Here is a 111536-nt window from a genome sequence, read left to right as displayed (position 1 = left end):
CACCCCCGTGAAGAGGACCTTGCCTGCGATAAAGGACAGGACGCCTGCGACCGCTACGCTGACGATCATGCCGGCGCTCAGACCGCTTTTCTTTTCTTCCTTGGGCGGGGCTTTCTCAACAGGCTTGCCGTTCTTAGCGTCTTCCTCTGTTTCATCCTCCGCATAGGCTTCCATCGAGAAGTTCAAATGCTGGGAACCCTTGGCGCTGGATTCGACAATGCCGATGACGCCGCGCAGGAACGGGATTTTCTTGAAAGGAGTCAGCCATCGCTGTGTCGTTCTGGGTACTTCGTAAAATACGATTTCATCGTTCTTGCGTCTTACGGCTGTCACATTCACGTGCTTGCCCTGGAACATGACGCCCTCAATGACGGCTTGTCCGCCATAAATATTACGTGGGTCCTGAGACAAAAGCGTGTCACCTTCCTCGATATTTCTTCTAAAATAGTCTTGTTTCTATTGTACTTGATCTGACGTCTAATTGCGAGTCGCTAAGCCTTGCAGTATGCCCTGAGCGATCGGAGTGCAGCGGTTACAGGTCCAATCTTTGTCGCATACTAGAAGAAAGCGGCACAAGGTTTGCTATACACAAGCGCAAAGGAGCGATCACTATGGCCAATGCACATGATCATCTTAGAAGGAACAAGGATGAACACCACCGGACCAATCCATGGCTGTACTCCATTCAGCTTGGTTTCTTTACCGGATTATTTTTCGGCGTCCTTCGGTGGATGTGCTACGAGATGAGATTTACGACATTGCTTCCGGGCTATATGCTGGAACCGTTCTTCCGGCATTCTTTCTTGAAATCCGTTTGGGGCTATGTTGCCGGTATTGCCGCCTACATCGTATTCTCGATGGTGATGGCGCTTCTCTATAAAGTTGTGCTCGGCAAGCTGAAAGGACCATGGCCGGGCATCTTCTATGGACTCGCCGTATGGGTAGTCTTGTTCACCGGCATCGGACCGCTGATCGGGCTCATGGGATGGCTTACGCAGATTGGCTGGAATACCATCTATACAGAGCTATGCATATCAACCCTATGGGGCGTATTTATCGGCTATTCCATCGCCTTTGAATTTACCGACGAGGTGTCGCGCGAGCCGATGGGAGCAAAGAACTGAGTTGTTACTTCTCAAGGGGCGGACATTTGTGGTAAAATGTCTTGTGATCTTCGACGAGATTGACCAATCGTTCGCCCAGGAGGTGCAGGCATGCTCAGAATCGCAGTGCTTAATGGTCCTAACTTGAATATGCTTGGCATACGCGAGCCTGGCGTATACGGCAATGAATCGCTATCCGCGATCGAGGCGCAGGTCAAGAGCAAGGGAGATGAGCTTGGCGTCCAGGTCTCATGCTTCCAAACCAATCATGAAGGCGACATGATCGACCGCATACATAGCGCATACGGGAAAGAGGACGGCATCATTATTAATCCGGGTGCTTGGACTCATTACAGTTATGCGATCCGGGATGCGCTTAGCGCAATTTCGGTGCCGATCGTGGAAGTGCATCTATCCAACATTCATAAGAGAGAAGCGTTCCGGCATGTGTCCGTTGTAGCTCCGATCGCCCTCGGGCAGATCGCGGGTTTCGGAGCATCGGGGTATCTGATGGCTCTGGACGCGCTGGTGCGCAAACTTCGAAGCGAGAGCAGCGAGGAATGAGAGGGAGAGCGATATGACGACAAAAAGAGTAGAGCGGCTGCGCAAGCTGCTGGAAGAGAACGGCCTGGATGCACTGTTGATCGCAAGCCCACATAACAGACGCTACATAAGCGGTTTTACAGGATCGGCAGGTTTTGTACTCCTTACATCCGGAAATAACTATTTCCTGACAGACTTCCGTTACCGGGAGCAGGCGGCGAAGCAGGTTCAAGGATTCCAGGTCATCGAGCATGGAACAAGCCCGATAGATGATATTCGGGGCATCCTGGAGAAAGACGGCATCAGCTCGCTCGGATTCGAGCAGGAGCATGTGAGCTACGGCGAATATCTCCAGTGGGGCAAGACGCTGAAGACCATCCAGCTGAAGCCCGCTGCAGCGCTGGTCGAGAAGCTGCGCATGATCAAGGACGATGCCGAGCTGCAAGTGATGCAGGATGCGGCGGACCTGGCAGACCGGACGTTCAAGCATATTCTTGGCGTTCTGGCGACCGGGATCAGGGAGTCCGATGTCGCGCTTGAGATGGAAGTCTTTATGCGCAGCAACGGCGCAACAAGTTCATCCTTTGATACCATCGTTGCTTCCGGAGAGCGCTCTGCATTGCCGCACGGCGTGGCAAGCGACCGCGTCATCGGCACGGACGAATTCGTGAAGCTCGACTTTGGCGCTTACTACAACGGGTATTGCTCTGACTTGACCCGGACGGTTGTCATCGGCAAGCCGAACGACAAACATAAAGAAATCTACAACATCGTGCTGGAAGCTCAGCTGCACGCGCTTGCGAATATCCGTCCCGGCATGTCCGGCAAGGAAGCGGACGCGCTCTGCCGCGATATCATTACGAAGCATGGCTACGGCGATCACTTCGGGCATGGTACAGGACACGGGCTTGGCATGGAAGTTCACGAAGCGCCAAGACTATCCCGACTAAGCGATACGATTTTAACCCCCGGCATGACCGTTACGGTGGAACCCGGCATCTACGTCCCAGGCTTTGGCGGCGTACGCATCGAGGATGATATCGTCATTACGGAATCCGGTATTAAAATATTAACCTCATCTCCGAAGGAGCTCATCTGCCTGGGATAGGAACTATTCATTCAGGAGGGAATCAGCAATGATTTCAGTAAACGATTTTAAGACAGGTTTGACTGTGCAAGTAGACAACGATATCTTCACCGTCCTGGACTTCCAACACGTAAAACCGGGCAAAGGCGCTGCATTCGTACGTTCCAAGCTGAAAAATCTTCGCAACGGCAACGTTGTTGAGAAAACATTCCGTGCAGGCGAGACAATCGGCCGCGCCATAATCGAGAACAGAGCGGTTCAATATCTGTACAACTCCGGTTCCGAATATACGTTCATGGACAACGAGACGTTCGATCAGTTCAACCTGGACAAGAAACAGCTCGAGTGGGAGCTTAACTTCCTGAAAGAAAACATGACGGTTAACATTTCGAGCTACCAAGGCGAAATCCTCGGTATCCAAATGCCGAACAGCGTAGATCTGAAAGTAACAGAGACAGAGCCGGGCGTAAAAGGCAACACCGCTCAAGGCGCTACGAAAAACGCAACGGTTGAGACAGGACTTACGGTACAAGTTCCATTGTTCATCAACGAAGGCGATGTGCTTCTGATCGATACGCGCGAAGGCAAATACATCTCCAGAGCGTAATCTTACGCCGAAGGCATAACAAGCCGTCTCCAAGGTCGCATTGCGACTTGGGGCGGCTTTTTTTGCACCAAACAGTCATGAACCAGTTATGGGGTGCGCTATTCTGCGATAACGCGGTAGGGCGGAAATGTTTTTGTGCGGAGCTATACCCATGGGCAGGTCTCCTGTGATATAATATGAACTTGTATGTAGATGTCAAGGTTGGGAGTGAAACAGCTTTGTCTTTGATCGTGATGAAGTTTGGCGGCAGCTCCGTGGGTACGCCGGAGAGAATGCTGCGTGTAGCAAAACGTATAGTGGAAAGGCAGCAAGAAGGCAATGATATCGTTGTCGTCGTGTCTGCCATGGGTGATACGACAGACGATTTGATTGATCAGTCGAAGGGACTGAACCCCAATCCGCCCCATCGCGAGATGGATATGCTGATGACGGTCGGTGAACAAATTTCGATCGCCTTGCTGTCGATGACGATTCATCAGATAGGCGGGAAGGCTATGTCGTTTACCGGCTGGCAAGCGGGGATGAAGACGGACGAGGTTCACGGAAAAGCTAAAATTACCGACATTGAACCAAGCCGGATTTTTAAAGCGCTTGAAGCGGGGAATGTAGCGGTTGTTGCCGGATTCCAGGGCATGAGTGAAGACGGCGAGATTACAACGCTCGGACGCGGCGGTTCCGATACAACAGCTGTAGCGCTTGCCGCAGCCGTTAAAGCGGATGTATGCGAAATCTACACGGATGTGGACGGCGTCTATTCGACTGATCCGCGTGTCGTGAAAAACGCACGCAAGCTGAATGAAATTTCGTATGACGAAATGCTGGAACTGGCCAATTTGGGTGCGGCTGTATTGCATCCCCGCGCCGTTGAATATGCGAAGCATTACAATGTGAAGCTGGTAGTACGTTCAAGCTTCACGCAGAATGAAGGTACAAGTGTGAAGGAGGATGCGGTCATGGAACAAGGCGTGGTCGTGCGCGGAATCGCTTTTGATAAAAACGTGGCTAGAATTAGTATTATGGGCGTGGAGGATGTGCCGGGCGTTCTGGCTAATGTATTCGGCGCGCTTGCCAAAAACGGCATCGACGTAGATATTATCGTTCAGAGCGGTGTCCAGGACGGCAAAGCCGACTTCTCGTTCACCCTGTCGGGAGACGACAGAGAGAAAGCAATTGAAGTGATTGAAGGCGTGCGTTCCCTTGTGCCGTATCGCGAGACAACTTCGGAATCCGGCCTTGTGAAAGTCTCGATCGTCGGAGCGGGCATGGTCAGCAACCCTGGCGTGGCGGCTCAAATGTTCTCGGCGATTTCAACGCTTGGCGTAAGCATCAAGATGGTCAGCACGTCCGAGATCAAATGCTCCTGTGTGATTGCGGCAGAGACGCTTAATGAAGTGGTGCGTGCGCTCCATACGGCGTATGGACTAGATACGACTGAGCAAGCTTATGTCGGCGGTCCATCTGAGCGTCGTTAATCGGACTTATTCACATCTTACTTGAACAAGAATGAGAGGGTGCCCCTGTGCGGGGCACCCTCTTTTGTCTGAACAAGCAAACGGCGGCTCACGGGGAGCCCCCAAACAGCTTGAACACTTTATATAAGATAGCTGTTATGCCAGCTGCCATCAACGGCCCGACGGGTATGCCTCTTAACAATATGATGCCGACAATCGATCCCAGCACGAGCCCTACGACAATCTGCGGGTCCATCTTCAGAAGATCCAGGCCTCTGCTATTAATAAAGGTAGCAAGCGCTCCGCCAGTCAAAGCGAGAATGCCGGGCCATGAGGTAAGCACCGCAGTGAAATCCTTGAATTGGATTCGTTCGGCTGCAAATGGAACGAGTACGCTCAGCGTCAGGAACAGCAGTCCAAGCTCAAGCCCACGCCGCTCAATGGCGGGCAGGAATCTCTCCAAATGAACAAGTTTGATCGCAAGCAGCAAGCAAGCCGCGGTCGCAATGATGGGCGAGCGGCCAATAACGCCTATTAGAATAAGAATGACGAGAATTAGTTCACCAACCATGGCAATGAGCTCCTATCCTGTCCAAAGCGGCGCTCCGTCGGAGCAGTCTACCTCATTATATGGACGGGCTCGCTCCGTTATGACTAGTCGCGCAGGACGAGGCGATCTCCTGAGAGACAGGGTACGGCGTCCAGTACATTCACGCGGGCGCATGCCTCGATATCATCTCTTAATCCCAGCTTGAGCAGTCTCTTGCCAGATTGTCCTTGCAGCAGCGTCTCCAGAATGTCCGCAGATCGATCCCGGTACAAGGCATGCATCGCGAGTCCGAAGTCATCCAGCTCCATATTCCCGCCTCTTAGCTTCATCAGTTCCTCGATGAGCAGACCTGCGCACAGTCCGTCTTCGATCGCAAATTCATCATGGCTGCCTGCGCATAGTATGACGATATCTCTTTGTAGATGAAGAGCATATTTCGCTGCGGCTGCCGCATTTAGCAAGGATGCGGCTATGATGTTCTCTGCTTTAGTAGACTTATGAATGGCTCTTGTGCCATTCGTCGTTGTCAATATAATTCTGCGTCCACGCACGGCATCCGCATGATACTCTTTTGGCGAATTTCCGAGATCAAAGCCCGCAATTTTACGGCAAAAGCGCTCTCCGCCCATCAAGTCCTCCGGCCGCTGAAGGGACCGGGCATCCATCACCGTCTCGGCTGGCACGATGCTGGAGGCACCTGCAGATAAAGCGGTAACGATCGTGCTTGTGGCTCTCAATACATCGATGACGAAGGCTGTTTTGTGATGAAAGTTCGCAGAGCAGGCCTCGTTCACGCTGGATATTACCTGGACGTGCATAATCTATTCTCCACTCCTTAAATCATATAATCGGGATCGGCAGACCGCTGTCCGAATTCGAAGGTGTCCGCGCGCAATCCGCGGCGCATCGCTTCCAGCGACAACGCTTCAGCGGGAGCGACGTTGCCCAGATGAACCCCAGCGCCGAATTGCAGCAGAAGCTCTGCTTGCTGGCTCTTCAGAGGTGCCTCCCACATTAAGCGCCCGGCGTGGTCGACCTTGCCGAGCACATCCTCAAGAACGCTTTCCTTGCAATGTCCATGCTCATCAAAGAGACCGATGTTGACGCCCGATTCTCTGGCTTCAACGGCCACCATTTCTGCTCCGGCTTCCCAGTCGCAGTGGGCGGTGAATGCAAGCTCCTGCGGATCAATCTCGGAGCCTGCCGCTTTCTTCCCGTATTCGGTGACGACGAACAGTCCTCGTCTGATGCATTCCTTGATCAGCGAAGTTCGGCGAATACGGTCCAGTTCGATGGTGCCATCGGATATTTCGACACCGGTAAAGCCAAGCGAGCAGATTCTGTCGAGAAACGGCATGGCCGTTCCTTGCTGGACGGCAACTTCCAGCAGCGTGCCGCCGGGCATCATGAGCAGATTGGAATCGGAAGCAAGCTTCAGCTTCTTGCGCAATAGGTTCTGATCATACAGGACGGCGGTTCCGAATCCAAGCTTGACGATGTCGACGAATGGCCCCGCTGTCTGAATGAAATCGGTGAAGGCGTTCAAGCCCATTCCTTTGTCGATCACCATGGTTTTGCCAAGCCCTTGTCGCCGGTCCGCGCTTCTGCAGCCGCTAGGGTCTTTTAAGAGCTGATGCCAGTTGTCCAGTACAGCACTCTTCATGTTCTCAGTTCTCCTCGCTTGATTGATCTTCCAACCACTATATGCGGATGGCGCTGGGCAGGTGCCCGGCATGAATTGGAGACAAGCATGCATATACATACAAAAAGCGCATGGAACGAAAGGAGGTCCAATCCATTGCTTAACAAAATCGTTCTAAGTATGGCGATGCTGCGCCTGTTGTCTGGCAGTATCGAGATATGCGCAGCGTTAATCATGCTCAGGATGAATCAGATCGACAAAGCGCTTGTCGTCAATTCATCGCTCGCGTTTGTCGGCCCGATTATTCTGATCACAACGACCACCATCGGCCTTGTCGGGTTGTCCGACAAGCTGTCGGCGTCCAAGTTTGTGTGGGTAGCCGTCGGCGTTATCTGCCTGATGATTGGCATATTAAAAAAATAGTAGAGTGCGAATCTAGCAAATCCGTTCATAATTCCAGCAGACAAGCATACACATGTAACGACATAAGACAAACATTGGGGAGTGAAGGAAGCATGCTGTCCCATGTATCTCATTTGTTGCCGCTGGAACTAAAAAAGCTGCTGGATGGTTTGCCGGCGGACGTAAAAGGATCGCTTGAGGAAATACGCATACGGGAGAATCGTCCGCTTGAAATCTCCTATCGCGGGGGCTATCGGTTTGTGGGGAGCGACGGGAGTTTGAAGCTTCAATCAGATGGTTCCTTAAAACCTACGGCTGAGCAATGCCGCAAGCTTCTGGAGCGCATCACGAATTATTCGCTTTATGCTATGGAAGAAGAACTGAGAAGAGGCTACATTACCGTATCGGGCGGACATCGAATCGGACTAGCCGGCCGCACGATCCTCGATGGCGGCAGCGTCCGCGGCATTCGGGATATTGGCGGTTTCAACATCCGAATTGCGAGAGAGGTTATTGGCGCAGCTGCACATCTATTGCCCAAGCTCATCGATAAGGTACGCGGTACCGTAGGGTCCACGCTCATACTGGCACCGCCGCAGCAAGGTAAAACGACGCTAATCCGGGATATCGCGAGAACCCTTAGCTACGGCAGCCAGACAGGAACCGAGAGAGAAGCTATCGCGGGCAAGAAAGTAGGGATCGTAGATGAACGATCCGAAATCGCCGCTTGCGTCAGAGGCATACCGACTTTCGACGTCGGCCCGCGAACGGATGTTATGGATGCATGTCCGAAGGCGGAAGGCATGATGATGCTGCTGAGGTCCATGTCGCCTGAGGTGTTGATCGTCGATGAGATCGGACGGCCTGAGGATATTGATGCGATCCGGGAGGCCAGCCACGCAGGAGTAAGCGTCGTCGCAACTGCCCATGCCTTCGATGTGCAGGATGCCAAAGGAAGACCGGAGTTGTACAGGCTTATTCAGGAAGGGGCATTCGCCCATATCGTAGAGCTGAAGCGTTCGCTGGACGGTATTATGCACCGCATTATAAGTACGGGTGTGTTGCAGCAAGCCTCCGGCGCCAAGAGCAGGGAACAGCCTTCTGTTATGAATCTGGCTGGGGCCGGGGCCTTCCGGAGGGAGCAATGATCAAGCTGATCGGCGCAGTGCTCATCCTGGTAGCCGGCACACTAATCGGTTTTCAGCAAGCCGCGAAGTTTGCGGAACGGCCCAGGCAGCTGAGACAGCTCGCTCATGCTCTGCAGCGGCTGGAGACCGAGATTGGTTACGGTCATACGCCCCTGCCAGAAGCGCTGGAGCGGACGGCGGAAGCTTCTGCGACGCCGATTGCCGCGCTGTTTCGGAACGCATCCGAGCAACTGAACGGAGAAGAAGGCTTGTCCTTTCAGGAATGCTGGGAGAGGTCCATACAGGCATGCTGGATTGAAACCTCGATGAGGGCTAGCGAAAAAGCGGTCATGCTCCGGCTTGGGTCAACGCTTGGCATCAGTGACAAGGAAGATCAGATGAAGCACTTGCGGCTTGCGCTGCTGCAACTGAAGTCGGAAGAGGACGCGGCAAGAGACGATCAAGGGCGTTATGAAAAGATGTGGAAAAGTCTCGGAGCATTGCTCGCTGTGCTGATCATCATTTTGATGGTGTAAGAGGGTGCGCTACTTATGAACATGGATGTCAGCGCCATATTTCAAATCGCTGGAATCGGCATCATTATTGCAATGATTCATTCCGTTTTGAAGCAGATGGGGAAGGAAGACATGGCGCATTGGGTAACCGTAATCGGATTCGTCGTTGTATTGTTTATGGTTGTACGTCTGCTGAATGACTTGTTCCAGGAAATCAAAACGATTTTTCTGTTCCAGTAGGTGAACGCGGTGGAAATGATACAAATCGTCGGCCTCGGTCTGATGGCGACCGTGCTGATCCTGGTTGTCAAAGAGCAGAAGCCGATGTTCGCTTTCCTTCTGGCGGCATTTACGGGATTGTTTATCTTCCTGTATGTAATCGGCAAGATAGAAGCGGTAATCAAGGTGCTTGAGGATCTGGGGAACCGGTCTGGTATTCCTTCGATTTATGTGAAAACGGTTCTGAAGATTATCGGAATTGCCTATATTGCCGAATTCGGGGCCCAGATTGTACGGGACGCAGGCCAGGAAAGCATCGCGTCCAAAATAGAATTTGCCGGCAAAGTATTTATTCTCGTCATGGCCATCCCGATTATAAGCGTCATCGTCGAGACCGTAATGGGATTGCTGCCGGCGGGGAGCGGATCATGATGGTGCAAGCGCGTGCCGGCGGAGCCGCAAAGCTGCAATTGCTCGTATGGCTGTTTCTGCTCTGCATGTCGATCCTGCCGGTCGGCGTGAATGCGGAGAGAGGAGCGGAGGGCAGCTACGCGGCAGCTCCGCAACCCGCAGGAACGGACGTCAACGAAATGATGAAGGAACAAGCGGGCCTTATGGAGACAGAGCCTGTCGAGGATTATTGGAACAAGCTCCGTGAGCAATATGGGGGCTTTTTCCCGGACCAGAAGGTTCCGAGCTTCAGTGAGATGCTGCTGTCAGGCGGAGGGCTGAAGCTGACCGATGTGCTGAATGGGCTGCTCCGATACCTCTGGCATGAAGTGCTGTACAATGGCAAGCTGCTGGTTACGATCGTGCTGCTGACTGTATTCAGCATGGTGCTGGAAACGTTGCAGAATGCATTCGAGCGAAACTCCATCAGCAAAGTGGCCTACTCCGTCACCTACATGGTGCTGGTCATCATCGCGGTTAACAGCTTTCATGTCGCAATCGGGTATGCCAGGGATGCGATTGAAAGCATGATTGCCTTCATGCTGGCCATGGTTCCGCTCCTGCTGACACTGCTGGCATCGATGGGAAGCGTTGTTACGGTATCGGTCCTGCATCCTCTCATTATCTTTATGATCCATATCGTGGGGACGGTTATCTACAGCTTCGTATTCCCGTTGTTGTTTTTCTCTGCGGTGCTGCATATCGCAAGCGCGTTGACGGAGAAATTCAAGGTCACCCAGCTGGCGAATCTGCTTCGAAACGTTGCAGTCGGTTCACTTGGCGTCCTGGTGACGATCTTTCTCGGTGTCATTTCCGTTCAAGGGGCGACCGGCGCTGTAACGGATGGCGTCACGCTGCGGGCAGCCAAGTTCGTAACGGGCAACTTCGTTCCTGTCGTAGGCCGAATGTTCTCCGATGCCGCGGATACGGTCATCTCTGCTTCAATGCTGGCAAAAAACGCAATCGGACTCGCAGGCGTCATCATCCTGTTGTTCCTGAGCGCATTCCCGGCTCTGAAAATCTTAACGCTAGCGCTCATCTACAACGTATCGGCCGCCGTGATGCAGCCGCTCGGCGATTCTCCTATCGTCAACTGCTTGCAGACGATCGGCAAAACGATGATTTTCGTATTCGCCGCATTGGCAGCGGTCAGCCTGATGTTTTTCCTCGCGGTGACGATCATCCTGACTGCCGGCAATGCAACGCTTATGGTGAGATAGAGCGGAGTAAGTTTTGTTTACGCAAAACTAAGCCAATGCTTACGAAGTGAGATTTGCTCCGCAAAACTAAGCGTATGCTTACGATGTAAGTTTTGCTCCGCAAAACTTTTTGGGAGGTGAGCTTAATGTGATCGGTTGGTTGAGCGACTGGCTGAGGGATATTATTGCCGTCATCTTGCTGGCCGTTCTTGTAGAGCTGCTGCTTCCTAATAAATCGATGCAACGGTATGCCAGGCTCGTCGTCGGATTGTTTATCTTACTGACTATTCTTTCGCCTATTTTGCGGCTGCTGCAGACGGATATGACGAATAGGCTGGACGCCGGAATGGAGCTTTGGAATGAAAGATCCATAAGCAAGCAAGTGCAGATGCCAAGTCTGGAGGACATTCAGCGCCGCGCGGACGATATACAGACCAAACGGCATGAAGAAGCTGCTCGTCTGACGGCAGCGAATCTGGAAGAAGCGATGGGGGAAGCCATCTCAAGCGAAACGGGAGCAGTGGTCGAGCGAGTAGTCGTCACCTTAGCTTGGAGCGATCGGCAAAAACAAAATGAAGCGCCGGAGATCTCAGCGGTCAAGGTCACGTTGAAGAGTAGCGTCGGTACCGAGGGTCCAGAGCATGAGAAGGGGCAGAAGCCGATTCAGATTGAAGCAGTTGCGCCAGTAGATATTACGGTAGGAGACAACGTGAAGAATGGCAACGCCGGCGCAACTGAGAAAAACGATTTTATCTCGCCTAACAAGAAGGAAATGACGGCTGTGCAGGGTGTATTGACGCGAGGCTGGGGAGTCCGGGCTGAAAAAATCGATGTCCGAATCAGGGCAAGCGGAGAATCAGCAGCCAAGTGAAAAAAGCTGGAGGGGAGGGAGTCGAAATGGCAAAATGGCTGGAAGGCTTGGAATCGGCGGTAGGCGGCGGGCCAGGCGGGCCGAAGCGGGTTCGTACGCTGAGGATCTTGCTTATCATTGGCGGAATCGGGGCTGCGCTGATGCTGTTCAATTCATTTTTGCCCTTTAAGGATGTAGCGCCTTCCGCCCAGGATCCGAACCCTCCGCCAGAAGCTTCGGAAGCTTGGAATCGCAACGCTGCTCCGGGCTCTCCTTTTGAATTAGTCGAAGGTACGCTGGAGACTCGTCTCAAAGAAATACTGGAGAAGATTGTTGGGGTCGGATCTATTGATGTGATGGTTACCGTTGATTCGACAGAAGAGATTGTCGTCGAGAGGCACAAGAACGAGAGTCAGTCGATTACCGATGAGAATGATCGGAACGGGGGGGTGAGGCATATTACGTCGATCAGCAAGGATGGTCAAGTCGTTTTGTATGAAGTATCCGGTGAGCAAAAACCGATCATTACGAAAACGATCAATCCCCGAATACGAGGTGTTCTAATCGTAGCCAAAGGGGCGGAAAACGCAACGGTCAGACGCCTCATAACGAGCGCAGTTGAAAAAGGGCTTAGCGTTCCGGTTAACCGAATCTCGGTTGTGCCGAGTAAGCAATAGGCTTAGGTAGTTAATGACATAATCATCTATGCTTACGAAGCAAGTTTTGCTCCAATCAACTAAACGTTGATTATAACCACAAAACTTAGTTGATGCTTACGAAGCAAGTTTTGCTCCATTCAGCTAGCCGCTGAATACAATCACAAAACTTAGTTGATGCTTACGAAGCAAGTTTTGCTCCATTCAGCTAGCCGCTGAATATAACCACAAAACTTTTTAGGAGGAATCATTAATGAATACCAAAAGACAAACGATTTGGCTTGTGTCCATGCTCAGCTTGATGGTTGTGCTCTCTGCTTACTACTTGTTCACGCAGGATCTGAATGATGCCGATAAGCTGTCGTCAGAGAAGCCGGGCGAAAATGTAACGGAAGTGGCCGGAGGAGATAAAGGCCAGTTTGTAGTGGATGAGGTTCAGCAAGGCGAGTCGGACGGCATCAGCTTGGCCAACAAAAAAATTCTGGAGCAAATCGAACGCGAAGGCTATGCCCAAGGCAGCATCTTCAGCGATTTGCTGGCGAAGAGAGAGCAGCAATACAGCCAAGAAGAAAACCGCATCATGACCGTGCTTGCAGATGTGAGCAACATTAGCTCGGAAGATTCGGCGGTTGCGGCAACCGAGCTTGCTCAGCTTGAAGAGAAGAACTCACGCATTACAGCGCTAGAGTCGGAGCTGATGAAGCAATATGAGATCGCCTTAGTCTCCCAAGAGAATGACCGCTACAAGGTTGTCGTCACCAGCGAAAAGCTGGAGAAGAAGGAAGCCGCCAGCATTATCGACCAAGTGATGACTGTTATGGAAGTCAGCCCGAATCAAGTATCCGTGCAATATGTGCCGGAGCCCTAACATTCGGTACGGCCGCCAGGCAGCAAGCTCCGTTCGCCTTTGGCTATAGCCGAAGGTGAACGGAGTTTTTTCGATCAGAATGCAGTAATTTAACCTTGTCCAAAAAATGATTCGTGTTCACGCCTTTTTATGGTATAATACTAAACGTTATGTGAAGAAGAGGAGTGATTACGTTCATGTTCAAGTTGAGCGAGATTAAAGAATTGATCAAGCTGGTCGATCAAACATCCGTTCAGGAGCTAGAAATTGAAAACGAAGGCGCGCGTCTGCACATCCGTAAACCAGGCAAAACTGAAGTGGTGAATGTGCAAGCGGCTCCAATTACGCATACATATTCACAGCCTGCTGTAGCGGTAGTTCCGTCCCAGCCAGCCGTTCAACCTAGCGTTCAACCGGCCGCTGCGGAATCCGCACCTGCCAAGGCGCCTGCTGCGGATCTTCACCAAATCGTATCGCCAATGGTCGGCACGTTCTACAGTGCGCCGTCTCCAGATGCGGATATATTTGTGAAAACAGGCGATCGCGTCCATGAGAAGTCGGTCGTATGTATTCTGGAAGCGATGAAGCTGATGAATGAACTGGAAGCCGAAGTGAATGGCGAGATCGTGGAAGTTCTGGTTTCCAACGGTCAGTTGGTGGAGTACGGCCAGCCGCTGTTCCTGGTGAAAGCGGACTAACGAAAGCCCGGTTTGGGTAACTGACGTCTGAAAGGGGTTCCTACGTGAAATTCCAAAAAATATTAATCGCGAACCGCGGAGAAATCGCGGTACGGATCATTCGCGCTTGCCGGGAGCTGGGGATCAGCACGGTGGCGGTATATTCGGAGTCGGACCGCGACTCGCTTCATGTCCGCCTTGCGGATGAGGCTTATTGCATCGGCCCTACTCCATCGAAGGATAGCTATTTAAACTTAACGAACATTATGAGTGTCGCAACGATTACAGAATGCGACGCGATTCATCCCGGCTACGGCTTTTTGGCCGAGAATGCCGACTTTGCGGAAATTTGCGAGTCGTGCAATATAACATTTATCGGTCCTTCTCCTGAAGCGATCAGCAAGATGGGTGACAAGGCTGTTGCCAAGCTGACGATGAAGACAGCGAATGTGCCAATCATCCCTGGTTCCGACGGCTTGATTGAAAGCATGGACGAGGCAATTCAGGTTGCCCGCGAGATCGGTTATCCGGTCATTATTAAGGCAACTGCAGGCGGCGGAGGCAAAGGCATCCGTATTGCCGAAGACGAAGATACGCTTATTAGCCAGATTACAACGGCTCAGCAGGAAGCCCAGAAGGCATTCGGCAACGCTGGCGTATATCTGGAGAAATATTTGACCGGGATGAAGCATGTCGAGATTCAGATTATGGCGGACAAGCATGGCAATGCCGTGCATCTGTTCGAGCGGGATTGCTCCGTGCAGCGCAGACGCCAGAAGCTGGTCGAAGAGGCGCCGTGTCCTATTCTTTCTCCTGAGCTGCGCGACGCAATGGGTCAAGCGGCGGTACGTGCTGCGCTTGCGGTGCAATATTCGGGTGCAGGCACGCTGGAGTTCTTGTTAAGCCCTGACGGCAACTTCTACTTTATGGAGATGAATACACGCATTCAGGTTGAGCATCCTGTTACGGAGATGATAACGAACGTCGACCTGATCAAAGAAATGATCAGCGTGGCGGAAGGCAATCCGCTTTCGTTCCGCCAGGAAGACCTGAGCATTAATGGTTGGGCTATCGAATGCCGGATCAATGCCGAGGATTCCGAGCGCAACTTCATGCCTTCGGCAGGGAACATTCCGTTCTACTTGCCGCCAGGCGGTGCGGGTGTTCGGGTAGACAGTGCGGTATATCCGGGCTACACGATTTCTCCGCATTACGACTCCATGATCGCTAAGCTGATTGTGTGGGGCTCGACGCGTGAGGAGGCTATTGCCCGCATGAAGAGGGCGCTGTCCGAATTTGCGATCGAGGGCATCCGGACGACGATTCCGTTCCATTTGAAGCTGCTCAATCATCCTACATTTGTGAAGGGCGACTTCGATATCAAGTTCCTGGAGGAGCATGATATTAACGCTCCGGCAGCGGTTGCAGGCGTCGAGTAAAACAAGTCCAAATCGTTTGTCATAAATCAGGCTGAATGTTATAGTATAGAAATAAGATGCGGAACACAGCTTGGTCATGGGCTAAGCTACGCAACATTAGGGAGGTGTACAACGAACATGAGTACGATAGCTGAATTTGAGAAAACAGACATCGGTACGATTCAGATTGCACCTGAAGTAATTGAGGTTATTGCTGGTCTGGCGACGGTTGAAGTCGAAGGTGTGGCAGGGATGAGCGGCGGGTTCGCAGGCGGTATTGCGGAGCTGTTGGGTCGCAAAAACTTGTCAAAAGGCGTTAAAGTCGAAGTCGGCCAGAGAGAAGCGGCTGTTGATGTTTCCATCATTATTCAATACGGAAACAAGATTCCGGAGATTGCTTCCCAGATTCAACAAAATGTGAAGCGCTCCATCGAGATGATGACAGGACTTCATGTCGTGGAAGTGAACGTTCATATTCATGACGTTTATTTCAAGCCGGCAGAGAAGCTGGAGGACGACGATTCCCAGCTGCGCGTCAAATAAAGATGAATAACAAGCTTTAATTCGTACAACCCCCTCGTGATTGGGCATGCCGCTCGGCACAAGGGGGTTTTCATTCGGTCCCCCGGGAGGTATGGCTGACTTGATAAAAGTTGTGGACAAGCTACTATTGTTTTTGTACAGCATCGTCATCGGAGCCGTGTCGGTATTTATGGCGAGCTTGGCCTTTGGCTGGATTTCACGTGAATTGCTATCTGATATGCTTACCGACTTCTATCGGTATGATTCCGTCTCCATCACCGTTGGCGTAATTGGCGTTATTCTCTTTCTGCTCAGCCTGCGCTTCTTTTTCGTCTCGCTGGCAAGAGGAACTGCTTCCTCACAATCCATTGATCAGAGAACGGAATTCGGCGATATCCGCATTTCGATCGAGACCATTGAAAACCTGTCGCTGAAAGCAGCTTCTAAGCAGCGCGGTGTCAAGGATTTGCGTGCGCGCGTACGGGCTTCGGATGCGGGACTGGAGATTGTGCTTAGAGCTGTTGTCGACGGCGAGCATTCCATTCCGACATTGACGGAGGACATTCAACGTGCGGTCAAAACGCATATTGAAGACATTACGGGAATACCGGTCATTAATGTCGCAGTGTTTGTCGCTAACGTTATTCAGGCGAATACATTCAAGAGCCGCGTAGAATAGAGGTGACGTACCGATGTGGAGGGATTTTTGGGGAATCTACTGGAAACGTTTGATCGGCGCGGCAGTCGGTTTGTTTTTCGGTATTGTCTATTTAGCTTTCGGCTTTTGGGATATGCTTTTTGTAGCGCTTCTTGTATTTGTCGGTTATTGGTTTGGCAAACAGAAAGAGCTATCAGACGGTCCGGTTGTTCCTTGGCAGCGATTATGGTACGCGCTGCTAGAGCGATTCCGCCCGTTTCGTTAAATCTGTGGTCTCCTCCGTATTCCGGATTTCGGACAGCCGCTAATTCGGGGCAGGGAGGAGATCATAGTTTTTTTACCACAATAGAATTTGTTGTAAGGTATCCGAGGTTAGCGGATATATAAATTCTATTTGGCGATAAAATCCACCTCTAAACGCGGTCGCTCATCATGAATGGCCTCGATAGAGGTTTTCTCATTGCAAACTATATTTTGGCATGAACGGATGTGGAGGTCACATGAAACGTAGGTTGGCTAGGGAAATTGCGATTTCGAGCTTATATCAGATGGAAATGAATGAAGTGACGGCGGCTGAGGCGGTCGATATGTTGATGGAAGAGCTCCGCGAAGATAATGAGCTTGGTGCGGACCCCAAGGAAGCGGGAAGCACGGACGATTTCGCACGCGAGCTGGTGCATGGCGTATTGGAAAGAAAACAAGCAATCGATGGCATGCTACAGCAATTTCTGACGGGCTGGCAAGTGGACAGACTGTCCAGAGTTGACCGTCAAGTATTGCGCCTCGCTTGTTACGAGATGGTATTCCGCAGCGATGTGCCGCCAAAAGCGGCTATTAACGAGGCTATTGAGCTTGCCAAGCATTTTGGCACCGATGAATCGGGTAAGTTTGTCAACGGTGTTCTGGGCAAGCTGCTGCAAGAAATCGATGAGCTCAAGGCATAGTCAGTTGAAGGCTTAGAGATGGGAGAGGCCTGCGGCATTCGGTAATTCATTCTATCAGACACGATAAAGATGAAGGGGACGATTACAAGCATGAGCGCTCAAATTATTGAAGGTAAAAAAGTTTCAGACCAAATGCGGATAGAGATGGTAGATGAAGTTGCGGCTCTGAAAAATAATAATGTCATTCCCGGACTTGCGGTCGTACTCGTAGGAGATGACCCGGCATCCAAGGTTTATGTCGGGTCCAAAGAAAAGGCTTGCCAGCAGCTTGGCATCTATTCCGAGGTGCATCGCCTCGCGGCAGATGCTTCGGAAGCTGAACTTTTGAGTCTGATTGACCGTTTGAACGAACAAGCGTCGATTAATGGCATTCTGGTGCAATTGCCTCTTCCCAAACATATCAATGAAAAAGCGATCATCGACGCGATCAGCGTGGAGAAGGACGTAGACGGATTCCATCCGGAGAGCGTTGGCAATTTGACCATTGGCGACGATAGCTTGCTTCCTTGTACGCCTGCAGGCGTTATTGAACTGATCAAGCGCAGCGGAGTCGACCTCTCAGGCAAACACGCCGTTGTCATTGGCCGCAGCAATATTGTAGGCAAGCCGGTAGCTATGCTGCTGCTGCGCGAGAACGCTACGGTAACGATCTGTCACTCCAGAACGGCGAACATGGAAGAGCTGGCGAAGCAAGCCGATATCCTGGTGGTAGCCATCGGCAAGGCGAAGGCGATTGATAGCCGTTACGTGAAGCCGGGCGCTATTGTGATCGATGTAGGAATCAATCGTCTGCCGGACGGCAAGCTTGCAGGAGACGTGGACTATAATGATTGTCTGGATACTGCAGGCTTTATTACGCCGGTTCCGGGCGGTGTAGGTCCGATGACGATTACAATGCTAATGAAAAATACCATTACCGCTGCAAAAAGGGCTAACGGAATCGAGGTGTAGACAATGGGGAAAGAACCCAAAGTTTATTCCATCAAAGAGATCAATAAATATATTCGGATGAAGCTGGAGACGGATCTGGTGCTTGGCGATGTCTGGCTTCGCGGCGAGATTTCGAACTTCACCCACCATTCCAGCGGGCATATGTACTTCACGTTAAAGGATAGCGACAGCCGTTTAAAGTGTGTCATGTTCGCCTCTCATAACGTGCGTCTTCCGTTCAAACCGAAGGAAGGCGCCAAAGTGATGGCGCGCGGCAATATTTCCGTCTACGAACGGGACGGCAACTATCAATTTTATGTGATGGCGATGCAGCCTGACGGTATCGGCAGCTTATATCTGGCCTTCGAGCAATTGAAGGGCAAGCTGGAGAGCGAAGGCTTGTTTTCCAGTTCCCGTAAGCGGGAACTGCCCGTCTATCCCAAGGCGATAGGTGTTATTACTTCTCCTACGGGCGCTGCGGTGAGAGATATTATTACGACCATTCAGCGAAGGTATCCGTTTATACCGGTGTATGTATATCCCGTCCTGGTTCAAGGTAAGGGAGCAGCCCCTTCGATTGTCGGCGCAATTGAAGCAATGAATCGTTTTGGTGATTGCGACGTATTAATTGTTGGTCGCGGCGGAGGCTCGTTGGAAGAGCTATGGGCTTTCAATGAAGAGTCAGTAGCCAGAGCTATTGCCGCTTCGGCAATTCCGGTCATTAGCGCCGTCGGACATGAGACTGACTTTACGATTGCCGACTTTGTAGCGGATATGCGGGCAGCGACTCCGACTGCCGCAGCCGAGCTTGCCGTACCGCATATTGCAGAGCTTAAGCAACAGCGGGAACGCATGAGTCAGCGACTCATTGGTGCGATGCACAGATCGATTAGCACGGAGAAAGAACGGCTTGCCCGCATCAGACGCTCTCCTTTCTTCCTGCATCCCCGCCGTTATATGCTGGATCAAGCTCAGCGGCTGGATCGGATGAAGGAGCAGCTCGAGCAGCGAATGTATAAGAGACTGTCCAAGGAAGACGCCAGATTGTCTCATCTTCAAGCGAGATTGTCTGCTCGGCATCCGGGAGCAACTGTTCAGCAATCGGCCAAGCGGCTTGCGGTTGTAACACGAGGACTGGAGATGTCAGTGGCCTCGATGCTGAAAGAACACAGACTGCGGCTGAATGGCGCTATGGGTCAGCTGGATGCCTTAAGCCCTCTGAAAGTAATGGCAAGAGGCTATAGCTTGGTCTACGACAGCGATTCAGGACGGCTGATTAAGTCGGTCAACGAGACAAAAAGCGGCGATGCGGTGCAGGTGAGGCTAATGAATGGCCGATTAGTATGCCGTGTTGAATCGGTTGAAGGAGGCGAGAGAAGTGAAAGCTGAGAAACAGGAAGAGCTAAGCTTCGAGGAAGCTATGGTGCGTTTGGAAGGTATCGTGGCTAAGCTTGAGAGCGGCGACGTTCCGCTGGAGACTGCCATTGATTTGTTTCAGGAAGGCATGAGGCTGTCGCAGCTATGCGGCGGCAAGCTTGAACAAGTAGAAAGCAAGATCGAGCTTCTTGTCGAGTCCGAGCAAGGCTTCCAGAAAAAAACGTTTGTAGCGGCAAACGAAGACAAAGGGGAATAAACTTGAACGTTAGCGTTGATATCCGAGAATATTTGAAGCAATGCGCATCTGAGGTGGAGACTGCTCTGCAAGCTTCTCTTCCACGGGAGTGGGATATTCCCGCAACGCTTCGCGAGGCTATGATGTATTCCCTTGAAGCGGGCGGCAAGCGTATTCGGCCTGCACTTGTGATGACGGCTGCCGAAGCGATTCATGGCTCGCCTGACGCACGCCTGGCAGCGCGTCCGGTCGCTTGCGCGGTCGAATATATACATACCTATTCGCTTATTCATGACGATCTGCCTGCTATGGACAACGATGATTATCGCCGAGGCAAGCTGACGAACCACAAAGTGTTCGGCGAAGCTATGGCGATACTGGCTGGCGACGCGCTGCTCACGCACGCGTTCAGCCTCATTCCACAGTCCGTTCGCCTAGGCGCGCCGCTCGATGTGGCGCTTGCGATCGTAGAGGACCTTTCTTTGTTGGCCGGCGCTTCCGGCATGGTCGGCGGGCAAGTGGCTGATATGCTGGGTGAGCAGGGGCTGACAACGGTGAAGGAACTAGAATACATTCATTTGCATAAAACGAGCGATTTGGTCGTCTTTTCGGTCAAATCCGGCGCTCGCATCGGGGGCGCTACGGAATCTCAATTGGAACTGTTGACTCTATATGCCCGCAATATTGGGCTCGCCTTCCAAATTCAAGATGATATATTGGATCTGATCGGCGATGAAAGCAAGCTTGGCAAAAAGACGAATAGCGATGTCACCCAGCAAAAAGTGACGTATCCTTATCTCGTTGGTATGGAAGAGAGCAAGGCACTTGTAGACCGTCTAACCGAGGAAGCGAAATCGGCGGTGATGAGAGCAGGCCTGTCCAACCCATCCAAATTGCTCCAAATTGCCGATTATCTGGTGCAGCGGGATCACTGATACCGGGAAAAATGGCGAAAGATTGGGAATCAAATCGGGCGTATGTTATAATAAGTAAAATGTAGACGTTCATAGGACGGCTTAACTGCTGTTTTCGAAAGCGAGGAAAGCAACGTGCTGCTGGATCATATTAACGGACCTCAAGATTTGAAGGCTTTGACAGTTGCTCAATTGGAACAGCTTGCCGAGGAAATCAGGCAATTTCTAATTGAGAAGCTTTCCGTTACCGGAGGTCACCTGGCGCCGAATCTGGGTGTCGTAGAGCTGACTCTGGCTATGCATTATTTATTCAATAGTCCAGATGATAAATTCATATTCGACGTCGGGCACCAGTCTTACGTTCACAAGATTATTACCGGCCGTAAGGATCAATTCGACACGCTCCGCAAGTACAAGGGGCTTTGCGGCTTTGTCAAGCGCTCGGAGAGCGAGCATGACGTATGGGAAGCCGGACATAGCAGCACTTCGTTGTCTGCGGCGATGGGCATGGCGCTTGGCCGTGACCTGAGAGGCGGTACCAATCGTGTAGTAGCAGTCATCGGCGACGGCGCATTGACGGGCGGAATGGCGCTTGAGGCGCTTAACCATATCGGTCATGAGAAACGCAATATGATGGTTATTTTGAATGACAATGAAATGTCCATCGCTCCTAACGTAGGCGCGCTTCATCATTATTTGGGCAAAATCCGTACCGACCGTCATTATCAGAAGGCCAAGGATGAGCTTCAAATGCTGCTGAACAAAATACCGGCGATAGGCGGCAAGCTGGCGAAGACAGCCGAGCGATTCAAGGATAGCTTGAAGTATTTGCTCGTCAGCGGTATTTTGTTCGAGCAATTCGGTCTGACTTATCTGGGACCGGTGGACGGCCATGATCTTCATGGGCTCATGGAGATTATGAAGCAAGCGGATTCCATGCCTGGACCGGTGCTTGTCCATGTGCTGACGGTTAAAGGCAAGGGCTATAAGCCGGCTGAGGCGGATTCGCACAAGTGGCATGGCGCTTCGCCGTACAAGATTGAATCCGGCCAGATGGTGAAAGCTGTTGGTCCTCCGATGTATACCAAGGTGTTCGGCGATATGCTGATCCAGCTTGCGAGCGAGGATGAGCGGGTCGTAGCCATTACACCTGCGATGCCGGGCGGCTCTGGTCTGATGGAGTTCGCAGAGAAATTCCCGAAACGGATGATTGATGTAGGCATCGCGGAGCAGCATGCAGCGACATTATCCGCCGCAATGGCTATGGAAGGCTTAAAGCCTGTGTATGCTGTCTACTCGACGTTCCTGCAGCGTGCGTATGACCAGGTGGTTCATGATATTTGCCGCCAAAACCTGAATGTTGTCTTTGCGATTGACCGCGCAGGCTTTGTAGGAGCGGACGGAGAGACTCATCATGGTGTGTACGATATCGCTTTCCTGCGTCATGTGCCTAATTTGGTCATTATGATGCCGAAGGATGAGAACGAGCTTAGACGGATGATGAAGACGGCCATTCTGTATGAAGAAGGGCCAATCGCAATCCGGTATCCGCGCATTAGCGGCATCGGAGTTCCGCTTGATGCGGATCCGGCGCCGATTCCGATCGGAACCTGGGAGTCGCTGCGTGAAGGCGACGCATTCGAGATTTTGGCGCTTGGCCCTATGATCGAGGTAGCGGAGCAAGCTGCAGAACTGCTGAAGCGCGAAGGGATTAACGCAGGCGTTGTCAATGCCAGATTCATTAAGCCTCTCGATGAGCGCATGCTGCTGTCCTTCGCAGAATCCGGCAAGCGTCTGCTTGTTCTGGAGGAAGGCTCTCAGCAAGGTGGCTTTGGAAGCTCCGTGCTGGAGTTCTATTCGTTGCACGGTATCTACGACGTTCCGGTCAAAATTATCGGTATTCCGGATATTTTCGTTGAACACGGCTCCATCCAACAACAGCGCGAGGAAGTCGGACTTACAGCCGAGCATGTCGCAGCAGAGCTGCGTTCCATGCTTCCGCGCAGAATTAAACGGGTAACCGGACAGACTTAAGGGTTAACTAGGGAGAGTTATGACGAACACTGGGAAAGAACGAATAGATGTCTTGCTTGTTGAGCGGGGCTTTTATGACAGCAGAGAGAAAGCTAAGAAAGCACTTATGGCGGGGCTGGTTCTTGTGGACAATGAGCCCGTCGATAAGAGCGGCATGAAGGTTCCGAGGATGGCTGACATTAAGGTAAAGGGAGCAATCCATCCTTATGTCAGCCGCGGCGGGCTAAAGCTGGAGAAGGCGATACGCTGCTTTCAATTGGACATGAAGGATCGAGTCATGCTCGACATTGGTGCTTCCACAGGCGGATTCACCGATTGCGCGTTGCAGCACGGCGCTTCCTATGTGTATGCCATTGATGTGGGGACTAATCAACTGGACTGGTCGCTTAGAAGCCATGAGCAGGTCAAGGTGATGGAGAAGACGAACTTCCGCTATTTGCAGCCGGAACAGCTTGAAGGTCCTTCTCCTACCTTCGCGAGCATTGATGTATCCTTTATATCGTTGAAGCTGATTTTGCCGACGCTTGCGACATTGATCTCGGAGGGAGCAGGTATTGTTGCCCTAATCAAGCCGCAATTCGAAGCTGGCCGGGAGAAGGTGGGCAAATCTGGCGTTGTACGGGACGCCGGCGTTCATCTGGATGTATTGGAGACGGTGCTTGGTCATGCCGCTTCCATCGGGTACAAGCTGCAGGACTTGACGTTCTCCCCGATAACGGGGGGAGAAGGCAACATCGAGTTTTTGGCGTACTGGATTTGGAGCGGTGTACCGGATGGCGAGGCTCCGGATACGGACAGGCTAAGAAGTATTGTCAAAGAAGCGAACGATACCTTCAAGATCAACAAATAAATAACATGCAGCCAGGAAGGATGCCGATCAGTTGTCAACTGCTTGGGCATCTTTTTGCTTTACAGGAATGCCTGTTATTTGATACACTAATACAAACAAACGTTCGCTTAATGGATACCGATGCAAAGAGGTGTATGGCGACGATGGACAAGTATGGCGATTGGCTGATTATGGCTATAGCGGGAGTGCTGGTAGCGATCTGGCTATACGGGGCATTCTACCGCTGGCTGCACGCTCCGGCTACCATGAATAAGGTCAAGCTTGGCAAAGGCGGGGCAATTGCTGATGATGACGAGCATGTGCAGCTTCTGGAGCGGAACGGCTACCGGGTTGTATCCGGCAAGCATGTGATCCCGATTCCAGTGGAGCTGGATGATGCGCCGCTTGGAAAGGGAACAAGAATCTACATCGATTATATTGCGGAGTCGGATCATCTGACTTATATCGTGAAGACGGCCCGTGAGCGCATGCCGATGGATTGGACAGCGAGCGGACTTAGAGACAGACTGCTGATCTATGCACTGCTGCTGCCCGATTGCGCAGGCGTGCTGTATGTGGATCCCAAAGAAAACGTAATACGAAAAGTTGCATTCGATATAGCCGACTAACATTGACGGAGGATGCTTACATATGAAGAGTATGCGGCAATTCAAAATCAGGGAAATTATTACGAGTGGAGAAATTGAGACGCAAGAAGAGCTTGTAGAAGCGCTACGGACATCCGGCATGCAGGTTACGCAAGCGACTGTGTCCAGAGATATAAAGGAATTGATGCTGGTTAAGGTGCCGCTGAGCGAGGGTCGGTACAAATATTCGATGCCGATGGAGCAGCAGCGCCAGAATCCGGTGCATAAGCTGAAGCGGGCTATGCTGGATCACTTTACGCACATCGATTATACAGACAATTTGGTGGTGTTGAAGTGCCTGCCGGGAACAGCGAACGCAATTGGCGGCTTGATTGACAATATGGAATGGCCTGAAGTCATGGGCACGATCTGCGGTGATGACACGATCTTGATTATTTGCCGCACCAAGGAACAAAGCGCATCTATTGTGGAACAGCTGCTTGCTGTTATGAACTAACAAGGAAGAAACCATACAGGGAGGATATCAACCATGCTGCGTGAGTTATCGATTAAGAATTTGGCTGTAATTGAAGAGGTTCATGTTGCTTTTCATCATGGATTCCATGTGCTGACAGGCGAGACGGGCGCCGGAAAGTCTATTCTGATTGATGCGCTCAGCCTGATTGTGGGCGGACGGGGCTCTGCAGATATGGTGAGATACGGCTGCGACAAGGCAGAGATGGAAGCCATGTTCGATCTTTCCCCGCAGCACCCTGTGTGGAAGCAATTACAGCAACTGGGCGTACAATACGATCCGCAAGAGATGCTGGTTATCCGCAGGGAGCTGTCATCCCATGGGAAAAGCAGCAGCCGGGTCAATGGACAATTGGTGACTATTACGATGCTTCGGGACATTGGTGAGCATCTCGTCAATATTCACGGTCAGCATGAGCATCAGTCCTTGCTTCGTACGGACAAGCATCTGGAATGGCTTGATTTGTTCGGCGGGGACCTCCTCCTTGACCGTAAAGCTCAATATGGAACGGTATATCGCGAATTAGTGGGTGTCCGTCATGCATTGCGTGAAGTAGAGGATCATTCGCGGCAAAATGTGCAAATGCTAGATTTGTACCGATTCCAGATCGAAGAAATTTCCAGCGCGAACTTAAAGCCTTCCGAGGATGAGACCTTGGAGGAAGATCGCCGCAAGCTGCAGTATGCTGAGAAACGAATGGATGCCGTATCCGAAGCATATTCGCTCGTCTATGGAGGCAAGGGACTAGATGTGCTTAGCCGGGCTATTACGAAGCTAAGCGATATTCAAAGCTATGATCAGGCCGTTCTCAATCCGTTGATTGAGCAGCTTCAATCGGCTTTTTACCAGGCGGAGGACGCAGCATTCCAGCTTAGGGATTATCGGGACGGTATTGAATCCGATCCTGAAGCGCTTGCGATGATTGAGGATCGGCTGGATATGATTAACGGATTAAAACGCAAATACGGTGAGACTATACCTGATATATTGGCTTATCTGAAGCAAACGATTATTGAGCGCGACAAAATTGAAAATCGTGATGAATTGCTTGAGGAACTAAAGAAACAAGAGCAAGTACTTGTTACCCAAGCGGTCAAGCTTGCCAAAGAACTGTCTCAATTGCGACAACATGCAGCGGAGAGACTCTCCTATGCGATTGAGGGGGAGTTGAAACAGCTTCAAATGCCTGCGGCGAAATTCCAGGTGAAATTGGATCGTTCAGCTGATGGTGTTGAAGAGAATCGGGTGAAGCTGAACGCCACAGGGATGGATGAAGCGGTCTTCATGCTGACGACGAACCCGGGGGAGCCGTTAAAGCCTCTGAACAAGATTGCTTCAGGCGGCGAGATGTCGCGTATCATGCTGGCGCTTAAGAGCATCTTTGCTGAGATTGACCAAATTCCAACGCTTGTATTTGACGAGGTCGATACCGGCGTAAGCGGACGTGCGGCGCAAGCGATCGCTGAGAAGATGTCTGCACTCGCGGCAAAATGCCAAGTGTTCTCGATTACCCACTTGCCGCAAGTGGCTTGCATGTCGGATCACCATTACGAGATACGCAAGCAAATTCAGCATAATCGCACCTCCACATCGGTGGCGGAGCTGCTTCATCAAGAGCGTATCGGCGAGCTGGCGCGTATGCTGGGCGGCGTGGAAGTTACGGAAAAAACAAGACATCATGCACAGGAAATGCTTGATTTGGCTCACACTTTGAAGGGGGCGTAAAGGAAGGGTTTCAGGGAATGTTTTTGCGGACATAAAAGCTGGGGTGCAGGGTAACTTAAAGGTACGCCAATGGCGACATAACCTTTATCGTCATGCGATGGAATGACAGGGAGCGTGAAATCATTGAACTCCAATCCTCGGAAACGATGGTTTGGGTTGATCCTCGTGTCCTTCGTCTGCCTGATCGGTTTCTCCACCCCGTTTCAACAATTCGCCGCATTTCCGAATGAACTTCGTTTATTCTCTGGCCAAATGAAACGACTGCAAGTTGGAGTTCCCGTTCATGCGGAGGTCACGGTCGATCCCCAGATGCTTCAAGTTAACGGCATGTCCAGACATTCTACATCCGTTAAGTTAAGCGAGCCGCTATCACTGCAACCTAGCCAAAGCGGTCAGACCAACATGAAGGTGAAATTATTTGGTAAAATTCCTTTCAAAACGATTAAAGTTCATGTAGTGCCTGATCTTCGCGTTATACCCGGCGGACAGACAATTGGTGTGAAAGTCAAATCGGCCGGTATTCTCGTCGTAGGCCATCATCAAGTGTTGGACCGCAATGGGGCGAAGCAGTCTCCGGGTGAAGCCGCCGGATTGAAGCTGGGCGATTTGATCATGAGCATTAACGGAACGCCTGTGAACGAAGTCCACAAAGTGGGTATGCTATGTGAGCGGTACGGCGCCCTGAAGCAACCGCTTGAGGTAACGTACAAGCGCGGAGGACAGCTTAATCGTACGAAGCTGAGTCCCGTCTATGATGAAGACGATAAAGCATGGCGCTTGGGGCTGTATATACGCGATTCTGCTGCGGGCGTAGGCACCCTCACCTTTTATGCTCCTGATCAAGGCGTATATGGAGCGCTGGGACATGTTATAACGGATATGGACACTCAAACACCGATTGAAGTTGGAGAAGGACAAATCCTGCAGTCCAGCGTAACATCCATCAATAAGAGCCAGACTGGCGAGCCCGGCGAGAAGAGAGCACATTTTGTGAAGGAAAGCAGGGTTCTAGGCAATATCGAACGCAATACGCCATTCGGCATATTCGGCAAGATGAATGAAGCTCCTACCCACAGCTACAGCGGCAAGGCATTGCCAGTCGCATTCGCTGAAGATGTCAAGGAAGGACCTGCTCAAATTTTGACTGTAGTCAACGGACAGAAAGTGGAGAGGTTCAACATCGAAATCATGCATGTATCCAAGCAAGCCGGTCCGGCAACCAAAGGGATGGTCATCAAGATTACGGACAAACGTCTTCTGAGTAAGACAGGCGGAATCGTGCAAGGGATGTCGGGCAGTCCCATTATTCAAGACGGGAAGCTGGTCGGTGCAGTAACACATGTATTCGTTAATGATCCGTCATCCGGATACGGATGTTTCATTGAGTGGATGCTGCAAGACGCAGGCGTTCTGATGAAGTCTTCAGGAAGCTTTGACGATAAATCGGCTTAATGTGATAAAACGTCTTCTGCGAATGGAAGTTCGCGGAAGACGTTTCTTCTTATCCCAATTCGACAAGTATGTGTCGAAGGATCCCGAAATTGTTCGTTTCATGCAATAAATTATTAATTATATCGAACTCTAATAAAAAAATAAAGAAAAAAGATTTTCGACAGAAGGAATTCCATTCTGGATGTCGAAAACTTAAACTCAGACAGCGAATGGACCAACACATAAATATCATTTAAGGGAGGATTAGACTTTGCATAAGATCGAAGTATTGTTAGCAGATGACAACAGGGAGTTCACCAACTTGTTATCGGAATACATATCCGAACAAAGTGATATGCATGTAAGTGGCGTCGCGTATAATGGAGAAGAGGTTATTCGTCACCTGGAGCAATCCAGGAACGTGCCGGATATTCTTATTCTTGATATTATAATGCCGCACTTGGATGGCTTAGGTGTACTTGAACGATTGAGAGAAATGAATTTATCCCCCATGCCGAAAATCATTATGCTGACAGCGTTCGGCCAAGAAAACATCACGCAAAAGGCCGTTCAATTAGGCGCTTCTTACTACATACTGAAGCCGTTTGATATGGATATCCTTGCAAACCGTATTCGCCAACTGGTTAGCAATACAGCATTCTCGACTTCTGCTAACTACAGCACTGGATCTTCTACGATCAAGTCGAATGTTGTGCCGCTTGGCAAAGGCAAAAACCTGGATGCGAACATTACGAGCATTATTCATGAAATCGGCGTACCTGCACACATTAAAGGATATCAATATTTGCGTGAGGCCATTACGATGGTATACAACAATATTGAAATTCTGGGCGCCATTACGAAAACGCTATATCCGGCTATCGCCGAAAAATTCAAAACAACGCCTTCCCGCGTTGAACGCGCAATCCGCCATGCGATCGAAGTGGCCTGGACACGCGGCAACATTGACTCCATTAGTCACCTGTTTGGCTACACGATCAACATCAGCAAGTCGAAACCAACAAATAGCGAATTCATCGCGATGGTTGCCGACAAGCTGAGAATTGAGCATAAGGTTTCGTGAAAGAATGAAGATTGAGTAATGTTTCATTACTCATGAACACCGAATAAGAAAAAAAGCCACTTATGGATTGGTTGCTCTTAACCAATGCAGAAGTGGCTTTTTTTTGTGCTAAAGTCTCTACATTGTTGTATGTAACTTATGGGATGAATCTATCATTTTAGACCGGAAATCCGATTGCGCTACCTTTTTAGGAATCTGTGCTATAATCGTACAGATATCTCATACGCAGAAAGGTGAAGGCAGATTTGACACTGGTAGATACCATCGAAGACCTCGTAGCTAACTTAGCCATTGTGACGGCCTATCTCTTCTTTACAAACCAGCTAATATTGAAAAAAGTTGAATTGGGGGAGAAACTCTCTTCCATGATGATATGGAAGGTTGGCGTTGCGGCTGGACTGCTCGGTATTCTCTTGATGAGCTTCACGGTTCATATGAATGGTACGCTGCTGGATTTCCGTCAGCTGGCCATCATTATTGCCGCCATGTATGGAGGCGTCTATTCTTCATTGGTTGCAGCCATTATGATTCTGGCTATGCGGCTGTTCGCTTTCGGCGAGGTCACCATATCCACAGTGATTGCGGCAAGCAATACGATTCTCATTGCACTCACAGTGGGTGCAATATGTTATCAAGCTTATTCATACCGAAAAAAGTGGCTGTATTCCATCCTGATATGCAATTTGTATACGGCTCTCGTCTTTATGATAAATGTCGGAGAGCAATCCGTTATCCCGATTGTGTCCTATGTCGTGATGATGTCCATTGGCGGCTTGCTGACCGCTTATCTGGTCGATTTCCTCAATAAAGCGAATGTGCAATTCAAACGGAACGAAAAGGAAGCAACCGTAGACTTTTTGACAGGACTCAGCAACAATCGTAGCTTCGACGCCAAATTTCAGTCCTTGCTTCATACTGCAGCGGCCAAGGGCGAATGTCTCTCAATTGCGCTGATTGATATTGATTTTTTCAAGAAGGTTAACGATACGTATGGCCATGTGAATGGTGATGTGGTGTTGAAACAAATGGGCTTTATATTAAAGGAAACTGCAAGGGCGTTTGATACAGTATCCCGCAATGGCGGGGAGGAGTTTTCCGTGATACTGTATGATACACCGCATGAGCATGCGCTTGGCATTGCGGAGAAGATGCGTCAGGCTGTGAACAAGCATTCATTTGAGCTGACGGACGGGACAAGCCTTCATGTATCGGTATCCATCGGAGTTGCAACCTTCCCGTATACGAACAGGGAGCAATTGATGGAGCAAGCAGACGAAGCGCTGTACAAGGCAAAAGCAAATGGGAGAAATCAGGTATGTTCCAACCAAAAGGTCCTTGTGCTCAGCCCATAAAAAAATCGCAGATTGAATTAATATTCAAATCTGCGATTTAAGTAGACGTTGCGTCCGTATTTGGAAATCAGATTAGCTGCTTCCGCTTTTACGAAAGCTCGGATGTCTTGCAGTTTCTGCTTATTCGGGCGCAATGTCTCTTGCTTCTTGCCATCTACCAGGACGTCGAATACGATGTTCAAGTGGGTTCACCTCGCTTTCTTGCTCGATGTACCCATTGTATGCTCCTATCGTTACGAATGAATCAATGGAGCTCTGTAAAAATGTAAAGATTGGACGCGATCGTCATCGCATTGTAAAATAAAGAAGCGCCATCGACGCTAAGCCTGTGGCTTGGGCGGACGAGGGCGCTTCTGTTTGAATCGAGGAGCTACATAATTGCGTTTGCGGTCGCGGAAGAAGATCCAACCGCCGATAAAGCCTGCTCCGGCTGCGAACATGACGAGGCCGAGCAGAAAGGTAAGCCAATCGAAGCTTGGTGTAACAGCTTCGTTACCGAAATCGGAGAAGTAGAAAAACAGCGAATCCTTCATCTTCAGAAATCCGAAACAGGCCAGAATGCCGGGAATAACCAGCATAATAACAGCAATAAAGCGTACAAGAACTAATTTCATACGATCGATATCTCCTTGCTTATGTACGGTCGTGAATTTATGGTTGTATCTATCATACCTTTTTCTGCGCACGGTGTCTATTTTACTGCAAGTCAGTGAAATGAACGGAAAAAAGGGGTACAATGGTACTGCGGAACTACCAGACATCGCCTGCTTATCATGAATACTAGAGTGGGGCAGGCATATAATAGAACGACATTAATGGAGGGACAGGAATGGCGATAACAGTAGATGTTGCCGTACTGGGAGGCGGACCAGGCGGATATACAGCGGCGATACGTGCCGCGCAAGCCGGCAAGAAAGTAGCCATCATCGAGATGGACAAGCTGGGCGGCACTTGTTTACATAAGGGATGCATTCCAAGCAAATCGTTGCTGAGGAGCGCAGAGGTATACCGGACGTTGCTGGGATCGGAGCAGTATGGCATCGATGTAGCCGAAGGAGCGGTATCGCTTGACTTCGGGAAGGTGCAGACTCGTAAATCGGCAACAGTCGACCAGCTATTTCGCGGCCTGCAAGGGCTTATGAAAAAGCATGGGATTGAGATCCTTCGCGGCAAAGGACGAGTGATCGGCCCATCGATTTTCTCTCCGAAGAGCGGTTCGCTTGCTGTCGAGCTGGCGGATGGAGAGATGGAGTCTGTAGTCTCGACCAACCTCATTATTGCGACGGGCTCCCGTCCTCGTTCTCTACCAGGTTTGACGCCTGACGGCGACCGTATTCTGACAAGCGACGATGCCTTGCAGCTGGATGCGCTGCCGGAGTCGATTCTAATCGTTGGTGGCGGCGTAATCGGCGTCGAATGGGCGTCCATGCTGCAGGACTTTGGCGTAAGCGTGACGCTTGTAGAAGCTGGCGCAAGACTGCTGCCGGGCGAAGACGCGGAAGTGTCGGGGGAGCTTACAAGGGCGCTGCGCCGCCGTGGCGTGCGCGTCTTAACCAGCGTTCAGCTGGATACATCCAGTTTCGCAGCGGAAGATGGAGGCATCTCTATTAAAGCATCGACTCATGATGGCGATGTTGAGTTGACGGCGAATAAGCTGCTCCTTTCCGTAGGCCGTATCGCGAATGTTGAAGGAATCGGACTTGAGAATACCGATATCCGGACGAAAGACGGCTTTATCGAGGTGAATGAATTCGGCCAGACGACAGAGCCGCATATCTATGCCATTGGCGATGTGATCGGAGGCGTGCAGTTAGCGCATGCAGCATCCCATGAAGGGCTGAATGCGATTGACCATATTTGCGGAGGGAAGCCGCATTCGTTAGCGGATCATTGGATCCCAAGATGCATCTACTCCAGTCCGGAGATTGCGTCATACGGATTGACGGAAGATGGAGCGCGCACGAGAGGGCATGAGATCAAGATCGGGAAAGTACCGTTCCAAGCGATCGGCAAAGCGATTGTGCTGGGCGAAGCAGAAGGGTTTGTGAAAGTAATCGCCGACCGCAAAACAAATGATATTCTGGGTGTCCACATGATTGGGCCGCATGCGACGGATTTGATTTCGGAAGCATCGCTGGCCGGCTGGCTGAATGCCGCGCCATGGGAAGTGGGCGCTATGGTGCATCCGCATCCGACCTTGGCGGAGGCGTTAGGGGAAGCGATGCTGGCGGTTGACGGGAAGTCAATCGCGTTTTAAGGAAGACGGATTTCTTTTTGCCCGCAAAGCGGTTATAATAAGTATGACAAGGTCTTAGTACCAGGTTATAATAGCTGGCAAACAAGGAGGAATGCCTGAATGGCCGGAATCTCTTCAGCAAGTCAAAAGGCTCGCCATTTGGAATTGGGTTTAAGCGATGAGCAAGCTATCGATATGTATACGACAATGGTTAAGGCAAGAAAATTTGATGAAAGAATGCTGCTGCTGCAGCGTGCAGGAAAAATAAACTTCCACGTATCGGGTATCGGCCAGGAGGTCGCACAGGTTGCTGCGGCATACGCGCTGGATCGCGAGGAGGATTATTTCCTGCCGTATTACCGTGATTACGGATTTGTTCTTTCGGTAGGAATGACGCTGCGCGAGCTGCTTCTGTCGGTATTCGCCAAGGCGGAAGATCCGAACAGCGGCGGTCGCCAAATGCCGGGTCACTTCGGACATAAGAAGCTGCGCATTGTGACCGGCTCCAGTCCAGTGACAACGCAAGTTCCGCATGCGGTAGGCATTGCACTGGCGGGCAAGATGAAGAAGAAATCATTCGTCAGCTTTGTGACGTTCGGCGAAGGTTCCAGCAATCAAGGGGATTTCCATGAAGGCTGCAACTTCGCGGGCGTGCATAAGCTGCCGGTTATTTTGATGTGCGAAAACAATCAATACGCTATCTCCGTCCCTGTCCACAAGCAATTGGGCGGCAAGGTGTCGGACCGGGCAATTGGCTACGGATTTCCGGGCTTCCGGGTAGATGGCAACGATGCGCTTGAAGTCTACCGCGTGGTGAAGGACGCGCGTGAGCGCGCCATTGCTGGCGAAGGTCCAACCCTCATTGAAGCGATGATGTACCGTTTGTCGCCGCATTCCACCTCGGACAATGATTTGGCTTATCGGACGAAGGAAGAAGTCGACGAGCATCGGGCGAAGGACGGCATTCCGCAGTTCAAGCAATATTTGACCGATTGCGGGATTTGGAATGAAGACCTGGAAGCCGAGATGCAAGCCGCAATACGCAAGGAACTTGACGATGCGACGGAATACGGCGACAAGGCGCTATTCCCGACGCCGGAGTCGACGCTGCTTCATGTCTATGCGAATGATGACAAGCAAGGGGGGCTGCGCTAATGGCCGTCATGGATTATATTGATGCGATCAGGCTTGCGATGAAGGAAGAGATGGAGCGCGATGAGGATGTGTTCGTGCTTGGCGAGGACGTCGGCGTGAAAGGCGGCGTCTTTACGACGACCAAAGGCTTGCACGAGCAGTTCGGCGAATTGCGCGCCATGGATACGCCTCTGGCAGAGTCGGCCATAGCCGGAGTAGCCATTGGTGCGGCGATGTATGGCATGAAGCCTATCGCAGAGATGCAGTATTCGGACTTCATGTTCCCGGCAACCAACCAAATCATAAGCGAAGCGGCCAAGATCCGTTACCGCTCCAATAACGACTGGACCTGTCCGATCGTCATCCGTGCGCCTATCGGCGGGGGCGTATTCGGCGGCTTATATCATTCGCAATGTCCGGAATCCGTGTTTTTCGGTACGCCGGGCCTCAAGATCGTTGCGCCTTACCGTCCATATGATGCGAAGGGACTGCTGAAGGCGGCCGTGCGCGACGAAGATCCGGTTATCTTCTTCGAGAACAAGAAGTGCTACAAGCTTGTGAACGGCGAAGTGCCTGAAGAGGATTATATCGTACCGATCGGAAAAGCCAATGTGCTGCGTGAAGGCGACGATATTACCGTAATCGGCTATAGCATGCCGCTGCGATTTGTGGAACAGGCAGCAGAAGAGCTGCAGCAGGAAGGCATTAGCGCCCATATCCTGGATCTGCGCACCCTGCAGCCGCTGGATAAGGAAGCCATTCTGGAAGCTGTACGCAAGACGGGCAAGGTACTGATTATTCACGAGGATAACAAAACAGGCGGTGTCGGAGCCGAAGTATCTGCGATAATCGCGGAAGAGCTGCTTTATGAGCTGGATGCGCCGATTATGCGCCTTTGCGGTCCGGACGTACCGGCTATGCCGATTAATCCTCCGGGTGAGAAGTTTTTCCTTCTGAATAAGGACAAAGTCAAAGAAGCAATGAAAAATTTGGCATTATATTAAGGATTGCGGGGCCTTTAAGGCTTGGACAGTTAGGAGCTGGTTGAATGAAAACTTTGACGGAAATTATCGTGCCGCAGCTAGCGGAATCGCTTGTGAACGCCACGATTGACAAGTGGCTGAAGCAGCCGGGAGATTGGGTGGATATCTACGAGCCTATCTGCGAGATATTAACCGATAAAGTAAATGCGGAGCTTCCTTCCACAGTGTCAGGCAAGCTGGTTAAAATATTGGTCGGCAGCGGAGAGACGGTCCCTGTCGGGACGCCGGTCTGCATCATCGAGACGGAAGCGGCGGGAGAGTCCGCCGAGCCTTCGGCACAGCAGACGGCAGCTAGTGAGCCTGCGGCAACCTCAGCAGGACAGGCAGCCATGGCGACCAATGAGGATGCGCCAATGCGCAATCGGTTCTCTCCGGCAGTGCAGCAGCTGGCAGCCGAACATGGCGTTCGTCTGAGCGACGTGAGCGGAACAGGACTCGGCGGGCGCATTACGCGCAAAGACGTGCTCGCGTATGTCGCTTCGGGCGCTCATACGTCATCGAGTCCGCAAGCGGCACCTTCCGCCGCTGCCACCATTGATCCAAAAGCACAGGTGCGTTCCTCTGGCATTCATTTGTCCGAGACGCCGCGTATACCGAAGATCGAGATCGAAAACAGCGCGCCTGGACGTGGCGAAACCTTCATTGATGTGACGCCGATCCGCAATACGATTGCCCGCAACATGAGACAGAGCGTAAGCGAGATTCCGCATGCCTGGACGATGATCGAGGTTGACGTGACGAATCTGGTCGTTCTGCGGAACAAGCTGAAGGATGAGTTCATGAAGCGCGAAGGCATTAACTTGACGTATTTGGCATTTCTATTGAAAGCCGTTGTTAATGCGATCAAGGATTATCCGATTATGAACTCCACCTGGGCTGTGGACAAAATCATCGTAAAGCGGGATATCAACATCTCTCTTGCCGTCGGTACAGAAGATTCGGTATTGACGCCAGTGATCAAAAATGCCGACCACAAAAACGTCGCTGGACTGGCGAAGGAAATCGACGAGCTTGCCCGCAAGACACGCGAAGGAAAGCTGACGCTGTCGGATATGCAGGGCGGTACGTTCACTGTTAATAATACGGGCTCGTTCGGCTCCATCTTGTCTTATCCGATTATCAACTATCCGCAAGCCGCGATCCTTACGTTCGAATCCATCGTGAAACGTCCAGTCGTCATTAATGATATGATTGCGGTGCGGTCGATGGCGAATTTGTGCTTGTCGCTTGACCACCGTATCCTGGACGGCGTTATCTGCGGCAGATTCCTGCAACGGGTGAAGGACAATCTGGAAAGCTTCACGCTCGACAGCAAACTGTATTAAGAGAAGGGGTATCCATCATGAAGGAAACAGAACTACATACTGATTCCAGACCGGTGGCTGCCGGATACATCGGAACAGTCCCCTATGCGGACGCATGGGAGCTGCAAAAGGCATATGTGAAGGAGATTGACCGGGAGGAGCGTCTGGAGACGCTGCTCCTTCTTCAGCATCTGCCTACTTATACGATGGGTTCCGACCGCCATCCCGAGCATTTGCTGCTGGATGAGGATGAGCTGAAGGAGAGGGGCATCTCGCTGTTCGAGATCGATCGCGGCGGGGATATTACATACCACGGCCCCGGTCAATTGGTCGGTTATCCGCTCCTGTATCTGGATGCGATCGGATTGGATCTTCATGCCTATTTGAGAAGCCTGGAGCAGGTCATTATCGATTGGCTCGGAAAATATGGTATAGAAGCGGGGCGTAAGCCGGAATATACAGGAGTATGGGTCAAGGATGAGAAGATTGCGGCAATCGGCGTGAAATTTAATAAAGCCCGTCGTCGGAGGGGCTTTATTACGAGCCATGGCTTTGCGCTCAATATTAAGTCAGGTATCGCTTCGGAAGGATTCACCGGTATTGTGCCATGCGGTATTCAGCAATACGGCGTAACCTCCTTTAACGATCTGACGGGATTGGATTTGACGGTGGAGGATGCGGCTGCTGAATTGCTGCCATACTTCCTGAAGCAATTTGGACTCCATTTGTCCGTGAATGCACTAACCCAGGAATAGCGAACCGACACCGGCAAATAAAGTAGTAACAACAAGCGCGGCAACGACGACGATGGCGACGATACGAATCATTTTTTGCTGACGCATAAGACAATTCTCCTTTCTGAATAAAAATAACAACAGGTTACACTATATTCTATTGTAAACGATAGAGATGGACGGAGGAAACAGGATGATTAAAAAAGATCGTTTGGTTCAAGAATTTATGGAGCTTGTACAGGTGGACAGCGAGACCAAGCATGAGGCGGAAATCAGCAAAGTGCTGAAGGAGAAGTTTTCGGCGCTAGGCTTAACTCTAACAGAGGACGATGCGGCTGCCAAAACAGGGCATGGAGCGAACAACTTGTTCGCCATGCTGGAGACCGCGAACGGCGGGGACGCGAATGCGCCTACGATTTTCTTTACAAGCCATATGGATACCGTAACACCGGGCAACGGCATTAAGCCGCAGCTGGATGCTGACGGCTATATTAGCAGTGACGGCACGACTATTCTGGGCGCAGATGATAAAGCGGGACTGGCTGCCATGTTCGAAGCGATTCGCGTATTGAAGGAGCAAGGGATTCCTCACGGCCGCATTCAATTCGTCATCACGGTAGGCGAAGAATCCGGGCTGCTGGGCGCACGCGCGCTGGACGCTTCCAAGTTGGAGGCCAAGTTCGGCTACGCGCTGGATTCCAACGGCGCAATCGGCGATATTGCCGTAGCAGCGCCTACGCAAGCGAAAGTGACGATTAAGCTGTTCGGAAAGTCGGCGCATGCTGGCGTTAACCCGGAGGATGGCATTAGCGCGATTCAGGTGGCGGCGAAAGCGATTGCCCGCATGCCGCTGGGACGTATCGATTCGGAGACGACGGCCAACATCGGTAAATTCGAGGGTGGCGGCGCAACGAACATTGTATGCGACTATGTGAAGCTGGATGCGGAAGCGAGAAGCCTTGTTCAACCGAAGCTGGACGCGCAGCTGGCGGCAATGAAGGAAGCGGTCGAAAGTGCAGCGAAGGAATACGGAGCTCGTGCCGAATTCGAAAGCGACATTATCTATCCGGCGTACCTCTATCAAGATGGGGATGCAGTGGTTGAGCTGGCGAAAAAAGCGATTGTAGCGATCGGCGCTACGCCTAAGACCTTCCATTCCGGCGGCGGCAGCGATGCCAATATCTTCAACGGCTTGGGTGTGCCAACGGTTAATTTGGCTGTGGGCTATGAATATATCCATACGACCAAAGAACAGATCAAAGTAGACGATCTGGTGAAGACGGCTGAGCTGGTTGTAGAAATTATTAAGCAAGCCGGAGCTGGCGAATAACTCAGCCCGAATCTGCGTGATTGGTCAAGGGCGACGTGAGCCTCCAAGCGTCACCTTAACGGGAGGCAGCTCCTTCGTAAACCGGGACAGAAGCACATCGTCCCCAGAAGCAGCGAGCTTCCTTAAATGATGGCGGATCTCCCAGCCCTTGCCGATCAGTCTTAATTGATTCGATGCAATATATTGTTTCATCTTCCATCGCTCCTATCGGGTAGCTTGATACTGGATAGGTATGCGTATGCGGGACAAGTTATGCCTGCCAGGCAGGCGCAGCTACAGGAGGGGTCCGGATGGATACAGGGGATAACAAGCCAATCTGGCGTGAAGAAACGATACATAGCAAGCCGATCTTCCAGGGCAGAGTCATTTCCTTGCAGGTGGATACGGTCGCTTTGCCTGACGGCAAAGAGGCCACGCGCGAGATCGTGCGGCATCCAGGCGCTTCGGCGGTCATGGGCCTGATGGACGGCAAGCTGTTGGTCGTCGATCAGTACAGGAAGCCGATGGATAAGTTCCAGATCGAGATTCCGGCGGGCAAGCTTGACGCTGGTGAAGACCCGATGGAAGCCGCAGCACGCGAGCTGGAGGAGGAAACCGGCTATCGGGCCAAGGAACTGAAGCTTGTCAGCGCCTTCTATACATCGCCGGGATTCGCAGATGAGAAGCTGTATCTCTACTTCTCAGATCAGCTGGAAGCGGGCGAGCAGCGTCTGGACGAGGATGAGGATCTGCGTGTAGAGGCGATTACGATGGAAGAAGCCGACGCTTATATAGCTGAAGGACGCATTAGCGATGCCAAGACGATATTGGCCGTCTATGCGTGGAAGCTCTACGTGAATACGGGCAAGATCTAGCCCAATAGCGTCATACGAGCCCCTTTGCTTACATAGAATGAAAAGGACAACCTCTCCATGAGCGGAGGATCGTTCGTACACATTCTGCGGTAAGCAAGGGGGCTTTGCGTCGTGAGGGCTCATTTTAATCTCTATTTGTTCGTTGCCGTTTTGTTCGCGGTAGGAGGCATATTCGGTGCGCTGCTTGTCAATGCCTTGACACTGGAGCAGCAGCAGGAGCTGGCGTCGGAAGTCGGCCATTATGTACAGAGCATGCAGATTGGTCTTGGCGCTACGGCCGAAGATATATTTTGGGAGCGGTTTTTCTTTCATTTGAAATGGCTGTTGCTTATTTGGCTGCTCGGCGTGACGGTGATCGGTATTCCGGGCATTTTGGTGCTCAACTTTTTGAAAGGCGCGCTGATCGGCTTCTCGATTGGCATTCTCGTTCAGCAGTATGAATGGAAAGGAATCTTCTTTTCTTTCGTTACATTGGCTCCGCAAAATGCTATTGCTGTCCCCGCTATGATGATTACAAGCGCAGCTTCGATCTCATTCGGCGTCTACTTGGTGAAGAACCGGCTGCTGCAGCAATCGGGAACGCTTCTGCCCCAGCTGGGCACGCTGACGTCAACCGCCATGATTATGCTGCTTCTGTTCGCAGGCGCGGCCTTGGTGGAGGCTTATATTTCACCTTCTGTGATCGGGTGGGCTGCTCCCTACCTTTCGTCTCGTAACGGCATGATTTGACATCAATTTGTTTGACTTTCTCTGCGTTTAGCCCCTATAATGAAGGGAACGTTTCCTATAAGTGCGTGTTCAAAAAGTCCGGTTTTCAGCACATGAGCTTTTGCTTCCGATGATGCGTTTTTTCAAAACGCTGCAGAAGATGGGATGAAGCTAGGAAATGAGGAGCGGAGCGAAGTGGAAGCTACGTGAGCACCGGAAGTTCCGGCTGAATGCCATATTCGATGTCGAGCAGGCGTCCTGATCTGCTTCGTGATCAAAAGTGGATTTTTTGAACAACTTCTATAAGAGGCGCGGACATGTGGTAGGGGGGAGATCATGGAAGCCCGGATTGAGAAGATCAAACAACAATTGCAGTCGCAGGGATATAAGCTGACCCCGCAACGCGAGGCTACCGTTCGCGTGCTGCTGGAGAATGAAGAAGACCATCTGAGCGCAGAAGAAGTGTTCATGCTGGTGAAGGATAAAGCCCCCGAGATCGGCCTTGCGACCGTATACCGGACGCTTGAGCTTCTGAGTGAGATGCATGTCGTGGAGAAGATGAACTTCGGAGACGGCGTGGCAAGATACGATCTTCGTACGGATAGCAATAAGCATCACCATCATCACCTGATCTGCGTGCAGTGCGGGACGATGGAGGAGATTAAGGAAGACTGGCTGCTGCCGCTGGAAGAGAGGCTGGAGCAGGAATACGGCTTCTTTGTAGTAGACCACAGACTAGACTTTCAAGGCGTATGCGTACGTTGCAGGGAGAAAAACGATCATTCAAACCCATTATAACGGCTTATGCGATCCATCCATCGGATGTAGAGAGCTGAGCCGTTTTGCCGTTCATAGGAGAGACTGGCAGAATTCCGTTTCGGCGCTGGTCGGCATACACATAATTTAAGCCAATGCTGGATAAGGTACGCTTAGTAACAATCCACTTAGGAGGCGTGGCAGATGATTATTGGAGTGCCGAAGGAAATCAAGCAAAGCGAATATCGGGTTGCTCTGACGCCTGCAGGCGTCACAATGCTGACAGCCGCTGGGCATACCGTTGTCGTGGAATCTGGAGCGGGTGGCGGAAGCGGCTTCGAGGACGAGGATTACGTCAGGGAAGGTGCGACGATGCGCGGTACTGCATCCGATGTATGGGCGGAAGCTGATATGATCATGAAGGTGAAGGAGCCGCTCCCTGCGGAATACGGGTATTTTCGAAAAGGACTGCTTTTGTTTACGTACTTGCACCTGGCTGCTGTTCCGGAGCTGGTAAAGTCGCTGGTGGATAATGGCGTTACGGGCATTGCATATGAAACGATTCAGCTTGATAACGGCAGCCTGCCGTTGCTGACGCCAATGAGCGAAGTAGCAGGACGTATGGCGGTTCAGGTCGGCGCGCAGTTTCTAGAAGCCTTCAATGGCGGCAGAGGCGTGCTGCTGGGCGGCGTGCCTGGCGTTCCTCCTGCTGAGGTTGTCGTGATCGGCGGCGGAATTGTCGGAACCAATGCCGCGAGAATGGCGCTGGGCCTTGGCGCCAATGTTGTCGTGATTGAGCGCAGCGCCGATCGGATGCGTTATATAGATGAGCTATTCGAAGGTAGAATCCGTACATTAATGTCTAGCCCGTTGCATATCGCGGAGGCGGTCAGCCACGCCGATCTCGTCATTGGCGCAGTCTTGATTCCAGGAGCCAAAGCGCCGCATCTCGTAACGGAGGCAATGGTCGAGCGGATGAAGAAAGGTGCTGTTATCGTGGACGTTGCAGTTGATCAAGGCGGTTCCATTGCCACCGTAGATCGACCGACGACCCATAAGGACCCGGTCTATGTGAAGCATGGCGTCGTGCATTATGCCGTCGCGAACATTCCCGGTGCCGTTCCCCGCACGTCAACCTTTGCGCTTACCAATGTGACGATGCCGTACGCGCTTGAGCTTGCGACGAATGGATTAGCGGCGGTAAGGAAGAGCTTGCCGCTCCAGCGCGGCGTCAATACGTATGCCGGCATGGTGACGAATGAAGCGGTAGCGGCATCGACAAGCTATGCCTATACGCCTATAATGAAGGCACTAGAAAGCATTGCATACGATTCGTTGGAGCCATAAGACTCCGGCTGGCGGATAACATAATCCAGGCAGCGGTCTCATACTGTGATAGGGACAGACTATTCACGGTTGTGTGAGGGGAAGGAGGCTGCTTGGCATGGTTTTTTCATTCCGTAGTTGGCTCAATCGGATCTGGTTTCTGCTTGTTTTCGCTTTTCTTCTGTTTTTTGCCGCCGGCGGTTACCGGTGGCTGATGGATATGGTCTCGCCCGTGCATCCCTATCAGAAGCCGAAGGGCGCTGCGATCAAGGTGTTTGTCACGGACCCGGAGTCGCCGGAAGCCGGATATGGGGCGGATCGGCTAAGATGGTTTTACTGGTACGGGGAATAATGTCTTTAATCCTCATGATATTCGATAGAAAAGAAGGATTATTTATGTCGAATGTTGAATCATGATGGAGGTCCATCCTGAAGTATTGGCATTATCCCCGAAAGGAAGTTGCAATTGGAAGCTCAATTGAATCTTTATATGTCTCATCTGCAGCTGGAACGAAAGCTGTCTCCCAACTCACTCGCCTCCTATGAGCGCGATTTGAATCGGTTCATTCGATATGTGCAGGATGAAGGAATCGGGGAATGGACAAATGTTCACCGTCATCACCTGTCCAAATATATGATGCTGCTGAAGGAGCAGGGCCGTAAGGCGGCTACGATCTCACGACACATCGTATCGGTGCGCGCGTTCTTTCATTATTTGGCCCTCAGAGGCATTATTGTCTCGGACCCGTCGATTCATATGGAATCGCCGAAGCAGGAGAAGAAGCCTCCGTATGTCCTGACCGTAGCTACGACCAGCGCGCTGCTGGAGACGCCGAATACCGCTACCGCCACGGGCAAACGCGACAAAGCCATGTTGGAGCTGCTTTACGCAACCGGAATTCGGGTAACAGAGCTTGTATCGCTGAATGTGGAACATGTCCATATGAACATGGGGTATATACAGTGTATCAGCCATGGCTTGAAGGAGAGAATCGTTCCGTTCGGCAGCCATGCGAAGGATGCCATTAACGATTACCTGGAGCTGGGCCGTGAATGTCTCTTAACCGGCCGGGAGCCGGATTCGGCATTGTTCTTGAATCATTTGGGCACCCGAATGACCAGGCAAGGCTTCTGGAAAATGCTCAAAAAATATTCGAAGGAAGCGGGCATAGGAGCAGAGATAACGCCGCATACGCTGAGGCATTCCGTAGCCGCCCATCTACTGGAGAACGGAGCGGATATTCGTTCCGTTCAAGAGCTGCTCGGTCACGCGGACATTGCCACCACGCTGAAGTATACACAGCTTGCAAAAACAAGGCTGAAGGATGCCTACGCAGGAGCGCACCCGAGAGCTTAAGGCTAGTATTCTCGCAAATTCACTATCGTACATAAAATCACAGTCAGAAAGTAGGTATACAACATGAAATTTGAACGTATAGCCGTTATTGTACTGGACAGTGTCGGAATCGGCGAGTTGCCCGATGCAGACCAATTCGGAGATATAGGATCACATACGCTTGGACATATCGCGGAGCGTGTAAGCAGCCTGGAACTGCCGCATCTGCGGCGCTGGGGACTGGACCGGATTGCTCCCATCGGAGATTGGAAGCCGGAGAGCGGTGCATCAGGCGCTATTTTCGGCAAGATGGCGGAAGTGTCTGTAGGGAAAGATACAATGACAGGTCACTGGGAGCTTATGGGCCTGAAGCTGACGGTTCCGTTCCAGACGTTCCCAGACGGATTCCCGCCGGAGCTGATTGGACCGTTCGAAGAGCGGACCGGTCGCAAGGTGATTGGCAACAAATCGTCAAGCGGAACGGAAATATTGGACGAGCTGGGCGAAGAGCAGATGAAGACTGGCGCATGGATCGTTTATACATCGGCGGATAGCGTGTTCCAAATCGCAGCACATGAGGATATTATTCCGCTGGAAGAGCTCTACCGCGCTTGCGAGATCGCACGCGAGCTGACGATGGACGATCGCTTCACGGTGGGCCGTGTCATTGCAAGGCCGTATCTCGGCGAGCCTGGCAGCTTCAAGCGTACGCCGAATCGCCATGACTATGCGGTGAAGCCGCCTCAGCCGACCGTACTTAGCGCTCTCAAGGACGGAGGCTTCGATACGATTGCCATCGGCAAGATTAATGATATCTTCGACGGGGAAGGCATATCGGAAGCGACTTCGACCAAAAGCAACGCAGACGGTATCCAGCGTACGCTGGATCGGCTTAAGGAGCCGTTCCGCGGATTGCTGTTCACGAATCTGGTTGACTTTGATTCCCTCTATGGACATCGCAGAGATCCGGAAGGGTATGCTAGGGCGCTGGAGGAGTTCGACCGCGCCGTACCTGAGCTTGAGAAGGTTATTGGCGAAAAGGATCTGCTCGTCGTAACGGCAGACCACGGCAACGACCCGACCCACCCTGGCACGGATCATACGCGTGAATATGTGCCGGTGCTGCTGTACAGCCCTGCCTTTAAGAAAACAGGCGAATTGCCGGTTCGGGAGACGTTCTCCGATTTGGGCGCGACAATCGCCGATAATTTCGGTGTGCAGGCGCCGCCAAACGGGACAAGCTTCTTGAATTTGCTGGAGACGAAGTAAGTTTTACTTCGTAAAACTTTAAGTCCATGCTTACGAAGTAAGTTTTACTTCGTAAAAATTTTAGGAGGAATAAACATGAATCAATTGACTGCGGCGCACATTAAGGAAGCTGCGGAGTACATACAACAACAAACAGCGGTTAAGCCTGAAATCGGCCTGATTATGGGCTCGGGGCTTGGCGTGCTGGGCGACCACATCGAAAACGCGACGGTTATTGCTTATAAGGACATCCCGCATTTTCCGATCTCGACCGTAGAAGGCCATGCAGGCGAGCTGCTGATTGGGTCGCTCTCCGGACGCTCTGTTGTGCTGATGCGCGGCCGCTTCCATATGTATGAGGGCTACGGTCCTGAACTGACGGCATTCCCAGTCCGCGTCATGAAGGCGCTGGGCGTACAATCCTTGCTTGTGACGAATGCAGCCGGCGGCATCAATCTGAATTTCGCTTCAGGCAATTTGATGCTGATCTCGGATCATCTGAACATGACGGGCAAAAACCCGCTGATCGGTCCCAACGATAATGCGCTTGGCGTTCGCTTCCCTGATATGTCGGAAGCCTACAGCAAGCGTCTGCGTGCCATTGCGCAGGAGATTGCAGCCAGCCAAGGGATTGAGGTTCAGGAAGGCGTATACGCAGGCTTGCTTGGTCCGACATATGAGACCCCTGCCGAAATCCGCATGCTTCGCACATTAGGTGCGGATGCTGTCGGAATGTCGACCGTTGCCGAAGTGATTGCGGCCCGCCACTCGGGCATTGAAGTAGTCGGAATTTCCTGTATTAGCAACATGGCGTCCGGAATTCTGGATCAGCCCTTGTCCCATGAGGAAGTAATGGAAACAACCGAACGTGTCAAGTCCCAGTTCCTGGGTCTGGTGACAGCATTAATTTCTAAAATGTAACAGTTTTTGTAACACAATTGTAACATTTAGCTCGACTCAATGTGACAGTTTTCCAAACGGGAATCGTCGTATAATGTCCATGATCAAAGAAAGATGGAGTGGACGAGCAATGGATAAGCAATTACTAATGCAGCTGGAGCAGCTGCGCAATGCAATGGTTGAGACGGCAATCACGGAGAAAAACTTGCTGCACCGCGATGTGCTGGTGCTCAGCCAGTCGTTGGACGAGATCATTGTTCGGGTTCAGTCCGAGCAACGACTGCTCGCCCGTACGACGTAATTGCGCCTGCTCATACTTGGAGGGAGCAGACATGCGGGTTGTTGATGTGATCCATAAGAAGCGCGACGGCGGCGAGCTGTCGCCTGAAGAAATCGGATTTTTGGTCCAAGGCTACAGCCGCGGCGAGATTCCTGATTATCAGATATCGGCGTGGGCAATGGCGGTCCTGTTCCGCGGGATGTCGTCTGCCGAGACGGCGGCTTTGACGCTGGCTATGGCCTCCTCAGGCGATCAAGTGAATTTGTCGCCGATTCACGGCATTAAAGTAGATAAGCACAGTACGGGCGGTGTTGGAGACAAGACCACTTTGATTATCGGGCCGCTTGTAGCCTCTGCCGGCGTTCCCGTAGCAAAGATGTCGGGACGCGGCCTTGGACATACAGGCGGTACAATCGATAAGCTGGAGGCCATTGATGGCTTCCATACGGAGTTGTCGCGCGAGGACTTTATCCGACAGGTGAATGATATCGGTCTGTCTGTCATTGGACAGAGCGGGAATCTGGCCCCTGCCGACAAGAAGCTGTATGCGCTGAGAGACGTTACAGGCACAGTAGAGTCTATTCCCCTCATTGCGAGCTCCGTTATGAGCAAGAAGATTGCGGCGGGCGCTGACGCGATCGTGCTGGATGTGAAGACGGGCAGCGGCGCTTTCATGAAGACGGTGGAGGATGCCGAGAAGCTGGCCAATGCAATGGTTGCCATCGGCTCGGAAGTCGGCAGACAGACGGCAGCTGTCATCAGCGATATGGATCAGCCGCTTGGCTTCGCTATTGGCAATGCGCTTGAGGTACAGGAAGCGCTGGCTACGCTGAAGGGCCAGGGGCCGGATGATCTGACCGAGCTGTGCCTGGCGCTTGGGGCACATATGGTCGTGCTCGGAGGCAAGGCATCCACTTTCGACGAAGCGAAGGAGCTGCTGCGAGGGAAGCTGGCCAGCGGCGAAGCTCTCGCCAAGTTCCGGGCATTCATTGAAGCCCAGGGCGGCGATGGCCGCATCGCCGATCAGCCGGAGCTTCTGCCTAAGGCCCCTTACACCATTGAAGTACAAGCCCGGCAGTCCGGATATGTCAGCGCTATTGAGGCGGAACAGCTTGGCCTCGCAGCTATGATGCTGGGTGCTGGACGTGAAACCAAGGATTCCATAATCGATTATGCTGTTGGTCTAATCCTTCGGAAGAAGGTAGGCGACGAGGTGAAGGAAGGCGATACGCTTGCCATCCTGCATGTACGGAACAAGAATGTAACGGCCGACCAAGTAGGCGACCGCGTGCTTGGCGCTTATACGATTGAGAATGCCAAGCCGGAGCTTCGCCCGTTGCTTCTGTCGGTTGTTACATCGGAGGGTATCACGCGTTTTTAACATAAAAGGCATGTTGTTCGGATAACAGCCCTTCATTAGAAATAAGAGTAGACAGCCGGTCCGTCTCGGCATATAATGGATGTAATCATAGCTTAGCAGAGCGGTCGGAGAAAATGGAGAACCCTTTTGCAGAGTAAGCGCCAGTTTGGCGTGTACTCTTCGCAGAAGGGTTTTTTGCATTTCCGGCGGTTCCTGCAATAGGACTGGGAGCAACCAAGGAGGAATGCACGATGAAAACCCTATTCTCGGCGAGGGAACGTGAGCGCTATCTGGAGCAAATGGCCGGGGAAGAGCTGGACCTGCTCATCATCGGAGGAGGCATTACAGGGGCTGGCATTGCTTGGGACGCAAGCATCAGGGGGATGAAGACGGGGCTGCTGGAGATGAACGATGTGGCATCGGGCACAAGCAGCCGTTCGACCAAGCTGATACATGGCGGTCTTCGTTATTTGAAGCAAGGCGAGGTCAATCTCGTCAAGGAGGTAGGCTCCGAGCGGGCGCTGCTGCATAAGAGCGCTCCACATCTGGTCGACCCGATTCCGATGCTGCTGCCGATCTATAAGAAGGGGACTTACGGCTATCTCGCCAGTGCCGTAGGCTTGTATATTTATGACTGGCTTGCAGGCGTAAAGAGAAGCGAGAGGCGTAAAATGTACAAAAGAGAACAGACGATGGCGCTGGAGCCATTGTTCAAGACGGACGGACTGAAGGGATCAGGCTACTATTACGAATATCGGACCGACGATGCGCGACTGACGGTAGAAGTGATGAAAAGTGCCCGGTCCAGAGGCGCGATTATTGCCAATCATGCGAAGGTAGAGCAATTCATCTACCGCAGAGGCAAGGTGGCAGGTGTCAAAGTACTCGATCTGGCGAGTGGCAATAGTTACGAAATTTATGCCAAAAAAATTGTCAATGCTGCCGGGCCATGGGTCGACGAAGTACGGAAGCGGGATAATTCGCTCCAAGGCAAAAAGCTGCTTCTGACAAAAGGTGTCCATCTGGTCGTCGATTACAAAAAGCTGCCGATCCGGCAAGCGGCGTACTTCGATGTTCCGGGAGGACGAATGATTTTTGTCATCCCCCGCGGCGGCAAGACCTATATCGGCACGACCGATACCGTGTACAAAGGCGGGCTTGAAGAGCCGGGCATTACCGATGAGGATATGAACTATTTGGTGGATGCGGTCAATGCCGCCTTCCCGAGCGTCCGGCTGAAGAAGCGGGATGTGGAGACAGGCTGGTCCGGCCTGCGCCCGCTATTATGGGAAGAAGGCAAAAGTCCATCCGAAGTATCGCGCAAGGATGAGATCATCCTGTCGGATTCCGGTCTGATTACCATTGCCGGCGGGAAGCTGACGGGGTTCCGCAAGATGGCGGAGAAGGTCGTGGATCTTGCATCGAAGCAACTGCAGGATGAGAATGGCAACATCTATCCGCCGTGCACGACGGATAGGGAACCAATCAGCGGAGGTGCCAGTCCGGGTGCCAGCTACGAGCAAGCGATTGATGCCGCCATGCGATTTGGCGGGGATGCGGGACTGACCCGGGCGCAGATAGCGGATCTGGCCACGAGGTATGGCGCCAATACGATAGACGTCTTGAAGGCTGCACTTAGCGCTCAAGATTATTCGGCGAAGAAAGACCAGCTGCTCTATGGCGAAATTCTCTATTGCATCGATCATGAGCTGACGCTGAACGCTGTTGATTTTCTGCTGCGGCGTACGGGCTGGCTGCTCTTTGATTGGAAGCGGGCGGATGATGCTCGTAATCAGGTCGTTGCTATGATGGCTTCTATCATGGGCTGGAGTGAGCCTGAGTCACGAAGGCAGCATATGCTCATTGAGGACCAGATAAAAGAAGTATGGAGGAGCCGCGCATGAGAAACCTTCAACAATACTCAGCCTATATTTTCGACCTGGACGGAACCATCTATCTTGGGAGCGACCCTATCGACGGGGCCGTAGAGACGATACAGCGGCTGCAGTCGCTCGGGAAGAAGCTGCTATTCTTGACGAACAAAACGATCGACTCACGCGAGGCGTATTTGCGCAAGCTGCATGGCTTTGGCCTTTCGGTTACGCTGGAGGAGATTCTGAATCCGGCACTCGTCACTATTCATTACTTGAAGCGGCATCATCCCGGCGTGAAGGCGTATGTCATCGGCGAGGATATATTGAAAGACGAGTTAAGAGACAACGGCATCGTATTCGCGGATACACCGGATGAGACAGGGGTTGTCGTCATCTCTTGGGACCGGAACTTCCACTATGACCATCTGGACTTTGCCTATCAAGCGATCAAGCGCGGCGCCAGCGTCATCGCGACCCACCCTGACCGTACGTGTCCGATGCCTGGGGGAGAGATTCCGGATTGCGGGGCGATGATTGGCGCGATCGAAGGCGCATCCGGCATCACGGTAGATATCGTCATGGGCAAACCTTCGTCGCTGACGACCGAGACGGCGCTTCACCTCTTGAATGTAGAAGCAAAGGATTGCTTAATGACGGGTGATCGTCTGGAGACCGACATCCGTATGGGACAGATGGCAGGCATGGGCACGGCGCTTGTATTGACCGGCGTGACGGGAGCTGATGACTGGATAGGGTCTGACGTGAAGCCGACTTACGTGCTCCAATCGGTATGGGAGATCGGGCAGGCTGGCTAATAGAGCTGGCTAGCGATGACAGAATTCGGATGAGGGACATCCGAAGGATGTAATCCGCGATTTCTTTGCAGTGAAGTTATGAAATGAGGAGACGAGGGTTTGCGATGTTCGAAATTTCGTTGAATACGGACACTATGCTGCTGCGGCTTCTGCTTGCCGCCCTGCTCGGAGGCATCATCGGATGGGAGAGGGAGAGACGGAGGAAGCAGGCCGGGCTTAAGACGCATTTGCTCGTCGCGGTAGGAGCTGCCCTAATTATGCTTACTTCTATCTACGGCTTCGACAGCGATCTGATCAATCATCCCAATGCCAGATTCGATCCTGCGCGGCTGTCGGCACAAGTGGTCAGCGGCATCGGATTTCTGGGCGCAGGCGCCATATTGCGGCGCTCCAATCATGTCATCTCCGGCTTGACGACGGCGGCGACGCTATGGGTCGCGGCGGCGATCGGATTAAGTGTCGGCTCAGGCTTCTACTGGCCCGCCGTCGTGACGACGGTGCTTGTCCTGCTCAGCACGCTGGTACTGAACAAGTTCGAATCGAAGTTCCTGTTTATCAATAAGGCGGGCACTCTGAAAATCGTCATTGATACCGGCGATAGTCCCGTCGAAATCCATCGGATTACCTCCTTGCTGGAGAAGTCGAACATGTCGGTTGAGCAGTTGAGCGTCATGAATGGGGGGGATGCAGACGATCAGGGAAGCACCTCCTGTACGATGGAATTTCGCGTCCATTCCTTTAATGCAAAGGGAATTAATTCGCTTTTCCAACAGTTGTGGCAAGTGGAAGGCATCAAGCAAGTCCGCATGAATTGGAGAGAACGTGAATAGAGGAAACAATCATGAAAGCGCAAACAAATTGTAAAAATATTTCTTGTCAAATTCGTGAACCGCATGTAAAATGTACATGTACAATTGAAAATGCCGGGCGGAGATGATGAGAAGCCCTTTGCATAACGAACTGCTTTCGTATGTTTGAAAGCGTTTTAATGCAGAGGACTTCTCTCTTGTTTTTTATCCGGCGAAAATGACATAGGGGGATTCCGAATGAAGAAGCTGGCATTATTGATCCTTGTATTTGCATTTATCATCTCGGCATGCAGCAACGGTAATTCATCCGGCGGCAAAGGAAGCGACGGGGGAGACGGACCGGTCAAGCTCCAGTTTTACTTCCCGGTAGCGGTTGGCGGCCCGATCACCAAACTGATTGACCAGCTCGCCAAAGACTTCGAGAGAGAAAACGAAAATATTAGCGTTATGCCGATCTACGGAGGCAGCTATCAGGATACGATGACCAAAGTAGCAACAGCCGTTCAGGGCAACAACTCGCCGGATATGGCCGTGCTCCTGTCGACGGATCTGTACACGCTTCTCTCGATGAATGCGATCGAGGATCTGACGCCTCGCTTCTCGCAAGATTATTTCAACGGGTTCTACGAAGCTTTCCTTGGCAACACCAAGTCGGGAGATCAAGTATGGAGCGTTCCGTTCCAACGGAGCACCATCGTCCTGTATTACAACAAAGATAAATTCCGTGAAGCGGGTCTTGACCCGGAGAAAGCGCCAGCCACTTGGGAAGAGCTGCGCGAGTATGCCGCCAAGCTGACGAAGACGGATGGCTCACAATGGGGGATCGAAATCCCAAGCACCGGCTATCAATACTGGATGCTGCAAGCGCTCTCACTTCAATCAGGCGAGAACATCATGTCGAATGACGGGAAGCAAGTGTACTTCAACAAGCCACATGTAGAGGAGTCGCTGCAATTCTATATGGATCTGGGCCAAAAGGATAAAGTGATGCCATCCGGAACGATTGAATGGGCGACTGTACCTTCCGACTTCATCAGCGGGAAGGCGGCAATGATGTTCCACACGACTGGCAATCTGACAAAGGTGAAGAACGAAGCTGCTTTCGACTTCGGCGTAGCGTTCCTGCCGGCTAACAAACAGTACGGTTCCCCGACAGGCGGAGGCAACCTGTATGTGTTCAAGGATATCCCGGAGCGGAACAAGGAAGCAGCGGTTAAATTTATCGAGTTCCTGACACAGCCGGAGAGAGTTGCACAGTGGTCGATCGATACCGGCTATGTCGGCACGACGAAGGCGTCCTACGAGACCGAAGCGCTCAAGCAATATGTTGCGGACTTCCCTGAGGCAGCCGTAGCACGCGACCAACTGGAGTTCGCCGATAGTGAACTGTCTACGTACCAGAACGGCCAAGTGACGAAGATCTTCAACGATAATATCCAGGCTGCGCTGCTCGGCACGCTAAGCGCCAAGGAAGCGCTGGCGAAGTCGCAGGAGCAGGCGGATGGAATCTTGAAGCCGTTCCAGTCCAAATAAAATAGAGATTAGGCCAGAGACCATTGAGAGCCGCGACAAGCATCCGAATGCTTTCAATTGGTGAAAGCGCGTTCATGCATGCTCGCGGCTCTTGTGCTGTCATTAAACCTTCTTCAAGGTGGAAACGGGTGATAAACATGACACGAAGATTTTCGATCAACTGGAAAGAGAACGCATTTGCTTATGCCCTTCTGCTTCCATCCTTAGTGTTTTTGGTGATGTTTACCTTTTATCCGACATTCAAATCGATCTATCTCAGCTTCTTCAGCTCCACCTTCGGAGCGCAGAGCTTTGTCGGATTCGATCAATATGCCAGGGTGCTGCAGGATGAAGTGTTTTTCAAGGTTATTAAAAACAATCTGATTCTCGTTATCGGTACAGTGCCTACAAGCCTGCTGCTAGCCATCTATATGGCAATCTGGGTGAACAACAAAATGAGGGGTAACGGCTTTCTGAGAGCTTCGTTCTTCTATCCGACGCTAATCCCGATGATCTGTATCGCGAACATCTGGCTGTTCATCTACACGCCGGATTACGGCTTGCTGGACAAATTTCTGTCCCTCTTCGGCATTGATGGAGCCAACTGGCTGGGTGAGCCGGGCTGGGTCATGTATGCCATGATCCTGATGCTGATTTGGAAGGAAGCCGGATTTTTTATGATTTTCTATTTGGCAGGATTGCAAAACCTGCCGGGCGATGTCTATGAAGCAGCGAAGATTGAAGGAGCCAAGCCGTTCCATATCTTTCGCAAAATTACGTTCCCGCTCATTATGCCAACTACGCTGTTCTGTATGATCGTCGCCACGACGAATGCCTTCAAGCTGGTCGACCATCTGTACATCATGACCAAAGGCGGGCCGGACAATGCCAGCAACCTGCTGCTGTTCTTCCTCTACGAGACGGCATTCAGCTTCTGGGATATGGGCGCAGCGTCCGTATTGACCGTCGTGCTGCTCGTCATTTTACTGGGGATCTCAATCTTCAACTACGCTTATCTGGATAAGCGCATCCACTACTAGGGAAGGGGAGTGCAGGTACATGTATCGCGTAATCAATCGAACTATCATTGTATTGCTGGGCATTCTCTTTATCATGCCGCTAGTGTGGACGATATTGACTTCGTTTACGCCATCGATCGAAGTTATCACGCGCATGAATCCGTTTTCGGTGAAAAATCCGACGTTCGGCAACTATTTGGCGGCATGGGAGACCATCCCGTTCCTGCAATATTACTGGAACACAATTGTGATCGTCTTAGGCATTCTGGCAGTTCAGATGATCACGGTTACGCTTGCGGCTTACGCTTTTGCCAGGCTGACGTTCATCGGCTCCAGCGTAATTTTTATCGTATTTCTGGTGCAGATCATGATTCCGCCTGATATTCTGATCTTCCCGAACTATGCCATTATGAAAGAGCTGAATTTGATCGACTCCAAGCTGGCGATCATGCTGCCGTATTGGGCTTCCTCCTTCGGTGTCTTCTTGCTTCGCCAGACATTCAAGCAAATTCCGGTGGATCTGGATGATGCGACGAAAGTGGATGGCTGCAAATGGTGGCAGACGCTGTTCTACGTCTATCTGCCTTCGGCGAAGCCGACTTATGTCGCCTTCGGCTTGATCTCCGTCAGTACACACTGGAGCAACTTCATGTGGCCGCTGATCGTCACTAACTCAGTGGAGTCTAGACCGCTGACGGTCGGCATTGCGATCTTCGCCCAGTCGTTCGAGACCGGGGCGCAATGGGGGACGGTAACTGCCGCGACAGTCCTTGTTATCTTGCCTTTGCTGGCTGCGTTCTTCTTCTTCCAGAGACAGTTCGTCGACAGCTTTATGCATTCCGGATTGAAGTAGGCGGACGCGATGGAAATTGTATTCATGGGTACGGCATGTGCGGCAGCCGGACGGGATCGGGACAATACATCGCTGCTGCTGCGCGGCGGCAGCAGCAGTACGATGATCGACGTTGGCGGGAATCCGCTAGGCAAATTGAAGAAGCTGGGCATGGGGACGGACGAGGTGGCCAGGCTGGTGCTGACGCATCGGCATATTGACCATATCTACGGACTTCCCTCCTTGCTGTGGGGGATGTGGCTGGATGGGCGAGCGAAGCCGCTTGATATTTATTGCGATCATGGGGACCGGAAGTGGCTGGAGGACTGGATCGGCAAGTTGGGTATGACCGACTGGCCCGCTGGCTTTGAAGCGGTCATTCGAACGTATGCATGGGAGCAGCCTTCTGTACTGATCAGCGACTCGGATATGGTGCTGTCCGTCTTTCCCGGCAGGCATGCGGTGCCGACAGTTGGCATCAAAGTGGAGCATCAGGGACGAATGGCGGTATATTCCTCCGATACGGAGCTGAACCCTGCGATTAAAGCGATGAACCATATTGATCTGCTTATTCATGAAGCGACGACGGCAAGAGCTCCGCTGGCATCTCACAGCAGCTTGCAGGAGATTATTCAATATTATGATTGGACGGCGATTCGCCGGCTCGCGCTGGTGCATCTGACCGACAGCGAGCCTTATGACGAGGTGTTCGCCGAAGTGACGCCCTATATCCGCTCACGGATGAAGCTGGCGCAGGATTTGGAGAGCGAGCTGCTGTAACGATTGAGCAGCATTTGCTGTTGATTGAACCGGAGACATGGAGATAGCGTTGAATCAACGATGAGGTGATGAGAGATGAGAAAAGATCATGACGGTGCCAGAAGAATGGCGTATTTTTTGAAGCGTAAGCCGATTATTACTTCCCTGATGAACGAGGAAGAGCTGCAACCCGTGCTGGAGACCAGCTCTAGCGTGGTGTTTATTTTGAAGACGGATATATTTAGAATCGATGCGATCGTCGAGGGGATCAGGGACGCCGGCAAGCTGTCCTTCGTCCACTTCGATCTCATTGACGGGATCGGCAAGGACAAGACAGGCGTTGCTTATTTGGCCGAGAAGGTGGGCATTGACGGCATTGTGACGACCAAAAACAACATTATCGCCGAAGCCAAAAAGCTGGGCTTGCTGACGGTTCAGCGCCTGTTCGTCTTCGATTCCGTCTCGCTCGAGAATGGAATCAGGATGACGAAAGCATCGGAGCCTGATGCAATTGAGGTGCTCCCTGGCATGGTGTGCCCTCGTATTATGGGGCGCATTCGCGCCGAGCTGGACATACCGATAATTGCCGGTGGCTTGATGGTGGATATGCAGGATTACGAACTGGCGCTGAAGAGCGGGGTCATCGGCATATCGACCTCCAGCAAGGAACTGTGGCGTTGGCAGGATCAGCATATGGGCTGAGCAGGCTATAAGTTTGACTATTGTTCGGCAAGGTCATGCAGCCAGAGCAGCAGAGATGCCGATGCTGTTATAGAGAAGCGATCCAGGCTTTTTGTCTATGATATTGCGAAGGTGCTTAATACAACGATAAGTAAAATAACAGAAATTGAAGAAAGCAGGTTAAGCTGGCGCATAGGCGCTGGCTTTTTTGTTGTTTTCATTTATCTGTTATGTAGATGATAAGCTTCTGTAGCAAATGTTTCTTTAGGTTCCTCAGCAAGCCAGTAGCGTGAAGCTTCACTTGTTATTTAGGATTTGTTAGCTTCTAGTTTTACTAATTTGTAGCGAAATTCATTTATCGTGCTGTTTGCAAGGCTTCTTCAGGTTCAAGCTCCTCAGCATCCTTCCGATTAAGCCGCACCGCAACCCAGCAAGACCTCGATATCGATAGACAAATCCTTCAAATAAATCTTTCATCCAAAGAATATGGTCCTCGTTTACGCCGCTCCTATAACTAATATCGATGTACTACTGAACGATCTTCTCATTGCGAGCCCACGGGTGGGAATTAAGTCGGTAGAATCGACTGAATGAGCTAGGGAGGCGCACGGGTGGGAAATAAGTCGGTAGAATTGACTGAATGAGCTAGGGAGGCGCACGGGTTGGAATTAAGTCGGTAGAATCGACTGAATGAGCTAGGGAGGCGCACGGGTGGGAAATAAGTCGGTAGAATCGACTGAATGAGCTAGGGAGGCGCTCGGGTGGGAAATAAGTCGGTAGAATCGACTGAATGAGCTAGGGAGGCGACCAGGTGATAAATAGGTCGGTGATATCGGCTTAATTGGTCTGTTAGCGTTCAACTGGAGGCATAGGTCGGTTTGAGCGACTTAAATGAGCCAGTGAGGCAGGTAAAGCGGGAATATGCCTGTGAAATCGACTTAAAACGCTTTGTGAGACGCTTAATGGTTAATAGGTCGGTTTGAGCGACTTAAATGATATAACCTTTGAAATGCTCCGTTTCCAGATAGCGACGGGGATGACCTCTCTCAAGCACGCGCTGCCATTCGAGTATTTCTTTTCATCTTATCCGCTCCCTACAAACCACGCGCTTAATAGTTGCAGAAAGTGAAAATCAGCACGTTTTTTACAATTTAATCCATTCACGAAATGCTCCGCCAAGGAATAATTTCCAGCGATAGCGTCAACACTGGAAAGGAAAATAGTGCCGTATTGCACATCTATCTATCAGGAGGGACATTTCGTTGAAGAGATCAGTAGCTTCATTAATCGCAATAGTTATGACATGTACGCTTATGCTGCCAGCGGCAGCGCTCGCTGAGGAGAAAGCGCCGCAGCAGCAAAGCTCAGGGACAATCGACCTGGCGCCATCCGCAAGGTCGTCTATCCTTATGGATGCCGATACCGGAACGATCATCTACGAGAAGAACAGCCACGACAGGCTTCCGCCTGCCAGCATTACGAAGATTATGACTCTGCTGCTCGTCATGGAAGCTTTGGATGAAGGGAAAATCAAGCTGACCGATATGGTGCGTACAAGTGAATACGCCGCATCCATGGGCGGATCGCAAATCTTTCTGGAGCAAGGCGAAGAGATGTCTGTCGAGGATATGATCAAAGGCATCGCGCTGGCATCAGGCAATGATGCGTCGGTCGCAATGGCGGAGAAGCTTGCGGGCACGGAGAGCCAATTCGTCGCTATGATGAACGAGAAGGCGAAGGAGCTTGGCATGAATGATACGCAGTTCGCCAATCCGAATGGCTTGCCGGTTGAAGGACATTATTCCTCCGCGCATGATATTGCCGTCATGTCTAGGGAACTGCTGAGACATTCAGAGGTGACGAAGTATACGGGATTATACCAGGACTACCTCAGGAAATCGTCGGAGAAGCCGTTCTGGCTCGTCAATACGAATAAGCTTGTTCGCTTCTACAGCGGGGCGGACGGTCTTAAGACCGGCTTTACGAGCGAGGCAAAATATTGTCTGTCGGCAACGGCGAAGCGGGATGATCTGCGCGTTATCGCGGTCGTCATGGGCGAACCAACGACCAAGCACAGGAACAACGAGGTATCTCAAATGTTCGATTATGCATTCGCCCAATACATGAACTATCCGATTGTAGGCGAAGGCGACCCCATCGGTACAGCCCGAATCGAGAAGGGAATGGAATCCGAGCTTGAGCTTATTGCGGAGAAGCCATATAGCATCTTGCTGAAGAAAGGGACGCCGACAGCGGATATCCGGCATGAGCTGAAGCTTAACGATCAGCTTAAGGCACCGATTCAGGAAGGCCAATCGATTGGCAAGCTGATCGTCTATCAGGGAGATCAGGTGCTTAAGGAATATGACATTGCTGCGCCTAATAAGATCGACAAGGCCAGCTGGTGGAAGCTTCTGGGCCGTGCAGCAGGCGGATTGTTCCATTAATGCGGGAATCGTGCAGCTTTTGTCAGCTCCTAGCGGTATGCTTCTAGTTTTGTCGGTGTGCAGGAATTGGAAGGGCATTTAGAGAATTGCTAGTTCTATCTCGGCAAGAGTATCCATTACCCTGAAGGAGATGAACAGCGCGAATGAGTCTGCAAATCGAATTGGAGCATTACCGCAAAGTGCTGATTGTGCGGTTGCATGGCGAGCTTGACCATCATACGGCGGATATTGTCCGGTACAAGATGGAGGAAGCCTTACTGCGCGACAGCGTCTCCCATGTCATTTTGAGCCTGAAGGATTTGGGGTTCATGGACAGTTCGGGACTCGGTGTCATATTGGGCCGCTACAAGCAAGTGAAGGCCAAGGGCGGAAAAATGGTAGTCTGTGATGTCAATCCCGCCGTACGCAGATTGTTCGAGCTGTCGGGATTGTTCAAAATCATTGCCATTCACGACAATGAGCGAAGCGCGATTACGAGTTTGGAGGTGGTGTCATGACAAGCCGCAACGAATTAAAGCTGTCGTTCAGCGCCCGTTCGGAGAATGAAGCCTTTGCTCGCATCGCAGTCGCGGCGTTCGTGTCTCAGCTGGATCCGACCATGGAAGAGCTGAACGATTTGAAGACGGCCGTCTCGGAGGCCGTAACCAATGCGATCATACACGGCTATGATAGCGACGGGACAAAGATGGTGGATATTGAAGCTTCTATCGATATGGACATGGTATCCATCGTCGTATCGGATCGCGGCCGCGGTATTGAGGACGTCGAGCTGGCTCGTCAGCCGCTTTATACGTCAAAGCCGGAGCTGGAACGCTCCGGAATGGGATTTACGATTATGGAAAATTTTATGGACCGCTTCGAGGTTTCCAGCTCGATAGGCGGCGGAACCCGGGTAGACATGCAGAAGAGAATCGAGTCAAAAAAAGCGCTCTACAATTAGAGCATAGGGGTTGAGCCTCATGGATGTCGATTTGAAGCAAACAGCCCAGCCTTATTTGGATGACGCGGAAGTGAAACGTCTGATCGCTCTCAGCCAATCTGGGGATACCGTCGCGCGAGACACGCTTGTCAACTGCAATATCAGACTGGTCTGGTCTGTTGTGCAGCGCTTCATCAACCGGGGCTATGAGCCCGAGGATCTGTTCCAGATCGGTTGTATCGGTCTGCTGAAGTCTGTCGATAAATTCGATCTGTCGTACGACGTGAAGTTTTCGACGTATGCGGTTCCGATGATTATCGGAGAGATTCAGCGGTTTCTGCGGGACGACGGCACGCTAAAGGTAAGCCGGTCGCTTAAGGAGACAGCGAACAAGGTTCGCAAGATGAAGGATGAGCTGTCGAAGACGCTGGGACGGCTGCCGACGATATCGGAGGTAGCGGAGCGCCTCGGCATTACACCGGAGGATGTGGTGTTCGCCCAGGAGGCGAACAAGCCGCCTACCTCCATTCACGAGACGGTGTTCGAGAATGACGGGGACCCCATTACGCTGATGGATCAGATTGCTGACGATTCACAGGAGCGTTGGTTCGATAAGCTGGCGCTGGTAGAAGCGATTGAAGGGCTGAGCGAAAGGGAGCGACTGATTGTCTACTTGCGCTACTACAGGGACAAGACGCAATCCGAGGTCGCCAGCAGGCTAGGCATATCGCAGGTGCAAGTATCGCGCCTGGAGAAAAAAATATTGCAATCGATCAGGGACCAAATCGCTCAATAGCGGTTTGGTCTTTTTTTATGCAAAACCTTCATATTTTTGGCTGAGTATCCTTATCCTCCTTGTCTCATACTAATCGAGAAACGAATTGCCATGAAGGGGCAGAAGGGATGATGACATATGGGCAGTTCCAGCCATGGGGTCCTCTATCTGCGATTGAAAAAAAGAATCTACATCCGGCCCACGCACACGGTTACGCTTGGACAAGTGGCGAGACTGATGACGGACGATGACGGGTTGGAGGACAGCTTGAAGAGTCTCAAGCTCTACGAGCATAGCAAGCAGGACGGCAACCGCGTCGTCATTGATATGCTCCAGATCGTCAAGTCGATACGGCAGTTATATCCTGACGTGACGATTGAAGCTTACGGCGATCCGCAGGTGCTGCTGATGGTTGCCGACAAGCCGGTCAAGCCGAGGTACGCACTGCTTGTGCTTGCGTGGCTGCTGCTCTTTTTTGGAGCGGGGCTGGCCATTATGAATTTCCACACAGACGTGAGCATGAAGGAAGTCCATATCCGTATTGTCGAGCTTGTAACGGGGAAGAAGACGGAGCATCCGCTTTGGTTCCAAATCCCGTATTCGTTCGGTGTCGGACTGGGTATGGTGCTGTTCTTCAACCACATCTTCCGCAAGCGGTTTAATGAAGAGCCCAACCCGCTGGAGGTCGAGCTGTTCATGTACCAGGAAAATATTAATGACTACGTCATTGCGGATGAGATGAGGAAAAAGGCCAATTACGACCAGCTCCACGGAGGCGGTTCCCATGATTGATCTATTGGCGAACTTGTTCATTGCCGTGCTGGGCATTGGCGGAGGCCTGGCGGTGGGCAGCGGGCTCGTGGCGCTCTTGATTGTCTTCGATCTGATACCGCGGCTGGCGCAGCTGACGAACGCATTCCGACTATCGATCTGGTTCGAGACAGCTATTATTAGCGGAGCGCTCTATTGGACATTCGCCGACTTTATGGACTGGCGATTGTCGCTGCCTCCACCGCTATTCTTAAGCGGAGCGGGGCTGTTCGACGGAATCTTTGTAGGGATGCTGGCCGCTGCGCTGACGGAAGTCATGAACGTTCTGCCGATTCTGGCGAAGCGGCTGCAGCTGTCACGTTATATCGTAGGACTTGTAATGGCGATGGTATTGGGGAAAACATTTGGTTCCTTGTTCGATTGGCTAGTATTCCAGTGGTAAAGCGAGCAAACAGAAAACGAGGTGGGCCGATGATGAGTGATATGCAAAGAGAGAACGAGGAAGTTAGCAAGGACGGCGGGATGAAGCCGCAATTTATATCCGAAGACCAGTTGCAGGAAGAATCTCGCCGAGGCGGAGCTGAGGAGGAAGGCAACAGCTTCGATGAGATTATGCAAGTCAGCAGGGGGATCGAGGAGCAAGAGGAGAAAGAGGAGAAAGAGAAGAAGAAGAGGGAACCGATTCCCCATCATCTGGACACTGTGCTGAAGAAGCTGGAGGAGATGGGCTACAAAACAAGCTTTGATGTTGTCGTACGGGAGATGACATTCGGAGAGAAGAGGACGGCGCTTTTTTGCCTGAATGGCCTGGTGAAGGAAGAAGTATTGACGGAAGTGCTCATGAGACTGACCTATCTGGAGCCAGGCGATTTAAGCAGCGATGCGCTTCATTCGTTCCTGGACTTCTATGTGCCTGCTGCGCAAGTAGACAAGGAAGAAGACTGGGATATGCTGATTACGTTTGTGCTGGCTGGCGGCAGCGCCTTATTCATTGATGGAGAAAGCAAAGCGCTGAAGATCGATGCCAAAAACTTTCCGGCACGCGGCATGGAGGAGCCGTCCCTGGAGAAGGTCGTGCGCGGGGCGCGCGATGGCTTCAACGAGACGCTGATGGTCAATATCTCCCTTGTCCGCAGAAGGCTGCGCGATCCCAAGCTGCGCTATGAGCTGGTCATGGTCGGAGAGCGCACCAAAACGGACGTGTGTATTGCCTATATCGACGATATTGTAGATAAAGAGCTGCTGAAGTCGATCAAGGACAAAATATCGATGGTCAAGGTAGACGGCTTGCCGCTTGCGGATAAGCAGCTGGAGGAAGCGACGATCAAGCGCGGCTGGAGCCCCTTCCCGCTCGTACGCTATTCGGAGCGCCCAGATACGGTTGCAGCGCATTTGCTGGAAGGGTCAGTCGCCATCTTTGTGGATACCTCTCCCAGCGTCATGACATTGCCAACAACGTATACCGACCTGGTTCAGCATGCAGAGGAAAACAGGCAGACGCCATTCATTGGCACTTATCTGCGCTGGGTCAGATTTATTGGTATATTTGCATCACTATTTATGTTGCCCCTATGGCTCTTGTTCGTCATGCACCCGGAGTTCAAGCCGCCGATGCTGGAGTTTCTGGGGCCGAGCAAGACGGGGAAAATTCCGCTCTTTGTGCAGTTTCTTCTCGTGGAGATCGGCGTCGATTTGCTGCGGATGGCATCCGTACATACGCCGACTACCCTTGCGACGGCCATGTCGCTGGTAGCTGCGATATTGATCGGCGATATTGCGGTGCAGACGGGGCTGTTCGTGAATGAGGTTATCCTTTATATGGCTATCGCAGCAATTGGAATGTTCGCTACGCCAAGCTATGAGCTCGGTCTTGCCAACCGGATCGTACGCCTGGTGCTGCTTATGGCGGTGGCGGCCTTCAACGTGCCAGGGTTCGTCATTGTAACGACCGTGATTGTCATTTTCCTGGTGAACGAGCGTTCGATGAACCGTCCGTATATGTGGCCGATCATCCCCTTCGATGCGAAAGCGCTGCTCAGCATCGTCATTCGTCAGCCGCTTCTCTATAATCGGACAAGGCCGAATATATTGAGGCCGCAGCAGCGGGACAAGATGCCGGAGACGAGCTAAAGGAACGTAAAAATACAAATGAAATGCGAAATTATCCATTTCAGATGCGCTGCTCATGCGTTATACTGATGCTATAGTTGCAAATAATATCAGTAGCGCTTCATGATGGAAGCGTCAAAAAAGCGAGGGGTAGCAATGTATCTGCACGGTACGAGTAACATTAATGCAAACGGTCATTTGGAATTAGGCGGGAATGACGTCACAGACTTGGCGAAGAAATTCGGTACGCCATTATATATTGTTGACGAGGCTCTTGTGCGCCAGCGCGCCAGAGAATATGTCGAAGCATTCAAGGCTTCCGGACTGAATTTCCAGGTCGCCTATGCGAGCAAGGCGTTCAGTGTCATGGCGATGTGCGCCATCGCTGAGCAAGAGGGACTATCGCTGGATGTGGTGTCCGACGGCGAGCTGTTCACGGCTCTGCAAGCGGGTTTCCCGGTAGAGCGCATCCACTTCCACGGCAACAACAAAACGCCGGATGAGATCAACATGGCTCTGGACGCAGGTATCGGCTGCTTCGTCGTAGACAACTTCGACGAGTTGGCGCTGCTTAACGCCCTTGCCGGCGACAAAGCCAAAAAAGTAAACATTCTGCTGCGCATTACACCAGGCGTAGAAGCGCATACGCATGATTATATTTCGACAGGACAGCAAGACTCCAAGTTCGGATTCGATCTGGGCAACGGCGCTGCGAAGCAAGCGATTGAAGAAGCGCTGAAATTGGACAATCTGGTTATCCTGGGCGTTCACTCCCATATCGGTTCGCAAATCTTCGAGGTTGAAGGCTTCCGTATGGCGGTTGACAAGGTTGCTCAGTTCGCCGTTTCCATCCGCGCAGAGCTGGACTTGACCTTCAAGGTAATCAACCTGGGCGGCGGCTTCGGCATCCGTTACGTAGAAGGCGACACGCCGCTTCCGGTCAGTGAATATGTAGGCGCCATTACGGACGCAATCAAAACCAACTTTGCCAATGCGGACTTCCCGCTTCCGGAAATTTGGGTAGAGCCAGGCCGCAGCATGGTCGGCGATGCCGGCACAACGTTGTACACTGTAGGGACTAGCAAAAATATTCCCGGCGTACGCAAATACATCGCGGTTGACGGCGGCATGACAGACAATCCGCGTCCAGCCCTGTACCAATCCCGTTATGAGGCCCTTCTGGCGAACCGAGCGAACGAAGCGACAGAAGAGACGGTGTCTATTGCAGGCAAGTGCTGTGAGAGCGGCGACATGCTCATTTGGGATCTGGAATTGCCGAAAGCGGAGACCGGCGATCTGCTTGCCGTATTCTGCACAGGCGCATACAACTACGCGATGGCAAGCAACTACAACCGCATCCGCCGTCCGGCTGTCGTCTTCGTAAAAGACGGCGAGGCAGACCTTGTTGTTAAGCGCGAATCGCTTGACAATATTGTATGCAATGACGTGATTCCGGCAAGACTGCAGAAATCAACCCTTGCGAAGTAAGGGCAGAATTGGTAACGTAGTCTTATTCGGATAAAGAAAGGTAGATGCAATAATGGCAAAACAAGCGAAAATCAAATTGGCGAGCGGCGGAGAGGTTCATCTGGATCTGTTCGACCAGGACGCGCCTAATACTGTCGCGAACTTCGAGAAGCTGGCGAACGACGGTTTCTATAACGGTCTGACTTTCCACCGTGTTATTCCAGGTTTCGTAGCACAGGGCGGATGCCCGAATGGCAGCGGAGCAGGTGGACCAGGCTACACGATCAACTGTGAGATCAACCCGAACAAGCATGAGCGCGGTACGCTTGCGATGGCCCATGCCGGCCGCAACACAGGCGGAAGCCAGTTCTATATCTGCTACCAGCCGCAGCCGCATCTGGATGGCGGACACACGGTTTTCGGCAAAGTAACAAAAGGCATGGAGTTTGTTGACGCGCTTAAAGGCGGAGACAAAATGGAGACAGTTGAAGTTTCCGAAAAATAATGGTACGATGTGTACTATAAATTAGTAAGTTAGCTTTCCTTCGGGGCAGGGTGAGATTCCCAACCGGCGGTGATCGGAGCGCAGCGCAGAACGGACAACCGTATGTGCTGCGCATTCCGTTAGTCCGTGACCCGGGCTGATGAGCTCATAAGGGCAATAACTTGTGAGGCATTGGAACGGTGGACCTGGTGCAAATCCGGGACCGACAGTATAGTCTGGATGGGAGAAGGAGAAGCTTCGGCAATGCAGTACAACAGATTTTTCATTTTCCCTTGTGCATCTTTTCACATGTATAGGGAGAAGTCTATTTGTTGACTTTGCGAGTAAGAGATGCAAGACCGCTTTATTGCGGTCTGTTTTGGAGCATGCTTTGGCATGAAGGCGCAGCTATGCACGGTTATTTGTGCTGACTTAGCGGTGCTTGCCTTGTTTGCTTATGGGCATATCTTATTACTCACGCCGTTGTTCTCGATATCTCACCCCCCTGTCGGCCAGCTTGCCGGTATGGGGGGTTTTTGCGTCTTGATCGATATATTGAATGACGAGTATTACATGTCGCTGGCGATTCAGATGGCGGCGAAGGCTTCCGGGCAAACCGGAATTAATCCGGTTGTTGGCTGCGTTGTAGTGAAAGAAGGACGTATCGTAGGCATCGGCACTCATCTGAAGCGGGGCGAAGGCCATGCCGAGGTGCATGCGCTGTCGATGGCCGGCAGCGAAGCGCAAGGAGCGACGGTCTATGTGACCCTGGAGCCTTGCAGCCACCATGGCAAAACACCGCCCTGCTGTGATCTGATTATAAAGTCTGGTGCAGCCAGAGTCGTAGTCGCGGCCACCGACCCTAATCCCGTTGTCTCCGGTACAGGAGTGAACCGGTTAAGGAAGCATGGCATTGAAGTCAGCACGGGCTTGATGGAGCATGAATCCCAAGCCTTGAATGAGAAATTCAATAAGTATATTACAACCCGCCTGCCGTTCGTAACCTTGAAGACGGCCAGCACGCTGGACGGCAAGATCGCAACGGAGCAAGGCGACAGCAAGTGGGTGACAGGATCTGTCGCAAGGGAGCAGACGCATACGCTGCGCCATCAGCATGCGGCGATCATGGTTGGCATTGGAACAGCTTTGGCTGATGATCCTCAGCTGACGACCCGTGCGGCAGTGCCTGCCATCCATCCGGTCCGCATCATCGTCGACTCCAAGCTTCGTCTTCCGCTTGAAGCTCGTGTGGTGAGCGATCCATCGGCGCCTACGATTGTGCTGACAACTGAGCAAGCCGATACCGAAAAGCAGCGGCTGCTGAAGGAGGCCGGCATCGATGTCATCACTTGCGGCAGCGGTCCGGCCGTGGACATGAAAGTAGCGCTGGCTGAGCTTGGGCGCCGAGAGATCGGCTCCATCTTGCTGGAAGGCGGGGGCAAGCTAAGCGGGACGATGCTTGACCAAGGTCTGATCGATAAAGTCGTGCTCTATTATGCGACCAAATTTATCGGCGGCGCCGAGGCACCGCAAAACATTGCGCTCCCCGGCCGTGCCGCGATGTCGGAGGCTATTCCATTGGAACGGGTTCAGGTAGAGATGGCGGGAGACGATATATGCGTGACCGGATATCCTAGATACGCTGCGGATACAGGGGCATGATAGGGCGAGCCGGCGCGAGGGAAGGAGCTTAGGACTCATGTTTACAGGCTTGGTAGAGGAAATAGGAACGATGAAGAGCGTGAACAGGCAAGGTGAAGCGATGATCTTGACGATTGCGGCGAAAGTCGTAACGGAAGGCGTCAAGCTGGGCGACAGCATATCGGTCAATGGCGTATGCTTGACGGTCACTTCCTTCGATCGGCAATCCTTTGCGGTGGATGTGATGCCGGAGACGTATCGCCGGTCCGGCCTGCATCTGCTGCAGTCGGGAGAGCCGGTTAATCTGGAGCGGGCCATGCAGGCCGGCGCCAGATTCGGCGGACATATCGTGCAGGGCCATGTCGACGGCACCGGAAGGGTCGTCACGCGCAAGGCGGATGCCAATGCGGTCGTGTTTCGGATTCGGCTGGATGATCCGGAGCAGCTGCGCTATATTATCCCCAAAGGCTCTGTTACGATCGACGGAATTAGCTTAACCGTTATAGACACAACAGAAGACGGCTTTACCGTATCGATCATTCCGCATACGCTTGCCGAGACTGCGCTGCAGTACAGGCAGCCAGGCTCGATTGTGAATATCGAGACCGATATTATCGGGAAGTATGTGGACCATCTGCTGCATTTCAGGGGTCACAGCACCCCTAAGAAAAACGAACCATCCAAGCTGTCAACCGCTTATTTGGCGGAGCATGGGTTTTTATAAGAGAGAATATAGAAGGCCAGGGAGGGAACCAAAATGAATCATGCCGAAGAACAAGATGTATTTGACACGATTGAAGCAGCAATAAGCGAACTGAAGCAAGGCCGTCCAGTCATTGTCGTCGATGATGAGGACCGCGAGAATGAAGGCGATCTGATCGCACTTGCGGACGGAGCGTCACCGGAAGTTATCAACTTTATGATTACGGAAGCCAGAGGCCTGGTCTGCGCGCCGATTACTCAGGAGAGGGCCGAGGCGCTGGAACTGCCGCCGATGGTCACGCATAATACGGATTATCACGGAACGGCATTTACCGTCTCTATTGACCATGTGTCGACCACGACAGGCATCTCTGCTCATGAGCGGTCGCTTACGATAAAAGCATTGATCGATCCCGATGCGAAGGCAGGCGATTTCCGCCGGCCGGGACATATCTTCCCGCTGATTGCCAAGGAAGGCGGCGTGCTGAGACGCGCGGGCCATACGGAAGCTGCCATTGATCTGGCGAAGCTTAGCGGCTCCAAGCCGGCTGCCGTTATTTGCGAGATTATTAAGGAAGACGGCTCGATGGCCAGATTGCCCGATTTGGTAGAATTCAAGACGAAGCATGGCCTGAAGCTTGTTACGATTCAAGAGCTTATCCGCTATCGCAATGAGAAGGAGAAGCTGGTAGAGCGTGCGGTTGATGTGAAGATGCCGACCGACTTTGGCCAATTCAGAGCGATTGCTTATACGAATCAGGTGGATCAGAAAGAGCATGTCGCGCTTGTGAAAGGCGAGATTGATCCAAGTAAACCAACATTAGTGCGCGTTCACTCCGAATGCCTCACGGGCGATGTGTTTCACTCCCACCGCTGCGATTGCGGTCCACAGCTTGCCGCGGCGCTGAAGCAAATCGATGAAGCCGGAAGCGGTGTGCTGCTCTATATGAGACAGGAAGGACGCGGCATCGGTCTGATCAACAAATTGAAAGCTTATGAGCTTCAGGAGCAGGGATTCGACACGGTTGAAGCGAATATTAAGCTAGGCTTTGCTCCGGATTTGCGGGAATATGGCATAGGAGCTCAAATTTTGAAGGATCTTGGCGTATCCAAGATGAGATTGCTGACGAACAACCCTCGTAAAATCAGAGGACTCGAAGGCTACGGCCTGGAAGTAGTCGAGCGCGTTCCGATTCAGATGGAAGCGAACGAGAGCAATCGCCATTACTTGCGCACGAAGCAGGCGAAGCTTGGCCACATGCTGCGTATAGAAGGTCTGGAGCCGGATGCGGTACCCCAGCAGGAACAATAAATTAGACCCATACAAACAAATTTGAGAGGATGTTTTGAACATGACGAAAATTTATGAGGGACATTTAGTATCAGAAGGGTTAAAATATGGCGTAGTGGTTGGAAGATTTAATGAGTTCATCAGCGGCAAGCTGCTAGGCGGAGCTTTGGATGCGTTCAAGCGTCACGGAGCTTCCGAATCGGATGTGGAAGTGGCTTGGGTACCGGGCGCTTTCGAAATTCCGCTAATCGCGCAAAAGATGGCGGAGAGCGGCAAATACGACGCCGTTATTACGCTTGGCGCTGTCATCAGAGGCGCTACGCCTCATTTCGATTATGTGTGCAACGAAGCGGCTAAAGGCGTATCTGCCGTAGCGCTCAAAACAGGCGTTCCGACGATTTTCGGTGTATTGACGGTCGATTCTATCGAGCAAGCCATTGAGCGCGCAGGTACGAAAGCAGGCAATAAAGGCTACGAAGCGGCTGTTACCGCGATCGAGATGGCGAATTTAACGAAACAGCTGCAAGGATAACCGGCCAGCTGTACAACGCGGGAGGTTGCAAGAGTGTCTGTGCTTTATAAGCTGGAAGCATTCGAAGGTCCGCTGGACCTTCTGCTTCATTTGATCGACAAGGCTGAGATTGATATCCATGAGGTATCCATTAGCGAAATTACCATTCAATATATGGAGTATCTGGATGCCATGAAGGAGCTGGAGCTGGATGTAACCAGCGAGTTTCTCGTCATGGCGGCGACTCTGCTGGCAATTAAGAGCAAGCAGCTCTTGCCGAAACCTCCCGTCTTTGAAGATCATTACGAGGAATGGGAAGATGACGGCCTCGATCCTCGCGACGAGCTGATTCAGAAGCTGGTGGAATACCGCAAGTTCAAGCAATTGGCGGATCAGCTGCGGGAGAAGGAATTCGAGCGCAGTCTCGTATTTTCCAGAGAGCCGGAGGATATGACCCCATTTCTAAAAGAAGAAATCATCAATCCCGTTGAAGGCTTGCATGTCTCGGATTTGGTCGCTGCTTTCCAGAAGGCGCTGCGCAAAGCCGCAAGGCGAAACGTAATCGCTACCGTACAGCGGGACGAGATATCGGTCAAGGACCGGATCAGGGATATCGTGGACGTGCTTAAGCAATATGAGACGGTCAGGTTCTCCAAACTGATCCGCGAGAACATGGATCGGCATGAGGTCGTGGTGACGTTTCTTGCGATATTAGAGCTAATGAAGATGAAGCATATTCGCTGCTTCCAGCATTCGCTCTTTGAAGATATCGTCATTCATTGGAGAGGAGAATCGGAAGAAAATGGATTATCAGAAGTTGAAGTCGATTATTGAGGGACTTCTATTCATGGCCGGCGATGAAGGATTAACCAAACGCCAATTGGCGGATATCTTGGAGATGGATTCCGACTTTGCCTCTGAATTGGTATATGACTTGCAACGGGATTTGCAGCGCGAGGAGCGGGGAATTCAAATTACCGAGGTTGCATCCGCCTACCGGATGACGACCCACCCGGAGCATGCACTGTATTTTGAACGCATGGCTTATACGCCTACCAGGGCTCAGCTGTCGCAGGCAGCGCTGGAGACATTATCTATTGTCGCTTACAGACAGCCGATCACGCGTATCGATATCGAAGAAATTCGCGGCGTGAAGAGCGATCGTGCCATACAATCTCTGGTATCAAAAGATTTGATCGAAGAGGTGGGCCGCGCGGAAGCCATCGGCAGGCCAATCTTATACGGAACAACGAAATCATTTCTTGATTATTTTGGATTGGCCTCCATACGCGAATTGCCGGAGCCGAAGCATATCGATGTCGATGATGCGCTGGACGAGCAAACCCAGATGCTGTTCGAGCGCCTCGATGGAAGACAAATGACAATTGATGAATTAAAAGAATGAGAATCAGCCGCCAGGCCATACTAATTTCAACCTATATTAGGGAAACGGAGGAAGCATTAACATGCCCGGTAACCCTTACGGTTGGATTTGGGCCGGCGGCTTTTTTTTGCTTGCCATCGTCGTTGTTTTGTCCTCCCCGGTCGTCGTTCATGGATATGTGAGGCGGATTGGCAATAATGATGATGCAGAGCTAAACGTGAGAGCATTGTTCGGCCTCATTCGATACCGTTACAAAATCCCGTTCATGAGCATGGACGGTCTGGCTGTGAAAGTGGATGAACAAGTGAGCGCAAGCAAAGCGGGATTGAATACATGGAAAGAGTTCAACGACGAGATCGACACGGACAAAGTCGTCAGCTCTATTGAGAAGTACAAGGAGATCCTTCGTTTGACCAAGGATTTGAAGGGTTGGATTAAGGATACTCTAGCCAGAGTACACCTGACGGAATGGCGCTGGACGACCTCCATTGGTACCGGTGACGCAATGTGGACGGCTATGGCTACTGGTGCCGTCTGGTCAGTGAAGACGGGGATTCTGGGGCTGCTGTCCCAGATGGTTCATGTGAAGAGCGGGCCGGTAATGGAGGTCCACCCCAACTTCAGCCAACCAGCTTTTAAGACCGAGTGGTCGTGCATAGCGCAAATCCGCTTCGGTTATGCTATCCTTGCCGGACTGCAGCTTTTAGTTCGCATGAAGAAATGGAAGGGAGGCGTCAAAGCATGGCAGAACATCCTATTCAGGGCCTAATGCAAACCGCTATGGAAAACATTAAAGAGATGGTAGACGTAAATACCATCGTTGGCGATCCGGTTCAGACGCCGGATGGCAGTGTTATTATGCCGATCTCGAAGGTTGGCTTTGGCTTTGTTGCCGGCGGAAGCGATATTCGTACGGAGAATGAGCATAAACACACAGGCGGAGCAACGGATGCGCATAACGCTTCCGTATCGCTGCCTTTTGGCGGCGGCAGCGGCGGCGGTGTATCCATTACGCCGATCGCTTTTCTCGTTGTGGGCACTCATGGCGTCAAAATCGTTCCGCTTGATAATCAGACCCATCTGATGGAGAAAGTGATCGATTCCGCTCCAAAAGTATTCGAAAAGCTTCAGACGATGATGCGAGGCAACCATTCCGACACGGACTACGTGGAGACAACAACCACGATTATCGACGGACATGTTGCGGATGAGACCGAGCGACACGGTTAAAAGTTGTCCCATATGCTTATCCCCTGACTGCCCGAAAGGGCAGTTTTTCATTTTTTTGAATGAATCGCCTCGTCTACCCCGGGCAGTACAAGCATATACTATGGCAGGAGCAAGAAAGTCGTCAGCTTACCATCGCAACGAGAGGGGTATACACAGCATGAACAGCGAAAAGCGAAGCAGACTCATGCGCCTAATTGCGCTGTTGATCATCATGTCGTTTATGAGCTGGACAATAGTGCCTGGCAGCGCGACAGCGGCTCCTTCGCCGCTTGGTACGAAGGCGCGTGCATCGGCACTGATTGATGTTCAGTCGGGCAGATTGCTTTACAGTCATGAGGGAGATACGCCGATGCGGATCGCCAGCTTGACGAAAATTATGACCGCGATTGTAGCGATCGAGCACGGCAATATGAACGATATGGTGAAAACATCCAAACGCGCATTCGGCAGGGAAGGTTCGTCGATCTATCTCAGGCTGGGAGAAGAGATGAGCCTATCGAATTTGTTGTATGGACTGATGCTGCGCTCAGGCAACGATGCAGCAACCGCCATTGCGGAGCATGTAGGCGGTTCTGAGGAGGGCTTTGTGCTTCTTATGAATCAGAAAGCGGAAGAGATCGGACTTGCTCATTCCCAGTTCCGCAATCCGCATGGCTTGGATGAGGAGGGTCACTACTCCACGGCCAACGATCTTGCCAAGCTGACTGCCTACGCGCTTAGAAATGAAGCTTTTGCGGAGATTGTCAAGACGAGAGAAAAGCGAGCCCCTAATCCCATTGACAGATGGGACTACCGCTGGCAAAACAAAAACAAAATGCTGGCGATGTACGAAGGGGCCGACGGTGTCAAAACAGGCTACACCAAAAAAGCGTTTCGCTGCCTGGTAAGTTCCGCCACTCGTGAAGGCCAGCAGCTAGCGGCTGTGACCATCAATGACGGGGACGATTGGGCGGATCATCGCCATATGCTGGATTGGGGCTTCAAGCATTATCCGCTGGTGTCCATTATTGAGAAGGGCAATGATATTGCCGGTTATCCGTACGTTGCAGCTCAAAGATTCCATTATCCGCTTGAATCGGACGAGCAGAATGCCGTTCATTCCAAGCTTCAGCTCATAGATGCAGCAACTACAGCATATGCGCTTGGCGAGCGCGGCCGTCTGGCATTTTATCTGAACGGACAGCCTATCGGCGCAGTGCCGATCTACGAGCCAGGCAACCCCAGATTAGGGAGTCAATAAGCTGATAAGCCAGCGTTTTGAATTTTCATCGGAATCGCTGATTCATCATTGACGGTGTTCGAGCGGGAGATCGGGAACTGGTCAGTAACGGTATGCGGGGGAGGAAGTCAATTATGGTGAACTGGATTTGGTTGTTTTTTATCGTCATAAGCGTAGTTGTGGCTGCGACAACCGGCAAAATGGATACCGTTACGCAAGCGGCCTTCGACGGCGCAAAATCAGGCGTTACGGTAAGCTTTGGTTTAATTAGCATTATGGTATTCTGGCTCGGAATGATGCGCATTGCCGAAGATGCCGGACTATTGACGAAGCTGGCTCGTCTGCTTCGGCCCATTGTACGCTGGCTGTTCCCCGATATACCGAAGGATCATCCCGCCATCGGTTACATCATGAGCAATTTAAGCGCCAATTTGTTTGGACTCGGCAATGCTGCCACCCCAATGGGGATCAAAGCGATGCAGGAGCTTCAGAAGCTCAATCCGGATAAGGACACCGCGACGCCAGCGATGTGTACGCTGCTGGCGCTGAATACATCAAGCATTACGATTGTTCCGACAACCCTTATTGCGATCAGAATGAATTATGGCTCGGCGAATCCTGCTGAGATCATAGGAACGACGCTGGCTGCTACATTCGTAGCAACAGCGGCGGCTATTCTGGCTGACCGCTGGTACCGCCGCAAATCCCAAGCTCCTCCAACCACCCCCCGTCCGCCTTTAACGGGCAAAGGACGGGTACGGCCGACGGGAGGTGGAGAAGTTGTATGAGTTGTTTACCAAGCTGTCATCCTGGATGATTCCCGCTATTATTGTGTTTATTCCGCTTTACGCCGCTATGCGAAGACGAATTCCTGTCTATGAGACTTTCGTAGAAGGAGCAAAGGACGGCTTCGGAACGGCCATCGCCATCATTCCCCCCTTGGTAGGCATGATGGTAGCGATTAGCATGTTTCGCGCGTCAGGAGCCATGGATTTGATGTTGTCGGCGGTTAAACCGGCTTTCGACTGGATGGGCATTCCCAGCGAAGTCGTTCCGCTTGGCATTCTTCGGCCTCTCACAGGTGCGGGGTCGCTTGCTTTTACGGCGGATTTGATTCAGACCTACGGCCCGGATTCCATGATAGGCCGCATCGCTTCGACGATCCAAGGCAGCACGGATACGACGTTGTATGTTCTTACCGTATACTTCGGCGCTATTGCGGTCAGACGTACGCGCTATGCGCTAAAGGTTGGCCTTTTCTCTGATATTGTCGGATTTTTTGCGGCAATCGCCATTTGCTTATACATATTCAGGTAGCGGAGCTTGTGCTTTACTCTCGATATCGTTATGATGGAGAGTGAGGTGAAAGAGCATTGGAACGTTTACAGAAGATTTTGGCTCAGGCAGGAATTGCATCCAGACGGAAATGCGAGGAGCTTATCTTGTCCGGCGCCGTTGAGGTTAACGGAGAGAAAGTAACGACGCTCGGTGTGAAAGCGGACGTAGCGGTCGATACGATTACCGTAAACGGTAGGCCCATCAGGGGCGAGAAGAAGATTTACTTAATGATGAACAAGATGAAAGGCGTTATTACAAGCGCTAAGGACCCTCAAGGACGCAAGACCGTTACTGACTTCTTGCCGGGCATCAAAGAAAGAGTGTATCCGGTTGGCCGGCTCGACTATGATACCGAAGGCCTGCTGCTGCTCACTAATGATGGCGAATTCGCGAATAAGCTGACACATCCCAGCCATCACGTTCCGAAAACCTATCACGCTACTGTGAAAGGCGTTCCGCATGGAACTGCGCTGGAGAAGCTTCAGAGAGGCATTATGCTGGAAGATGGCATGACATCTCCGGCAGAGGTAGAGTACCATGATGTGGACACGGAGAAGAATGAAGCGACGATCTCGATTACGATCTATGAGGGGCGCAATCGCCAAGTCCGGCGGATGTTCGATGCCATCCATCATAAAGTCATACGGCTGAAACGAATCAAATTCGGAGAGCTGGGCTTGCAGCAATTGGGCAGAGGCAAGTTCCGTCATCTCACGCCGCAAGAGGTTCAAGAACTTCTGGGAGCAGCAACCAAGACACATAAAGTTCATAAAAAGTGATCGGCGGCGGCAGTTATTGCCGTCGACTTTTCGTTATAATGATACTAGGACAGCTGTGTCAATAGAACGGGTGGTGAATACATACATGGGTAAGTCGCGCAAGAAGATTCAGATCGTGATCTTGCTCGCAGTGCTGATATTAGGCGGTTATGCCATTGGCTCCACGTTCTTCGGGAAGGACAAGACGGGGCTTCTTAAAGTTGGTGCCGAGCCGCCGAAATTTGAGCTAGCGGATCTCGATGGGAACGTCCGAAGCTTGTCTGAATTCAAAGGGAAGCCGGTTGTTGTCAATTTCTGGGGAACCTTCTGTGAGCCATGCGTCAGAGAGATGCCGGAATTCGAGAGGCAATACGAGAAGTGGAAGGATCACGACTTGGTCATTCTGGCGATTAACTTGAGCGAGGATACGCTCACCGTCAACAACTTTGTGAATCGCTTTGATCTGTCCTACCCCATCCTCCGGGACGTGAACCGTCAAACGGAGCGCAGCTACGGGCTGCGGCAATATCCGACCACGTTCTTCATTAAGCCTGACGGAACGCTGATGGAAGTGAAGGTCGGAGGCATGCTGGAGAAGGATATCGAGGAACGAGTGGAAAGATTGTTGCAGTTGTAGGAGGTCATCACGTGTTAACGGTAGAAAATACAAAATGCGAATGCGGTCATCAGAATGCGGTCGGAACCGTGCTTTGCGAGTCCTGCGGCAAGCCGCTCCTGAAGGACTTGCAGCAATCCGATACGCCGCTGGAGATGCGCTATGACGGAGTGGCCCGCAGATCGCAGAAGAGCAATCAGACGGTGATCGACAAGATATGGAGCTTCTTCTCCTCGGTCAAGATCGCGATCTACTTGATCGTCATTACGTTCCTGACAGCTATGCTGGGCACGATCTATCCGCAGGAGAGCACGTTCATCAATAATTTCGATCCGTCTACCTATTATGAGAATACATATGGTTTGCCGGGCAAGATCTACTATATGCTTGGCTTGTCCCACACGTACGAGAGCTGGTGGTTTATCGGCCTGCTCGTCATGATCGGAACGTCGCTGGTCATTTGCAGCTTGGACCGGGTGCTTCCGCTGTACCGTGCGCTGAACAAGCAGCAGATACGTAAGCATCACCAATTCATATTGCGCCAGAAGACGGTATATACCGCCGATATTGGGGGCGATCCGAAGGAATGGGTGGCGAATTTCGGCGCTCAGCTGAAGCGCAGAGGATACAAGGTGCATCAAGAGGAAGGCCAAGGGACGGCTCTGCTGGCAGAGAAGAACAGATTCAGCCGGTGGGGTCCATACATTAACCATATTGGCTTGATTTTGTTCTTGCTTGCTATTCTGGCGCGCAGTATTCCGGGCTGGCAGATGGATGCTTATGTAAGCGTACCCGATGGCGATACGGTCAAGATTGCGGGAACGAACTACTATATCAAGAGCGAAAAGTTCATCGTCGAGTTCTACAAGGACGAAGAGCTTCCGGAGCAGCTTCAAGGAAAAGCACGAGCCAAAAACTACGAGACGCAAGCTGTCTTGTACGCTTGTGTGAGCGATTGCAACGATCCGCTCAAAGAGCCGGTGCTGGAGGAAGTCAAGCGTCATAACATCATTGTGAATGAGCCACTCGTCTATGACGGTCTTAAGCTCTACCAGTTTGACTTTGATTTGACACCGAGGCTGAATGCGGTGAATCCGATTCTGGAGGACAAGCAGACCGGCGAGAAGTACGGCCCGTTCTATCTCCCTATGAAGGATTCGGCGCTGCAGCATAAGCTAGGACCTTTTACGCTAGACCTGTTCGCCAACTACATGGAATTTGCGCTCAATAGCGAAGGAAAGCCAACGACGCTATCTCGGGATCCGAATGCGCCGGCCTTTGTCTTTACAGTCAAAGGGCCAGGGCTGAAGCCTGAAGGCGAGCCGTACATCTACTTCCCGATGCAGAAGGACAAGGTGAAATTCGCACAGGATACGATTAACCGCGAAATCGCGGGCAAGATCGAAATTCGGGTGGACGGCATGGAAAACGTTGACTTCTCCGAGGCTACGACCCATTTGAACGTGCGTGTGGACAAGGCTCTTCCGTATCTATGGGTAGGCGCGGTCTTCTCTATGCTTGGCTTAATCATGGGATCGTATTGGCAGCATCGCCGGATCTGGCTTCGCATCGATGACGGGAAGCTGGCGCTTGGCGCTCATACGAACAAGAATTGGTTTGGCATGCGTTCGGATGTAGCACATGCCCTGAAGAAGATCGGAATTGAAATTGATCCGAAGACGCTAGATAACGGAGGGAAAAACGCGTGAGTTTATTGGACTTTAGCAGTGATGCGTTTATGGTTGCCTTTTTTCTATATTGCTTTGCTTTCATGTTCTATGTCATCGCCATAGCGGGCAAGAAGTGGAGCAACCGCGATCCCAAGATGCATGAGAAGCGCTGGGGCAGAATCGCATTTATCGTGTCGACCGCAGGTTTGGTCGCACATCTCACCTTCTTCTTTACACGCTGGATCGGAAGCAAGCAGATTCCGACAAGCAACATGTACGAGTTCATGACATTCCTCGGCATGGCGATCATGATCGCCTATACGATCGTATATGCCATGTACCGCAAGCCATTGCTCGGCATGTTCGCAATTCCGCTTACGATTATTATAATCGCTTACGCGTCCGTATTCCCGCAGGAGGTTCAGCCGCTCATTCCGGCTCTGAATTCCGTGTGGCTGAAGGTCCACGTGACGACAGCCGCGCTGGGCGAAGCGTTTTTTGCCGTCGGCTTTGCTGCCGGTCTGATGTATCTGCTCCGCGTCGTCAACTTCACTGACAAGACAAAGGAAGCGAGACGCGCACAATTTTGGATCGAATTCACGCTTTATTCGATTATCGTCATTGTCGGCTTTATCGTAGCTGTCTTCGGATTCCGATTTGCGGGCTATGAAGCATCGTTTACGGAAGAGAAGGTGCATATCGATAATAAAGGCCAGGAATCCACGATTGTGGATACGGTCCATTACTATTTGCCGCCAATTGTACAGCCGTATAATAGCCAAATCGTCGAGGTTCAAACGTTCCTTGGCATGGACAAGCCGTTGTTTGAAGCGCCATATTGGATGAACGGCGTCAACGCAGGACGCAAGCTCAACACGGTTGTATGGTCGATTATTGCGGGTACACTGCTGTACGGCGCATTGCGGTTGTTATTCCGCAAGCGTCTTGGCGCAGTTATTCATCCCGTTATGGAAGGCATCGATCCGGATGACCTGGATGAAATCAGTTACCGGGCTATTGCGATTGGCTTCCCGATCTTTACGCTCGGCGGACTCATATTTGCGATGATCTGGGCGGAGATCGCCTGGGGCAGGTTCTGGGGATGGGATCCGAAGGAAGTATGGGCGCTTATTACCTGGCTGTTCTACAGCGCGTACCTTCATTTCCGCTTGTCGAGAGGCTGGCAGGGTCTGCGTTCGTCGTGGCTTGCAGTTATCGGCTTCGTGATCGTATTGTTCACACTCATTGGGGTTAACCTCATTATTGCAGGCTTGCATTCTTATTCCGGTGTATAATGGAGCTTATGAAAGGAGTTGCTTGACATGTCCGACTACGGAAATCGCATATTGGTTGTAGACGATGAGGAGCGTATCCGCCGTCTTCTGAAAATGTATTTGGAGAAAGAAGGCTATGTCATCGATGAAGCCGAAGACGGAGAGACCGCTTTAAGGCTGGCATCCAATACCGACTACGCTCTTATCTTGCTGGATGTCATGCTGCCGGGTATTGACGGGGTGGAGGTATGCTCCCGTCTGCGCCAAGTGAAAGCGACGCCGGTCATTATGCTGACGGCCAAGGGAGAAGAGATGAATCGCGTTCAGGGCTTCGAGGTCGGCGCCGACGATTATGTCGTCAAGCCATTCAGCCCGCGCGAGGTCATTTACCGGGTGAAGGCAATCCTTAGACGCTCATCTGCGACCGCTTTCCTTACGAAGGAACTGAATACGAGCAATAATATTGTATTCCCTCATCTTGTGATCGAGCATGATGCGCATCGCGTCACAGCTGGCGGACACGAGGTCAGCCTGACGCCGAAGGAGTATGAATTGCTGCATTACTTGGCGGTATCGCCGGACAAGGTGTTCTCTCGCGAAGAGCTGCTGAAGGATGTATGGAATTATGAGTTTTTCGGTGATTTGCGTACGGTTGATACGCATGTCAAGCGGCTGCGCGAGAAGCTGAACAAGGTATCCTCGGAAGCGGCGGCTATGATTACGACGGTATGGGGCGTAGGCTATAAGCTAGAGGTACCGAAATAAATGAAGCTCTGGGATCGATTGGCGCGTTTGCTGTGGCATAGCGTCGTGGGCAAGCTGTGGGCGACCATCATGTTGTTGGTCGCCGTTGTGCTTCTTATCCTCGGCGTTTTTTTGCTGCAGTATATCGATATATGGTTTGACGAGAATTCGTCGCATGATATTAAAGTGCTGTTTATTATTACGGCCATTATTGGATTTCTGTTGTCTACGTTTTTTGCTTTTTTCCTCTCGGCCAAAATCCAACAGCCGCTCCTTCAGCTGAAGAATGCCGCGGATTCCGTATCGCAAGGCGATTATAGCACGCGTGTGCATATCAGCTCCTCTGACGAGATCGGCCAGTTGGCCATTACGTTCAATAACATGACAGAGCAGCTTGATAAGCTGATCCATGCCCTGCACCATGAGAAGAATCACCTGTCGAGCATCTTGCGCAGTATGGGGGATTCTGTCATTACCTTCGATTCGGAAGGGCAGGTCATCTTGACGAACCCAAGCGGCCAATTGCTTATTAATGGCTGGTCGTCGCTGGAGTCCGCATGGGAGCAGGAGCCGATGGAGGATGTGCCGTCATTTCCCGGCGTGCCAATGCCGCTGAGGCAGCTGTTCCAGCATGTCATGAAGGATGGCAAAGACTTGACCGAAAAAGTCCATGTGCATAGCAGCGTATGGTCGGTGGTGATGGCTCCCTTGCAATCCGGGAACGTCACAAGAGGAGCGGTAGCCGTAATCCGGAACGTAACAGAAGAGCACAAGCTCGATAAGCTGAGACGCGACTTCGTGGCGAACATTTCGCATGAGATCCGGACGCCGCTTTCAATGCTTCAAGGTTATAGCGAGGCTCTGCTTGACGATATCGTTGCATCGCCGGAAGAGAGAAGAGAGCTAGTCCAGGTCATCTATGATGAATCGCTTCGAATGGGCAGACTGGTCAACGACTTCCTTGATACTGCCCGTATGGAAGCTGGACATGTCGAGATGAACTTTCAGGAGATTGATCTGGGGCTTGTCGTCCGCAGAGTACACCGCAAGTTCCAGGTGTACGCCAAGGAACGCGAAGTAGCCTTGCATGTCAATGCTCCTGAGGACCAGCAGCTGACACTTAAGCAGGCGGATGAGGATCGGCTGGAGCAGGTGCTCACGAATCTGATGGACAACGCGGTGCGCCATACGCCTGCTGGCAAATCCATTACGATTGGAGCTGAGCATCTTCATGTAAGCGGGGAGCCTTATATTCAGCTGGAAATTAGCGATGAAGGAGTGGGCATCCCCCCCGAGGATGTTCCTTATATCTTTGAGAGATTCTATAAGGCTGATAAGGCAAGAAAACGGACAGGCGGCACGGGTCTTGGACTGGCTATTGTGAAAAACCTGATTGATCTGCATCACGGTAAAATTCATGTAAGCAGCACAGCCGCTACCGGCACAACCTTTACACTTCTCCTTCCTGTCGAAGGGAAAGAATAATTGTCACCGAATCGGGAAGGATGTCCGTATAAGCGGAAAATAAGAAAAAGCGTTCCATCGCTGGAACGCTTTTTTTGTTGAAGGTTACCGATTAATCTTGTTGTTCGTGAAACAATTAGGGCAGAATGATTTCTTTCGCTGTGTTAAGCTCAAGCATGCTTGTCAATTGCAGGAGCACTTCCTTCGGCGTTCCTTTGTCTACACGCAGAACCATGATCGCCGATCCGCCCTCAAGCTGACGGCCAACCTGCATCGTAGCGATGTTGACATCGTTGTTGCCAAGCAGCGTACCAACGCGGCCGATAATGCCCGGTTTGTCATTATGCGAGATGAGAATCAGATTGCCCTCTGGCGTAACATCGACAGGGTACTTGTCAATTTGAACGATACGAGGACCGTAGCCTGTGAGCAAAGTGCCCGCTACGACATGTTCTTCTTTCTTCGTGCGAAGAGCTACTGTCACCAGATTCGTAAAGTCTTTCGATGCATGTGACTTCTGAATAACGATGTTCACATCGCGAATTTTCGCAAGATGCATGGAGTTGACGACGTTAACTTGCTCTTGTCCAAGATGATGGGACAAGACGCCGCGAACGATATAACGTGTAAGCGGCTGCGTATCGACTTCGGCAAGCTCGCCTGAGTAGCTGACGACAATTTCTTGTACAGCACCCTCTGTCGATTGGGCAATGAAGCTGCCGAGCTTCTCGCCAAGCGTGAAGTAAGGCTGCAGCTTGCTTTGAAGATTAGCCGGAATCGGCGGCATGTTCACGGCATTCATGAATGGTTCGTTGCGCAGAATATGCAATACCTGCTCCGATACGTCGATCGCTACGTTCTCTTGCGCTTCGATGGTGGAAGCACCAAGATGCGGTGTTACGATAATTTTCGGATGCTTCAGGAATGGATGGTCCTCAGCCGGTGGCTCAACTTCGAATACGTCGAATGCCGCACCAGCAACGATGCCTTGGTCAATGGCATCAACGAGTGCAATTTCATCAATAATACCGCCGCGTGCACAGTTGACGATCCGCATACCCGGCTTCATGACAGCAAATTGCGCTTTGCCGATCATATGGCGTGTCTCTGGCGTAAGCGGTGTATGGACGGTCATAAAGTCAGCCGCACGGACGATATCGTCTACACTGGCCAGCTTGATGCCGAGTTTTTCGGCACGCTCTTCGGTCATGAACGGGTCATAACCCATAATCGTCATGCCGAACGCTTTGGCGCGCTTGGCTACTTCGCTGCCGATGCGTCCCATGCCCAAAACGCCAAGCGTTTTGTTGCGAAGCTCGACGCCGAGGAAGGACTTGCGGTCCCAAGTGCCGCCGACTGTTTTCATGTATGCTTGCGGAATATGACGCGCAACAGCCATCATCATGGCGAATGTGTGTTCACAAGTTGTAATCGTGTTGCCGTCCGGCGCATTAATGACGATGATGCCGCGCTCTGTAGCGGCTCCCAGATCGATGTTGTCGACACCGACACCAGCTCGTCCCACCACTTTCAGCTTTTTGCCGGCTTCCATAATTTTGGCAGTGACTCGAGTTTGGCTTCTAACAAGCAACGCATCGTAACCGCCAATGATTGCTACTAATTCGTCTTCTGTTAAACCAGGATTCTTGTCGACAATAATGTCAGTCGCTTCGACAAGCTGTTGGATCCCAAGATCGCTGATAGGATCGGATACTAGCACTTTGTACATGTAAAACAGGCCTCCTAGAATTGGCGTCGCACGCGGCCACGCTATAATTATGAACAGAAAAACCCTCGGCCCGCACCGCTCAAGAGCATCGGGTCGAGAGTTCAGTCTACGAACGAGTTGGACTTTACTATTTTATAGCATTAGCGCGGTCAATTGCAATGCTGAAACTTGCTCATTTGTGAAATTTTCGTTATGATTCAAGCACAACAGGAGGGAATGCTGTCATTCCGAGTAGAAGAATGGCAGTTGCGGCAGCGTCTCAGATTGATAGAATCTGGCTTTATTCGCGTTGAAATCTCCCGAATCGACAGCTCTTGTGTTGAGCAGAAGATCGACAATGCCGCCGACTGTTTTCAGCTTCATTTTTGATGCTTGTCCCGAACGGATGAACTCATCGACTCGACTTGTCAGATCTTGCGGCATAAAGCCGAATAGCTCGCCGCGTTCGTTCAGATAGGAGACAACAACCATATTTTTGACGATTAGCGAAAGCTTGTCCCATTGCTCTACGCTCATTGGCGCTGCTGCTTTGTAGGCAGCGGGAATGACCGGATCAACGGAGGCTGCCCACTTCTGCATGGCTTCATAATAAGCCTGCTGAGCGGCCAGTGATTCACCAACAGCGGATTTATAGTTTGTATCGCTTTGAATTTGTTCCAGCAGTTTGGCGGGATCATCCGTCTTGTTAGATGCGGCTTTGGCTGCGGCGTCTTTGAAGTACTTCAGACTTCTGATATAGGCTACCTGGGCCTCCCCTAGCAGAGGGGACTTCTGCATATTGAAGGAACTGGCTTCATCCGCTTTCTGATCAGCCAGCTTCGCCAGATTCTTGAAGGCGGAACCGGCATCGAGATTGCCGCTGCGTAATAGCTTGTCCGCTACAGCGAGCCATTCGGTCTGAAATTCACGGTAAGGAGAAAATACGGTAAGATAGAAGGATACCAGTTCTTGCTGTTGATAAGGTGTAGTGACTTCGCTTTTTTTGCTAGCTTCTGTCTTAGCCGTATATTTGGCCTCTGCCTTCTCTGTGCCGATCTGTATGCCGTAGAAGAAAGCACCTACTGCGAATACAAGCATAAAAACAAATCCAACGCTAAATAACATGGCTGTGGTCGTTAATCGTTTTTCCATAATAAATCTCCTTCTATGTATCAATTATGTAAATACTTATGTAAGCATAACTATTACCCGAGAGCGAGGCGCGCAGCAATGAAAAAATTCGACATACGCAACATACGCGTGCGCAAGGTTAACATTGACGAGATTGATGACCGTATGCTACTTATTAACTTGTATGCTACGCAGGCGCTTACTCTTATTATCGGTATCATATGGATTTTATTTCAGCGTCAAAATTTATTGGATGTTTTGGCCATTCCGAAGCAATTGGAATTCCTCGTGTGGGGCGTCGGACTAGCCGCTGCGGTGATCGCAGTGGACCTGCTTATTTCCCGCTGGGTACCCGAGGAAGCAGCCGATGACGGCGGAGTGAATGACCGTATCTTCCGCACCCGGCCTATCTGGCATATTGCGCTTATTTCCTTTGTGGTTGCCGTATGCGAGGAACTGCTGTTCCGCGGCGCGATTCAGCATGCCATCGGTCCTTATTGGACAAGCATCGTATTCGCAGCCATTCATGTCCGGTATTTGCGTCACTGGATTCCGACAGGCCTTGTATTCTCCATCAGCTATGGCCTCGGCTGGATCTATATTCAGAGCGATACCTTATGGGCGCCGATTGTTGCGCATTTCGTCATTGATTTTGTTATGGGTATGATTATTCGATTCAGGAGGGAGCCATGAGCAGGAAACAAAGACATAGCCGTACATCCAGACCCCATCAACCAGAAAAGGCAGGTGACATGACGAATGCCGCGGCTTCGCAGGAAGGCGAGCCGCTGAAGCTTCCGCCAAGGCGCAAGAAGTTTCCTTCTAGTCTCCATAAAGTGAACAAATGGTATTATAATTTATTGTTTGTTCTATTTCTTTGTCTCGTCGCATTTCTGTTCTGGTACGGCAATACATTCAGTTCGTAAGCTCAATCGTTGCCGGATCGATGAACGTATAGCCCTCGGCTTCAATCTTGCCGAGCAGCTCATCAAGCGCTTCGGCCGTCCATGGCAGCTCATGCATCAAAATGTTGGCGCCGGGATGGAGCTGGTCCATTACATTGCGGATAACCACTTCCGGTTTGTCCCGCGCGGAGCTGTCCCAATCCAGCGAACCATTCGACCACGTCATGTACAGCATGCCGTGGTTTTTTGCGATTTCTTTGACGGAGTCCCCGCCAGAGCCGAACGGCGGACGGAAAAACTTCGGTGTTTCGCCCGTCAGTTCCTTGACCATGTTCTGCACGCTGGACAGCTGCTCTTCCACAACCGCCGTCTCTTCGTTCTTCAGATTTATATGGTCGTAAGAATGATTACCGATTGTGCCGCCCCGCTCATGGATAAGCTTTAGCAGCTCTGGATGGGCTTTCACCCGATAGCCGTTGACGAAAAAAATCGCTTTGGCCCCATGCTTGTCGAGCGTGTCGAATAAGCTGTTAATTAGTGTCTCGTCTTTGGGACCGTCATCGAAGGTGAGAAGGACCGCTTTTTTGGGAGTCGCTTCGTCAATGGGTACAAAGCGGTAGACTTCATTCATCCGGTACAGGGGTTTTGCTTCTATAGCCGGTTCTGGCGTTGCAGACGGCTCCGGCGTCGGCGTGACGGTTGCGGCAGCCGAGGGGGAAACCGTTGTCTGATTGGACAAGGCTGAAGAAGCGTTGTTACCGTTATGGTCAGCGTTGTTTGCGCATCCCGCTAACACGGCGGTAAGCAGGCAAAGTAGCATTAATTGTTTTTTGATTGTCATGTTAGTCTCCTCCGGCAATAAACGCGATTGGTGTCGATTTGTATTTTTATTCTACCATAACTTCATGTTGCACTGGCGTGGTGCTTCCTTATTTTATACAGAATGGCGTTCTGCGCATACGGCTACACTACTGATGAAAACAGAGCATGAAAGAGGTGTTCAGCCTTATGAAATTAAGCGGATTGTTGTTTGGTGGAATTATTGGCGCAGCAGCGACCATCTATGTAGCGAAGAAGAAACCCGCAACCGTTGCATGGGCGGCGGGTGCAATGTCCGATATGTGTTCGGGCATCGTCCGCAAGACCGTGGCAAAAATGGTGAATACTGATTGGAAGAAAGAGGCGGTGGTCGGATTATCCCCAAAGCCTTCAGACGATACCGCCGAAAAATCCGCAGCCGCTTGGGAACAAATTGAAGCCATTGTGGAGACTGATCCTTCCCTGAAGCGCGAGGTCAATAAAATCAAAGCGGAATCGTCTGCCATGTCTCATTGACGTTCATTACTCGGTTGCAAGAGTCGATCAGGCGCCAATCCATTCTGGAATGCTGCTTGATCGATTCTTTTTTTCATTCGAATTTCGTGCATTCATGCGTAAGACATGATAAAGTAATTACATATCGGTATGAGTCCATTTTATTCACAAGATGGGGATTGATTCATACGCTATTACGACAGATGCTGCAAAGGAGGATCCTGTCATGAAAATCGAGCGACTAAGTCAGGACAGAATACGGATTTTCCTGACGTTCGACGACTTATTGGAACGTGGGATCCATAAGGATGATATGTGGCGCGAGCCGCCTAAGCTTCACGAACTGTTTTTGGAGATGATGGAACAGGCCTATACGGAGCTTGGCTTTGACGCCAGCGGTCCGCTCGCAGTTGAAGTGCTGGCAATGCCGGCGCAAGGCATGGTCATTATTGTAACCCGAGGCAAATCCGGTGGGGCAGGGGATGAGCATTCGAGAGAAGACGATGATATGGAAGACGATATATATGATATGGAAGTGACGATGGAGCAGACAGATATCGTGACGTATGCATTCCGCGATTTTGAAGATGTGATATCGGCCGCCAAGCAATTGCAATCGTCGAAGCTGACAGAAAGCGGAAGACTGTACTCTTATAATGACAAATGGATCCTTGTACTGGAACCAAGTCAGGTGGAGGCGTCTAAGCATCAGGCTGTCATCGCATTGCTTGCGGAATATGGGGAAGCAACTTCCGTCGCGCATGCCATGCTGGAGGAATATGGAAAGGTTATCATGCCTGAGAATGCCGTAAAGGAAATTTGTAATCATTTTCTTTTTTAAGGAAAGGAATCACCGATCGGGAACATCCGAAGGCTATGCCTGATGATGTTCTTTTTTCATCCTTGCTAACCAGAACAGGAAAGCAAACCGGAATACTCAGCGGGTGCGGAGTTCATATTAGTGGTAGATGAGCCGAAGGGGACAGGATGGGTGACATGATGAATGATGTGCTGCAAGCTACTCAAATCGTAATCGAACAAGCGCTAAGAAGATTGGGATACGGGGACGATATGATCGAATTGCTGAAGGAGCCGATGCGGCTGCTTACGGTACGTATTCCTGTGCGAATGGACGACGGTACGACTCGCGTATTCACAGGCTACCGTGCCCAGCATAATGATGCGGTGGGACCTACCAAAGGAGGCGTCCGCTTCCATCCGGGCGTGACGGAGAAGGAAGTCAAAGCTCTGTCTATCTGGATGAGCCTTAAGTGCGGTATTGCCGACCTCCCGTATGGAGGCGGCAAGGGCGGCATTATATGCGATCCGCGCAAGATGTCCTTCAGGGAACTGGAGCGGCTCAGCAGGGGCTATGTGCGGGCGATTAGCCAGCTCGTAGGGCCGACCAAGGATATTCCGGCGCCCGATGTGATGACGAATTCGCAGATTATGGCTTGGATGATGGACGAGTATAGCAGAATCAGAGAATTCGATTCCCCCGGCTTTATTACGGGCAAGCCCATCGTGCTGGGGGGCTCCAAGGGGCGTGAGACGGCAACGGCGCGCGGTGTCGTCATTATGATTCATGAGGCGCTGCGCATCAAAGGGATCGATATCAAGGACGCCAGAATCGTCATTCAAGGCTTCGGCAATGCAGGCAGTTATCTTGCCAAATTTATGTATGAGGCAGGAGCTCGCGTAATTGGTATTTCCGATGTGAACGGAGCGTTGTATAATGAAGAAGGGCTCGATATTCCGCATTTGCTTGATCGAAGAGATTCCTTCGGCAATGTGACGAATTTGTTCCCTAATACGATAGGCAATGAACAATTGCTTGAGCTTGAATGCGATGTGCTCGTTCCGGCAGCGATTGAGAATCAGATTACGGAAGCCAATGCGGATCGGATCCGCGCTTCCATCATCGTGGAGGCCGCCAATGGCCCCACCACCCTCGAAGCAACCCGCATCATTTCAGACCGGGGCGTGCTCCTCATTCCGGATGTTCTCGCCAGCGCGGGGGGCGTGATTGTGTCCTATTTCGAATGGGTTCAGAACAATCAGGGTTATTACTGGGACGAGATTGAGATTGACCAGAAGCTCAGGCAGATGATGATACGCGGCTTCGAGAACGTATACGACATACATCTGACCCGCAAGATCGATATGCGCCTCGCAGCTTATATGGCAGGCGTCCGCAAGATGGCGGAAGCTGTCAGATTCCGCGGGTGGGTGTAGGAAAGCAGGTTAGGCATGCTTTTGTTTTCATTATTGACGGCAGCGATTGCTCCGGGCGTCTCGCTGCTGACTTATTTATACCTGAGAGACCGCTATGATGCCGAGCCTATTCATATGGTGCTTCGCATGTTTGTGTTGGGCGTACTCGTTGTGGTGCCAATAATGGTGTTGCAGCGCGGTTTTCAGATTTGGCTCGGCGACGGACCGATTGCCGCTGCTTTTGTGCAATCCGCCTTCGTCGAAGAGTTTCTGAAATGGTTTGTTCTTTACCATGTGATCTATAATCATACCGAATTCGACGAGCCCTATGACGGAATCGTCTACGCGGCTTCGATCTCGCTGGGCTTTGCGACAATGGAGAATGTGTTGTACGCAATCTATACACCGTCTTCCTTCGGCACCCAGATTATGCGCGCGCTGCTGCCCGTATCCGGCCATGCGTTGTTCGGCGTCATGATGGGGTACTATCTGGGCAAGGCCAAATTCGCAGTGGAGTCCAAGACGAAGCTGTTTTTGGTCATTTCATTGCTGCTTCCTATTATGCTGCATGGCTTGTATGACTGGATCATCATTGCGACAAAGCATGATTGGATGTGGTTCATCGTTCCGTTCATGGTGCTGCTATGGATGTGGGGCTTACACAAGATGAACCGAGCCAACGCGAGATCGCCTTTCCGATTCGGCAGCCAGCATGAGGATGAGGTTAAATTGTAGCGCTTCCGTCTATACTGGATCGTATATCGCGATTCAGGAGGTACCTATGGAAGAGGCGCGCGTAAAGGTAACGATTCGCTGCAACCTATGCGGCGAGAAGTTCGTACTCAGAGGCAGACGGGACAAAGGTTCGATCGATACAGGCTTCAAGCAGTGCATTTGCAATAATAGCAACGATCTGGACATTGAAGAACATTCCGTGTAATCCCTGTACGCTTCACGCAAAAGAATACAGAATATGCATAAAGCTCCTTTCCGCAATCCAAACTAACACCAGGTTTGGCATTAGAAAGGAGCTTTTTGCATGTATCGTAGACTTAGCTCAATTATGTTTCCGATTGTTGCCGTACTATTGATCGGCGCTGTATATTGGGGGTACCAGGAGCACCAAGACAAAAACGCGATTCTGATCAAGGCGGAGAATCAATATCAGCGGGCGTTCCATGATCTGACCTTCCATGTGGAGAAGCTGCATGATCAGCTTGGCAATACGCTTGCGGTCCACTCTGCCTCGACAGGCTCTCATCGCAAGGCGCTTGTGAACGTATGGCGGCTGACCAGTCAGGCTCAGAACGAGATCAGCCAGCTGCCGCTCAGTTACTTGCCGTTCACGGAAGCGGAGGACTTCCTTTCTCACATCTCCAACTTTGCCTACAAAACGTCAGTGAGGGATTTGACGAAGCAGCCTCTGTCGGACGGCGAATTCAAAACGCTGCAGACCCTATACCAAAAGTCTGATGAACTCGCAAAGGATTTGCAGCAGATGCAGCGGGATGTGTTAACCAACAATTTGCGCTGGATGGATGTCGAGGTTGCAATTGCGTCGGACGCCAAGAAAGGCCATAACACGATTGTAGACGGATTGCGATCGGTTGAAGGCAAGGTTGACGGTTATCCGGAGATGGACTGGGGTCCGTCTGTCAGCAGCTTGTATCAGAAACGCACGATCAAGATGCTGAGCGGCAATAAGGTAGGTGTCGAGGACGTGAAGAAGAATGCAGCGGAGCTGCTAGGCATCCAGTCAGCCGATATTACGGTTCAAGAAAACGGGAAAGGCACGGATTATGAGTCTTATACTGCGGTTGCGTTCCCGGATGACCCGAGCCGCAAGGTACAGATGGATTTCACTTCTCACGGCGGCCAAATTACGTCGCTGATGAAGACGAGAGAGCTTGGAGGCAATAAGATCAGCTTCGAGCAAGCGAAGGCCTCTGCGGATAAGTTCCTGGAGGAGCATGGCTTCAAGGATATGAGGGCTGTGACATATGATATCTATCAGAATGCCGGTACCTTTACCTATGTCAGCTCGCAGAACGGCGTGCTGATCTATCCGGACAAGCTTACGGTAAAGGTGGCGCTGGATAATGGAGAGACGGTGGGATTGCAGGCTGGCGATTATGTGTATGAGCATCGCAGCCGTGACCTTCCAAGTCCCATTATGACGAAGGAAGAGGCCAAAAAAACGATTAATCCGGCTCTGAAGGTGACGAAGGAGCAGCTGGCGCTCATCGATGGCGAGCTGGGCGAGGAAGTGCTTTGCTACGAATATACAGGAAGCATTAACGGCACGATCTACCGGATCTATATTAATGCGGAAAACGGCGTGGAAGAGAAGGTTGAGAAGATGAGCGCAGAGGATCGCAAGGCTGCTGCTAACTCGTAATTAACGCGAAAATTCCCGACTAAACAAAGGAAAGTTCGATATAGCTCCCCTCCATTCGACATGCTATAATGTCTGATATATGGGGGGGAGCTATTTTGTTGCCAACGGTTAATCAAATGCTGTATTATCATATCGCTTCTTCCGACGAGACCGAAGCGGCGATCGAATACCGCTCCAGAATCGCCGACGAAGAAGAGGGAGCGTTACATATTGAATACCCGCTGCATGAGCAGACGGGCAGAACAAAACGGCTGTTTCTGGGAGACGAGCTGTCGGTTTATTTCCTATCGCCGGACGGAGTCAAGCATTACTTCGATTCCCATGTGACCGGATTCAAGGATGATGCGATCAGGCTGGTCAAGATTGTAAAGCCCGACCCCGAGCGCATGACGAAAGTGCAGCGCCGAAGCTTTCTCCGCGTGCCTGCCGAGCTGGAGCTCGCGGTGAAGCTATCGGAGCATGAACGCTTCGTTTGCCATACGGACGATGTGGGCGGCGGCGGTATTTCGTTCGTATGTGACGGCAAGTGGGCGCTTCAATCCGGCGGACTATTGGACTGCTGGCTGCTTGTCCCCTATAAGAACGGATCGATCGAGCATGTATCGTTTCAGGCGGAGGTTGTCCGGGTTAATGTCCTGGATTCCGGCCGCAAGCAATGCATGATCAAGTTCGTAAGCATCAGCGATTCCGAGCGCGGGAAAATCATTCGCTATTGCTTCGAGAAGCAGCTGGAGTACAGAAACCGGTAAATCGTTGTAATTCATATGCATAGCTTGGGACTGCGATCGGAATGCTATCCTCTATAGAGGAGGAATTCCATGAATCGTTTCATAGGGAAGAATCGAAGCAGAGGCGACTGGATTAGGCTGTCGGATTATCTAAGCAGCCTGTTGCTAAAGACCATTATTGCTTTGCTGCTGCTTCTTGCGATCTTCCAGCTTGCAATGCAGAATGACACAATCAGAGGCATGCTGACAAGCGCGGATCGGTGGGAAGGTACCCGCCTGAACTAGCGCTTGTCTTTTGCATCCGGGGCCATAGTGTGGTATAATTTTCACGTTCGCAGGCAATGCCTGCTTTTTCTTTGAAATGGCAGGAAGCATGTTTCATTGGGAAAGAGGCCGTCTTGATTTTAAAGGGGGTTGACTGTACGTGGCGTTGCAAGATGGTGACAGCGACCGAATCAATATTGCGATCGACGGGCCGGCAGGCGCCGGCAAGAGCACGGTCGCGAGAATGGTCGCCGGTCATTTGGGGTACGTGTACATCGATACAGGTGCGATGTACAGAGCTGTAACCTTAAGCGCGCAGCGCTTGTCTATTACAGCTGAGCAAGAGGCAAGGCTCTCGGAACTGCTTCGTACGACTCGAATCCGGCTTGAACCGGGTGAGAGGGGACAATCGATCTTCATTAATGACGAAGATGTAACGGGATTGATCCGATCGAGGGAAGTAACTCGTCACGTGTCCTACTTCGCCGCAAGCGGCGTCGTGCGTGAGGTGCTGGGCACCTTGCAGCGCGAATTGGCCGTTCAGAAGGGCGTCGTGATGGACGGGCGGGATATCGGCACACATGTGCTGCCTGATGCGGAATTGAAGATTTTCCTGACAGCGTCGGTGAAAGAAAGAGCACTCCGCAGATTTAAGGAGCTGCCGTCCGACCATGGGGGATCGCTCGAGCAGCTAGAAAGCGAGATTGCCGAGAGAGACCGATTGGACGAGCAGCGAGACATATCTCCGCTTATACAAGCGAAAGACGCAATCGAACTGGACAGCAGCAATATGTCTATCGATGAAGTTGTTGCGGCAATCGTAAAATTAAGCAGAACCAAATTGGCGGAGGCGAAGTAAACTATGTTATACGTCATATTTAGGTTTTTGCTGAGAGTGATTTACACGGTGCTGTTCCGTCTGGAGGCCAGAGGCCTGCATCACATACCTGCTGAAGGGCCCGTTGTATTGGCATCCAATCATATTAGCAATCTGGATCCGCCTACAATTGGAGTCAAGGTGCCGCGCAAAGTGTATTTCATGGCTAAGGAAGAGCTGTTCAAGATCCCTGTGCTTGGTCCGCTTATCCGTTCATTCGGCGCATTCCCGGTCAAACGGGGCGGCGTCAGCAAGGATGCGATCAAGTCCGGCATTACGCTGCTTAAGGAAGGCAACGTAATGGGCATATTCCCGGAGGGTTCACGCAGTAATGCAGGAGCGGCCAAGAAGGGCGCAGCCATGATCGCCTTGCGAAGCGGCGCGACCATTGTACCGGTAGCCATCGTCGGCGGCTACAAGCCTTTCAGAAAGACCAAGGTATGTTATGGCAAGCCTATTATTATTACTGAAATTATCGATACATCATCGCCGGATGCTTTGGACCAAGTTACAAATGTGATGATGGTCCGAATCGCGGACCTGATCAAGGAAAATCAATAGTTATGTTTTAAATGCCGCAAAGCGATTGCCAAGCGGATTTAAATAAAGTTGGGGTATGAACTGAGGAGGTTATTTCAATGTCAGAAGAAATCAATGTGCAAGAATCCGTCGCGGAGGAAGTAAGCCAAGACGCGCTAGACAATTTCGTTTCTTTGAAGAAAGGCGACTCCGTAAAAGGTACTATCGTCAAAATCGAAGATAACCAAGCTTACGTAAGCCTTGGATATAAATATGACGGTGTCATTCCGATTCGCGAGCTGTCCCCTGTACAGCTTGAGAACGCAACGGATGCGGTTCAAGTCGGTCAAGAGGTTGAACTGAAAGTCGTTAGCATCGACGACAACAAAGAGAGCCTGGTTCTCTCCAAGCGCCTTGTAGACGGCGAAAAAGCATGGGAAGAGCTGCAAAGCCGCTTCGAGTCTGGTGAAGTATTCGAAGTTGTAGTAGCTGACGTGGTAAAAGGCGGTTTGGTAGCTGACGTTGGCGTACGCGGATTCATTCCTGCGTCCATGGTTGAGCGTCATTTCGTTGAAGATTTCAGCGATTACAAAGGCCGCACAATTCGCGTAAAAGTGAAAGAGCTTGACTTGGAAAACAAAAAAGTGATTCTGTCGGCAAAAGAAGTGCTTGACGCAGAATTCGAGCAAAACAAACAAAAAGTAATGGCTTCCCTGGAAGTTGGCCAAGAGCTGGAAGGTACAGTTCAACGCCTGACGCCATTCGGCGCATTCGTAGATATCGGCGGCATCGACGGCCTGGTTCACGTTTCCGAGCTTTCCTGGCAGCATGTTGCACATCCGAAGGATGTTGTAGCTGAAGGACAATCGGTACGCGTGAAAGTGCTAAAAGTTGATCCTGCTGCCGGCAAGATCAGCCTGAGCGTGAAAGCGGCTCAACCGGGTCCTTGGGACACGGCTGCTAGCCAATTCAATGTTGGCGACATTGTTACAGGCACCGTTCGCCGCATCGTGACGTTTGGCGCGTTCATCGAGATCGCTCCTGGCGTAGAGGGTCTGGTTCATATCTCTCAAATCGCTCACCGTCACATCGCTACTCCGCACGAGGTGCTGAGTGAAGGGCAAGAAGTTCAAGCGAAAGTGCTTGACTTCAATGCTGCTGAGAAGCGCGTATCCTTGAGCATCAAAGAAACAGAAGAAGCTCCAGAGCAGCCAACACCGGCTCCAAGATCGGAACGTGCGCCTCGTTCTCCGAAAATTGAAGAAATCAACAATCCGAACGTAAGCTTGAACAGCTCCAGCATGAGCTATTCCCTGGGCGAGCGCTTCGGCGACAAGCTTAGCAAATTGAAATAATAGATAGGCATAAAGGCTATTCCTGCGCTATGAGCGTGGGAATAGCCTTTTTTTGTTGGTGCATAATAGGGTTACATGAGGTGATTGCGAAATGATACCAGGTTATATCAGTGTATTGCTGCTGCTAATTGTTTCGATATTATGGGCTACAGGCTGGAAGGATGTTTTTGCACCTCATATGCGCACAGGGTGGACCGTTACGATTACGCTTGCCATCGCTGCACTGCTGATATTTCCATTGTGGTCATCGCCATTTAGCAGTGAACCCGCCGTCCAGATCCATGCTTCGGCATGGTTGCTGATGACTGTCTGTGCCATTATGTTATGGCGTTTCGCAAAGGAGGGTCAGCGAGGCTACTTGATGTTATGCGCGCTCATGCTTGCGATCGTGTGGGGTAGCGCTAGAAGCTTATATTCACATGAATCGATGTTTTACTGGATGGATCCGGTATGGGATATGCCCCTCTTGGCGGGTCTATTATGCGGTGCGTTCACATCGGACAGCAGACATCAGCTTGTGCTTGTGGTATGGGGGGCAGCGCTTGGCGACTTCGTAGAGGCCATGTTCCGAGACGGCGTCATCCAGGCCAGGATCGGTTCATGGGAGTGGTGGGATAGCGTAACGATTGCCTTCTGCTCGGCAGTTGCGGTGACGGTGCTTCTGAGGGCCGGACGTGCTATTGGTTCCAGAATAGGTGCGGTATGGCTGCATCTGAGAGGAGGGCGTTCATCATAATGCTTGCTCTGCTAAAGGAAAATCACCATCTCGTCGGTGTCTTACTCGGCATCGTATTCGGAGTCATTGCCAGACTGCTTATGCTGAAAACCGACTATCGTCAATACCCAACCTACCCGCATGGTCGAATCATTCATATCTCGCTTGGGGTAATCGCTGCAGCTCTAGGCGCTGTTGCCGTACCGGCATTGATGGGCAAGGATTATACGGCCATCACTTTCCTGACGCTGGCCGCCCAGCAGTTCAGAGATGTTCGCAAGATGGAACGGGAGACACTAACGAAGATTGATAGTCTGGAGCTTGTGAGCCGTGGGGCTACTTATATTGAAGGCATTGCGATGGTGTTCGAAGGGCGCAATTATCTAGTGATCATGTCGGCGCTTCTAACCAGCCTTTTCTCTATTGTGATTAACGTATGGTTTGGCATTGCAGCAGGATTGCTGTCTTTGATTATTGTCTTTAAGCTGAAGTCGGGTCATAAGATTGCCCATATTGCTTCTGTCGAAATTGCGGAGGTTATTGTCGATGGACCTGACTTGTTTGTGTCGGATATCTACATTATGAATGTAGGTCTAAAGGCTAACCAGGACATCATCGCGAAGCGCGGCATTGGCTATATTCTGAAGCCTACCAATCCCAATAGCAAAGTAACGCTCAGCAATATGGGGCAGCGTCAAGCGATTTTATACGATCTTGCCACTATTTTAGGGGTTTATCGGGATGACGGCGAGCCGGCTCTTATTCCAATGGCCAAGCTGGATATGAATGACGGACGGTTAGCTATCTTCATGCTTCCGCAGGAGAAGGACGCGGAGAAAGGACGGGAAATCATTCGGGCCGTGCAAATTTTGGAATCAGCCGTGCGAATGCCGACAGAAGCCAAGGTGAACGAAAAGGAGGCGGGGGAGGTTGGCTGATATTGTTGCCGTTGTGTCCGTCCATCCTGATGAGGTAAAGGGCGGTGCGCCGATATTTATTGCGCCTGATGCCAGGAAGCTAGAGGAAATTGCCTTCCTTTTGGAGAAAATATTGGATGCAAGCGCGCATGACTTGAAGAACGGTACGATCATTCTCGTCGACCATCATTAACATGAAAAGTTAGCCAAGCGCGCTCTTTTTTGCTATGATGAGTAACGTGAGAATTGTTGAAGGAGTGAAAAACCAATTATGGCAAGACCCGTAATCGCCATAGTCGGCCGTCCAAATGTGGGTAAATCCACTATATTCAATCGAGTGATTGGCGACCGACTGGCTATCGTTGAGGATAAACCGGGTGTAACCCGCGACCGTCTGTATGGCACAGGCGAATGGAACGGCAAGCCGTTCAGCATTATCGATACCGGTGGGATCGAGATTGACGGCGAAGATGAAATTATGAAGTCGGTACGGATGCAAGCCGAGCTTGCCGTCGAAGAAGCTGATGTCATTATTTTTATGGTGGACGCAAAAATCGGATTGACGCTTGCGGATGATGAAGTCGCGCAGATGCTGTTCCGTTCGCGCAAGCCGGTCGTTGTGGCTGTGAACAAAGTGGACAATGAGAACCGGATGGATGAAGTGTATGAATTTTACGGCCTTGGCTTCGGTCAGCCGATCCCGATCTCAGGTTCTCATGGACTTGGCATAGGAGATTTGCTGGACGCAGCAACGGAGCTTCTTCCGGAGCTTGAAGATGACGGTTATGACGAAGACGTTATTCGCGTTGCGCTAATTGGCCGACCGAACGTCGGCAAGTCATCACTGGTTAACGCGCTGCTAGGTGAAGACCGCGTTATTGTGAGCAATGTGGCGGGTACGACGCGCGACGCGATCGATACGCCGTTCGAGCATGATGGAAAACGTTATGTGCTGATCGATACGGCAGGCATGCGCAAACGGGGCAAAGTCTACGAGTCGACGGAGAAATACAGCGTTATGCGTGCAATGAAGGCCATTGAGCGCGCAGATGTCGTTCTGGTACTGATTAACGGTGAAGAAGGCATTATCGAGCAAGATAAGCATATTGCCGGCTACGCCCATGAAGCGGGGAAAGCTTCGGTCTTTGTTGTGAACAAATGGGATGTCGTGGAGAAAGACGAGAAGACGATGCAGCAATTTACGCAAAGTATTCGTGATCATTTCTTGTTTATGACCTATGCGCCTGTCACCTATTTATCCGCACTTACCAAATCACGTCTCCATAAGCTGCTGCCCGTCGTTAATCACGTATCGGAGCAGCACGCGATGCGTATTCAGACGCATCTCCTGAACGATGTCGTGTCTGACGCGGTAGCCATTAATCCGCCGCCTTCAGACAAGGGCAAGCGTCTGCGCATTAACTATGTGACTCAGGTGGCAACCAAGCCGCCGACGATTGTTTGCTTCGTGAACGATCCGGATCTGATGCATTTCTCGTATGAGCGTTATCTGGAAAATAAAATTCGCGCTGCTTTCGACTTCGAAGGTACGCCACTTCGCATTTTCACGCGGCGCAAATCCGACGAGGACTAGGGGAGAGGCAGCTTGTTACTTAATATTGTCGCGGTTATTGTCAGTTATTTGATCGGAGCGGTATCATTCAGCATTGTTATTGCAAAATGGGTCAAAGGCATCGATATCCGCCACCACGGAAGCGGCAATGCGGGAGCAACCAACACCCTGCGCGTGCTTGGGAAAGGCCCGGCGATTGCTGTATTCGTGCTGGATATTGCCAAAGGCATCTTCGCTGTCTATCTGGGCCATACGCTTAGCGACAATGAGTGGCTTCCTGTGCTATGCGGTTTGGCAGCCATTGCGGGCCATAATTGGCCAGTATGGTTCAAATTCAAGGGGGGCAAGGGGATTGCGACGATGGTTGGCGTAGTAGCTACGCTATCTTTCCTGCCCGCACTTTACGCAGGCTTGATTGCGATTCTCCTGATTGTGCTGACGAGGTATGTTTCGCTCGGATCACTTGTATTCGCGGCTTTGATGCCCGTAAGCATCGCCTTGTTTAACTATTCGCTTCCGCTGCTGTGCGGCACGCTTGTTCTGGCGGTATTTGCATTCGTCAGACATCGTACCAATATTGTCAAGCTGCTGCAGGGAACGGAGAACAAGTTGGGTGTTAAGAAAGGAGCGTAAGCGTGCATGAGTAATCACAAGACTTCGAAGATTCGTCGTGCGGCCGTGCTTGTAGCCGGCAGCTGGGGTACCGCGCTTGCGTCGGTGCTGGCCGTCAACGGATTCCAGGTATCTTTATGGACCCGGAATGAACAGCAAGCGATTGAAATCAATACGAAACATCAGAACAGCAAATATCTCCAGGATAACGACCTTCCGCATAATATCATAGCGACCACTGATCTGGCTGAAGCGTTGTCTGGAGCGGAGATTGCTCTCTTCGTTGCTCCGTCGGGAGCCATGCGGCAGGTAGCGAAGGCAGCGGCCCCGCATTTGGAACCTGGCACATTATGTGTCCATGCGACAAAAGGTTTCGAGGAACATACGCTGAAACGAATGTCTACGGTTCTGGCGGAGGAATTGGGCAGACCGTCATCGGAGATCGTTGTATTGTCCGGCCCTAGCCATGCGGAAGAAGTCATTCGCAAGCAGCCGACTACCGTCGTTGTTGCGTCTGAGTCGCTGGCAGCTGCCGATCAAGCCCAGGACGCGCTTATTAACGGTACATTCCGTGTCTATACGAACAATGATGTCGTAGGCGTGGAGGTTGCCGGTGCGATCAAAAACATTATCGCTCTGGGAGCTGGCCTCAGCGATGGCCTTGGTTTTGGCGACAATGCGAAGGCTGCGCTGCTCACCCGCGGCTTGGCTGAGATTGGCCGGCTTGGAGCAGTGATGGGCGCGAATCCAATGACCTTCGCCGGCCTCGCAGGCGTTGGCGATCTTGTCGCGACGGGAACGAGCAAGCATAGCCGCAACTGGCGTGCGGGGTTTATGCTCGCAGACGGTACGCCGCTGGAGATCGTGCTGGAGAAGATGGTCATGGTGGTGGAAGGCGTACGCACGACACGTGCCGCTCACCAGCTGTCCAAGCAATTTGCAGTGGAGATGCCGATTACAACCCAGCTGTATGCCGTTCTCTTCGAAGGCAAGTCGCCTAAGGAAGCGGTTGAGAGCTTGATGGGCAGGCTGAAGACGCATGAGATTGAGCCAATAGGCTGACCCATTGCGCCTACACCAATAACCCGCCCTCCTCATATGATGCTAGAAGCTGATATTTGAGGAGGGTGAAATAGGTTGTCTAAAGGAATTCCCAAAGACGTGCTAAGCGCAATCAACAAAAAAACCGGCAAAACCATAACCGAAAACGCAGTCAAAAAACTTGCCAGCGGTGTGGATGCCGGAACCCTGCAAAATGAAGCGGAACTGCGTAAGCTGATTAAGCAGGTAGCGGATATGGCCAAAATGAAAGTGCCGGATTCTACCGTGAGCGATATTGTAAAAGCGATCAAGTCAAGCGGAGTAAGTCCGTCGAACTTGGAGGCGCTGGTTAAGATGATGGCGAAGAGATAACGGCATCGGACAAAAGTGGGCGATACGCCCGGGAGCTTCCCGGGCGCGAATCGCGAATACGCTTTTGTCCTTTTTTTTGCCTAATGCTATAATAGCCTGAGAACTTATAACGATACAGATGAGGAGACCGGAACCTGAATGGATGCAATGACGAAAATGTGGGTTTCTTTTCTCGGCATTGGACTAATGGCGATTGCAGCTTTTTTGATTACCTTTGCCCGAGTGAAGACAAAAGGCATACTTAAATTCGTATTATCTTTTGTTGCTTTCGTACTATTAATCTTCGGCTTTATTTATGGATTTTTCTCCATCCTGTAACAGAAGGCAGTACATACCTGATATGAAGATTAAAGGAGTTATATACGAACATGATTGAACTAAAGGGCAGAACGATCACCGCAACGGTGGAATCGGAATCAGGTCTGACCATATTGGACCATGCGATCAAACATAAAGTAGACTGGAGCTTCTCATGCACGCGCGGGACTTGCGCGCGCTGCCGCTGCCTGGTATCCGAGGGCGGAGAGTTTCTGGAAGAGGTAACAGACGAGGAATGGGATCGACTGGAACCGGAGGAGTTCGACGAAGGCTACCGCCTGGGCTGTCAGGCTGTGGTCAAGGAAGGCGCCGGCCGTATTGTAGCTGCTAACAAGACGTATTTCTAACATAAAAGGAGTGCCGGCATGATCATGGAAACAACAAGCGTGCATGAAGCGCTATCTACGATTGTACGCTTGGCCGGCAACACATCGTGGGTGCTCGGCGGGAGCGCAGCCTTGCTGCTTAGAGGACTTCAGCTGGGTGCTCCGCCGCGAGACATTGATTTGTATTGTGATGACGATGCTGCCAGCGCCATTCATGATGTGCTTAGCGGCTATGCGATCGATAAGCCCTCATTCAGCGAGACGGATATTTATCGTTCAACGCTTAGCCATTATCGGATCGGATCGATTCAGGTGGAATTGGTCGGAGGTTTCACCGTCCATGCACTGGACTGTTGTTATCAGATAAACGTAAAAGAAGTGCTGCTACCGTATGGCGAGGCGATGGAGCTTCATGAGCATACGGATGGAAAGCCGGACTATGTCCGAGTGGTGCCTTTAGCCCATGAGTTATGGTTCAATACGCTTAGGCAGCGGGAAGACCGCGTGCGCGTCATTGCGGAGGAGATGCGGAAGCAGCCTCTTGCTCATCGGCTTGCGCTCGAAGCCATCGAGGCCGGCAATGATTTTGCGGAGGATGTCGTCATCGATGTTCATGAACGGATAACGGGATCGCAGAAAGGAGAGCGGCCGTGGATGCGGAAGTGATTTTTTGGCCGGGCGGACGGGCGGTCAAGGTCAAACGAGGCACGTCTGTGCTGGACGCGTCGAGGCGAGCCGGCGTATCGATCGCGACACGCTGCGGAGGCAAGGCCGCATGTTTTATGTGCAAGGTTATCGTGCTGCCTGGAAGCGAGCTGCTTCCCATGGGAGACGAGGAACGGCGCAAGCTAGCCGGGTTGGAGGAGAAGAATATCCGGCTCTCCTGCCAGACTCGCGTGTCGGGCAAAGTAGAAGTGGAGCTTCCGCCAGACCCGCTGCGCGCGGCAGTCGCCAAAGCGCTGGCGCGCCAGAAGGAAGAGAACGACGAGCTCTGGTGACGGAAATGGAGGATAACAAGCAATGAAATCATCTGCTCTATTTGCAGCGGGCCGCAAATGGCGTACAAGCGCTATGATCGGTCTGCTTGCTATGATTACACTGTCGCTTACGGGATGTCTGTATCCGGAAGACGAGAAGCAGAATGTGCCGCCCAAAGAGGCGGTGCGTAACGTTCAAGCTGCGATCGACCAATATTTTGATGAGCAAGGACTTCTGCCGATTGTGACAAGCTCGCAGGATGTTCCCGTATATGAGAAATATAAGATCGATTACAAGAAGCTTCAGGCAAAGGGATATCTAAGCTACATTCCGTCCGCTGCATTCGAGAACGGCGGCAATTATTATTTCATCATCATTGACGAGGAGACTGATCCTACCGTCAAGCTGATGGACATCGCGACGTTCCAGAAGCTGATCGACGTGCAGAGCTGGGTGAAGCAATATGCGGACAGCCGCGGCTCCCTGCCGAAGAAGGATGAGATGTACCCGGGCTTCTATACGATAGATTACGAGGGCATGGGCAAAAAAGCGCCTGATATTCGAAGCGGTTTTTCGGGTGTAGGCTTGCATACGATTTTGGATGACAAAGGGAACATCTACATCGATTACGGCATCGATCTCATGCAATATATTCAAAAGAACGGAGAATCCGCCGCGAACGGGATAGACGATCTGAGAGAGTTGCTAGTGAACAGCTCTGACTTTGTCCCTGTGAAAGCACCAGTCTACAAGCTGGTCGGCGGCGAGCCGGTCGCTATATTGCCTTAACCGTATAATGGAACGAACCTCTTCCGCTGCTACAGCGGAAGAGGTTTTTTTGTGCGCCGCGGCATAGAAAGAACCCTTTCCTCATATATTTCAATCTTGGAAGGGAAGCAGGTTCATTCGGTGAATGAAAAAAGTTTTCGTAGAAGGAATCGTCATAATTGGACAGTCGGGACATAAGCTATTACTAGTCCAAAAAGTATGTACGAGTTGCGTCGCTGGCCTGCCCTTTTGTCCGGTGGATGGCGGCGAACCGGAAAATCAATTGGGAGGGGATATTCAGTGGAGAAAGTAGACATTTTCAAGGACATAGCCGAACGTACCGGCGGGGATATTTACCTCGGTGTAGTTGGGGCGGTCCGGACGGGCAAATCAACGTTCATTAAACGATTCATGGAGACGGTCGTACTTCCCAACATTGCGAATGAATCGGACCGGGTCAGAGCCGTGGACGAACTTCCTCAAAGCGCCGCAGGCAAAACCATTATGACAACAGAGCCCAAATTCGTGCCAAACCAAGCGGTTCAGCTTAAAGTGGCGGAAGGGCTTGAAGTGAATGTAAGATTGGTAGACTGCGTCGGCTATGCGGTAGAAGGAGCCAAGGGCTATGAGGATGAGAATGGCCCGCGTATGATTACGACACCTTGGTTCGACGAGCCGATTCCGTTCCAGGAAGCGGCCGAGATCGGGACGCGCAAAGTGATTCAGGAGCATTCTACGCTTGGCGTCGTCGTGACAACGGACGGTTCGATTGCAGAGATACCGAGAAGCTCGTACGTTGTGGCAGAGGAACGCGTTATTGAAGAGCTGAAGGAAGTAGGCAAGCCGTTTGTGCTTATTATCAACTCGACGCGTCCGAAGAGCGAGGAGACACAGCAGCTTAGAAGCGAGCTTCAGGCAAAATATGATATTCCAGTCATTGCGCTCAGCGTGGCGACGATGGGTGAAGAAGAAGGCACAGCCGTTCTGCGTGAAGTGCTGTACGAATTCCCCGTGCATGAGGTTAATGTCAATCTGCCGAGCTGGGTCATGGTACTGAATGATAATCACTGGCTGCGCACGAATTACGAGAACTCCGTGCGCGACACGGTGAAGGATATTCGCCGCCTCCGCGATGTAGAGCGGGTTGTGGCGCAATTCATGGACTACGACTTTATTGCAAGAGCCGGACTTAGCGGTATGAATATGGGTCAGGGCGTTGCGGAGATCGATCTGTACGCTCCCGACGAGCTGTATGACCGTATCTTGATGGAGGTTGTCGGCGTCGAGATTCGCGGGAAGGATCACCTTCTGCAGCTGATGCAGGACTTCTCTCATGCCAAGAGGGAATATGACCGGTTCGCGGAGGCGCTTGAGATGGTCAAAACGACCGGTTACGGCATCGCAGCCCCGTCCCTTGCGGAGATGGCGCTCGACGAGCCGGAGCTCATTCGCCAGGGGTCTCGTTTCGGCGTAAGGCTGAAAGCGACTGCCCCGTCCATCCACATGATTCGTGTCGATGTGGAATCCGAATTTGCTCCGATCATCGGTACGGAGAAGCAGAGCGAGGAGCTGGTCCGCTACCTCATGCAGGACTTCGAGAACGACCCGATCAAGATCTGGGAATCGGATATCTTCGGCCGCTCGCTGCATTCGATCGTAAGAGAGGGCATCCAAGGCAAAATTGCCATGATGCCGGACAATGCGCGCTACAAGCTTCAAGAGACGCTGGGCCGCATTATCAACGAGGGCTCCGGCGGATTAATCGCCATTATTCTGTAACAAACCCTGACAACCGACAGGCTGCACCAAAGGTCGCCAAGACCTTCGGTGCAGCCTGTCTTGCCTTTTGGGACTATATGCTTAGCCCCTCCAGAAATCGGATAATGTCAGACTTTTCAGCCAAAATGACCGTAAAATTAGAAAACGTTCCTTTTCCGCGTCAAATCAACGTTTTCACTTGAAAAAGCAATTCTGCTGTATTACTATAGGTTTGTTCGGTCAAAAGGTATATATTTGAAGTTTTCGGTTAATAAGAGGAATATGACTGTTCTAGCATGTGCACACGAAGCAAGTTTTTGTCTCACAAAACTAAGCCTATGCTTACGAAGTAAGTTTTTGATTCTCAAAAACTAAGCCTATGCTTACGAAGTAAGTTTTGCTCCGCAAAACTTTTAAGGAGGTGAAATCATGAACAAAACTGACTTGATCGCGAAAGTAGCTGAATTGACGGACCTGTCCAAGAAGGATGCGACAAAAGCGGTTGATGCCGTTTTCGAGGCAATCTCCGACGCGCTGCAAAGCGGCGATAAAGTGCAGCTGGTAGGCTTCGGCAACTTCGAAGTGCGCGAGCGCCAAGCACGCAAAGGCCGCAATCCGCAAACAGGCGAAGAGATCGATATTGCTGCTAGCAAGATGCCGGCATTCAAACCAGGCAAATCTCTCAAGGACCTCGTATCCAATTAACGTATAGGCAAGAACAGGCGCTCGAACGATTCGTTTGAGCGTTTTTTTGTGGGATGTGAAATGACGCGGCATTGCACATTGGCGCGACTTCCACTATAATTCACATGGATAGCAAGGAATGTTGAATTGCGGAGGGATCACCATGGAGCCTACGGTTGGCGATTATATTGTAGTGAAGGCGAAGGATCAAGGCGTACAGGTCATCGGCCTGACGCGCGGCCAGGATACGCGGTTCCACCATACCGAAAAGCTGGACAAAAACGAAGTGCTGATTTGTCAGTTCACCGATCATACCTCGGCTATCAAAATCCGGGGAAAAGCCATTGTTATGACGAAATACGGTACCGTGGAAACCGATCAATAAGATTGGAGCAAAGCAGGCGAAGCCTGCTTTTTTGTTTTTATCCTGCCCGGATCAGACAAGCCGAATATTCAATCTCCCATTCTCGTACAATGTATTATATGCCTGAAGTCTGTATGTGTCATGCCCGGAATGACCAGACTTGGAATAAGGACTATGTACTTATGAGAATGAATGGAGGTGCCGCATTGCGCACCGGAACTAGAATTGCAGCTGCATGTGCGGTTACGCTGGCCATTACGCTCGGAGCGGCATGGCTGCCCCAGGCTCTGATGAAGTCCAAGGGCGGAGGGGGCGACGTTGCCGTTTTCCGCGGGGCGCCGATCGAGCATTTGACCAATGTGAACATCGTCGATGCGTTCGTTGGCGTCGATCTTCGCGAGCGGCTGGGCCATGTGGAGTGGCGGAACGCCGTATTGACGCTGGAGTTGGTCGTACCGAGCGACAGCGGCAGACCGGAGCAGTGGTTCGATGACGTGGAACGATTGATCGGGGTTTCGTATAAGCAGCTCGATAATGTGAAGCGGCTGCTCATCCGTATTATGGAGAGTGACGGCAAAAAGAAACGGCTTCTGGCAGCGGTGGATGTCCGCGAGGGAGACGCCTGGCTGTTTGGCGAGCTGGGAGAGCTTCAAGACTCCGATCCGGTACATGATGAAGTATGGAGAAAGCGTCTGAGGCTTAGCTTTACATCGGCGTGGATGGATCGATTCGGCAAACCGGAGGGCTATTCGGCACGCTCGGTTCGGCCTGGGACTTCGGATATAGCAAATTGATGAACATGTAAGGGGAGTCGTATGCTCTCATGTAAAGTTGTGCTATAATAGTTTAGATTATTGAGCGGAGACTTGCTGCTACATTTGTTCGGAGGCTTCTATAATGACTAGATACCGCATTCCTGAGATGACAAAACTTCATGCAAGGCACGATATGATTGATAGACATACCGAGTTGCCTCCGCTGGCTGAGCCGAGAGCACGGATGCTATATGCGTTCCTTAGTCAACAGAGGTCAGTGAAGGAGCATAGCGAGCTCTACACGTTGGTTGTGACGCTTGTACAGCTTGGCATGGATACCCACGATTTGATCGATACGGAGACGACGAAGCGATCCGAGGCGGATATGCGTTCCAGGCAATTGAAGGTATTGGCTGGGGATTTTTTCAGTGCGAGATTCTATCAGCTGCTTGCAGACGCGGGACAAATTGAGATGATTACGAAGATCAGCGGCGCCGTATGCGAAGTGAACCGGCTTAAGGTGAACCTGTATACACGAATGAGAAGTCTGCGCTTAACGGCTGAAGAATACTTCAAGCAGGCTGTGCAGCTTAGAAGCGAGCTGTTCCAGCACTTCTCCGGTATATTGGAGGGTGCTGTGGCTCGAATCTGGCCCGAATTGCTGCAGGACATAAGCCGCTGCGAGGTTGTGCTGCAAGAGCTGGAGCGCAGCGAGAGCATCGATAAGTTCGACAAAAGCTGGGCTTATTGGCATGTCCTGCAGGTCGGTACGGAAGAGGAACGCCATCGGCTCGCCTCCCAGACGCTGGAGAGCGGTGAGCTTCCTGCACTACTTCACAAATACGACATACGGGTATTGCTGACAGCCAAGCTGCGGCAAGCGGTTGAATCGCTGAGATCCGGGGCTGCGTTACTGGATTCGGACAAGTTGACAAGCGAGCTGTCCGCCATTGCGGATAGTATGGTCAGCAAGCTGTCCAGCGGTATGCCCGCGCTTAACGAGACGAGGTGAAGGAAATGGACAATACAAATTCTAAGAGCCATGTGCATGGCTTATTCGAGACGATAGCGCCCAAATACGATTTGATGAATGATGTTATCAGCTTTCGCAGGCATAAGGCTTGGCGCAAGTATACGATGAACCGAATGAATGTGCAGCATGGCCAATCGGCGCTGGATATATGCTGCGGCACTTGCGATTGGACGATTGATTTGGCCAAAGCTAGCGGTACAGGCCGTATTGTAGGGCTTGATTTTAGTCAGAACATGCTGGATATCGGCGAGAAGAAATTGAAGAAGCTGGGCTTGGATGACCATATCGAGCTCGTGCAAGGCAATGCCATGAGCCTGCCATTCGAAGACAATACCTTCGATTATGTTACGGTTGGCTTCGGCCTTCGGAACGTGCCGGACTATCTGCAAGTATTGAAGGAAATGAGACGCGTCGTAAAGCCAGGCGGACAAGTCGTCTGCCTGGAACTGTCGAAGCCGACATGGCAGCCATTCAAGAGCATTTATTATTTGTACTTCGAACGTATGATGCCATGGTTCGGCAAGCTTATTGCGGGTAGATTCAAGGAATACCAATGGCTTCCCGATTCGCTGAAGCTGTTCCCTGACTCCAAAGGTTTGACAGAGCTTTACCGCCAAGCGGATATGAAAGAAGTGGATGTGCGCCTCTTTTTCGGCGGCATCGCCGCTTTGCACATAGGCACGAAGGGAAGAGATGTTCAGCAATGATACGCAAACTTCGCATTATACTGGAAATGATTAAATTTGAACACACCGTGTTCGCCTTGCCTTTCGCCTACATGGGGGCTTTGCTTGGCACGGTTGTGATGGAACAAAGGCTTCCGTCCTGGAGCGAAATCGGTTGGATCTCGCTTGCCATGTTCGGAGCCCGCAGCGCGGCTATGAGCCTGAATCGCCTGATTGACAAAGCGATTGACTTGCGGAACCCGCGCACGAGGGACCGGGCTTTGCCTGCCGGCTTGCTGAAGTCGGCTGAAGTGCTTCTGTTCATCATCGTTTCGTTTGTCCTGTTGTTCTGGGCGGCGTCCAATCTGGCGCCAATTGCGATGAAGCTGATGCCGATTGCGGTATTTTTCCTAGTTATTTATTCCTACACCAAACGTTTTACCTGGCTGTGCCATATCGTGCTTGGCCTGACCATCGCGCTCTCTCCGCTTGGAGGATGGGTGGCTGTGACAGGACAGTTCGATTTCTCGGCATGGCTTCTCTATGGTACGGTCGCGCTGTGGATTGCGGGATTCGATATCATTTATGCAACACAGGATTATGAATATGATCGTGACGCTGGCCTGCACTCCATTCCGGCGCGTTTTGGCATCTCCGGCGCTCTGTGGATCGCAAGGTCACTTCATTTTGTGACGGCAATTGGCTTTGTCATTCTGTTCTGGATGACACAGCTCAGCTGGCTCTATCTGTTCGGTGCGCTGCTTTCCATCGCCTTGCTGTTCTATCAGCACTGGATGGTGAAGCCGCATGACTTATCCCGCGTGCCTACAGCGTTTTTTGGCATGAACGGGACGCTTAGCGTCGTATTGTTCATCTTCACCATTGCAGACTTGGTGGTGCTTAGACAATGGTAGGCGGAGAGCAGACACCAGTAAGGGAAACCCCCAGAAAAAGATGGGTAGTTGGCATTACGGGCGCAAGCGGTGCAATCTATGGCATTCGGCTGATTGAGGAACTGCTGGCCAAAGACTTCGAAGTGCATCTGGTTGTTACGGAAGCGGGATGGCGCGTATTGAAAGAAGAGCTTGGCTGGGAGACGGCACGCAGAGCGGAGACGCTCGACCGGGCATTCTCCAGGCAGGGTGGACAAGGCAAGCTGGTCTTCCATCCCAATGCGAATATCGGCGCTTCGATTGCGAGCGGATCGTTCCGGGTGGAGGGCATGTTGATTATGCCATGCTCCATGGGAACGCTATCATCGATTGCGCACGGCGCTTCCAACAACTTGATGGCGAGGGCTGCCGACGTTATGCTGAAGGAAGGACGCAAGCTGCTGCTTGTGCCGCGGGAGACGCCGCTGCACGCGATTCATCTGGAGAACATGCTTACGCTTGCCAGACTGGGCGTACGTATCGTTCCGGCGATGCCGGGCTTTTATTACAAGCCCCAATCCATGGATGAAATGATTAATTTCCTTGTGGGAAAAGTACTGGACAACGTAGATATTGATCATGATTTGTACAGAAGATGGGGAGATGAGCATAATGAGCAACTCGCATCGGATCACCATCGGGGAGATTGACTATGCCAACGCTTGGCCTCTGTTCAAGGGCTTCGAGCGTCAGGTAAAAGGTTTGGACTATGAGATGATTGCGCGTGTCCCCTCGGAGCTGAATCGCTTGCTCAGCGCAGGGGAATTGGACATTTCGGCCATTTCATCCTTTTCATACGGACAGTATTGCGACGATTACGTACTGATGCCAGGTCTGTCGGTCGGGTCCATTGGCCGCGTCCATTCGCTTCTGCTGTTTATGAAGGAACCTTTGGAGAAGCGCAAGCCGCGCAAGATTGCGGTTACGACGACCACCGCGACAACGATTAACCTGCTCAAGATCATCATGACCATGCGGTTCGGGATTGAGCCCGAATATGTTCGGGCCGAGCCTGATTTGAAAGCTATGCTGAAGGATTCCGATGCAGCGCTTCTGATCGGCGACCCGGCCATCACAGCTTCCTGGCATACAGAGGGGCTGCATGTGCTCGATTTGGGAGAGTTGTGGCATAACTGGACAGGTCTCGGCATGGCCTACGCTGTTGTGGCTGCGCGCAGATCAGCAGTTGAGAAGCATGGAAGCGAATTGCGAGCGATATACGAAGCGATGTTAGCCGTCAAAGCGCATAACCAGCACAACACAGGTCCGCTGATCGAGCGCGCATGCGCAACCATTGGCGGAGAGTATTCTTACTGGGAGACTTACTTCCGTTCGTTGCAATATGATTTCGGCGATAAGCTGCAAGCCGGCTTGTCTCTTTATTTCCAATACGCGCGTGAACTCAACCTGCTGCAGCATGAGGCGCGGCTGACGTTTTATGAAGGACACTCTCCCCAAAAGGTGAAGGAATGAAACTATTAGAACTGTACGCAAAAATGAAGGGCGATTTGAATCAGATCGAACAAGCGCTGGAACGCAGCGTGTCCGATGACCATGTCCTGCTTAGCGATACGTCGACACACTTGCTCAAGGCAGGCGGCAAGCGGATACGTCCTGTATTTGTGCTGCTGGCGGGCAAGTTCGGAGATTACAAGCTGGACGTGCTCAAGCAAGTGGCGGTACCGCTGGAGCTGATCCACATGGCTTCGCTTGTGCATGACGATGTCATCGATGATGCGGAGACAAGACGCGGTCAATTGACGGTCAAGTCCAAGTGGGATAACCGGATTGCCATGTACACAGGCGATTATATCCATGGGAAAGCGCTGACGATTGCCACACAGCTTCCCAATCCGCAGATCCACCAAATCTTGTCCAAAGCGCTTGTTCAAATGTGCATCGGCGAGATGGAGCAGATCAGGGACTTCTTCAATACGGAGCAGACGATCCGCAATTACTTGCTTAGAATTCGCAGAAAGACGGCGCTATTGATCGCGATCAGCTGCCAGCTTGGGGCTGTAGCAGCCAATGCGGACCGGGCAACAGCGAATCGGCTGTACCGTTATGGCTACAATGTGGGAATGGCCTTCCAGATACGCGATGATCTGCTTGACCTGTACGGCACCGAGAAGCAAATCGGCAAGCCGCCAGGCTCCGACATCCGTCAAGGCAATATTACCCTGCCGGTCATTCTCGCCTTGCGCGATCCGGGAGCCAGAGAGCCGCTTCTGCAGGAAATCCGCATGATACGCAAGCATGAAGGCTTTCCCGATACGAAACGGGCCATCTCTCTCATTCGCAACAGCGCAGGAGGAGAGCTCGCGGACGAGCTTGCTAACCGTTACATACAGAAAGCTTTGAAGGCATTAGAAGGATTACCCGATCATACGGCGAAAAAGAATCTTACCGATATTGCGCATTTCGTCGGGAAGAGAAACTATTAGATCATTTAATCTGGTGTTGGAAGGGATGGTTTGCAAGATGGAAAGAACGTTTCTGATGATAAAGCCTGATGGCGTTCAACGCGGATTAATCGGCGAAATCGTGTCGCGCTTCGAAAAAAAAGGGCTTCAGTTGTCGGCAGCCAAGTTCATGCAGATCACGCGCGAGCGCGCGGAAGTTCATTATGCGGAGCACAAAGGCAAGCCGTTCTATGAGCCGCTTCTGGAGTTCATTACATCCGGTCCCGTATTCGCCATGGTGTGGAGCGGCGACAATGTCATCGCGCTGTCGCGGGCGCTAATCGGCAAGACCGATGCGCTGGATGCTGCGCCAGGTACGATTCGTTCCGATTTTGCGGTACATACGAACTTTAATTTGATTCATGGCTCTGACTCTGCGGTCAATGCAGAGCGGGAGATCGGCATCTTCTTTGCACCCGAGGAGCTTGTGTCTTACGAGCATACGATTCAACGCTGGGTATAAGCCAGCCGCATAAGATGGAGGCTGCCGTTATGTCTGATGATCTGGACTTCTTACAATTTATAGACCGCATTAAGCGAAAGACTGATATTGATCTTTCGCAATACAAGGAAGCGCAGATGAAGCGCAGGCTGACGACGCTTCGCATGAAAAATGGTTTCTCCACCTTTCAAGCCTATTATGAGGCGATTGAAGGGAATCGCGCTTTGCTGAACGAGTTTTTGGACCGGATGACGATCAACGTGTCGGAGTTTTGGCGGAATCCGGGGAGATGGGATGTTCTTCGCGAACGGTTCCTGCCGGAGATGATGAGTGCTAATCCCCGGTTGAAAATATGGAGCGCAGCCTGCTCCACAGGTGAAGAGCCCTATACGTTGGCGATGATATTATCCGAGCTAGGGGCCGCTGGGAAGACTGCACTAGTCGCTACGGATCTGGACAACAACGTTCTGGAGAAGGCGAAGGAAGGGATCTATCTGGAGCGGTCGCTTCGAGATGTGCCGGCAGCCTTTCGCAGCCGTTACTTCAAGCCGGACCAAGGGGCTTATCGTATAGCGGATGAGCTGAAGAAAGCGGTACAGTTCAAACAGGGCAACCTGCTGCATGACCGGTTCGATTCCGGCTATGATCTGATTGTGTGCCGGAATGTCATGATTTATTTCACCGAAGAAGCCAAGCATGGCTTGTATCATAAGTTCTCCGAAGCGCTTAAGCCGGGAGGGATCCTGTTCGTCGGCAGTACAGAACAAATTTTCTCTCCTGCGCAATACGGCTTCGAGACAGCGGATACTTTCTTCTACAGACGCGTGTAGCGATGTATAGCGGTTTCCATGTTCTCCTATACTAATCATAGAATCGATTTGTGGAAGGAGAACTGGATATGGACAAGCGCCAAGTGATCGCCGCGTATCGCCGCGGGTTTCTTACGATACAGGAGTGCGCGCAAATCATCGGCGTGGACAGCAGGCAAGCGGCTAGAATTGCGGATGATACCAAATACATGAGCGAAAGCAATGGCTGCCATGAACAACCGGCTGCCAAGAGCCTGTAGATATGCCTGCGGAGAAGACCGGGCTGCCTTGATTCGATGGAATCGGGAGCCCGGTCTTTTGCTGTTTTGACGGGCATTGAGGCGGTCTAAGGGAACGGTGAGATTTCTTGTCAAACCCGCATGGCTGTACTATAATGAGCAAAGATGTTTCGGGATTATCACGACAGCAGGCGCA

131 protein-coding genes and 1 riboswitch (1 of these 132 only partly in view) are annotated in these 111536 nt (G+C 51.5%); of the genes, 120 read left to right on the top strand and 11 right to left on the bottom strand.

Annotated elements, in window-relative coordinates:
* Nucleotides 1-411: the start of a DUF1385 domain-containing protein gene (locus AC0YNW_RS14895; protein ID WP_475832617.1), read on the bottom strand. It extends 558 nt beyond the left edge of the window; 411 of the gene's 969 nt are visible here — the first part of the coding sequence; the start codon lies at nt 409-411; its stop codon lies beyond the left edge, outside the window.
* 200 nt (nt 412-611) lie between these two features.
* Here AC0YNW_RS14895 and AC0YNW_RS14890 point away from each other — a divergent pair, with 200 nt between their 5' ends.
* The 5 genes from AC0YNW_RS14890 (at nt 612) to AC0YNW_RS14870 (ending at nt 4812) form a co-directional block, all read left to right on the top strand.
* On the top strand, nt 612-1124 hold the full coding sequence (locus tag AC0YNW_RS14890) for a YqhR family membrane protein (protein WP_475832616.1): 513 nt from the start codon (nt 612-614) through the stop codon (nt 1122-1124).
* Between the two features lie 90 nt (nt 1125-1214).
* On the top strand, nt 1215-1667 hold the full coding sequence (gene aroQ / locus AC0YNW_RS14885) for a type II 3-dehydroquinate dehydratase (protein WP_387474005.1): 453 nt from the start codon (nt 1215-1217) through the stop codon (nt 1665-1667).
* Between the two features lie 13 nt (nt 1668-1680).
* Nucleotides 1681-2754, top strand: coding sequence for a M24 family metallopeptidase (locus AC0YNW_RS14880; protein ID WP_475832615.1), 1074 nt, complete (start codon nt 1681-1683; stop codon nt 2752-2754).
* Between the two features lie 28 nt (nt 2755-2782).
* Nucleotides 2783-3340 (top strand): elongation factor P, encoded by a 558-nt coding sequence (gene efp / locus AC0YNW_RS14875; protein WP_387474001.1) that lies wholly within the window; start codon nt 2783-2785, stop codon nt 3338-3340.
* Between the two features lie 218 nt (nt 3341-3558).
* Complete coding sequence (locus tag AC0YNW_RS14870) at nt 3559-4812, top strand: aspartate kinase (RefSeq protein WP_475832614.1); 1254 nt, start codon at nt 3559-3561, stop codon at nt 4810-4812.
* An 88-nt stretch (nt 4813-4900) separates the two neighbouring features.
* Here AC0YNW_RS14870 and AC0YNW_RS14865 read toward each other — a convergent pair whose 3' ends face one another.
* The 3 genes from AC0YNW_RS14865 to comA form a co-directional block, all read right to left on the bottom strand.
* Nucleotides 4901-5362: a DUF441 domain-containing protein gene (locus AC0YNW_RS14865; RefSeq protein ID WP_387473997.1), complete on the bottom strand. Its 462-nt coding sequence runs from the start codon at nt 5360-5362 to the stop codon at nt 4901-4903.
* A gap of 83 nt (nt 5363-5445) precedes the next feature.
* A complete protein-coding gene (locus AC0YNW_RS14860; RefSeq protein WP_475832613.1) occupies nt 5446-6159 on the bottom strand; it encodes a 2-phosphosulfolactate phosphatase in 714 nt (237 codons plus the stop codon).
* 17 nt (nt 6160-6176) lie between these two features.
* Entirely contained in the window at nt 6177-7004 is an 828-nt protein-coding gene (comA, locus tag AC0YNW_RS14855; protein ID WP_475832612.1) for a phosphosulfolactate synthase, read from the bottom strand.
* Nucleotides 7005-7139: 135 nt separating this feature from the next.
* On the opposite strand from comA, the gene AC0YNW_RS14850 reads away from it, so the two are divergent.
* The 27 genes from AC0YNW_RS14850 to AC0YNW_RS14720 all read left to right on the top strand — a co-directional run bounded on the left by AC0YNW_RS14850 (nt 7140) and on the right by AC0YNW_RS14720 (nt 30500).
* Nucleotides 7140-7406, top strand: coding sequence for a YqhV family protein (locus AC0YNW_RS14850; protein ID WP_475832611.1), 267 nt, complete (start codon nt 7140-7142; stop codon nt 7404-7406).
* Nucleotides 7407-7498: 92 nt separating this feature from the next.
* Nucleotides 7499-8533 carry a stage III sporulation protein AA gene (spoIIIAA, locus tag AC0YNW_RS14845; protein ID WP_475832610.1) on the top strand — a complete coding sequence of 345 codons (1035 nt, stop codon included), beginning with the start codon at nt 7499-7501 and terminating at the stop codon, nt 8531-8533.
* The gene (spoIIIAB, locus tag AC0YNW_RS14840) at nt 8530-9048 is read left to right on the top strand and encodes a stage III sporulation protein SpoIIIAB (protein WP_475832609.1); all 519 of its coding nucleotides are present in this window, start codon (nt 8530-8532) and stop codon (nt 9046-9048) included. Before spoIIIAA ends, spoIIIAB begins: the two co-directional genes overlap by 4 nt.
* Before the next feature lie 15 nt (nt 9049-9063).
* Nucleotides 9064-9267, top strand: a complete 204-nt coding sequence (spoIIIAC, locus tag AC0YNW_RS14835; RefSeq protein ID WP_119799452.1) for a stage III sporulation protein AC — start codon at nt 9064-9066, stop codon at nt 9265-9267.
* A 9-nt stretch (nt 9268-9276) separates the two neighbouring features.
* A complete protein-coding gene (gene spoIIIAD / locus AC0YNW_RS14830) occupies nt 9277-9678 on the top strand; it encodes a stage III sporulation protein AD (protein WP_387473985.1) in 402 nt (133 codons plus the stop codon).
* Nucleotides 9675-10916, top strand: coding sequence for a stage III sporulation protein AE (gene spoIIIAE, locus AC0YNW_RS14825; RefSeq protein ID WP_475832608.1), 1242 nt, complete (start codon nt 9675-9677; stop codon nt 10914-10916). The genes spoIIIAD and spoIIIAE overlap by 4 nt, the downstream gene beginning before the upstream one ends.
* A 127-nt stretch (nt 10917-11043) precedes the next feature.
* The gene (gene spoIIIAF, locus AC0YNW_RS14820) at nt 11044-11766 is read left to right on the top strand and encodes a stage III sporulation protein AF (RefSeq protein WP_475832607.1); all 723 of its coding nucleotides are present in this window, start codon (nt 11044-11046) and stop codon (nt 11764-11766) included.
* Nucleotides 11767-11792: 26 nt separating this feature from the next.
* Nucleotides 11793-12422 carry a stage III sporulation protein AG gene (spoIIIAG, locus tag AC0YNW_RS14815; protein ID WP_387473979.1) on the top strand — a complete coding sequence of 210 codons (630 nt, stop codon included), beginning with the start codon at nt 11793-11795 and terminating at the stop codon, nt 12420-12422.
* Between the two features lie 232 nt (nt 12423-12654).
* Nucleotides 12655-13269, top strand: a complete 615-nt coding sequence (locus tag AC0YNW_RS14810) for a SpoIIIAH-like family protein (RefSeq protein WP_475832606.1) — start codon at nt 12655-12657, stop codon at nt 13267-13269.
* 176 nt (nt 13270-13445) lie between these two features.
* Complete coding sequence (gene accB / locus AC0YNW_RS14805) at nt 13446-13946, top strand: acetyl-CoA carboxylase biotin carboxyl carrier protein (protein WP_387473975.1); 501 nt, start codon at nt 13446-13448, stop codon at nt 13944-13946.
* A 44-nt stretch (nt 13947-13990) separates the two neighbouring features.
* The gene (gene accC / locus AC0YNW_RS14800; RefSeq protein ID WP_475832605.1) at nt 13991-15364 is read left to right on the top strand and encodes an acetyl-CoA carboxylase biotin carboxylase subunit; all 1374 of its coding nucleotides are present in this window, start codon (nt 13991-13993) and stop codon (nt 15362-15364) included.
* A 117-nt stretch (nt 15365-15481) separates the two neighbouring features.
* Nucleotides 15482-15886, top strand: coding sequence for an Asp23/Gls24 family envelope stress response protein (locus AC0YNW_RS14795; RefSeq protein WP_387473971.1), 405 nt, complete (start codon nt 15482-15484; stop codon nt 15884-15886).
* A gap of 100 nt (nt 15887-15986) precedes the next feature.
* Nucleotides 15987-16544, top strand: coding sequence for an alkaline shock response membrane anchor protein AmaP (gene amaP, locus AC0YNW_RS14790; protein ID WP_475832604.1), 558 nt, complete (start codon nt 15987-15989; stop codon nt 16542-16544).
* A gap of 13 nt (nt 16545-16557) precedes the next feature.
* Complete coding sequence (locus tag AC0YNW_RS14785) at nt 16558-16788, top strand: DUF2273 domain-containing protein (RefSeq protein WP_387473967.1); 231 nt, start codon at nt 16558-16560, stop codon at nt 16786-16788.
* A 235-nt stretch (nt 16789-17023) separates the two neighbouring features.
* On the top strand, nt 17024-17467 hold the full coding sequence (gene nusB / locus AC0YNW_RS14780; RefSeq protein ID WP_475832603.1) for a transcription antitermination factor NusB: 444 nt from the start codon (nt 17024-17026) through the stop codon (nt 17465-17467).
* Nucleotides 17468-17557: 90 nt separating this feature from the next.
* Nucleotides 17558-18418, top strand: a complete 861-nt coding sequence (folD, locus tag AC0YNW_RS14775; protein ID WP_475832602.1) for a bifunctional methylenetetrahydrofolate dehydrogenase/methenyltetrahydrofolate cyclohydrolase FolD — start codon at nt 17558-17560, stop codon at nt 18416-18418.
* A gap of 3 nt (nt 18419-18421) precedes the next feature.
* Complete coding sequence (gene xseA / locus AC0YNW_RS14770; protein WP_475832601.1) at nt 18422-19786, top strand: exodeoxyribonuclease VII large subunit; 1365 nt, start codon at nt 18422-18424, stop codon at nt 19784-19786.
* Nucleotides 19776-20030: an exodeoxyribonuclease VII small subunit gene (xseB, locus tag AC0YNW_RS14765; protein WP_387473959.1), complete on the top strand. Its 255-nt coding sequence runs from the start codon at nt 19776-19778 to the stop codon at nt 20028-20030. Before xseA ends, xseB begins: the two co-directional genes overlap by 11 nt.
* A 2-nt stretch (nt 20031-20032) precedes the next feature.
* Nucleotides 20033-20944, top strand: coding sequence for a polyprenyl synthetase family protein (locus tag AC0YNW_RS14760; protein WP_475832600.1), 912 nt, complete (start codon nt 20033-20035; stop codon nt 20942-20944).
* A 114-nt stretch (nt 20945-21058) separates the two neighbouring features.
* Nucleotides 21059-22957 carry a 1-deoxy-D-xylulose-5-phosphate synthase gene (gene dxs, locus AC0YNW_RS14755; protein ID WP_475832599.1) on the top strand — a complete coding sequence of 633 codons (1899 nt, stop codon included), beginning with the start codon at nt 21059-21061 and terminating at the stop codon, nt 22955-22957.
* A gap of 19 nt (nt 22958-22976) precedes the next feature.
* A complete protein-coding gene (locus tag AC0YNW_RS14750; protein ID WP_475832598.1) occupies nt 22977-23807 on the top strand; it encodes a TlyA family RNA methyltransferase in 831 nt (276 codons plus the stop codon).
* Nucleotides 23808-23950: 143 nt separating this feature from the next.
* The gene (locus tag AC0YNW_RS14745) at nt 23951-24415 is read left to right on the top strand and encodes a hypothetical protein (RefSeq protein ID WP_387473951.1); all 465 of its coding nucleotides are present in this window, start codon (nt 23951-23953) and stop codon (nt 24413-24415) included.
* Between the two features lie 22 nt (nt 24416-24437).
* The gene (gene ahrC / locus AC0YNW_RS14740) at nt 24438-24890 is read left to right on the top strand and encodes a transcriptional regulator AhrC/ArgR (RefSeq protein ID WP_387473949.1); all 453 of its coding nucleotides are present in this window, start codon (nt 24438-24440) and stop codon (nt 24888-24890) included.
* A gap of 33 nt (nt 24891-24923) precedes the next feature.
* Nucleotides 24924-26633: a DNA repair protein RecN gene (gene recN / locus AC0YNW_RS14735; RefSeq protein WP_475832597.1), complete on the top strand. Its 1710-nt coding sequence runs from the start codon at nt 24924-24926 to the stop codon at nt 26631-26633.
* Between the two features lie 123 nt (nt 26634-26756).
* Nucleotides 26757-28085 (top strand): SpoIVB peptidase, encoded by a 1329-nt coding sequence (spoIVB, locus tag AC0YNW_RS14730; RefSeq protein WP_475832596.1) that lies wholly within the window; start codon nt 26757-26759, stop codon nt 28083-28085.
* Nucleotides 28086-28335: 250 nt separating this feature from the next.
* On the top strand, nt 28336-29148 hold the full coding sequence (spo0A, locus tag AC0YNW_RS14725) for a sporulation transcription factor Spo0A (RefSeq protein WP_387473941.1): 813 nt from the start codon (nt 28336-28338) through the stop codon (nt 29146-29148).
* Nucleotides 29149-29513: 365 nt separating this feature from the next.
* Entirely contained in the window at nt 29514-30500 is a 987-nt protein-coding gene (locus AC0YNW_RS14720) for a GGDEF domain-containing protein (RefSeq protein ID WP_387473938.1), read from the top strand.
* A gap of 17 nt (nt 30501-30517) precedes the next feature.
* Here the strand turns inward: AC0YNW_RS14720 and AC0YNW_RS14715 are convergent, their stop codons facing one another.
* Both AC0YNW_RS14715 and AC0YNW_RS14710 read right to left on the bottom strand, forming a co-directional pair.
* A complete protein-coding gene (locus AC0YNW_RS14715; protein WP_387473935.1) occupies nt 30518-30682 on the bottom strand; it encodes a hypothetical protein in 165 nt (54 codons plus the stop codon).
* A 138-nt stretch (nt 30683-30820) separates the two neighbouring features.
* Nucleotides 30821-31114, bottom strand: a complete 294-nt coding sequence (locus AC0YNW_RS14710; RefSeq protein WP_387473932.1) for a DUF2627 domain-containing protein — start codon at nt 31112-31114, stop codon at nt 30821-30823.
* A gap of 215 nt (nt 31115-31329) precedes the next feature.
* Between AC0YNW_RS14710 and lpdA the strand changes: the two genes are divergently transcribed.
* The 5 genes from lpdA (at nt 31330) to lipB (ending at nt 36972) form a co-directional block, all read left to right on the top strand.
* On the top strand, nt 31330-32757 hold the full coding sequence (lpdA, locus tag AC0YNW_RS14705) for a dihydrolipoyl dehydrogenase (protein WP_475832595.1): 1428 nt from the start codon (nt 31330-31332) through the stop codon (nt 32755-32757).
* Nucleotides 32758-32856: 99 nt separating this feature from the next.
* On the top strand, nt 32857-33891 hold the full coding sequence (locus AC0YNW_RS14700) for a thiamine pyrophosphate-dependent dehydrogenase E1 component subunit alpha (protein WP_475832594.1): 1035 nt from the start codon (nt 32857-32859) through the stop codon (nt 33889-33891).
* A complete protein-coding gene (locus AC0YNW_RS14695) occupies nt 33891-34874 on the top strand; it encodes an alpha-ketoacid dehydrogenase subunit beta (protein ID WP_387473926.1) in 984 nt (327 codons plus the stop codon). Before AC0YNW_RS14700 ends, AC0YNW_RS14695 begins: the two co-directional genes overlap by 1 nt.
* Nucleotides 34875-34918: 44 nt before the next feature.
* Nucleotides 34919-36238, top strand: coding sequence for a dihydrolipoamide acetyltransferase family protein (locus AC0YNW_RS14690; protein ID WP_475832593.1), 1320 nt, complete (start codon nt 34919-34921; stop codon nt 36236-36238).
* A 17-nt stretch (nt 36239-36255) separates the two neighbouring features.
* A complete protein-coding gene (gene lipB / locus AC0YNW_RS14685; protein WP_475832592.1) occupies nt 36256-36972 on the top strand; it encodes a lipoyl(octanoyl) transferase LipB in 717 nt (238 codons plus the stop codon).
* Here the strand turns inward: lipB and prli42 are convergent.
* Nucleotides 36958-37059 carry a stressosome-associated protein Prli42 gene (prli42, locus tag AC0YNW_RS14680; RefSeq protein ID WP_165867512.1) on the bottom strand — a complete coding sequence of 34 codons (102 nt, stop codon included), beginning with the start codon at nt 37057-37059 and terminating at the stop codon, nt 36958-36960. The two genes, lipB and prli42, sit on opposite strands and share 15 nt — an antisense overlap.
* Nucleotides 37060-37144: 85 nt before the next feature.
* On the opposite strand from prli42, the gene AC0YNW_RS14675 reads away from it, so the two are divergent.
* Nucleotides 37145-38281: a M20/M25/M40 family metallo-hydrolase gene (locus AC0YNW_RS14675; RefSeq protein ID WP_475832591.1), complete on the top strand. Its 1137-nt coding sequence runs from the start codon at nt 37145-37147 to the stop codon at nt 38279-38281.
* A 24-nt stretch (nt 38282-38305) separates the two neighbouring features.
* On the opposite strand, the gene mciZ is transcribed toward AC0YNW_RS14675, so the two are convergent.
* On the bottom strand, nt 38306-38473 hold the full coding sequence (mciZ, locus tag AC0YNW_RS14670) for a Z-ring formation inhibitor MciZ (RefSeq protein WP_387473914.1): 168 nt from the start codon (nt 38471-38473) through the stop codon (nt 38306-38308).
* 98 nt (nt 38474-38571) lie between these two features.
* Here mciZ and AC0YNW_RS14665 point away from each other — a divergent pair, with 98 nt between their 5' ends.
* The 44 genes from AC0YNW_RS14665 to AC0YNW_RS14450 all read left to right on the top strand — a co-directional run bounded on the left by AC0YNW_RS14665 (nt 38572) and on the right by AC0YNW_RS14450 (nt 80185).
* Complete coding sequence (locus AC0YNW_RS14665; RefSeq protein ID WP_387473911.1) at nt 38572-39135, top strand: NUDIX domain-containing protein; 564 nt, start codon at nt 38572-38574, stop codon at nt 39133-39135.
* A gap of 111 nt (nt 39136-39246) precedes the next feature.
* Nucleotides 39247-39864: a stage II sporulation protein M gene (spoIIM, locus tag AC0YNW_RS14660; RefSeq protein ID WP_475832590.1), complete on the top strand. Its 618-nt coding sequence runs from the start codon at nt 39247-39249 to the stop codon at nt 39862-39864.
* 315 nt (nt 39865-40179) lie between these two features.
* Nucleotides 40180-40641: a ferric iron uptake transcriptional regulator gene (gene fur / locus AC0YNW_RS14655; RefSeq protein WP_387473907.1), complete on the top strand. Its 462-nt coding sequence runs from the start codon at nt 40180-40182 to the stop codon at nt 40639-40641.
* Between the two features lie 162 nt (nt 40642-40803).
* Nucleotides 40804-41946 (top strand): alanine dehydrogenase, encoded by a 1143-nt coding sequence (gene ald / locus AC0YNW_RS14650; protein WP_475832589.1) that lies wholly within the window; start codon nt 40804-40806, stop codon nt 41944-41946.
* 97 nt (nt 41947-42043) lie between these two features.
* Nucleotides 42044-42277, top strand: a complete 234-nt coding sequence (locus AC0YNW_RS14645; RefSeq protein WP_475832588.1) for a DUF4227 family protein — start codon at nt 42044-42046, stop codon at nt 42275-42277.
* Between the two features lie 114 nt (nt 42278-42391).
* Nucleotides 42392-43282: a site-specific tyrosine recombinase XerD gene (xerD, locus tag AC0YNW_RS14640; RefSeq protein ID WP_475832587.1), complete on the top strand. Its 891-nt coding sequence runs from the start codon at nt 42392-42394 to the stop codon at nt 43280-43282.
* Nucleotides 43283-43345: 63 nt separating this feature from the next.
* On the top strand, nt 43346-44530 hold the full coding sequence (deoB, locus tag AC0YNW_RS14635) for a phosphopentomutase (protein ID WP_387473895.1): 1185 nt from the start codon (nt 43346-43348) through the stop codon (nt 44528-44530).
* Between the two features lie 75 nt (nt 44531-44605).
* Complete coding sequence (locus AC0YNW_RS14630; protein ID WP_475832586.1) at nt 44606-45430, top strand: purine-nucleoside phosphorylase; 825 nt, start codon at nt 44606-44608, stop codon at nt 45428-45430.
* Nucleotides 45431-45539: 109 nt separating this feature from the next.
* Entirely contained in the window at nt 45540-45710 is a 171-nt protein-coding gene (locus tag AC0YNW_RS14625) for an aspartyl-phosphate phosphatase Spo0E family protein (protein WP_387473889.1), read from the top strand.
* Nucleotides 45711-45741: 31 nt separating this feature from the next.
* Entirely contained in the window at nt 45742-47070 is a 1329-nt protein-coding gene (locus AC0YNW_RS14620) for a pyrimidine-nucleoside phosphorylase (RefSeq protein ID WP_475832585.1), read from the top strand.
* Between the two features lie 230 nt (nt 47071-47300).
* Nucleotides 47301-48953 carry a glycerol-3-phosphate dehydrogenase/oxidase gene (locus AC0YNW_RS14615; protein WP_475832584.1) on the top strand — a complete coding sequence of 551 codons (1653 nt, stop codon included), beginning with the start codon at nt 47301-47303 and terminating at the stop codon, nt 48951-48953.
* Nucleotides 48950-49738, top strand: a complete 789-nt coding sequence (locus tag AC0YNW_RS14610; protein WP_475832583.1) for an HAD-IIA family hydrolase — start codon at nt 48950-48952, stop codon at nt 49736-49738. The genes AC0YNW_RS14615 and AC0YNW_RS14610 overlap by 4 nt, the downstream gene beginning before the upstream one ends.
* A 104-nt stretch (nt 49739-49842) precedes the next feature.
* Nucleotides 49843-50568, top strand: coding sequence for an MgtC/SapB family protein (locus tag AC0YNW_RS14605; protein WP_475832582.1), 726 nt, complete (start codon nt 49843-49845; stop codon nt 50566-50568).
* Between the two features lie 216 nt (nt 50569-50784).
* The gene (locus AC0YNW_RS14600; RefSeq protein ID WP_475832581.1) at nt 50785-52080 is read left to right on the top strand and encodes an ABC transporter substrate-binding protein; all 1296 of its coding nucleotides are present in this window, start codon (nt 50785-50787) and stop codon (nt 52078-52080) included.
* Between the two features lie 137 nt (nt 52081-52217).
* Entirely contained in the window at nt 52218-53099 is an 882-nt protein-coding gene (locus AC0YNW_RS14595) for a carbohydrate ABC transporter permease (RefSeq protein WP_475832580.1), read from the top strand.
* A gap of 19 nt (nt 53100-53118) precedes the next feature.
* Nucleotides 53119-53931, top strand: coding sequence for a carbohydrate ABC transporter permease (locus tag AC0YNW_RS14590; RefSeq protein ID WP_475832579.1), 813 nt, complete (start codon nt 53119-53121; stop codon nt 53929-53931).
* Nucleotides 53932-53940: 9 nt separating this feature from the next.
* A complete protein-coding gene (locus AC0YNW_RS14585; protein WP_475832578.1) occupies nt 53941-54690 on the top strand; it encodes an MBL fold metallo-hydrolase in 750 nt (249 codons plus the stop codon).
* Nucleotides 54691-54765: 75 nt separating this feature from the next.
* A complete protein-coding gene (locus tag AC0YNW_RS14580; protein ID WP_387473864.1) occupies nt 54766-55371 on the top strand; it encodes a glycerol-3-phosphate responsive antiterminator in 606 nt (201 codons plus the stop codon).
* A gap of 1241 nt (nt 55372-56612) precedes the next feature.
* Entirely contained in the window at nt 56613-57797 is a 1185-nt protein-coding gene (locus AC0YNW_RS14575) for a D-alanyl-D-alanine carboxypeptidase family protein (RefSeq protein ID WP_475832577.1), read from the top strand.
* A 143-nt stretch (nt 57798-57940) separates the two neighbouring features.
* Nucleotides 57941-58294 (top strand): anti-sigma F factor antagonist, encoded by a 354-nt coding sequence (gene spoIIAA, locus AC0YNW_RS14570; RefSeq protein ID WP_387473859.1) that lies wholly within the window; start codon nt 57941-57943, stop codon nt 58292-58294.
* Nucleotides 58291-58737: an anti-sigma F factor gene (spoIIAB, locus tag AC0YNW_RS14565; protein WP_475832576.1), complete on the top strand. Its 447-nt coding sequence runs from the start codon at nt 58291-58293 to the stop codon at nt 58735-58737. Before spoIIAA ends, spoIIAB begins: the two co-directional genes overlap by 4 nt.
* Nucleotides 58738-58756: 19 nt before the next feature.
* Complete coding sequence (sigF, locus tag AC0YNW_RS14560; protein ID WP_387473853.1) at nt 58757-59512, top strand: RNA polymerase sporulation sigma factor SigF; 756 nt, start codon at nt 58757-58759, stop codon at nt 59510-59512.
* A 117-nt stretch (nt 59513-59629) separates the two neighbouring features.
* The gene (locus AC0YNW_RS14555) at nt 59630-60283 is read left to right on the top strand and encodes a stage V sporulation protein AA (RefSeq protein ID WP_475832575.1); all 654 of its coding nucleotides are present in this window, start codon (nt 59630-59632) and stop codon (nt 60281-60283) included.
* On the top strand, nt 60276-60704 hold the full coding sequence (locus AC0YNW_RS14550) for a stage V sporulation protein AB (RefSeq protein ID WP_475832574.1): 429 nt from the start codon (nt 60276-60278) through the stop codon (nt 60702-60704). Before AC0YNW_RS14555 ends, AC0YNW_RS14550 begins: the two co-directional genes overlap by 8 nt.
* Before the next feature lie 32 nt (nt 60705-60736).
* Nucleotides 60737-62392 (top strand): spore germination protein, encoded by a 1656-nt coding sequence (locus tag AC0YNW_RS14545; protein ID WP_475832702.1) that lies wholly within the window; start codon nt 60737-60739, stop codon nt 62390-62392.
* Nucleotides 62393-62527: 135 nt separating this feature from the next.
* Nucleotides 62528-63859: a diaminopimelate decarboxylase gene (gene lysA / locus AC0YNW_RS14540; protein ID WP_475832573.1), complete on the top strand. Its 1332-nt coding sequence runs from the start codon at nt 62528-62530 to the stop codon at nt 63857-63859.
* 52 nt (nt 63860-63911) lie between these two features.
* Complete coding sequence (locus tag AC0YNW_RS14535) at nt 63912-64343, top strand: peptidylprolyl isomerase (RefSeq protein ID WP_387473839.1); 432 nt, start codon at nt 63912-63914, stop codon at nt 64341-64343.
* Nucleotides 64344-64375: 32 nt separating this feature from the next.
* Nucleotides 64376-64578, top strand: a riboswitch (FMN riboswitch).
* Nucleotides 64579-64847: 269 nt separating this feature from the next.
* The gene (gene ribD, locus AC0YNW_RS14530; RefSeq protein ID WP_475832701.1) at nt 64848-65984 is read left to right on the top strand and encodes a bifunctional diaminohydroxyphosphoribosylaminopyrimidine deaminase/5-amino-6-(5-phosphoribosylamino)uracil reductase RibD; all 1137 of its coding nucleotides are present in this window, start codon (nt 64848-64850) and stop codon (nt 65982-65984) included.
* 37 nt (nt 65985-66021) lie between these two features.
* Nucleotides 66022-66687: a riboflavin synthase gene (ribE, locus tag AC0YNW_RS14525; protein WP_475832572.1), complete on the top strand. Its 666-nt coding sequence runs from the start codon at nt 66022-66024 to the stop codon at nt 66685-66687.
* Nucleotides 66688-66720: 33 nt separating this feature from the next.
* Nucleotides 66721-67977, top strand: coding sequence for a bifunctional 3,4-dihydroxy-2-butanone-4-phosphate synthase/GTP cyclohydrolase II (locus AC0YNW_RS14520; RefSeq protein ID WP_387473833.1), 1257 nt, complete (start codon nt 66721-66723; stop codon nt 67975-67977).
* 40 nt (nt 67978-68017) lie between these two features.
* The gene (ribH, locus tag AC0YNW_RS14515; protein ID WP_120113199.1) at nt 68018-68488 is read left to right on the top strand and encodes a 6,7-dimethyl-8-ribityllumazine synthase; all 471 of its coding nucleotides are present in this window, start codon (nt 68018-68020) and stop codon (nt 68486-68488) included.
* Nucleotides 68489-68521: 33 nt separating this feature from the next.
* Nucleotides 68522-69301, top strand: a complete 780-nt coding sequence (locus AC0YNW_RS14510; RefSeq protein ID WP_387473830.1) for a segregation and condensation protein A — start codon at nt 68522-68524, stop codon at nt 69299-69301.
* Nucleotides 69270-69872, top strand: a complete 603-nt coding sequence (scpB, locus tag AC0YNW_RS14505; protein ID WP_387473827.1) for an SMC-Scp complex subunit ScpB — start codon at nt 69270-69272, stop codon at nt 69870-69872. The genes AC0YNW_RS14510 and scpB overlap by 32 nt, the downstream gene beginning before the upstream one ends.
* 61 nt (nt 69873-69933) lie before the next feature.
* Complete coding sequence (locus AC0YNW_RS14500) at nt 69934-70620, top strand: DUF2953 domain-containing protein (RefSeq protein WP_475832571.1); 687 nt, start codon at nt 69934-69936, stop codon at nt 70618-70620.
* Nucleotides 70593-71081, top strand: coding sequence for a GerW family sporulation protein (gene ytfJ / locus AC0YNW_RS14495; protein ID WP_387473822.1), 489 nt, complete (start codon nt 70593-70595; stop codon nt 71079-71081). The genes AC0YNW_RS14500 and ytfJ overlap by 28 nt, the downstream gene beginning before the upstream one ends.
* Nucleotides 71082-71238: 157 nt before the next feature.
* Complete coding sequence (locus AC0YNW_RS14490) at nt 71239-72321, top strand: D-alanyl-D-alanine carboxypeptidase family protein (RefSeq protein ID WP_475832570.1); 1083 nt, start codon at nt 71239-71241, stop codon at nt 72319-72321.
* A 113-nt stretch (nt 72322-72434) separates the two neighbouring features.
* Nucleotides 72435-73088 (top strand): nucleoside recognition domain-containing protein, encoded by a 654-nt coding sequence (locus AC0YNW_RS14485; RefSeq protein ID WP_475832569.1) that lies wholly within the window; start codon nt 72435-72437, stop codon nt 73086-73088.
* Nucleotides 73081-73617: a spore maturation protein gene (locus AC0YNW_RS14480; RefSeq protein WP_387473814.1), complete on the top strand. Its 537-nt coding sequence runs from the start codon at nt 73081-73083 to the stop codon at nt 73615-73617. The genes AC0YNW_RS14485 and AC0YNW_RS14480 overlap by 8 nt, the downstream gene beginning before the upstream one ends.
* A gap of 56 nt (nt 73618-73673) precedes the next feature.
* Nucleotides 73674-74417 carry a pseudouridine synthase gene (locus AC0YNW_RS14475; protein WP_475832568.1) on the top strand — a complete coding sequence of 248 codons (744 nt, stop codon included), beginning with the start codon at nt 73674-73676 and terminating at the stop codon, nt 74415-74417.
* A gap of 85 nt (nt 74418-74502) precedes the next feature.
* A complete protein-coding gene (locus AC0YNW_RS14470) occupies nt 74503-75033 on the top strand; it encodes a redoxin domain-containing protein (protein WP_387473809.1) in 531 nt (176 codons plus the stop codon).
* 11 nt (nt 75034-75044) lie between these two features.
* Nucleotides 75045-76721, top strand: a complete 1677-nt coding sequence (gene resB / locus AC0YNW_RS14465) for a cytochrome c biogenesis protein ResB (protein ID WP_387473806.1) — start codon at nt 75045-75047, stop codon at nt 76719-76721.
* Complete coding sequence (ccsA, locus tag AC0YNW_RS14460) at nt 76718-77977, top strand: cytochrome c biogenesis protein CcsA (protein ID WP_475832567.1); 1260 nt, start codon at nt 76718-76720, stop codon at nt 77975-77977. The genes resB and ccsA overlap by 4 nt, the downstream gene beginning before the upstream one ends.
* Before the next feature lie 27 nt (nt 77978-78004).
* The gene (locus AC0YNW_RS14455) at nt 78005-78721 is read left to right on the top strand and encodes a response regulator transcription factor (protein ID WP_116044806.1); all 717 of its coding nucleotides are present in this window, start codon (nt 78005-78007) and stop codon (nt 78719-78721) included.
* A complete protein-coding gene (locus AC0YNW_RS14450; protein WP_475832566.1) occupies nt 78722-80185 on the top strand; it encodes an ATP-binding protein in 1464 nt (487 codons plus the stop codon).
* A gap of 115 nt (nt 80186-80300) precedes the next feature.
* Here AC0YNW_RS14450 and serA read toward each other — a convergent pair whose 3' ends face one another.
* Both serA and AC0YNW_RS14440 read right to left on the bottom strand, forming a co-directional pair.
* Entirely contained in the window at nt 80301-81893 is a 1593-nt protein-coding gene (gene serA, locus AC0YNW_RS14445; protein ID WP_475832565.1) for a phosphoglycerate dehydrogenase, read from the bottom strand.
* A 222-nt stretch (nt 81894-82115) separates the two neighbouring features.
* Complete coding sequence (locus tag AC0YNW_RS14440; RefSeq protein ID WP_475832564.1) at nt 82116-83024, bottom strand: hypothetical protein; 909 nt, start codon at nt 83022-83024, stop codon at nt 82116-82118.
* Between the two features lie 78 nt (nt 83025-83102).
* On the opposite strand from AC0YNW_RS14440, the gene AC0YNW_RS14435 reads away from it, so the two are divergent.
* Together AC0YNW_RS14435 and AC0YNW_RS14430 are read left to right on the top strand one after the other, a co-directional pair.
* A complete protein-coding gene (locus tag AC0YNW_RS14435) occupies nt 83103-83696 on the top strand; it encodes a CPBP family intramembrane glutamic endopeptidase (protein ID WP_387473792.1) in 594 nt (197 codons plus the stop codon).
* Nucleotides 83693-83929: a hypothetical protein gene (locus AC0YNW_RS14430; RefSeq protein WP_475832563.1), complete on the top strand. Its 237-nt coding sequence runs from the start codon at nt 83693-83695 to the stop codon at nt 83927-83929. The genes AC0YNW_RS14435 and AC0YNW_RS14430 overlap by 4 nt, the downstream gene beginning before the upstream one ends.
* Here the strand turns inward: AC0YNW_RS14430 and AC0YNW_RS14425 are convergent.
* The gene (locus AC0YNW_RS14425) at nt 83919-84749 is read right to left on the bottom strand and encodes a polysaccharide deacetylase family protein (RefSeq protein WP_475832562.1); all 831 of its coding nucleotides are present in this window, start codon (nt 84747-84749) and stop codon (nt 83919-83921) included. The genes AC0YNW_RS14430 and AC0YNW_RS14425 overlap by 11 nt on opposite strands.
* A gap of 167 nt (nt 84750-84916) precedes the next feature.
* On the opposite strand from AC0YNW_RS14425, the gene AC0YNW_RS14420 reads away from it, so the two are divergent.
* The 36 genes from AC0YNW_RS14420 (at nt 84917) to AC0YNW_RS14245 (ending at nt 111361) form a co-directional block, all read left to right on the top strand.
* On the top strand, nt 84917-85243 hold the full coding sequence (locus AC0YNW_RS14420; RefSeq protein WP_475832561.1) for a hypothetical protein: 327 nt from the start codon (nt 84917-84919) through the stop codon (nt 85241-85243).
* Nucleotides 85244-85448: 205 nt separating this feature from the next.
* Complete coding sequence (locus AC0YNW_RS14415) at nt 85449-86063, top strand: genetic competence negative regulator (RefSeq protein WP_475832560.1); 615 nt, start codon at nt 85449-85451, stop codon at nt 86061-86063.
* Nucleotides 86064-86218: 155 nt separating this feature from the next.
* Nucleotides 86219-87457, top strand: coding sequence for a Glu/Leu/Phe/Val family dehydrogenase (locus tag AC0YNW_RS14410; protein WP_387473780.1), 1239 nt, complete (start codon nt 86219-86221; stop codon nt 87455-87457).
* Between the two features lie 15 nt (nt 87458-87472).
* Nucleotides 87473-88171, top strand: a complete 699-nt coding sequence (prsW, locus tag AC0YNW_RS14405; RefSeq protein ID WP_387473777.1) for a glutamic-type intramembrane protease PrsW — start codon at nt 87473-87475, stop codon at nt 88169-88171.
* 46 nt (nt 88172-88217) lie between these two features.
* Entirely contained in the window at nt 88218-88376 is a 159-nt protein-coding gene (locus tag AC0YNW_RS14400; protein ID WP_387473774.1) for a hypothetical protein, read from the top strand.
* Nucleotides 88377-88475: 99 nt separating this feature from the next.
* A complete protein-coding gene (gene ypeB / locus AC0YNW_RS14395; protein ID WP_475832559.1) occupies nt 88476-89834 on the top strand; it encodes a germination protein YpeB in 1359 nt (452 codons plus the stop codon).
* A gap of 95 nt (nt 89835-89929) precedes the next feature.
* Nucleotides 89930-90583, top strand: a complete 654-nt coding sequence (locus AC0YNW_RS14390; protein ID WP_387473769.1) for a flagellar brake protein — start codon at nt 89930-89932, stop codon at nt 90581-90583.
* Between the two features lie 69 nt (nt 90584-90652).
* The gene (locus AC0YNW_RS14385) at nt 90653-90847 is read left to right on the top strand and encodes a hypothetical protein (protein ID WP_475832558.1); all 195 of its coding nucleotides are present in this window, start codon (nt 90653-90655) and stop codon (nt 90845-90847) included.
* 133 nt (nt 90848-90980) lie between these two features.
* The gene (gene cmk, locus AC0YNW_RS14380) at nt 90981-91685 is read left to right on the top strand and encodes a (d)CMP kinase (RefSeq protein WP_475832700.1); all 705 of its coding nucleotides are present in this window, start codon (nt 90981-90983) and stop codon (nt 91683-91685) included.
* A 3-nt stretch (nt 91686-91688) separates the two neighbouring features.
* Nucleotides 91689-92264: a lysophospholipid acyltransferase family protein gene (locus AC0YNW_RS14375; RefSeq protein ID WP_387473765.1), complete on the top strand. Its 576-nt coding sequence runs from the start codon at nt 91689-91691 to the stop codon at nt 92262-92264.
* A 77-nt stretch (nt 92265-92341) separates the two neighbouring features.
* The gene (gene rpsA / locus AC0YNW_RS14370) at nt 92342-93577 is read left to right on the top strand and encodes a 30S ribosomal protein S1 (RefSeq protein ID WP_475832557.1); all 1236 of its coding nucleotides are present in this window, start codon (nt 92342-92344) and stop codon (nt 93575-93577) included.
* Between the two features lie 91 nt (nt 93578-93668).
* The gene (locus tag AC0YNW_RS14365; protein WP_475832556.1) at nt 93669-94313 is read left to right on the top strand and encodes a YphA family membrane protein; all 645 of its coding nucleotides are present in this window, start codon (nt 93669-93671) and stop codon (nt 94311-94313) included.
* Nucleotides 94313-95230 carry a YIEGIA family protein gene (locus AC0YNW_RS14360; RefSeq protein WP_387473758.1) on the top strand — a complete coding sequence of 306 codons (918 nt, stop codon included), beginning with the start codon at nt 94313-94315 and terminating at the stop codon, nt 95228-95230. The genes AC0YNW_RS14365 and AC0YNW_RS14360 overlap by 1 nt, the downstream gene beginning before the upstream one ends.
* Complete coding sequence (locus AC0YNW_RS14355; protein WP_387473755.1) at nt 95223-95402, top strand: capping complex subunit for YIEGIA; 180 nt, start codon at nt 95223-95225, stop codon at nt 95400-95402. Before AC0YNW_RS14360 ends, AC0YNW_RS14355 begins: the two co-directional genes overlap by 8 nt.
* A gap of 78 nt (nt 95403-95480) precedes the next feature.
* Nucleotides 95481-96803 carry a ribosome biogenesis GTPase Der gene (gene der, locus AC0YNW_RS14350; RefSeq protein WP_475832555.1) on the top strand — a complete coding sequence of 441 codons (1323 nt, stop codon included), beginning with the start codon at nt 95481-95483 and terminating at the stop codon, nt 96801-96803.
* A gap of 12 nt (nt 96804-96815) precedes the next feature.
* On the top strand, nt 96816-97415 hold the full coding sequence (gene plsY, locus AC0YNW_RS14345) for a glycerol-3-phosphate 1-O-acyltransferase PlsY (RefSeq protein ID WP_475832554.1): 600 nt from the start codon (nt 96816-96818) through the stop codon (nt 97413-97415).
* A 6-nt stretch (nt 97416-97421) separates the two neighbouring features.
* Entirely contained in the window at nt 97422-98456 is a 1035-nt protein-coding gene (locus tag AC0YNW_RS14340; protein ID WP_475832553.1) for an NAD(P)H-dependent glycerol-3-phosphate dehydrogenase, read from the top strand.
* Between the two features lie 75 nt (nt 98457-98531).
* Entirely contained in the window at nt 98532-98807 is a 276-nt protein-coding gene (locus tag AC0YNW_RS14335; protein ID WP_387473743.1) for a stage VI sporulation protein F, read from the top strand.
* 138 nt (nt 98808-98945) lie between these two features.
* Nucleotides 98946-99125, top strand: coding sequence for a DUF2768 family protein (locus tag AC0YNW_RS14330; protein ID WP_387473740.1), 180 nt, complete (start codon nt 98946-98948; stop codon nt 99123-99125).
* A 50-nt stretch (nt 99126-99175) separates the two neighbouring features.
* Nucleotides 99176-99472: a 2Fe-2S iron-sulfur cluster-binding protein gene (locus AC0YNW_RS14325; protein ID WP_387473738.1), complete on the top strand. Its 297-nt coding sequence runs from the start codon at nt 99176-99178 to the stop codon at nt 99470-99472.
* Between the two features lie 18 nt (nt 99473-99490).
* Nucleotides 99491-100117 (top strand): nucleotidyltransferase family protein, encoded by a 627-nt coding sequence (locus tag AC0YNW_RS14320; protein ID WP_475832552.1) that lies wholly within the window; start codon nt 99491-99493, stop codon nt 100115-100117.
* Entirely contained in the window at nt 100102-100449 is a 348-nt protein-coding gene (locus AC0YNW_RS14315) for a 2Fe-2S iron-sulfur cluster-binding protein (protein ID WP_475832551.1), read from the top strand. The genes AC0YNW_RS14320 and AC0YNW_RS14315 overlap by 16 nt, the downstream gene beginning before the upstream one ends.
* A gap of 22 nt (nt 100450-100471) precedes the next feature.
* The gene (locus tag AC0YNW_RS14310; RefSeq protein WP_475832550.1) at nt 100472-101218 is read left to right on the top strand and encodes a DUF3939 domain-containing protein; all 747 of its coding nucleotides are present in this window, start codon (nt 100472-100474) and stop codon (nt 101216-101218) included.
* A gap of 279 nt (nt 101219-101497) precedes the next feature.
* Nucleotides 101498-102976, top strand: coding sequence for a stage IV sporulation protein A (spoIVA, locus tag AC0YNW_RS14305; RefSeq protein WP_119799545.1), 1479 nt, complete (start codon nt 101498-101500; stop codon nt 102974-102976).
* A gap of 408 nt (nt 102977-103384) precedes the next feature.
* Nucleotides 103385-103660: an HU family DNA-binding protein gene (locus AC0YNW_RS14300; RefSeq protein ID WP_116044761.1), complete on the top strand. Its 276-nt coding sequence runs from the start codon at nt 103385-103387 to the stop codon at nt 103658-103660.
* A 142-nt stretch (nt 103661-103802) separates the two neighbouring features.
* Nucleotides 103803-104024 (top strand): trp RNA-binding attenuation protein MtrB, encoded by a 222-nt coding sequence (mtrB, locus tag AC0YNW_RS14295; protein ID WP_116044760.1) that lies wholly within the window; start codon nt 103803-103805, stop codon nt 104022-104024.
* 161 nt (nt 104025-104185) lie between these two features.
* Nucleotides 104186-104797, top strand: coding sequence for a hypothetical protein (locus AC0YNW_RS14290; RefSeq protein ID WP_475832549.1), 612 nt, complete (start codon nt 104186-104188; stop codon nt 104795-104797).
* Nucleotides 104798-104900: 103 nt separating this feature from the next.
* On the top strand, nt 104901-105770 hold the full coding sequence (locus AC0YNW_RS14285) for a heptaprenyl diphosphate synthase component 1 (RefSeq protein ID WP_475832548.1): 870 nt from the start codon (nt 104901-104903) through the stop codon (nt 105768-105770).
* Nucleotides 105771-105775: 5 nt separating this feature from the next.
* Nucleotides 105776-106498 carry a demethylmenaquinone methyltransferase gene (locus AC0YNW_RS14280; protein WP_475832547.1) on the top strand — a complete coding sequence of 241 codons (723 nt, stop codon included), beginning with the start codon at nt 105776-105778 and terminating at the stop codon, nt 106496-106498.
* Nucleotides 106495-107370 carry a UbiA-like polyprenyltransferase gene (locus tag AC0YNW_RS14275; RefSeq protein WP_475832546.1) on the top strand — a complete coding sequence of 292 codons (876 nt, stop codon included), beginning with the start codon at nt 106495-106497 and terminating at the stop codon, nt 107368-107370. Before AC0YNW_RS14280 ends, AC0YNW_RS14275 begins: the two co-directional genes overlap by 4 nt.
* Nucleotides 107364-108038 (top strand): UbiX family flavin prenyltransferase, encoded by a 675-nt coding sequence (locus tag AC0YNW_RS14270; RefSeq protein ID WP_475832545.1) that lies wholly within the window; start codon nt 107364-107366, stop codon nt 108036-108038. The genes AC0YNW_RS14275 and AC0YNW_RS14270 overlap by 7 nt, the downstream gene beginning before the upstream one ends.
* Nucleotides 108001-108861, top strand: a complete 861-nt coding sequence (locus tag AC0YNW_RS14265; RefSeq protein ID WP_475832544.1) for a menaquinone biosynthetic enzyme MqnA/MqnD family protein — start codon at nt 108001-108003, stop codon at nt 108859-108861. The genes AC0YNW_RS14270 and AC0YNW_RS14265 overlap by 38 nt, the downstream gene beginning before the upstream one ends.
* The gene (locus AC0YNW_RS14260) at nt 108858-109832 is read left to right on the top strand and encodes a polyprenyl synthetase family protein (protein WP_475832543.1); all 975 of its coding nucleotides are present in this window, start codon (nt 108858-108860) and stop codon (nt 109830-109832) included. The genes AC0YNW_RS14265 and AC0YNW_RS14260 overlap by 4 nt, the downstream gene beginning before the upstream one ends.
* 37 nt (nt 109833-109869) lie before the next feature.
* The gene (gene ndk, locus AC0YNW_RS14255) at nt 109870-110313 is read left to right on the top strand and encodes a nucleoside-diphosphate kinase (RefSeq protein ID WP_387473707.1); all 444 of its coding nucleotides are present in this window, start codon (nt 109870-109872) and stop codon (nt 110311-110313) included.
* Nucleotides 110314-110342: 29 nt separating this feature from the next.
* The gene (locus AC0YNW_RS14250) at nt 110343-111122 is read left to right on the top strand and encodes a CheR family methyltransferase (RefSeq protein ID WP_387473705.1); all 780 of its coding nucleotides are present in this window, start codon (nt 110343-110345) and stop codon (nt 111120-111122) included.
* 68 nt (nt 111123-111190) lie between these two features.
* Nucleotides 111191-111361 (top strand): hypothetical protein, encoded by a 171-nt coding sequence (locus AC0YNW_RS14245; RefSeq protein WP_387473703.1) that lies wholly within the window; start codon nt 111191-111193, stop codon nt 111359-111361.
* Nucleotides 111362-111536: the final 175 nt, after the last annotated feature.

It is taken from the genome of Paenibacillus sp. J31R120 (assembly GCF_056269225.1).
The sequence above is the reverse complement of the archived record's forward strand: the minus strand, read 5'-3'. Positions and strand labels throughout refer to the sequence as shown.

What these genes read in the sequence shown, in the direction of transcription:
- AC0YNW_RS14890 (WP_475832616.1), top strand. Translation starts at nt 612, where the DNA reads ATGGCCAATGCACATGATCATCTTAGAAGGAACAAGGATGAACACCAC.
- aroQ (WP_387474005.1), top strand. Translation starts at nt 1,215, where the DNA reads ATGCTCAGAATCGCAGTGCTTAATGGTCCTAACTTGAATATGCTTGGC.
- AC0YNW_RS14880 (WP_475832615.1), top strand. Translation starts at nt 1,681, where the DNA reads ATGACGACAAAAAGAGTAGAGCGGCTGCGCAAGCTGCTGGAAGAGAAC.
- efp (WP_387474001.1), top strand. Translation starts at nt 2,783, where the DNA reads ATGATTTCAGTAAACGATTTTAAGACAGGTTTGACTGTGCAAGTAGAC.
- AC0YNW_RS14865 (WP_387473997.1), bottom strand. Translation starts at nt 5,362, where the DNA reads ATGGTTGGTGAACTAATTCTCGTCATTCTTATTCTAATAGGCGTTATT.
- AC0YNW_RS14860 (WP_475832613.1), bottom strand. Translation starts at nt 6,159, where the DNA reads ATGCACGTCCAGGTAATATCCAGCGTGAACGAGGCCTGCTCTGCGAAC.
- comA (WP_475832612.1), bottom strand. Translation starts at nt 7,004, where the DNA reads ATGAAGAGTGCTGTACTGGACAACTGGCATCAGCTCTTAAAAGACCCT.
- spoIIIAA (WP_475832610.1), top strand. Translation starts at nt 7,499, where the DNA reads ATGCTGTCCCATGTATCTCATTTGTTGCCGCTGGAACTAAAAAAGCTG.
- spoIIIAB (WP_475832609.1), top strand. Translation starts at nt 8,530, where the DNA reads ATGATCAAGCTGATCGGCGCAGTGCTCATCCTGGTAGCCGGCACACTA.
- spoIIIAC (WP_119799452.1), top strand. Translation starts at nt 9,064, where the DNA reads ATGAACATGGATGTCAGCGCCATATTTCAAATCGCTGGAATCGGCATC.
- spoIIIAE (WP_475832608.1), top strand. Translation starts at nt 9,675, where the DNA reads ATGATGGTGCAAGCGCGTGCCGGCGGAGCCGCAAAGCTGCAATTGCTC.
- spoIIIAG (WP_387473979.1), top strand. Translation starts at nt 11,793, where the DNA reads ATGGCAAAATGGCTGGAAGGCTTGGAATCGGCGGTAGGCGGCGGGCCA.
- AC0YNW_RS14810 (WP_475832606.1), top strand. Translation starts at nt 12,655, where the DNA reads ATGAATACCAAAAGACAAACGATTTGGCTTGTGTCCATGCTCAGCTTG.
- accB (WP_387473975.1), top strand. Translation starts at nt 13,446, where the DNA reads ATGTTCAAGTTGAGCGAGATTAAAGAATTGATCAAGCTGGTCGATCAA.
- AC0YNW_RS14795 (WP_387473971.1), top strand. Translation starts at nt 15,482, where the DNA reads ATGAGTACGATAGCTGAATTTGAGAAAACAGACATCGGTACGATTCAG.
- AC0YNW_RS14785 (WP_387473967.1), top strand. Translation starts at nt 16,558, where the DNA reads ATGTGGAGGGATTTTTGGGGAATCTACTGGAAACGTTTGATCGGCGCG.
- nusB (WP_475832603.1), top strand. Translation starts at nt 17,024, where the DNA reads ATGAAACGTAGGTTGGCTAGGGAAATTGCGATTTCGAGCTTATATCAG.
- folD (WP_475832602.1), top strand. Translation starts at nt 17,558, where the DNA reads ATGAGCGCTCAAATTATTGAAGGTAAAAAAGTTTCAGACCAAATGCGG.
- xseA (WP_475832601.1), top strand. Translation starts at nt 18,422, where the DNA reads ATGGGGAAAGAACCCAAAGTTTATTCCATCAAAGAGATCAATAAATAT.
- AC0YNW_RS14750 (WP_475832598.1), top strand. Translation starts at nt 22,977, where the DNA reads ATGACGAACACTGGGAAAGAACGAATAGATGTCTTGCTTGTTGAGCGG.
- AC0YNW_RS14745 (WP_387473951.1), top strand. Translation starts at nt 23,951, where the DNA reads ATGGACAAGTATGGCGATTGGCTGATTATGGCTATAGCGGGAGTGCTG.
- ahrC (WP_387473949.1), top strand. Translation starts at nt 24,438, where the DNA reads ATGAAGAGTATGCGGCAATTCAAAATCAGGGAAATTATTACGAGTGGA.
- recN (WP_475832597.1), top strand. Translation starts at nt 24,924, where the DNA reads ATGCTGCGTGAGTTATCGATTAAGAATTTGGCTGTAATTGAAGAGGTT.
- AC0YNW_RS14720 (WP_387473938.1), top strand. Translation starts at nt 29,514, where the DNA reads ATGATGATATGGAAGGTTGGCGTTGCGGCTGGACTGCTCGGTATTCTC.
- AC0YNW_RS14710 (WP_387473932.1), bottom strand. Translation starts at nt 31,114, where the DNA reads ATGAAATTAGTTCTTGTACGCTTTATTGCTGTTATTATGCTGGTTATT.
- lpdA (WP_475832595.1), top strand. Translation starts at nt 31,330, where the DNA reads ATGGCGATAACAGTAGATGTTGCCGTACTGGGAGGCGGACCAGGCGGA.
- AC0YNW_RS14700 (WP_475832594.1), top strand. Translation starts at nt 32,857, where the DNA reads ATGGCCGGAATCTCTTCAGCAAGTCAAAAGGCTCGCCATTTGGAATTG.
- AC0YNW_RS14695 (WP_387473926.1), top strand. Translation starts at nt 33,891, where the DNA reads ATGGCCGTCATGGATTATATTGATGCGATCAGGCTTGCGATGAAGGAA.
- AC0YNW_RS14690 (WP_475832593.1), top strand. Translation starts at nt 34,919, where the DNA reads ATGAAAACTTTGACGGAAATTATCGTGCCGCAGCTAGCGGAATCGCTT.
- lipB (WP_475832592.1), top strand. Translation starts at nt 36,256, where the DNA reads ATGAAGGAAACAGAACTACATACTGATTCCAGACCGGTGGCTGCCGGA.
- prli42 (WP_165867512.1), bottom strand. Translation starts at nt 37,059, where the DNA reads ATGCGTCAGCAAAAAATGATTCGTATCGTCGCCATCGTCGTCGTTGCC.
- AC0YNW_RS14675 (WP_475832591.1), top strand. Translation starts at nt 37,145, where the DNA reads ATGATTAAAAAAGATCGTTTGGTTCAAGAATTTATGGAGCTTGTACAG.
- mciZ (WP_387473914.1), bottom strand. Translation starts at nt 38,473, where the DNA reads ATGAAACAATATATTGCATCGAATCAATTAAGACTGATCGGCAAGGGC.
- AC0YNW_RS14665 (WP_387473911.1), top strand. Translation starts at nt 38,572, where the DNA reads ATGGATACAGGGGATAACAAGCCAATCTGGCGTGAAGAAACGATACAT.
- fur (WP_387473907.1), top strand. Translation starts at nt 40,180, where the DNA reads ATGGAAGCCCGGATTGAGAAGATCAAACAACAATTGCAGTCGCAGGGA.
- ald (WP_475832589.1), top strand. Translation starts at nt 40,804, where the DNA reads ATGATTATTGGAGTGCCGAAGGAAATCAAGCAAAGCGAATATCGGGTT.
- AC0YNW_RS14645 (WP_475832588.1), top strand. Translation starts at nt 42,044, where the DNA reads ATGGTTTTTTCATTCCGTAGTTGGCTCAATCGGATCTGGTTTCTGCTT.
- deoB (WP_387473895.1), top strand. Translation starts at nt 43,346, where the DNA reads ATGAAATTTGAACGTATAGCCGTTATTGTACTGGACAGTGTCGGAATC.
- AC0YNW_RS14630 (WP_475832586.1), top strand. Translation starts at nt 44,606, where the DNA reads ATGAATCAATTGACTGCGGCGCACATTAAGGAAGCTGCGGAGTACATA.
- AC0YNW_RS14625 (WP_387473889.1), top strand. Translation starts at nt 45,540, where the DNA reads ATGGATAAGCAATTACTAATGCAGCTGGAGCAGCTGCGCAATGCAATG.
- AC0YNW_RS14620 (WP_475832585.1), top strand. Translation starts at nt 45,742, where the DNA reads ATGCGGGTTGTTGATGTGATCCATAAGAAGCGCGACGGCGGCGAGCTG.
- AC0YNW_RS14615 (WP_475832584.1), top strand. Translation starts at nt 47,301, where the DNA reads ATGAAAACCCTATTCTCGGCGAGGGAACGTGAGCGCTATCTGGAGCAA.
- AC0YNW_RS14610 (WP_475832583.1), top strand. Translation starts at nt 48,950, where the DNA reads ATGAGAAACCTTCAACAATACTCAGCCTATATTTTCGACCTGGACGGA.
- AC0YNW_RS14605 (WP_475832582.1), top strand. Translation starts at nt 49,843, where the DNA reads ATGTTCGAAATTTCGTTGAATACGGACACTATGCTGCTGCGGCTTCTG.
- AC0YNW_RS14600 (WP_475832581.1), top strand. Translation starts at nt 50,785, where the DNA reads ATGAAGAAGCTGGCATTATTGATCCTTGTATTTGCATTTATCATCTCG.
- AC0YNW_RS14595 (WP_475832580.1), top strand. Translation starts at nt 52,218, where the DNA reads ATGACACGAAGATTTTCGATCAACTGGAAAGAGAACGCATTTGCTTAT.
- AC0YNW_RS14590 (WP_475832579.1), top strand. Translation starts at nt 53,119, where the DNA reads ATGTATCGCGTAATCAATCGAACTATCATTGTATTGCTGGGCATTCTC.
- AC0YNW_RS14585 (WP_475832578.1), top strand. Translation starts at nt 53,941, where the DNA reads ATGGAAATTGTATTCATGGGTACGGCATGTGCGGCAGCCGGACGGGAT.
- AC0YNW_RS14580 (WP_387473864.1), top strand. Translation starts at nt 54,766, where the DNA reads ATGAGAAAAGATCATGACGGTGCCAGAAGAATGGCGTATTTTTTGAAG.
- spoIIAA (WP_387473859.1), top strand. Translation starts at nt 57,941, where the DNA reads ATGAGTCTGCAAATCGAATTGGAGCATTACCGCAAAGTGCTGATTGTG.
- spoIIAB (WP_475832576.1), top strand. Translation starts at nt 58,291, where the DNA reads ATGACAAGCCGCAACGAATTAAAGCTGTCGTTCAGCGCCCGTTCGGAG.
- sigF (WP_387473853.1), top strand. Translation starts at nt 58,757, where the DNA reads ATGGATGTCGATTTGAAGCAAACAGCCCAGCCTTATTTGGATGACGCG.
- AC0YNW_RS14555 (WP_475832575.1), top strand. Translation starts at nt 59,630, where the DNA reads ATGGGCAGTTCCAGCCATGGGGTCCTCTATCTGCGATTGAAAAAAAGA.
- AC0YNW_RS14550 (WP_475832574.1), top strand. Translation starts at nt 60,276, where the DNA reads ATGATTGATCTATTGGCGAACTTGTTCATTGCCGTGCTGGGCATTGGC.
- AC0YNW_RS14545 (WP_475832702.1), top strand. Translation starts at nt 60,737, where the DNA reads ATGAGTGATATGCAAAGAGAGAACGAGGAAGTTAGCAAGGACGGCGGG.
- lysA (WP_475832573.1), top strand. Translation starts at nt 62,528, where the DNA reads ATGTATCTGCACGGTACGAGTAACATTAATGCAAACGGTCATTTGGAA.
- AC0YNW_RS14535 (WP_387473839.1), top strand. Translation starts at nt 63,912, where the DNA reads ATGGCAAAACAAGCGAAAATCAAATTGGCGAGCGGCGGAGAGGTTCAT.
- ribD (WP_475832701.1), top strand. Translation starts at nt 64,848, where the DNA reads ATGGGGGGTTTTTGCGTCTTGATCGATATATTGAATGACGAGTATTAC.
- ribE (WP_475832572.1), top strand. Translation starts at nt 66,022, where the DNA reads ATGTTTACAGGCTTGGTAGAGGAAATAGGAACGATGAAGAGCGTGAAC.
- AC0YNW_RS14520 (WP_387473833.1), top strand. Translation starts at nt 66,721, where the DNA reads ATGAATCATGCCGAAGAACAAGATGTATTTGACACGATTGAAGCAGCA.
- ribH (WP_120113199.1), top strand. Translation starts at nt 68,018, where the DNA reads ATGACGAAAATTTATGAGGGACATTTAGTATCAGAAGGGTTAAAATAT.
- scpB (WP_387473827.1), top strand. Translation starts at nt 69,270, where the DNA reads ATGGATTATCAGAAGTTGAAGTCGATTATTGAGGGACTTCTATTCATG.
- AC0YNW_RS14500 (WP_475832571.1), top strand. Translation starts at nt 69,934, where the DNA reads ATGCCCGGTAACCCTTACGGTTGGATTTGGGCCGGCGGCTTTTTTTTG.
- ytfJ (WP_387473822.1), top strand. Translation starts at nt 70,593, where the DNA reads ATGGCAGAACATCCTATTCAGGGCCTAATGCAAACCGCTATGGAAAAC.
- AC0YNW_RS14490 (WP_475832570.1), top strand. Translation starts at nt 71,239, where the DNA reads ATGAACAGCGAAAAGCGAAGCAGACTCATGCGCCTAATTGCGCTGTTG.
- AC0YNW_RS14485 (WP_475832569.1), top strand. Translation starts at nt 72,435, where the DNA reads ATGGTGAACTGGATTTGGTTGTTTTTTATCGTCATAAGCGTAGTTGTG.
- AC0YNW_RS14470 (WP_387473809.1), top strand. Translation starts at nt 74,503, where the DNA reads ATGGGTAAGTCGCGCAAGAAGATTCAGATCGTGATCTTGCTCGCAGTG.
- AC0YNW_RS14455 (WP_116044806.1), top strand. Translation starts at nt 78,005, where the DNA reads ATGTCCGACTACGGAAATCGCATATTGGTTGTAGACGATGAGGAGCGT.
- AC0YNW_RS14450 (WP_475832566.1), top strand. Translation starts at nt 78,722, where the DNA reads ATGAAGCTCTGGGATCGATTGGCGCGTTTGCTGTGGCATAGCGTCGTG.
- serA (WP_475832565.1), bottom strand. Translation starts at nt 81,893, where the DNA reads ATGTACAAAGTGCTAGTATCCGATCCTATCAGCGATCTTGGGATCCAA.
- AC0YNW_RS14440 (WP_475832564.1), bottom strand. Translation starts at nt 83,024, where the DNA reads ATGGAAAAACGATTAACGACCACAGCCATGTTATTTAGCGTTGGATTT.
- AC0YNW_RS14435 (WP_387473792.1), top strand. Translation starts at nt 83,103, where the DNA reads ATGAAAAAATTCGACATACGCAACATACGCGTGCGCAAGGTTAACATT.
- AC0YNW_RS14430 (WP_475832563.1), top strand. Translation starts at nt 83,693, where the DNA reads ATGAGCAGGAAACAAAGACATAGCCGTACATCCAGACCCCATCAACCA.
- AC0YNW_RS14425 (WP_475832562.1), bottom strand. Translation starts at nt 84,749, where the DNA reads ATGACAATCAAAAAACAATTAATGCTACTTTGCCTGCTTACCGCCGTG.
- AC0YNW_RS14420 (WP_475832561.1), top strand. Translation starts at nt 84,917, where the DNA reads ATGAAATTAAGCGGATTGTTGTTTGGTGGAATTATTGGCGCAGCAGCG.
- AC0YNW_RS14415 (WP_475832560.1), top strand. Translation starts at nt 85,449, where the DNA reads ATGAAAATCGAGCGACTAAGTCAGGACAGAATACGGATTTTCCTGACG.
- AC0YNW_RS14410 (WP_387473780.1), top strand. Translation starts at nt 86,219, where the DNA reads ATGATGAATGATGTGCTGCAAGCTACTCAAATCGTAATCGAACAAGCG.
- prsW (WP_387473777.1), top strand. Translation starts at nt 87,473, where the DNA reads ATGCTTTTGTTTTCATTATTGACGGCAGCGATTGCTCCGGGCGTCTCG.
- AC0YNW_RS14400 (WP_387473774.1), top strand. Translation starts at nt 88,218, where the DNA reads ATGGAAGAGGCGCGCGTAAAGGTAACGATTCGCTGCAACCTATGCGGC.
- ypeB (WP_475832559.1), top strand. Translation starts at nt 88,476, where the DNA reads ATGTATCGTAGACTTAGCTCAATTATGTTTCCGATTGTTGCCGTACTA.
- AC0YNW_RS14385 (WP_475832558.1), top strand. Translation starts at nt 90,653, where the DNA reads ATGAATCGTTTCATAGGGAAGAATCGAAGCAGAGGCGACTGGATTAGG.
- AC0YNW_RS14375 (WP_387473765.1), top strand. Translation starts at nt 91,689, where the DNA reads ATGTTATACGTCATATTTAGGTTTTTGCTGAGAGTGATTTACACGGTG.
- rpsA (WP_475832557.1), top strand. Translation starts at nt 92,342, where the DNA reads ATGTCAGAAGAAATCAATGTGCAAGAATCCGTCGCGGAGGAAGTAAGC.
- AC0YNW_RS14365 (WP_475832556.1), top strand. Translation starts at nt 93,669, where the DNA reads ATGATACCAGGTTATATCAGTGTATTGCTGCTGCTAATTGTTTCGATA.
- AC0YNW_RS14360 (WP_387473758.1), top strand. Translation starts at nt 94,313, where the DNA reads ATGCTTGCTCTGCTAAAGGAAAATCACCATCTCGTCGGTGTCTTACTC.
- der (WP_475832555.1), top strand. Translation starts at nt 95,481, where the DNA reads ATGGCAAGACCCGTAATCGCCATAGTCGGCCGTCCAAATGTGGGTAAA.
- AC0YNW_RS14340 (WP_475832553.1), top strand. Translation starts at nt 97,422, where the DNA reads ATGAGTAATCACAAGACTTCGAAGATTCGTCGTGCGGCCGTGCTTGTA.
- AC0YNW_RS14330 (WP_387473740.1), top strand. Translation starts at nt 98,946, where the DNA reads ATGGATGCAATGACGAAAATGTGGGTTTCTTTTCTCGGCATTGGACTA.
- AC0YNW_RS14325 (WP_387473738.1), top strand. Translation starts at nt 99,176, where the DNA reads ATGATTGAACTAAAGGGCAGAACGATCACCGCAACGGTGGAATCGGAA.
- AC0YNW_RS14320 (WP_475832552.1), top strand. Translation starts at nt 99,491, where the DNA reads ATGATCATGGAAACAACAAGCGTGCATGAAGCGCTATCTACGATTGTA.
- AC0YNW_RS14310 (WP_475832550.1), top strand. Translation starts at nt 100,472, where the DNA reads ATGAAATCATCTGCTCTATTTGCAGCGGGCCGCAAATGGCGTACAAGC.
- AC0YNW_RS14300 (WP_116044761.1), top strand. Translation starts at nt 103,385, where the DNA reads ATGAACAAAACTGACTTGATCGCGAAAGTAGCTGAATTGACGGACCTG.
- mtrB (WP_116044760.1), top strand. Translation starts at nt 103,803, where the DNA reads ATGGAGCCTACGGTTGGCGATTATATTGTAGTGAAGGCGAAGGATCAA.
- AC0YNW_RS14290 (WP_475832549.1), top strand. Translation starts at nt 104,186, where the DNA reads ATGAGAATGAATGGAGGTGCCGCATTGCGCACCGGAACTAGAATTGCA.
- AC0YNW_RS14285 (WP_475832548.1), top strand. Translation starts at nt 104,901, where the DNA reads ATGACTAGATACCGCATTCCTGAGATGACAAAACTTCATGCAAGGCAC.
- AC0YNW_RS14280 (WP_475832547.1), top strand. Translation starts at nt 105,776, where the DNA reads ATGGACAATACAAATTCTAAGAGCCATGTGCATGGCTTATTCGAGACG.
- AC0YNW_RS14275 (WP_475832546.1), top strand. Translation starts at nt 106,495, where the DNA reads ATGATACGCAAACTTCGCATTATACTGGAAATGATTAAATTTGAACAC.
- AC0YNW_RS14270 (WP_475832545.1), top strand. Translation starts at nt 107,364, where the DNA reads ATGGTAGGCGGAGAGCAGACACCAGTAAGGGAAACCCCCAGAAAAAGA.
- AC0YNW_RS14265 (WP_475832544.1), top strand. Translation starts at nt 108,001, where the DNA reads ATGAGCAACTCGCATCGGATCACCATCGGGGAGATTGACTATGCCAAC.
- AC0YNW_RS14260 (WP_475832543.1), top strand. Translation starts at nt 108,858, where the DNA reads ATGAAACTATTAGAACTGTACGCAAAAATGAAGGGCGATTTGAATCAG.
- ndk (WP_387473707.1), top strand. Translation starts at nt 109,870, where the DNA reads ATGGAAAGAACGTTTCTGATGATAAAGCCTGATGGCGTTCAACGCGGA.
- AC0YNW_RS14250 (WP_387473705.1), top strand. Translation starts at nt 110,343, where the DNA reads ATGTCTGATGATCTGGACTTCTTACAATTTATAGACCGCATTAAGCGA.
- AC0YNW_RS14245 (WP_387473703.1), top strand. Translation starts at nt 111,191, where the DNA reads ATGGACAAGCGCCAAGTGATCGCCGCGTATCGCCGCGGGTTTCTTACG.